The 115,343-nt window shown below is 45.4% G+C and carries 118 protein-coding genes, 9 tRNA genes, 16 pseudogenes and 1 other annotated feature (2 of these 144 cut by a window edge); of the genes and pseudogenes, 113 read left to right on the top strand and 30 right to left on the bottom strand.

The window, feature by feature from the left end; all coding sequences use genetic code 11:
* From JCM14374_RS00960 to guaA, 3 genes and pseudogenes are all read left to right on the top strand, one after another.
* A protein-coding gene (locus JCM14374_RS00960) for a hypothetical protein (RefSeq protein WP_054692205.1) crosses the window boundary here: on the top strand, positions 1–557 show its 3' portion. The gene continues 151 nt to the left of window position 1, outside the view; only the last 557 of its 708 coding nucleotides appear in the window; the start codon falls outside the window, past its left edge; the stop codon is at positions 555–557.
* Between the two features lie 167 nt (positions 558–724).
* A complete protein-coding gene (gene hpt / locus JCM14374_RS00955; protein WP_054692202.1) occupies positions 725–1,270 on the top strand; it encodes a hypoxanthine phosphoribosyltransferase in 546 nt (181 codons plus the stop codon).
* Between the two features lie 3 nt (positions 1,271–1,273).
* Positions 1,274–2,808, top strand: a pseudogene (gene guaA, locus JCM14374_RS00950) (glutamine-hydrolyzing GMP synthase).
* 36 nt (positions 2,809–2,844) lie between these two features.
* On the opposite strand, the gene JCM14374_RS00945 reads toward guaA, so the two are convergent.
* The 4 genes from JCM14374_RS00945 to JCM14374_RS00935 form a co-directional block, all read right to left on the bottom strand.
* Positions 2,845–4,176, bottom strand: a complete 1,332-nt coding sequence (locus tag JCM14374_RS00945; protein WP_278279203.1) for an HD domain-containing phosphohydrolase — start codon at positions 4,174–4,176, stop codon at positions 2,845–2,847.
* The gene (locus JCM14374_RS13915; protein WP_207641557.1) at positions 4,158–4,361 is read right to left on the bottom strand and encodes a hypothetical protein; all 204 of its coding nucleotides are present in this window, start codon (positions 4,359–4,361) and stop codon (positions 4,158–4,160) included. The genes JCM14374_RS00945 and JCM14374_RS13915 overlap by 19 nt, the downstream gene beginning before the upstream one ends.
* Positions 4,358–5,203, bottom strand: coding sequence for an MBL fold metallo-hydrolase (locus JCM14374_RS00940; RefSeq protein ID WP_054692200.1), 846 nt, complete (start codon positions 5,201–5,203; stop codon positions 4,358–4,360). Before JCM14374_RS00940 ends, JCM14374_RS13915 begins: the two co-directional genes overlap by 4 nt.
* 80 nt (positions 5,204–5,283) lie before the next feature.
* Positions 5,284–5,865, bottom strand: a complete 582-nt coding sequence (locus JCM14374_RS00935; RefSeq protein WP_054692195.1) for a GerMN domain-containing protein — start codon at positions 5,863–5,865, stop codon at positions 5,284–5,286.
* Positions 5,866–6,021: 156 nt separating this feature from the next.
* Between JCM14374_RS00935 and JCM14374_RS13260 the strand changes: the two genes are divergently transcribed.
* The 39 genes and pseudogenes from JCM14374_RS13260 to JCM14374_RS00760 all read left to right on the top strand — a co-directional run bounded on the left by JCM14374_RS13260 (position 6,022) and on the right by JCM14374_RS00760 (position 39,072).
* Entirely contained in the window at positions 6,022–6,198 is a 177-nt protein-coding gene (locus JCM14374_RS13260) for a hypothetical protein (RefSeq protein WP_157048885.1), read from the top strand.
* Positions 6,199–6,271: 73 nt separating this feature from the next.
* Complete coding sequence (locus tag JCM14374_RS00930; protein WP_054692193.1) at positions 6,272–7,471, top strand: esterase/lipase family protein; 1,200 nt, start codon at positions 6,272–6,274, stop codon at positions 7,469–7,471.
* A 350-nt stretch (positions 7,472–7,821) separates the two neighbouring features.
* Positions 7,822–8,331, top strand: a complete 510-nt coding sequence (gene purE, locus JCM14374_RS00925) for a 5-(carboxyamino)imidazole ribonucleotide mutase (RefSeq protein WP_054692190.1) — start codon at positions 7,822–7,824, stop codon at positions 8,329–8,331.
* Positions 8,332–8,389: 58 nt separating this feature from the next.
* Positions 8,390–9,684: pseudogene (gene purB, locus JCM14374_RS00920) on the top strand (adenylosuccinate lyase).
* Positions 9,685–9,753: 69 nt separating this feature from the next.
* Positions 9,754–10,467, top strand: coding sequence for a phosphoribosylaminoimidazolesuccinocarboxamide synthase (gene purC, locus JCM14374_RS00915; RefSeq protein ID WP_054692186.1), 714 nt, complete (start codon positions 9,754–9,756; stop codon positions 10,465–10,467).
* Positions 10,468–10,601: 134 nt separating this feature from the next.
* Complete coding sequence (gene purS / locus JCM14374_RS00910; RefSeq protein ID WP_242848750.1) at positions 10,602–10,850, top strand: phosphoribosylformylglycinamidine synthase subunit PurS; 249 nt, start codon at positions 10,602–10,604, stop codon at positions 10,848–10,850.
* Position 10,851: 1 nt separating this feature from the next.
* Complete coding sequence (purQ, locus tag JCM14374_RS00905; protein ID WP_054692180.1) at positions 10,852–11,553, top strand: phosphoribosylformylglycinamidine synthase subunit PurQ; 702 nt, start codon at positions 10,852–10,854, stop codon at positions 11,551–11,553.
* A complete protein-coding gene (locus JCM14374_RS15500) occupies positions 11,553–11,918 on the top strand; it encodes a phosphoribosylformylglycinamidine synthase-related protein (RefSeq protein WP_369397253.1) in 366 nt (121 codons plus the stop codon). Before purQ ends, JCM14374_RS15500 begins: the two co-directional genes overlap by 1 nt.
* The gene (locus JCM14374_RS15495) at positions 11,861–12,865 is read left to right on the top strand and encodes an AIR synthase-related protein (RefSeq protein ID WP_369397252.1); all 1,005 of its coding nucleotides are present in this window, start codon (positions 11,861–11,863) and stop codon (positions 12,863–12,865) included. The genes JCM14374_RS15500 and JCM14374_RS15495 overlap by 58 nt, the downstream gene beginning before the upstream one ends.
* Before the next feature lie 23 nt (positions 12,866–12,888).
* Positions 12,889–13,752, top strand: a complete 864-nt coding sequence (locus JCM14374_RS15490; protein ID WP_369397262.1) for an AIR synthase related protein — start codon at positions 12,889–12,891, stop codon at positions 13,750–13,752.
* Between the two features lie 41 nt (positions 13,753–13,793).
* Positions 13,794–15,136: pseudogene (gene purF / locus JCM14374_RS00895) on the top strand (amidophosphoribosyltransferase).
* A 3-nt stretch (positions 15,137–15,139) separates the two neighbouring features.
* Complete coding sequence (gene purM, locus JCM14374_RS00890) at positions 15,140–16,174, top strand: phosphoribosylformylglycinamidine cyclo-ligase (protein WP_054692178.1); 1,035 nt, start codon at positions 15,140–15,142, stop codon at positions 16,172–16,174.
* Positions 16,171–16,836, top strand: coding sequence for a phosphoribosylglycinamide formyltransferase (gene purN, locus JCM14374_RS00885; RefSeq protein ID WP_242848749.1), 666 nt, complete (start codon positions 16,171–16,173; stop codon positions 16,834–16,836). Before purM ends, purN begins: the two co-directional genes overlap by 4 nt.
* 26 nt (positions 16,837–16,862) lie before the next feature.
* Positions 16,863–18,383, top strand: a complete 1,521-nt coding sequence (gene purH / locus JCM14374_RS00880; protein ID WP_054692175.1) for a bifunctional phosphoribosylaminoimidazolecarboxamide formyltransferase/IMP cyclohydrolase — start codon at positions 16,863–16,865, stop codon at positions 18,381–18,383.
* A 211-nt stretch (positions 18,384–18,594) separates the two neighbouring features.
* Positions 18,595–19,869 carry a phosphoribosylamine--glycine ligase gene (purD, locus tag JCM14374_RS00875; protein ID WP_054692172.1) on the top strand — a complete coding sequence of 425 codons (1,275 nt, stop codon included), beginning with the start codon at positions 18,595–18,597 and terminating at the stop codon, positions 19,867–19,869.
* 120 nt (positions 19,870–19,989) lie between these two features.
* Positions 19,990–20,346 (top strand): hypothetical protein, encoded by a 357-nt coding sequence (locus JCM14374_RS00870; protein ID WP_054692169.1) that lies wholly within the window; start codon positions 19,990–19,992, stop codon positions 20,344–20,346.
* Positions 20,343–20,525: a hypothetical protein gene (locus JCM14374_RS00865; protein ID WP_054692166.1), complete on the top strand. Its 183-nt coding sequence runs from the start codon at positions 20,343–20,345 to the stop codon at positions 20,523–20,525. Before JCM14374_RS00870 ends, JCM14374_RS00865 begins: the two co-directional genes overlap by 4 nt.
* A 96-nt stretch (positions 20,526–20,621) precedes the next feature.
* On the top strand, positions 20,622–21,269 hold the full coding sequence (locus JCM14374_RS00860) for an HD domain-containing protein (RefSeq protein ID WP_172674119.1): 648 nt from the start codon (positions 20,622–20,624) through the stop codon (positions 21,267–21,269).
* Between the two features lie 21 nt (positions 21,270–21,290).
* Positions 21,291–21,602: a YerC/YecD family TrpR-related protein gene (locus JCM14374_RS00855; protein WP_054692163.1), complete on the top strand. Its 312-nt coding sequence runs from the start codon at positions 21,291–21,293 to the stop codon at positions 21,600–21,602.
* The gene (hisZ, locus tag JCM14374_RS00850) at positions 21,592–22,746 is read left to right on the top strand and encodes an ATP phosphoribosyltransferase regulatory subunit (protein ID WP_054692161.1); all 1,155 of its coding nucleotides are present in this window, start codon (positions 21,592–21,594) and stop codon (positions 22,744–22,746) included. Before JCM14374_RS00855 ends, hisZ begins: the two co-directional genes overlap by 11 nt.
* A gap of 130 nt (positions 22,747–22,876) precedes the next feature.
* Entirely contained in the window at positions 22,877–23,536 is a 660-nt protein-coding gene (gene hisG, locus JCM14374_RS00845; protein ID WP_054692157.1) for an ATP phosphoribosyltransferase, read from the top strand.
* Positions 23,526–24,818, top strand: a complete 1,293-nt coding sequence (gene hisD / locus JCM14374_RS00840; RefSeq protein WP_439646052.1) for a histidinol dehydrogenase — start codon at positions 23,526–23,528, stop codon at positions 24,816–24,818. The genes hisG and hisD overlap by 11 nt, the downstream gene beginning before the upstream one ends.
* A 5-nt stretch (positions 24,819–24,823) precedes the next feature.
* Positions 24,824–25,408, top strand: a complete 585-nt coding sequence (hisB, locus tag JCM14374_RS00835; protein WP_054692375.1) for an imidazoleglycerol-phosphate dehydratase HisB — start codon at positions 24,824–24,826, stop codon at positions 25,406–25,408.
* Positions 25,409–25,539: 131 nt separating this feature from the next.
* Complete coding sequence (gene hisH, locus JCM14374_RS00830; protein WP_054692154.1) at positions 25,540–26,151, top strand: imidazole glycerol phosphate synthase subunit HisH; 612 nt, start codon at positions 25,540–25,542, stop codon at positions 26,149–26,151.
* Positions 26,148–26,891: a 1-(5-phosphoribosyl)-5-[(5-phosphoribosylamino)methylideneamino]imidazole-4-carboxamide isomerase gene (gene hisA, locus JCM14374_RS00825; RefSeq protein ID WP_054692152.1), complete on the top strand. Its 744-nt coding sequence runs from the start codon at positions 26,148–26,150 to the stop codon at positions 26,889–26,891. The genes hisH and hisA overlap by 4 nt, the downstream gene beginning before the upstream one ends.
* Positions 26,892–27,025: 134 nt before the next feature.
* Entirely contained in the window at positions 27,026–27,790 is a 765-nt protein-coding gene (gene hisF, locus JCM14374_RS00820) for an imidazole glycerol phosphate synthase subunit HisF (RefSeq protein ID WP_083453785.1), read from the top strand.
* Positions 27,784–28,431 carry a bifunctional phosphoribosyl-AMP cyclohydrolase/phosphoribosyl-ATP diphosphatase HisIE gene (gene hisIE / locus JCM14374_RS00815; protein WP_054692147.1) on the top strand — a complete coding sequence of 216 codons (648 nt, stop codon included), beginning with the start codon at positions 27,784–27,786 and terminating at the stop codon, positions 28,429–28,431. The genes hisF and hisIE overlap by 7 nt, the downstream gene beginning before the upstream one ends.
* 283 nt (positions 28,432–28,714) lie before the next feature.
* Positions 28,715–29,212 (top strand): hypothetical protein, encoded by a 498-nt coding sequence (locus tag JCM14374_RS00810; protein WP_054692143.1) that lies wholly within the window; start codon positions 28,715–28,717, stop codon positions 29,210–29,212.
* Positions 29,213–29,362: 150 nt separating this feature from the next.
* The gene (locus JCM14374_RS00805; protein WP_054692140.1) at positions 29,363–32,107 is read left to right on the top strand and encodes a 6-pyruvoyl-tetrahydropterin synthase-related protein; all 2,745 of its coding nucleotides are present in this window, start codon (positions 29,363–29,365) and stop codon (positions 32,105–32,107) included.
* Complete coding sequence (locus JCM14374_RS16005; RefSeq protein WP_054692136.1) at positions 32,056–32,973, top strand: DUF8560 domain-containing protein; 918 nt, start codon at positions 32,056–32,058, stop codon at positions 32,971–32,973. Before JCM14374_RS00805 ends, JCM14374_RS16005 begins: the two co-directional genes overlap by 52 nt.
* A gap of 9 nt (positions 32,974–32,982) precedes the next feature.
* Positions 32,983–34,038, top strand: coding sequence for a GNAT family protein (locus JCM14374_RS00795; RefSeq protein WP_054692132.1), 1,056 nt, complete (start codon positions 32,983–32,985; stop codon positions 34,036–34,038).
* Position 34,039: 1 nt separating this feature from the next.
* A complete protein-coding gene (locus tag JCM14374_RS14215) occupies positions 34,040–34,342 on the top strand; it encodes a polysaccharide deacetylase family protein (protein WP_242848748.1) in 303 nt (100 codons plus the stop codon).
* A gap of 22 nt (positions 34,343–34,364) precedes the next feature.
* The gene (locus tag JCM14374_RS14210) at positions 34,365–34,880 is read left to right on the top strand and encodes a DUF3473 domain-containing protein (RefSeq protein WP_242848747.1); all 516 of its coding nucleotides are present in this window, start codon (positions 34,365–34,367) and stop codon (positions 34,878–34,880) included.
* Positions 34,881–34,920: 40 nt separating this feature from the next.
* On the top strand, positions 34,921–35,265 hold the full coding sequence (locus JCM14374_RS00785; protein WP_054692130.1) for an EamA family transporter: 345 nt from the start codon (positions 34,921–34,923) through the stop codon (positions 35,263–35,265).
* Positions 35,266–35,274: 9 nt separating this feature from the next.
* Positions 35,275–36,033 (top strand): glycosyltransferase family 2 protein, encoded by a 759-nt coding sequence (locus JCM14374_RS00780; protein ID WP_369397250.1) that lies wholly within the window; start codon positions 35,275–35,277, stop codon positions 36,031–36,033.
* A 22-nt stretch (positions 36,034–36,055) separates the two neighbouring features.
* Positions 36,056–36,358, top strand: coding sequence for a DUF2304 domain-containing protein (locus tag JCM14374_RS00775; RefSeq protein WP_054692125.1), 303 nt, complete (start codon positions 36,056–36,058; stop codon positions 36,356–36,358).
* A gap of 44 nt (positions 36,359–36,402) precedes the next feature.
* Positions 36,403–37,077: a hypothetical protein gene (locus tag JCM14374_RS00770; protein ID WP_054692122.1), complete on the top strand. Its 675-nt coding sequence runs from the start codon at positions 36,403–36,405 to the stop codon at positions 37,075–37,077.
* Complete coding sequence (xrtG, locus tag JCM14374_RS00765; RefSeq protein WP_054692120.1) at positions 37,074–37,664, top strand: exosortase family protein XrtG; 591 nt, start codon at positions 37,074–37,076, stop codon at positions 37,662–37,664. Before JCM14374_RS00770 ends, xrtG begins: the two co-directional genes overlap by 4 nt.
* Positions 37,657–39,072: a TIGR03111 family XrtG-associated glycosyltransferase gene (locus JCM14374_RS00760; RefSeq protein ID WP_054692117.1), complete on the top strand. Its 1,416-nt coding sequence runs from the start codon at positions 37,657–37,659 to the stop codon at positions 39,070–39,072. Before xrtG ends, JCM14374_RS00760 begins: the two co-directional genes overlap by 8 nt.
* 50 nt (positions 39,073–39,122) lie before the next feature.
* On the opposite strand, the gene JCM14374_RS15900 is transcribed toward JCM14374_RS00760, so the two are convergent.
* Complete coding sequence (locus tag JCM14374_RS15900) at positions 39,123–39,218, bottom strand: iron dependent repressor, metal binding and dimerization domain protein (RefSeq protein ID WP_242848762.1); 96 nt, start codon at positions 39,216–39,218, stop codon at positions 39,123–39,125.
* 210 nt (positions 39,219–39,428) lie between these two features.
* Between JCM14374_RS15900 and istA the strand changes: the two are divergent.
* Together istA and istB are read left to right on the top strand one after the other, a co-directional pair.
* Positions 39,429–40,978 (top strand): annotated as a pseudogene (istA, locus tag JCM14374_RS15895) (IS21 family transposase).
* A complete protein-coding gene (gene istB, locus JCM14374_RS00750; protein WP_054692115.1) occupies positions 40,971–41,714 on the top strand; it encodes an IS21-like element helper ATPase IstB in 744 nt (247 codons plus the stop codon). Before istA ends, istB begins: the two are co-directional and overlap by 8 nt.
* A 102-nt stretch (positions 41,715–41,816) precedes the next feature.
* Here istB and JCM14374_RS00745 read toward each other — a convergent pair whose 3' ends face one another.
* The 5 genes from JCM14374_RS00745 to JCM14374_RS00730 form a co-directional block, all read right to left on the bottom strand.
* Positions 41,817–42,122 (bottom strand): metal-dependent transcriptional regulator, encoded by a 306-nt coding sequence (locus JCM14374_RS00745; RefSeq protein ID WP_054692112.1) that lies wholly within the window; start codon positions 42,120–42,122, stop codon positions 41,817–41,819.
* Between the two features lie 65 nt (positions 42,123–42,187).
* Complete coding sequence (locus JCM14374_RS00740) at positions 42,188–42,517, bottom strand: TMEM165/GDT1 family protein (protein ID WP_054692109.1); 330 nt, start codon at positions 42,515–42,517, stop codon at positions 42,188–42,190.
* 23 nt (positions 42,518–42,540) lie between these two features.
* Positions 42,541–42,852: a TMEM165/GDT1 family protein gene (locus JCM14374_RS00735; RefSeq protein WP_242848745.1), complete on the bottom strand. Its 312-nt coding sequence runs from the start codon at positions 42,850–42,852 to the stop codon at positions 42,541–42,543.
* A 191-nt stretch (positions 42,853–43,043) separates the two neighbouring features.
* A complete protein-coding gene (locus tag JCM14374_RS15000; RefSeq protein ID WP_157048883.1) occupies positions 43,044–43,508 on the bottom strand; it encodes a beta-propeller domain-containing protein in 465 nt (154 codons plus the stop codon).
* The gene (locus tag JCM14374_RS00730) at positions 43,505–45,019 is read right to left on the bottom strand and encodes a beta-propeller domain-containing protein (protein ID WP_157048882.1); all 1,515 of its coding nucleotides are present in this window, start codon (positions 45,017–45,019) and stop codon (positions 43,505–43,507) included. The genes JCM14374_RS15000 and JCM14374_RS00730 overlap by 4 nt, the downstream gene beginning before the upstream one ends.
* 246 nt (positions 45,020–45,265) lie before the next feature.
* On the opposite strand from JCM14374_RS00730, the gene JCM14374_RS13910 reads away from it, so the two are divergent.
* From JCM14374_RS13910 to JCM14374_RS00695, 9 genes are all read left to right on the top strand, one after another.
* On the top strand, positions 45,266–45,514 hold the full coding sequence (locus tag JCM14374_RS13910) for a hypothetical protein (RefSeq protein ID WP_207641556.1): 249 nt from the start codon (positions 45,266–45,268) through the stop codon (positions 45,512–45,514).
* 47 nt (positions 45,515–45,561) lie between these two features.
* The gene (locus JCM14374_RS13905) at positions 45,562–46,143 is read left to right on the top strand and encodes an MBOAT family O-acyltransferase (RefSeq protein ID WP_207641555.1); all 582 of its coding nucleotides are present in this window, start codon (positions 45,562–45,564) and stop codon (positions 46,141–46,143) included.
* Positions 46,041–46,652 (top strand): MBOAT family O-acyltransferase, encoded by a 612-nt coding sequence (locus JCM14374_RS13900; RefSeq protein ID WP_207641554.1) that lies wholly within the window; start codon positions 46,041–46,043, stop codon positions 46,650–46,652. The genes JCM14374_RS13905 and JCM14374_RS13900 overlap by 103 nt, the downstream gene beginning before the upstream one ends.
* 606 nt (positions 46,653–47,258) lie before the next feature.
* Complete coding sequence (locus JCM14374_RS00720) at positions 47,259–48,347, top strand: hypothetical protein (RefSeq protein ID WP_054692106.1); 1,089 nt, start codon at positions 47,259–47,261, stop codon at positions 48,345–48,347.
* Entirely contained in the window at positions 48,344–48,577 is a 234-nt protein-coding gene (locus JCM14374_RS13250; RefSeq protein ID WP_054692103.1) for a hypothetical protein, read from the top strand. Before JCM14374_RS00720 ends, JCM14374_RS13250 begins: the two co-directional genes overlap by 4 nt.
* Before the next feature lie 39 nt (positions 48,578–48,616).
* Positions 48,617–49,105 (top strand): MBL fold metallo-hydrolase, encoded by a 489-nt coding sequence (locus JCM14374_RS13245; protein ID WP_054692100.1) that lies wholly within the window; start codon positions 48,617–48,619, stop codon positions 49,103–49,105.
* Positions 49,102–49,476: an Ada metal-binding domain-containing protein gene (locus JCM14374_RS13240; protein WP_054692097.1), complete on the top strand. Its 375-nt coding sequence runs from the start codon at positions 49,102–49,104 to the stop codon at positions 49,474–49,476. The genes JCM14374_RS13245 and JCM14374_RS13240 overlap by 4 nt, the downstream gene beginning before the upstream one ends.
* A gap of 11 nt (positions 49,477–49,487) precedes the next feature.
* On the top strand, positions 49,488–49,700 hold the full coding sequence (locus JCM14374_RS00700; RefSeq protein ID WP_054692094.1) for a DUF3006 domain-containing protein: 213 nt from the start codon (positions 49,488–49,490) through the stop codon (positions 49,698–49,700).
* Between the two features lie 136 nt (positions 49,701–49,836).
* Positions 49,837–51,264 carry an aminotransferase class V-fold PLP-dependent enzyme gene (locus JCM14374_RS00695; RefSeq protein WP_242848744.1) on the top strand — a complete coding sequence of 476 codons (1,428 nt, stop codon included), beginning with the start codon at positions 49,837–49,839 and terminating at the stop codon, positions 51,262–51,264.
* Between the two features lie 31 nt (positions 51,265–51,295).
* On the opposite strand, the gene JCM14374_RS00690 is transcribed toward JCM14374_RS00695, so the two are convergent.
* A tRNA-Leu gene (locus JCM14374_RS00690) sits at positions 51,296–51,379 on the bottom strand.
* Positions 51,380–51,500: 121 nt separating this feature from the next.
* Here JCM14374_RS00690 and JCM14374_RS00685 point away from each other — a divergent pair.
* From JCM14374_RS00685 to JCM14374_RS00645, 9 genes and pseudogenes are all read left to right on the top strand, one after another.
* The gene (locus tag JCM14374_RS00685) at positions 51,501–52,376 is read left to right on the top strand and encodes an energy-coupling factor transporter transmembrane component T (RefSeq protein WP_083453781.1); all 876 of its coding nucleotides are present in this window, start codon (positions 51,501–51,503) and stop codon (positions 52,374–52,376) included.
* A gap of 100 nt (positions 52,377–52,476) precedes the next feature.
* Positions 52,477–53,109 (top strand): annotated as a pseudogene (locus JCM14374_RS00680) (energy-coupling factor ABC transporter ATP-binding protein); the annotation flags it as partial.
* Positions 53,091–54,029 (top strand): energy-coupling factor ABC transporter ATP-binding protein, encoded by a 939-nt coding sequence (locus JCM14374_RS00675; RefSeq protein ID WP_054692083.1) that lies wholly within the window; start codon positions 53,091–53,093, stop codon positions 54,027–54,029. The pseudogene JCM14374_RS00680 and the gene JCM14374_RS00675, both read left to right, overlap by 19 nt.
* Before the next feature lies 1 nt (position 54,030).
* Positions 54,031–54,420: a hypothetical protein gene (locus JCM14374_RS00670; RefSeq protein ID WP_172674112.1), complete on the top strand. Its 390-nt coding sequence runs from the start codon at positions 54,031–54,033 to the stop codon at positions 54,418–54,420.
* On the top strand, positions 54,417–54,734 hold the full coding sequence (locus tag JCM14374_RS00665) for a hypothetical protein (RefSeq protein WP_054692077.1): 318 nt from the start codon (positions 54,417–54,419) through the stop codon (positions 54,732–54,734). The genes JCM14374_RS00670 and JCM14374_RS00665 overlap by 4 nt, the downstream gene beginning before the upstream one ends.
* A gap of 123 nt (positions 54,735–54,857) precedes the next feature.
* Entirely contained in the window at positions 54,858–55,625 is a 768-nt protein-coding gene (locus JCM14374_RS00660) for a GIY-YIG domain-containing protein (RefSeq protein ID WP_054692074.1), read from the top strand.
* A gap of 51 nt (positions 55,626–55,676) precedes the next feature.
* Entirely contained in the window at positions 55,677–56,141 is a 465-nt protein-coding gene (locus tag JCM14374_RS00655; RefSeq protein ID WP_054692071.1) for a deoxycytidylate deaminase, read from the top strand.
* Between the two features lie 31 nt (positions 56,142–56,172).
* Positions 56,173–56,712: a hypothetical protein gene (locus tag JCM14374_RS00650; RefSeq protein WP_054692068.1), complete on the top strand. Its 540-nt coding sequence runs from the start codon at positions 56,173–56,175 to the stop codon at positions 56,710–56,712.
* A gap of 370 nt (positions 56,713–57,082) precedes the next feature.
* Positions 57,083–57,688 (top strand): acetate uptake transporter family protein, encoded by a 606-nt coding sequence (locus JCM14374_RS00645; protein ID WP_054692066.1) that lies wholly within the window; start codon positions 57,083–57,085, stop codon positions 57,686–57,688.
* 172 nt (positions 57,689–57,860) lie between these two features.
* Here the strand turns inward: JCM14374_RS00645 and JCM14374_RS00640 are convergent.
* The 5 genes from JCM14374_RS00640 to JCM14374_RS00620 all read right to left on the bottom strand — a co-directional run bounded on the left by JCM14374_RS00640 (position 57,861) and on the right by JCM14374_RS00620 (position 58,365).
* Positions 57,861–57,936: transfer RNA gene (locus JCM14374_RS00640), tRNA-Lys, on the bottom strand.
* Positions 57,937–57,987: 51 nt separating this feature from the next.
* Positions 57,988–58,062, bottom strand: a tRNA-Gln gene (locus JCM14374_RS00635).
* A gap of 44 nt (positions 58,063–58,106) precedes the next feature.
* Positions 58,107–58,183: transfer RNA gene (locus tag JCM14374_RS00630), tRNA-His, on the bottom strand.
* A 17-nt stretch (positions 58,184–58,200) separates the two neighbouring features.
* Positions 58,201–58,276: transfer RNA gene (locus tag JCM14374_RS00625), tRNA-Arg, on the bottom strand.
* 15 nt (positions 58,277–58,291) lie between these two features.
* Positions 58,292–58,365, bottom strand: a tRNA-Gly gene (locus JCM14374_RS00620).
* A 245-nt stretch (positions 58,366–58,610) separates the two neighbouring features.
* On the opposite strand from JCM14374_RS00620, the gene JCM14374_RS14200 reads away from it, so the two are divergent.
* Positions 58,611–59,345 carry a hypothetical protein gene (locus JCM14374_RS14200; protein WP_242848743.1) on the top strand — a complete coding sequence of 245 codons (735 nt, stop codon included), beginning with the start codon at positions 58,611–58,613 and terminating at the stop codon, positions 59,343–59,345.
* Positions 59,324–59,905 (top strand): acetyl-CoA hydrolase/transferase family protein, encoded by a 582-nt coding sequence (locus tag JCM14374_RS14195; protein WP_242848742.1) that lies wholly within the window; start codon positions 59,324–59,326, stop codon positions 59,903–59,905. The genes JCM14374_RS14200 and JCM14374_RS14195 overlap by 22 nt, the downstream gene beginning before the upstream one ends.
* Before the next feature lie 64 nt (positions 59,906–59,969).
* On the opposite strand, the gene JCM14374_RS00610 is transcribed toward JCM14374_RS14195, so the two are convergent.
* The 4 genes from JCM14374_RS00610 to JCM14374_RS14185 all read right to left on the bottom strand — a co-directional run bounded on the left by JCM14374_RS00610 (position 59,970) and on the right by JCM14374_RS14185 (position 62,814).
* Positions 59,970–61,634 carry an FAD-dependent oxidoreductase gene (locus JCM14374_RS00610; protein ID WP_054692063.1) on the bottom strand — a complete coding sequence of 555 codons (1,665 nt, stop codon included), beginning with the start codon at positions 61,632–61,634 and terminating at the stop codon, positions 59,970–59,972.
* A 195-nt stretch (positions 61,635–61,829) separates the two neighbouring features.
* A tRNA-Pro gene (locus tag JCM14374_RS00605) sits at positions 61,830–61,906 on the bottom strand.
* A gap of 57 nt (positions 61,907–61,963) precedes the next feature.
* A complete protein-coding gene (locus JCM14374_RS14190) occupies positions 61,964–62,422 on the bottom strand; it encodes a L,D-transpeptidase family protein (protein ID WP_242848761.1) in 459 nt (152 codons plus the stop codon).
* An 11-nt stretch (positions 62,423–62,433) separates the two neighbouring features.
* Positions 62,434–62,814: a peptidoglycan-binding domain-containing protein gene (locus JCM14374_RS14185; protein ID WP_242848741.1), complete on the bottom strand. Its 381-nt coding sequence runs from the start codon at positions 62,812–62,814 to the stop codon at positions 62,434–62,436.
* Between the two features lie 167 nt (positions 62,815–62,981).
* Between JCM14374_RS14185 and JCM14374_RS00595 the strand changes: the two genes are divergently transcribed.
* The 9 genes and pseudogenes from JCM14374_RS00595 (at position 62,982) to yihA (ending at position 73,370) form a co-directional block, all read left to right on the top strand.
* On the top strand, positions 62,982–64,133 hold the full coding sequence (locus JCM14374_RS00595; RefSeq protein ID WP_172674111.1) for a tetratricopeptide repeat protein: 1,152 nt from the start codon (positions 62,982–62,984) through the stop codon (positions 64,131–64,133).
* 122 nt (positions 64,134–64,255) lie between these two features.
* A complete protein-coding gene (locus JCM14374_RS00590; protein ID WP_054692057.1) occupies positions 64,256–64,759 on the top strand; it encodes a hypothetical protein in 504 nt (167 codons plus the stop codon).
* A 68-nt stretch (positions 64,760–64,827) separates the two neighbouring features.
* Positions 64,828–64,902: transfer RNA gene (locus JCM14374_RS00585), tRNA-Gly, on the top strand.
* Positions 64,903–65,034: 132 nt separating this feature from the next.
* A pseudogene (tig, locus tag JCM14374_RS00580) lies at positions 65,035–66,374 on the top strand (trigger factor).
* Between the two features lie 68 nt (positions 66,375–66,442).
* The gene (gene clpP, locus JCM14374_RS00575) at positions 66,443–67,045 is read left to right on the top strand and encodes an ATP-dependent Clp endopeptidase proteolytic subunit ClpP (RefSeq protein ID WP_157048888.1); all 603 of its coding nucleotides are present in this window, start codon (positions 66,443–66,445) and stop codon (positions 67,043–67,045) included.
* A gap of 24 nt (positions 67,046–67,069) precedes the next feature.
* Positions 67,070–68,320, top strand: a complete 1,251-nt coding sequence (gene clpX, locus JCM14374_RS00570) for an ATP-dependent Clp protease ATP-binding subunit ClpX (RefSeq protein WP_054692054.1) — start codon at positions 67,070–67,072, stop codon at positions 68,318–68,320.
* 219 nt (positions 68,321–68,539) lie between these two features.
* A pseudogene (lonB, locus tag JCM14374_RS00565) lies at positions 68,540–70,167 on the top strand (ATP-dependent protease LonB).
* Between the two features lie 265 nt (positions 70,168–70,432).
* A pseudogene (gene lon, locus JCM14374_RS00560) lies at positions 70,433–72,756 on the top strand (endopeptidase La).
* 26 nt (positions 72,757–72,782) lie between these two features.
* Positions 72,783–73,370 carry a ribosome biogenesis GTP-binding protein YihA/YsxC gene (yihA, locus tag JCM14374_RS00555; RefSeq protein WP_054692364.1) on the top strand — a complete coding sequence of 196 codons (588 nt, stop codon included), beginning with the start codon at positions 72,783–72,785 and terminating at the stop codon, positions 73,368–73,370.
* Between the two features lie 25 nt (positions 73,371–73,395).
* Here yihA and JCM14374_RS15475 read toward each other — a convergent pair whose 3' ends face one another.
* Both JCM14374_RS15475 and JCM14374_RS13895 read right to left on the bottom strand, forming a co-directional pair.
* Positions 73,396–74,511 carry an MbcA/ParS/Xre antitoxin family protein gene (locus JCM14374_RS15475; protein ID WP_500797383.1) on the bottom strand — a complete coding sequence of 372 codons (1,116 nt, stop codon included), beginning with the start codon at positions 74,509–74,511 and terminating at the stop codon, positions 73,396–73,398.
* 57 nt (positions 74,512–74,568) lie between these two features.
* A pseudogene (locus JCM14374_RS13895) lies at positions 74,569–74,637 on the bottom strand (SEC-C metal-binding domain-containing protein); the annotation flags it as partial.
* Between the two features lie 346 nt (positions 74,638–74,983).
* On the opposite strand from JCM14374_RS13895, the pseudogene JCM14374_RS00545 reads away from it, so the two are divergent.
* The 19 genes and pseudogenes from JCM14374_RS00545 to JCM14374_RS00455 all read left to right on the top strand — a co-directional run bounded on the left by JCM14374_RS00545 (position 74,984) and on the right by JCM14374_RS00455 (position 91,326).
* Positions 74,984–77,634, top strand: a pseudogene (locus JCM14374_RS00545) (valine--tRNA ligase).
* A 44-nt stretch (positions 77,635–77,678) separates the two neighbouring features.
* On the top strand, positions 77,679–78,920 hold the full coding sequence (locus tag JCM14374_RS00540) for a bifunctional folylpolyglutamate synthase/dihydrofolate synthase (RefSeq protein WP_054692049.1): 1,242 nt from the start codon (positions 77,679–77,681) through the stop codon (positions 78,918–78,920).
* Between the two features lie 139 nt (positions 78,921–79,059).
* A complete protein-coding gene (locus JCM14374_RS00535) occupies positions 79,060–79,692 on the top strand; it encodes a DUF47 domain-containing protein (RefSeq protein ID WP_054692047.1) in 633 nt (210 codons plus the stop codon).
* Positions 79,685–80,674 carry an inorganic phosphate transporter gene (locus JCM14374_RS00530; RefSeq protein WP_054692043.1) on the top strand — a complete coding sequence of 330 codons (990 nt, stop codon included), beginning with the start codon at positions 79,685–79,687 and terminating at the stop codon, positions 80,672–80,674. Before JCM14374_RS00535 ends, JCM14374_RS00530 begins: the two co-directional genes overlap by 8 nt.
* 106 nt (positions 80,675–80,780) lie before the next feature.
* Positions 80,781–81,419: a redox-sensing transcriptional repressor Rex gene (locus tag JCM14374_RS00525; protein WP_054692041.1), complete on the top strand. Its 639-nt coding sequence runs from the start codon at positions 80,781–80,783 to the stop codon at positions 81,417–81,419.
* 131 nt (positions 81,420–81,550) lie between these two features.
* Positions 81,551–81,817, top strand: a complete 267-nt coding sequence (locus JCM14374_RS00520; RefSeq protein ID WP_054692038.1) for a DUF4321 domain-containing protein — start codon at positions 81,551–81,553, stop codon at positions 81,815–81,817.
* A gap of 21 nt (positions 81,818–81,838) precedes the next feature.
* Positions 81,839–82,416 (top strand): annotated as a pseudogene (locus JCM14374_RS00515) (Maf family protein).
* 4 nt (positions 82,417–82,420) lie between these two features.
* Complete coding sequence (locus JCM14374_RS00510; RefSeq protein WP_369397246.1) at positions 82,421–82,933, top strand: JAB domain-containing protein; 513 nt, start codon at positions 82,421–82,423, stop codon at positions 82,931–82,933.
* On the top strand, positions 82,861–83,121 hold the full coding sequence (locus tag JCM14374_RS15470; protein WP_369397245.1) for a JAB domain-containing protein: 261 nt from the start codon (positions 82,861–82,863) through the stop codon (positions 83,119–83,121). The genes JCM14374_RS00510 and JCM14374_RS15470 overlap by 73 nt, the downstream gene beginning before the upstream one ends.
* Positions 83,122–83,149: 28 nt before the next feature.
* The gene (locus tag JCM14374_RS00505; RefSeq protein WP_054692035.1) at positions 83,150–84,169 is read left to right on the top strand and encodes a rod shape-determining protein; all 1,020 of its coding nucleotides are present in this window, start codon (positions 83,150–83,152) and stop codon (positions 84,167–84,169) included.
* 131 nt (positions 84,170–84,300) lie between these two features.
* A pseudogene (gene mreC / locus JCM14374_RS15465) lies at positions 84,301–85,043 on the top strand (rod shape-determining protein MreC).
* 1 nt (position 85,044) lies between these two features.
* On the top strand, positions 85,045–85,548 hold the full coding sequence (gene mreD, locus JCM14374_RS00490) for a rod shape-determining protein MreD (protein ID WP_054692026.1): 504 nt from the start codon (positions 85,045–85,047) through the stop codon (positions 85,546–85,548).
* Positions 85,549–86,201, top strand: a pseudogene (locus JCM14374_RS14165) (penicillin-binding protein 2); the annotation flags it as partial.
* 99 nt (positions 86,202–86,300) lie between these two features.
* A complete protein-coding gene (locus tag JCM14374_RS00480; protein WP_369397260.1) occupies positions 86,301–87,608 on the top strand; it encodes a penicillin-binding transpeptidase domain-containing protein in 1,308 nt (435 codons plus the stop codon).
* A gap of 141 nt (positions 87,609–87,749) precedes the next feature.
* On the top strand, positions 87,750–88,379 hold the full coding sequence (minC, locus tag JCM14374_RS15460) for a septum site-determining protein MinC (RefSeq protein WP_369397244.1): 630 nt from the start codon (positions 87,750–87,752) through the stop codon (positions 88,377–88,379).
* A 14-nt stretch (positions 88,380–88,393) separates the two neighbouring features.
* Positions 88,394–89,198, top strand: a pseudogene (gene minD / locus JCM14374_RS00470) (septum site-determining protein MinD).
* Positions 89,199–89,212: 14 nt separating this feature from the next.
* The gene (minE, locus tag JCM14374_RS00465; RefSeq protein ID WP_054692358.1) at positions 89,213–89,479 is read left to right on the top strand and encodes a cell division topological specificity factor MinE; all 267 of its coding nucleotides are present in this window, start codon (positions 89,213–89,215) and stop codon (positions 89,477–89,479) included.
* Between the two features lie 205 nt (positions 89,480–89,684).
* On the top strand, positions 89,685–90,821 hold the full coding sequence (gene rodA / locus JCM14374_RS00460) for a rod shape-determining protein RodA (protein WP_054692017.1): 1,137 nt from the start codon (positions 89,685–89,687) through the stop codon (positions 90,819–90,821).
* A 58-nt stretch (positions 90,822–90,879) separates the two neighbouring features.
* Positions 90,880–91,326, top strand: coding sequence for a YkvA family protein (locus JCM14374_RS00455; RefSeq protein ID WP_054692014.1), 447 nt, complete (start codon positions 90,880–90,882; stop codon positions 91,324–91,326).
* Between the two features lie 119 nt (positions 91,327–91,445).
* On the opposite strand, the gene JCM14374_RS00450 is transcribed toward JCM14374_RS00455, so the two are convergent.
* A complete protein-coding gene (locus tag JCM14374_RS00450) occupies positions 91,446–92,414 on the bottom strand; it encodes an NAD(P)H-dependent flavin oxidoreductase (RefSeq protein ID WP_054692011.1) in 969 nt (322 codons plus the stop codon).
* Between the two features lie 171 nt (positions 92,415–92,585).
* Here JCM14374_RS00450 and JCM14374_RS00445 point away from each other — a divergent pair, with 171 nt between their 5' ends.
* From JCM14374_RS00445 to JCM14374_RS00375, 16 genes and pseudogenes are all read left to right on the top strand, one after another.
* Positions 92,586–92,927 (top strand): hypothetical protein, encoded by a 342-nt coding sequence (locus JCM14374_RS00445; protein ID WP_157048880.1) that lies wholly within the window; start codon positions 92,586–92,588, stop codon positions 92,925–92,927.
* Positions 92,921–93,163 carry a peptidoglycan DD-metalloendopeptidase family protein gene (locus tag JCM14374_RS00440; protein ID WP_054692007.1) on the top strand — a complete coding sequence of 81 codons (243 nt, stop codon included), beginning with the start codon at positions 92,921–92,923 and terminating at the stop codon, positions 93,161–93,163. The genes JCM14374_RS00445 and JCM14374_RS00440 overlap by 7 nt, the downstream gene beginning before the upstream one ends.
* Positions 93,163–93,801, top strand: coding sequence for a site-2 protease family protein (locus JCM14374_RS00435; protein WP_054692004.1), 639 nt, complete (start codon positions 93,163–93,165; stop codon positions 93,799–93,801). Before JCM14374_RS00440 ends, JCM14374_RS00435 begins: the two co-directional genes overlap by 1 nt.
* Positions 93,802–93,828: 27 nt before the next feature.
* Positions 93,829–94,038: a hypothetical protein gene (locus JCM14374_RS00430; protein ID WP_054692001.1), complete on the top strand. Its 210-nt coding sequence runs from the start codon at positions 93,829–93,831 to the stop codon at positions 94,036–94,038.
* Positions 94,039–94,081: 43 nt separating this feature from the next.
* Entirely contained in the window at positions 94,082–94,555 is a 474-nt protein-coding gene (locus JCM14374_RS00425) for a putative signal transducing protein (RefSeq protein ID WP_054691999.1), read from the top strand.
* Between the two features lie 41 nt (positions 94,556–94,596).
* Entirely contained in the window at positions 94,597–96,459 is a 1,863-nt protein-coding gene (locus JCM14374_RS00420; RefSeq protein ID WP_054691996.1) for a TIGR03960 family B12-binding radical SAM protein, read from the top strand.
* Positions 96,460–96,681: 222 nt separating this feature from the next.
* The gene (locus JCM14374_RS00415) at positions 96,682–97,362 is read left to right on the top strand and encodes a TIGR03936 family radical SAM-associated protein (RefSeq protein WP_054691993.1); all 681 of its coding nucleotides are present in this window, start codon (positions 96,682–96,684) and stop codon (positions 97,360–97,362) included.
* Positions 97,363–98,793, top strand: coding sequence for an Rne/Rng family ribonuclease (locus tag JCM14374_RS00410; protein ID WP_054691989.1), 1,431 nt, complete (start codon positions 97,363–97,365; stop codon positions 98,791–98,793).
* A gap of 51 nt (positions 98,794–98,844) precedes the next feature.
* Positions 98,845–98,921 (top strand) — a sequence feature (ribosomal protein L21 leader region).
* A gap of 16 nt (positions 98,922–98,937) precedes the next feature.
* Positions 98,938–99,252 (top strand): 50S ribosomal protein L21, encoded by a 315-nt coding sequence (gene rplU, locus JCM14374_RS00405; RefSeq protein WP_054691986.1) that lies wholly within the window; start codon positions 98,938–98,940, stop codon positions 99,250–99,252.
* 12 nt (positions 99,253–99,264) lie between these two features.
* Complete coding sequence (locus tag JCM14374_RS00400; protein ID WP_054691983.1) at positions 99,265–99,594, top strand: ribosomal-processing cysteine protease Prp; 330 nt, start codon at positions 99,265–99,267, stop codon at positions 99,592–99,594.
* Positions 99,595–99,598: 4 nt separating this feature from the next.
* Complete coding sequence (rpmA, locus tag JCM14374_RS00395) at positions 99,599–99,898, top strand: 50S ribosomal protein L27 (RefSeq protein ID WP_054691980.1); 300 nt, start codon at positions 99,599–99,601, stop codon at positions 99,896–99,898.
* A 102-nt stretch (positions 99,899–100,000) separates the two neighbouring features.
* Positions 100,001–100,453: a Spo0B domain-containing protein gene (locus tag JCM14374_RS00390; protein WP_054691976.1), complete on the top strand. Its 453-nt coding sequence runs from the start codon at positions 100,001–100,003 to the stop codon at positions 100,451–100,453.
* A 158-nt stretch (positions 100,454–100,611) separates the two neighbouring features.
* Positions 100,612–101,871 (top strand): annotated as a pseudogene (obgE, locus tag JCM14374_RS15455) (GTPase ObgE).
* A 56-nt stretch (positions 101,872–101,927) separates the two neighbouring features.
* The gene (proB, locus tag JCM14374_RS00380; RefSeq protein ID WP_369397242.1) at positions 101,928–102,848 is read left to right on the top strand and encodes a glutamate 5-kinase; all 921 of its coding nucleotides are present in this window, start codon (positions 101,928–101,930) and stop codon (positions 102,846–102,848) included.
* Positions 102,848–103,015 (top strand): PUA domain-containing protein, encoded by a 168-nt coding sequence (locus JCM14374_RS15450; protein WP_369397241.1) that lies wholly within the window; start codon positions 102,848–102,850, stop codon positions 103,013–103,015. Before proB ends, JCM14374_RS15450 begins: the two co-directional genes overlap by 1 nt.
* 99 nt (positions 103,016–103,114) lie before the next feature.
* Positions 103,115–104,373 (top strand): annotated as a pseudogene (locus JCM14374_RS00375) (glutamate-5-semialdehyde dehydrogenase).
* 209 nt (positions 104,374–104,582) lie between these two features.
* On the opposite strand, the gene JCM14374_RS00370 reads toward JCM14374_RS00375, so the two are convergent.
* The 3 genes from JCM14374_RS00370 to JCM14374_RS00365 all read right to left on the bottom strand — a co-directional run bounded on the left by JCM14374_RS00370 (position 104,583) and on the right by JCM14374_RS00365 (position 106,306).
* On the bottom strand, positions 104,583–105,617 hold the full coding sequence (locus tag JCM14374_RS00370) for a PLP-dependent cysteine synthase family protein (RefSeq protein ID WP_054691973.1): 1,035 nt from the start codon (positions 105,615–105,617) through the stop codon (positions 104,583–104,585).
* Positions 105,618–105,686: 69 nt separating this feature from the next.
* Positions 105,687–105,866, bottom strand: coding sequence for a hypothetical protein (locus JCM14374_RS14145; protein WP_242848737.1), 180 nt, complete (start codon positions 105,864–105,866; stop codon positions 105,687–105,689).
* A gap of 26 nt (positions 105,867–105,892) precedes the next feature.
* Positions 105,893–106,306, bottom strand: a complete 414-nt coding sequence (locus JCM14374_RS00365) for a hypothetical protein (protein ID WP_242848736.1) — start codon at positions 106,304–106,306, stop codon at positions 105,893–105,895.
* Between the two features lie 156 nt (positions 106,307–106,462).
* Between JCM14374_RS00365 and nadD the strand changes: the two genes are divergently transcribed.
* The 3 genes from nadD to rsfS all read left to right on the top strand — a co-directional run bounded on the left by nadD (position 106,463) and on the right by rsfS (position 108,068).
* A complete protein-coding gene (gene nadD / locus JCM14374_RS00360) occupies positions 106,463–107,074 on the top strand; it encodes a nicotinate-nucleotide adenylyltransferase (RefSeq protein ID WP_369397240.1) in 612 nt (203 codons plus the stop codon).
* Positions 107,071–107,643, top strand: coding sequence for a bis(5'-nucleosyl)-tetraphosphatase (symmetrical) YqeK (gene yqeK, locus JCM14374_RS00355; protein WP_054691970.1), 573 nt, complete (start codon positions 107,071–107,073; stop codon positions 107,641–107,643). Before nadD ends, yqeK begins: the two co-directional genes overlap by 4 nt.
* A gap of 68 nt (positions 107,644–107,711) precedes the next feature.
* On the top strand, positions 107,712–108,068 hold the full coding sequence (gene rsfS / locus JCM14374_RS00350) for a ribosome silencing factor (RefSeq protein WP_054691968.1): 357 nt from the start codon (positions 107,712–107,714) through the stop codon (positions 108,066–108,068).
* Here rsfS and JCM14374_RS00345 read toward each other — a convergent pair whose 3' ends face one another.
* The 4 genes from JCM14374_RS00345 to JCM14374_RS00330 all read right to left on the bottom strand — a co-directional run bounded on the left by JCM14374_RS00345 (position 108,069) and on the right by JCM14374_RS00330 (position 112,839).
* Complete coding sequence (locus JCM14374_RS00345; RefSeq protein ID WP_054691965.1) at positions 108,069–108,578, bottom strand: methylated-DNA--[protein]-cysteine S-methyltransferase; 510 nt, start codon at positions 108,576–108,578, stop codon at positions 108,069–108,071. It abuts the gene before it with no gap.
* A gap of 167 nt (positions 108,579–108,745) precedes the next feature.
* Positions 108,746–111,220 carry a leucine--tRNA ligase gene (gene leuS / locus JCM14374_RS00340; protein ID WP_054691961.1) on the bottom strand — a complete coding sequence of 825 codons (2,475 nt, stop codon included), beginning with the start codon at positions 111,218–111,220 and terminating at the stop codon, positions 108,746–108,748.
* 100 nt (positions 111,221–111,320) lie between these two features.
* Positions 111,321–111,396, bottom strand: a tRNA-Ala gene (locus JCM14374_RS00335).
* A gap of 234 nt (positions 111,397–111,630) precedes the next feature.
* Positions 111,631–112,839 (bottom strand): DUF2225 domain-containing protein, encoded by a 1,209-nt coding sequence (locus JCM14374_RS00330; RefSeq protein WP_054691958.1) that lies wholly within the window; start codon positions 112,837–112,839, stop codon positions 111,631–111,633.
* A 252-nt stretch (positions 112,840–113,091) separates the two neighbouring features.
* Between JCM14374_RS00330 and JCM14374_RS00325 the strand changes: the two genes are divergently transcribed.
* Positions 113,092–113,646: a helix-hairpin-helix domain-containing protein gene (locus JCM14374_RS00325; RefSeq protein WP_054691956.1), complete on the top strand. Its 555-nt coding sequence runs from the start codon at positions 113,092–113,094 to the stop codon at positions 113,644–113,646.
* Positions 113,647–113,716: 70 nt separating this feature from the next.
* Positions 113,717–115,343 carry the 5' portion of a DNA internalization-related competence protein ComEC/Rec2 gene (locus JCM14374_RS00320; protein WP_054691953.1) on the top strand. The gene runs 707 nt beyond the window's last position, so 1,627 of the gene's 2,334 nt are visible here — the first part of the coding sequence; it begins with the start codon at positions 113,717–113,719; its stop codon lies beyond the right edge, outside the window.

Below are 115,343 nucleotides of genomic sequence, written 5' to 3'. Positions count from 1 at the left end.
CAGCAGCTAAGAGTTATAGATACAGCTTAAGTTCAGACTTTACTGTTGAAGGCAGGAAGGAGGTGATAAGTCGGGTAGCAGGTGAAAAGGATGAAGGAAATACGCATATAAAGGGGGAGATGGTTAACACACCTGTAGATATCTATTATATCGACCGCATTATCTATAATTACGATTCTTTTTCCAAACACTGGCTGGAAATAGATAGTGGAACCGATAAAGCCGAAGAATTATTTATTTCCGAACTGAATCCCCTTTCTAATTTCAGATTTAAAGAAATTAATAATGTGGAGAAAAGCGGCTTTGAGTTCGTGGATGGTGCGGAATGTCTGGTGGTTAAGTGCAAGCCCACGGTGGAAAGCCAGTTGCTGGAGACACTGTGGAAGGATTTTGAGTATCGATTTTGGATTGATTACCGGGAAGGCTTTATAAAAAAAGCCAGTTTGAATGCTGTAAACAAAAAGATGCCCAAAACCGTTTTGCATATATCGGTGGGTTTTAAAGATCTAAATGAAAAGATTCAAATCAAAGCGCCAAATACGAGTAAAAAGAATTAGTTGGCCACGGGGGTCTTCGGACCCCCGTTTTTTAATGTATTAGGTAAAATATTTTGCATAAGGCTGTAGTACCCGCAGGGAGAATTTGTTTTGTCTGCCCATCTGAGCTACACCATAATTGCACCCGGCCTGACTTGTTGATATAATCCAATAGGGAGGGATAGACGTTGGATTTATTGCAAGTAGAAGTGTTATTTAACCGTGAACAATTACACCAAAAGGTAGTGGAAATGGGCCAAAAGATATCCGAGGATTATCGCGGCCGAGAGCTGCTGGTTGTCGGTATATTAAAAGGTGCTTTTGTGTTCATGGCTGATTTAATTCGTGAAATAGATGTACCGATGGAATTGGATTTTATGGATGTTTCCAGCTATGGTCTTTCTACTTCTTCCTCGGGTGAAGTGCGCATTGTAAAGGACCTGGAATATTCCATTAAGGACCGCGATGTGCTGATAGTGGAAGATATAATTGACACCGGCCTTACATTAAAATATATTGTTGAGAACTTAAAAACCCGCAATCCGCGCAGTGTTAAAATCGCTTGTTTGCTGGACAAACCCACCCGGCGTAAAACAGAAATCTTTCCGGATTATGTTGGTTTCTCCATCCCAGATAAATTTGTGGTGGGCTATGGCTTAGATTATGCGGAGCAGTACCGACATTACCCGGCGGTATGTATTTTGAAACCAGCCGTATATGAAAAATCGAGGTGAAAAATGGATAAAGAACTGGTAATAGTCCTGGATTTCGGCGGGCAGTACAATCAGCTCATAGCCCGGCGGGTCCGGGAACTCGCAGTTTACAGTGAAATGCATCCCTATGATATCAGTTATGAGGAATTGCTGGCTAAAAATCCCCGGGCGATAATTTTAACCGGCGGCCCGGCCAGTGTGCATGAAAAAGACGCTCCGGCCTGTGATGAGCGTTTTTTTAAAATGGGCATTCCGGTTCTGGGAATATGTTATGGCATGCATGCAATGGCGCAGATTTTGGGGGGAAGGGTTGCTGCCCATGAGGCCATGCGGGAGTATGGGCGGGCCTATTTAAACCCTGCCGGTAATGATCTGCTTTTTGACGGGCTGCCGGATGAAATGCAGGTTTGGATGAGTCATGGTGACTCGGTGCAGGAATTGCCTGCAGGATTCAGCGTTACTGCCAAAACTGCTGCATGCCCGGTGGCCGCCATGGCAAACCCTGAAAAAAAATTGTACGGCGTACAGTTTCACCCCGAAGTACGGCACAGCACCTATGGAATGGATGTCCTGCGCAACTTTCTGTTTAAGGTGGCTGGTTTAAAGGGCGACTGGGACTTAAGTGATTTTATCAGTGAAATTGTCAATGATATTAAAAGCAAAGTCGGCAATAAAAGGGTTCTGTGCGCCTTGAGCGGGGGAGTAGATTCTTCGGTAGCTGCGGCTCTGGTGCACCGGGCGGTGGGTTCGCAGCTGGTTTGTGTATATGTTGACAATGGTCTGATGCGCAAAGGCGAATCGGAACAGGTTATAAAAACCTTCCATGAAAAAATGGGCATGAACCTGGTTTTCGTTCCCGCTGCGGAGCGTTTTTTAAACCGGCTGGCAGGAGTGGCCGATCCGGAAGAAAAACGTAAAATTATTGGTGAGGAATTCATCCGGGTTTTTGAAGCGGAAAAAGCTAAACTGGGAGAAATCGATTATCTGGTTCAAGGCACCATTTACCCGGATGTAATTGAAAGCGGCACCCGCACCGCGCATACCATAAAGAGCCATCACAACGTAGGGGGCTTGCCGGAGGATATGGAATTTTCATTGCTGGAACCTTTGCGTCTCCTTTTCAAGGATGAGGTAAGAATTATAGGCGAGAAACTGGGTATGGACGCAGAGCTTATCTGGCGGCAGCCCTTTCCCGGTCCCGGTTTGGGAGTCAGAGTCCTGGAAGAGGTTACGGCTGAAAAATTGGAGATTCTCCGGGAAGCTGATGCCATAGTACGGGAAGAGATTAAAAAAGCCGGACTTGATTGCGAGATCTGGCAGGCCTTTGCCGTTTTGCCTCCGGTGCGCAGTGTAGGCGTAATGGGGGACGCGCGCACTTATGCCCATCCTATCATAATCCGGGCGGTGGTAAGCATGATGCTATGACCGCCGAGTGGGCGCGTTTGCCCTATGAACTTTTAGATATTATGGCTCGTCGCATAGTTAATGAGGTGCGGGGAGTAAACCGGGTGGTATACGATATTACCAGCAAACCGCCGGGAACGATAGAGTGGGAATAATAAAAGCCAAAGGGGTGCAGGAGCACCCCTTTGGTATCAGATCTTTTCCCACACCTGATGACGAATAAATATGTCCAGCAGGTCTCCGTCCAGCTGCTGGTCTTTGACCATGAAGCCCAGGATCTTTAAGGCCTGTTCCAGAGGCATGGCCTTTTTATAAGGCCTATCATCGGCGGTCAGGGCATCAAACACATCCACCAGGGCCAGTATACGTCCTTCTATAGGGATCTGTTCCCCGGCCAAACCGTTAGGATAACCTTTACCGTTCAAATGTTCATGATGGATAGAAGCAAAATAAGGAACATCTTTTAACTTCAAGGTAAAAGGCATCTTATCAAGCATACGGCCGGTCACTACCACGTGATCTTCCATGATCTTGCGTTCCTCATCTGTCAATGTGCCTTTAACCACACAGAGACAATGCAGTTCTTCGTCTTTAAGCCAGGGGAGCTCCCGACCGGTGGGGTCAATGTAGGTGCGAACAGCCACCTCTTTAATACGGTCCTGCAGTTCTTTATCCACGAAAGTAGCCGGGTTATCCATTTTTAATATAAGATCCCGCGCTTCTTCCAGAGCCTGGCGCTCTTGCTCCCACCATTTTTCAACATCTTCAATCTGTTCGCAGCCTGACTGCATGGCGTTAAGTTTGCGTTCCAGGTATTGATTGCGCAGCTCGGCATAGATATAGTCAAAACGCTGCATCACCAGTTCAAGCTGGCGTTCTATACGGCTGGCTTTATCCATGACTTCAAGCGGGGTGGCGATTTTGCCTATATCGTGCAGCCAGCCTGCCATAACCAACTGCGCCACCCGTTCTTCATCAAAGTATTCACTGCCCCAGCGGCCTTCGTTTTCTTTATCCACCGCCTGCGCCAGTTGCCCGGCTAAAAGCGCCACCCGCCGGGAGTGGTTGGCATTGTAGGGGGTGCGTGAGTCGATGGCGGTGGCCATTACATCCACGAAAGAATTAAACAGGTTTTCGATATCACGCAAAAGCTGGATATTGGTCAGGAATATCGCGGCCTGGGAGGCCAGAGAAGCCACCACTTTTTCATAGTGCTGGGCAAAGGGAATCAAATTACCATCTTCGTCAGTGGCGTTTATAAGCTGCAGTACGCCGATGACAGTTCCCTCATGGTTTTCCAAGGGTATGACCAGCATGGACAGGGTACGGTAACCGGTGGCTTCATCAAATTTCTTTGGTCCAGAAAAATCGAATTCTTCAGCGTGATAAACATCGGGTATGTTTACCCTCATATGGGTAAGAGCTACAAAAGCAGAAACGTTTTCCATACGCAAAGGAACAGGGGGCAGGTTTATTTCTTCACCCTGCCCCCCCCGAAAGGTGTTCATGCTTTCATTCTGCATGATTTTAAAAACCAGTTTATCACCATCGCAAAGGTATAAGGTTCCGGCATCAGCCGGGTTATTCTCCTGGCTTCACTTACTATCATTTCTAACAGACGATTCTTATCCTTTTCCGCAGAAAGCGCTATGCCGATGTTTAAAATGTCTTCCATTTGCTGGAGAATCTCCGGGGTAACCGTTTTCACAGAGCTATCACCATTCCTTCACGGGCGGCAACGCAGTCTGAATAGCGTTTGCGGGCATCTTTTTCAATTGTCTCCATATCTTTATCATTGTGAAAATTGGCATGGTGAAACAGTACCAATTTCTTAGCCTCAGCTGCTTCAATGAGTTTGATACCTTCCTGCCAGGTTGAATGACCCCAGCCTTTTTTAGTAGGGTAGCCTTCATAGCCATGATATTCATCATCAGTAAAATGAGTATCGTATATTACCAGATCGGCTTGGGAAATAAAAGATTTGATATCAGGATCTATATATTCATAGTGCTCGGTATCGGTAACATAACAAACCGAGCGTCCTTCGTGATCAACACGATAAGATATGCCTCCATTGGGATGGTTGTTATGTACGGTTCTAATGCGGACGCCGTTTCCCAGGTCCAGATCCTCCCCGCTGTCAAGCTCGCAAAAATCAATGCCTGCCCCCATTGAATCGAGACTGACAGGAAAATGTTGATAAACCATTTGACCTTTCATAAGTTCGGCAAAAGTATTATCTGTTTTGGCCGGACCATATAGAGTAAAACGGTTCCCGGGTATAAAAGCCGGGCTGAAAAAGGGAAAACCCTGGATGTGGTCCCAGTGGGTATGGGTGATAAAAATATCGCCCTTAACAGGAGCTGGATTTTTGACAAGCTGTTGGCCAAGTTTGTATATTCCGGTACCTCCGTCAAAAATAATAAGCTGCTCGCCGATTTGTACCTGTACGCAGGAAGTATTGCCGCCAAAACGAATGGTTTCTGCGCCGGGTACCGGCAGTGAACCTCTGACTCCCCAAAAGGTAACCTGAAAGCTTTCTTTGGGCATTAATCCACCTCTCTTTCCAATATTCCCTTTGCCAAATCATAGCATAATATCAATACAATGACTATATTCAGCACGGGACTTTATGGGGCAATAATATCCTCATTCCTGGCAAACGGGTCAGATGTGGAGTAATGACCCAACAGGCTTTCCTGTTTTTGATTATTAATCAATATCTGTACTTTATCTATACCTTTTAGTTCTGTCAGGCTGTTAACCAGCGAAAAAATGGTCATGGTTTCACCGGCGCTGCCCCCCCAGTGTTTGGTCACCATTTCTTCACTGAAGTTAACATAGGCGGTTGAATTCTGAATTTTTAAAGACAGCAAACGGGCTTCAGGAGGGATGGTCTTTTGCAATTTCTTATTCTGCGGGCCTTTTATCAGTTCTTTTACTATAGCTTCAGCTAAAACGGCAGTGCTGCTCGAGCGCGGTATTTCTATTATGCGTTTTTCCGCGGCAACCTTTTCGGCTTGCTCGTCGCCAAAGTATAGAACAACGCTCTTTTTAACTTTGGTTTCCGCAATGGGGTTTTCTTTCCCGGTTCCTTTATCTGCTGAATCTTTTCCTGATGAACAGCCTCCCAGCAAAACAGTCACAAATAAAAGCAGTAGAACGATGGTGAATGATTTTTTATACGCATAATTTCTGCCCTTCTTTCGCATGAGATATTGTCTTAATTATAAACCGTGGAACAAACCAGAAATCAATATATTTATGTAATTCTTGATTAATCAATAGTTGTGTGTTGATCAGCTTATAAAGGAGGCTGCTGACGGATAGAATCTTAATATGAAAAAATAAAACATCAGGGGGAAGACGTGGAGCAGTATATAAAGGAAATGGCCGCTGAACTGTTATACAGATTGGAACAATTGGAAAAGGACAGCGATTTAGACCAGCTGGTGATGCTGGAAGAAGACGGGCTGCGTTCTGAAGCTTTGTTAATCCAAAACGAGCTGAAAAAACTTAAAGAGAAATTATCGGGCCTGATGTAAATTTTACAGGCAACGCTGGGGAGACAAGCAATTATTGTAATAATAGGTTATAGTGTTCACAGGGGGGGTTAAAATGTCAGATCGTTTATCCAGCCAGCCTTTTTTGAACATGCTCGGCAATTCTGGTCAAGAACTTATACAGCATTTTTCCCGCAGCATGTTTCTGGGAGTGGGGTCGGATTACCACCACAGCCATCGCTTCTGGGAAAAGGTAGAGCGGCGGCAGGTAGACAGCCTGGAGAACAGACACGAGCCATTCTGTAATGAAAACCGTCATCATGACCTGGATATCATATCTGCCTTTGGCAGCAGTACTCCTAAGTCTAATAACTATCTCCTGCATTTCGCTCCCGGCTGGGACAGCAACCTGCATAAGACCCCGGTGCTGTTGGTTCACGGGGCCGGCCTTGATGCTACTTCATTTACTGATCTGTTCGCTATGGGTTACACCGGGCTGCAGCAGCAGCTTATCGCTATGGGTTACCGGGTTTTTGCTGTCACTTTTTCTCATCTTCATGGTGATAATTATGTACAGGCTGAACAGCTGGCTGATGCCATAGCCAGGGTGAAAGAGGCAACAGGTCAGAATAAAGTCAATCTGGTAGCTCACAGTAAAGGCGGGATGGCGGCTCGGATATACCTGTGCGGTCTGGCCCACACTCCTTATCAGGATGATGTGAACCGTTATATAATGCTGGGTACTCCTAACCTGGGAGTGGATTTCACCTTTCGCAACCCGCTGGTTAATTACTTGATTTATACTTCATCATCAAGCGGAGTAATGGCCTGGGATCGTTTGATGGTTTTTGGGGCGATGGTTGATGTAACTTCTCGGGCTATTTATAAGGATGGTTGTTTCCCTGGACAGAGCCAGATGCTGTACCGTTGGGACGGAGAGTACGGCATTGATCCCATGCAGCCAGACTGGTGGACCACATATTACGGGGGGGCCGGGTTATTCAGTCATTCACGCGGCATTAATCAAGCTATTGCTGACGGCGGCAATATGATAGAAGTTTTAAACCGCCATGGACTGCCCCCTGAGATTGAGTTTTCGGTCCTGGCTGGCAGCAAGCACTTGTTTCATGGCGTTCCCGGAGATGAAAGCGGCCCGGGCGATGGGCTGGTATTTGTGGACAGCGTTTTCTACACTGACAGTCTGGCGCGGGAAGGGGCCCGGTTAAGAGACAAGTGCGTTTTGCCTGTTAACCACATGCAGCTGCTCTATTCCGAACGGGTATGTCGCTGGGTGGATCTGCAGCTGCAAGAATAATCAGGTAAATTACCCTTTAGCAAGTTGACATGGTAAAGCTGCTTTGTTACTATCATGATGTAAGCTAATAATGCTTAGGAAACGCGAAAGTGTGTCTAGGGTTCCGCATGGCAGGCCATGGACTGGTCCGAGTGGCACAGGTGCGTGAGCACTACACCGTATAGGGATAAAAGCCCAGGCGGGGAGGTTTCGGTTGAGAGATTTCCCGCTCGGGCTTAATTATTTTTAGAGCATCAGCCCAGATGAACATTGGTTTTAATTATCTTTATTTAGTTATTCTATACAAATCTGTGTGTATCTGTAGTAAACGTCCTGATTATAGTTAAGTCTTATTAAGGGAGGATTGAAGAATGCTTCAAGTGGGGATTATTATGGGCAGTGATTCTGACCTGGCGATTATGAAAGAGGCCGGGGATATTCTGGAACAGTTTGGAGTGGATTTTGAATATACAATTTGTTCCGCCCACCGCCTTCCGGCAGAGACTGCCAATTATGCCTCGGGAGCTGCAGACCGGGGAATCAAAATCATTATTGCCGGAGCCGGAGGAGCAGCCCATCTGCCGGGTGTAATAGCTGCCTATACAGTATTGCCGGTAATTGGGGTGCCTATCAAAACCAGTACCCTGTCTGGGGTGGACTCACTCTATTCCATAGTACAGATGCCCAAGGGTATTCCTGTAGCTACCGTTGCCATCAATGGAGCAGCCAATGCTGCTCTATTAGCGGTTGAAGTATTGGCCATAAACGATGAAGGACTGCGGCAAAAGCTGATTGAGTACCGTGATAAGATGGCAGGTGAGGTCAGGGCTAAAGACCAAAGGCTTAAAGAAATCGGTCCCAGCAGTTATTTGCAAAAATGATTTTAAGCAGCTTTTAAGAAATACGTTTTACAATACCATGATTATGGGAGGATAACCGATGATACCTCGTTATACATTACCGGAAATGGGCGCTATATGGTCAGAAGAGAGCAAGCTGAATAACTGGTTGAAAATTGAGATTGCCGTCTGCGAGGCCTGGGCGAGTCTGGGGAAAATACCCGCTGCAGCAGTGCAGGAAATAAAGGCCAAAGCCAGGTTTGATGTAGAGCGAATTCAGGAAATTGAGGCCGAGGTGCATCACGATGTTATTGCTTTCCTGACTAATGTGGGTGAATACGTAGGCGAATCCTCAAAATATATTCACCTGGCATGACATCATCGGACATACTCGATACGGGTCTGGCCATGCAAATGCGGGATGCTGCCGATATTATTCTGCAGAAATTACAACGCTTGCGCCAGGTGGTGGGAGAAAAGGCCATTAAATACAAATATACCTTGAATATAGGACGTACCCACGGGGTGCATGGGGAGCCCAGCACCTTCGGGTTAAAAATGGCCCTGTGGTACAGTGAATTACAGCGCGATATTACCCGTCTTGAACAGGCCCGCGCAGTCATCGCCTGCGGAGCCATTTCCGGGGCAGTGGGCAATTTTGCTCATCTTGACCCCCGGGTTGAAGAATATGTATGTGAAAGCCTGGGTCTAACACCGTGTCCGGTATCAACCCAGATTATCCAGCGCGACCGCCATGCGCAATTCATGTCCACTCTGGCAGTTATTGCCAGTTCCCTGGAGAAAATGGCTACTGAAATCCGCAACCTGCAAAGGACAGAAATCCTCGAAGCCGAAGAACCCTTCCGCCAGGGTCAAAAAGGCTCCTCGGCCATGCCCCACAAACGTAATCCCATGATGAGTGAACGGGTAGCGGGTCTGTCCCGGGTGGTAAGAGGCAATGCCCTTGCAGCTATGGAAAATGTAGCCCTGTGGCATGAGCGCGACCTCACGCATTCATCGGTGGAGAGAGTGATAATTCCTGACAGCTGCATACTGCTTGATTATATGCTGGAGAAATTCACAGGAATCGTATCCGGATTACTCATATATGAGGATAGAATGATAGAGAATATAAATAAAACCGGAGGACTGGTATTTTCTCAGGAATTGATGCTGGTGCTGGTAGGAAAAGGCCTGCTGCGCGAAGAAGCCTACCGCCTGGTGCAGCGCAATGCCATGAAGAGCTGGGCCGAGGGCGCAAATTTCCGGCAGTTGGTGGAACAGGATCAGGAAATTATGCAGCACCTGAGTCGGGAAGACCTGGACGAGGCCTTTGATACCGGTATCTATACCGCCAATGTTGACTACATCTTCAAACGCTGCGGCTTGGAGTAGGGTAAATTCACCACAGACCAATGTATACTCTGTGTCAATCTGCGGTTAATTAAAAAAAGGAGTGAGAGTATGGAACGGGGCGAGATGTTGTATGAAGGTAAAGCCAAACAGATCTATGCCACTAAAGACCCGGGATTGGTAATCATGACCTATAAGGATGAGGCCACGGCATTTGATGGCGCCAAAAAAGGCATTATTAAAAACAAAGGCATCGTAAACAACCGTGTTTCCTGTCTTTTATTCAAATTGCTGGAGAGCAGGGGGATTGCTACTCATCTGGTAGAACAGATAGATGATCGCAATGTACTGGTCAGAAAAATGAGAATGGTGCCGGTGGAAGTTGTGGTGCGCAATGTTATGGCCGGCAGCCTGGCCAAACGCTTGGGGCGTGAAGAAGGAGAACCATTTTCATCCCCTATCGTAGAACTTTACTATAAAAATGATGATCTGCACGATCCTATGATTAATGAATATCATGCCCAGGAAATGGGCTGGGCTACCAGAGATGAGCTAGAGCAGATGATTGCCAAGGGACTGCAGGTCAACGAAGTCCTTAAGGAATTGTTCGATAGTATTGGGATAATACTGGTGGATTTTAAAATAGAATTCGGCGTGGCTGGAAATGAGGTTCTGTTAGGTGATGAGATTTCACCTGACAGCTGCCGCCTGTGGGACAAGGTCAGTATGGAAAAACTGGATAAGGACCGTTTCCGCCGCGACCTGGGCAAAGAAGAGGAAGCCTACCAGGAAGTCGTGCGCCGCATCGAAGGAGCACTGGGATAATAATTGACGCAGAATCCGCAAAAAAATATGAATTTCGCTGACTTTGATATTAGGTTTTGATTTTTAACTTTTTTAAAACGATATATCTGCGAAGGTCATAAAAATTCAGTGTCTATTTTAAGGAGGTTGGGATATTGAAGGCCATTGTTTATGTTACATTGAAGCCTGGAGTGCTTGATCCCCAGGGAGAAGCAGTGAAAAAATCCCTGCACGTGCTGGGTTATAATAATGTCGATGAAGTTCGCATGGGCAAGTTTATCGAATTAAACCTGCAGGCGGATGATATGGACAAGGCTAAACAGGAATTGGCCGAAATGAGTGATAAACTCCTGGCCAACCCTGTTATTGAGAACTTCCGGGTGGAAATTGTGGAGGGTATATAGCATGAAGTTTGGAGTAGTTGTATTTCCCGGTTCCAACTGTGATGCTGACTGCCACCACGTAATGCAGAATGTAATGGGAATTGACACTGAATATATATGGCACCGGCAGAGCAAAATCAACGGGTTTGACGCCTTGATACTGCCGGGAGGATTTTCTTATGGCGATTACCTGCGCACCGGCGCTATCGCCCGGTTTTCACCCATCATGCCTGCCGTAATTGAGTTTGCCCGTTCGGGGGGCCTGGTGATCGGAATATGCAATGGGTTTCAGATACTCTTGGAAGCAGGTTTGCTGCCCGGGGCTATGCTCAGAAACAAGAGCCTTAAATTCATTTGCAAACCGGTCCACCTTAAAGTTAGGCAGAGCGGTACCCCTTTTACCAATAAACTGCAGAAGGATCAGGTTATACAGATACCCATAGCCCATGGAGAAGGCAACTACTTTTGCGATTCCGCCACCCTGGAAGAAATGCAAAAAGAAGAACGGATTCTCTTCACTTATTGCGGTTCTCAGGGGGAAGATGGCGAAGAATACAATCCCAACGGTTCCCTGGCGGATATTGCTGGGATTATCAATAAAGAAGGCAATGTGCTGGGGATGATGCCCCATCCGGAAAGATGTTCCGAACCTTTGCTGGGCAGTGCCGATGGATATAACATATTTGCTTCCATGATTGACTGGCTTAAGGAGGCGGGAAGATAGTGAAAGAACTGACATATCGGGAAATGGGTCTGAATGACCAGGAATATGAACAGGTGCAGAAGATAATGGGGCGATTACCTAATTATCTGGAACTGGGCATGTTCTCGGTTATGTGGTCGGAACATTGCGGATACAAGAATTCCCGGCCTCTGTTAAAATATTTTCCCACTGAAGGACCGCAGGTTATACAGGGCCCGGGGGAAAATGCCGGTGTGGTAGACATCGGCGACGGCCAGGCTCTGGTATTTAAGATAGAAAGCCATAATCATCCTTCGGCGATAGAGCTTACCAGGGTGCGGCCACCGGGGTGGGAGGCATTGTACGCGATATTTTTACCATGGGCGCACGCCCTATCGCCAGCCTGAATTCGCTGCGGTTTGGCGAGCTTGATGATGAAAGGGTCCGCGAGCTTTTCGCCGGGGTAGTAGCGGGCATAGCTGGTTACGGCAACTGCCTGGGCATACCTACCGTTGGCGGCGAGGTTTATTTCCATCCCTGTTACCGGGGCAATCCCCTGGTAAACGCTATGTGTGTAGGCCTGGTAAAACAGGATGAAATTGCTCTGGCAGTAGCCAGCGATATAGACAGCCCCATTATGATCGTGGGAGCCAAAACTGGCCGGGACGGAATTCATGGGGCTACTTTCGCTTCTGAGGAATTGTCCGAGGCTTCGGCGGATAAGCGGCCTTCCGTACAGGTGGGCGACCCGTTTATGGAAAAGCTCTTGATTGAAGCCTGCCTGGAACTGATTGCCGAAGATTTAGTAGCGGGAATGCAGGACCTGGGGGCTGCGGGGCTTACCAGTTCCATGGCTGAATGTGCTGCTAAAAAAGGACGCGGGGTGGAAGTGGATGTGCTGAAGGTGCCGCGGCGCGAATTGGGCATGACTCCCTACGAAGTGATGCTATCCGAATCCCAGGAGAGGATGCTGATTGTGCCGCGTTCAGGATGCGAACGGCGCATTGAGGAGATTTTCGATAAATGGGGATTGGATGCCACAGTGATTGGCAGGGTCACCGGAGATGGCATGTTCAGGGTATATGAAGGCGAGAACCTGGTCGGTGAAGTGCCGGTAGCCGCTTTGACTGACGATTGTCCCGTGTATCGCCGCCAGGGTGAGGAACCGCCTTATTATAAAGAATTGAAATCCATGGACCTGACCAATCTGCCCCAGCTTGATCCGCTGGAAAGCTTGAAGCGTTTGTTGGGTTCACCGGTGATTGCCAGTAAGAAATGGGTTTATACCCAGTATGATCACCAGGTAATGATTAACACCGTAACCGTACCCGGCCGGGAGATGCAGCCGTTTTAAGGGTAAAGGGCACGCAAAAAGGCATTGCCCTGACCACAGACTGCAACAGCCGGTTTGTATATCTTGATCCCTATGTGGGCGGCATGCTGGCGGTATGTGAGGCCGCGCGCAACCTGGCCTGCGTGGGAGCTAAACCGCTGGCCCTGACCAATTGCTTAAATTTTGGCAATCCTGAAAAACCGCATATCTACTGGCAGATGGAAAACGCTATAAGAGGCATGGCAGAGGCTGCCAGGGTTCTGGATACCCCGGTCGTAAGCGGTAATGTAAGTCTGTATAACGAGACGGCCGCCGGGGCAATTTATCCTACCCCGGTGGTGGGAATGGCAGGATTGCTGGAGAACATTGAGCAGGGTTATGAAACAGCCTTTAAAAAAGAGGGTGATTTAGTCCTGCTGCTGGGAAAAATGAGCGATGATCTGGGGGCTTCCGAATACCTGTTTACGTGCCATGGTTTGGAGGGTGGGACGGTGCCCCTTCCAGACTTGATTGAAGAAAAAAACCTGATAGCTTTACTGCAATCTTTGCATAAAGAAAGGCTGCTTTCATCATGCCATGACATATCCGAAGGCGGGATGGCGGTTTGCCTGGCCGAATCCGCTATACAAGGCCGGATTGGTTTTGAGATAAATTTTGCCTCTGCGGCTCAGCGTTTCGAGGGACTACTATTCTCTGAGGCTCCCGGCCGTGTAGTTGTGAGCGTACGGCCGCAAAGTCTGCCTGAAGTCTGGAAGCTGGCGCAGGCTTTTAATATAGAAGTGCATGAACTGGGACAGGTTGGAGGACGCGATATGGTTATCCGCAAAGACGGGGATAAGCAGTTGCAGTTATCTGTTGAAGAGGCGGCGGCCATATGGGAGGGGACTATTGATTGTGTTATGAAATAGATGACAAATTCCATGACGAATGCGGAGTCTTCGGAATCTACATGCAACAACCTGAGAATGATACTGAGGCGGCCCGCACAGTTTTCTACGGTTTATATGCCTTGCAACATCGTGGACAGGAAAGTGCTGGAATAGCCGTATCCAATGGAGAAAAGATTCAGCTGCACAAAGGCATGGGATTGGTGACTCAGGTGGTCCGCAGTGAACATATTGACAATCTCAAAGGCAGTATAGCCATCGGTCATGTGCGCTATTCCACCACCGGAGACAGCTCCCTGGTTAATGCTCAGCCCCTGGTGTTTCATTACCTGAATGGTATGGTAGCCCTGGTTCATAACGGCGACTTGATGAACGCCGCTCGGCTGCGCAAACGTCTGGCCACCTATGGATCGGTTTTTCAAACCACTACTGATACCGAGGTTATAGCCAACCTCCTGGCCAGGTATTCCCAGGACAGCATGGAAGATGCCCTGGCCAAATGCATGATAGATATCAAAGGCGCCTATGCTTTACTGATTATGAACGAAGACTGCCTGGTGGGAGTACGCGATCCCCTGGGAATGAGGCCTTTGTGCCTGGGAAGTTTGAACGGCAGCTACGTTCTGGCTTCCGAGTCTTCAGCCCTGGATACGGTAGGAGCAAGGTTCATACGAGATATAGAACCAGGCGAAATTATAGTAATCGATAAAAACGGCCTGCGTTCCCTGCAAGTTAAAAAAACTACCCGAACAGCGCACTGCATTTTTGAATATATTTATTTTGCCCGTCCCGACAGTACCATTGACGGCATAAACGTTTACCAGGCTCGCCGGGAGATGGGACGCCAACTAGCTCGGGAGTCCCATATTGATGCGGATATGGTAATAGCCATACCTGATTCGGGAACTGTGCCGCCCTGGGATACGCGGAGGAATCGGGCCTGCCCTTTGAGGAAGGCTTGATGAAAAACCGTTACGTGGGGCGTACTTTTATTCAACCCACCCAGCAGATGCGGGAACTTGGGGTGCGCCTAAAATTAAATCCCATTGAACGGGTGGTGCGGGACAAACGCATCATTATGGTTGACGATTCGATTGTCAGAGGAACTACCAGTAAACAGATTGTAGAAATGATGCGTGCGGCCGGAGCCAAAGAAGTACATTTGGTAGTAGCTTCACCCCCGACTGCACATTCATGTTATTACGGTATAGACACATCGCGGCGGGAAGAATTGATCGCCAGCACCAAGAGCATCGAGGATATTCGGAGTTTTATCGGAGCGGACAGCCTGCATTATCTCAGTATGGAAGGCATGATTAAGGCCATGAAGGATGACACTGCCTTTTTCTGTTCCGCATGTTTTTGCGGCGAATACCCGATAGGTTTGGAAGCTCGGGAGGAGTAGAGGATGGAACAGTCGATAAGCTACAAAGATACCGGGGTTAATATTGATAAAGCCAATAAATCGGTGGATATGATTAAAAAATGGGTACAAAGAACCCACCGGCCTGAAGTCCTGGCGGGAATAGGTTCTTTCGGCGGGTTTTTTGCCCTGGATACCAGCAAATACACGCAGCCTGTTCTGATATCCGGCACCGATGGAGTAGGCACGAAACTTAAAATCGCACAGATGATGGGTGTTCATGACACGGTGGGGATAGACTTGGTCGCCATGTGTGTGAACGATATTCTGGTCCATGGGGCTGAACCGCTGTTTTTTCTGGATTATATTGCTTTAGGAAAACTGGAACCAGAGATGGTGGAAGCTCTGGTAAAAGGGGTAAGCATTGGATGTGAACAAGCGGGCTGCAGCTTAATCGGTGGCGAAACCGCTGAAATGCCTGGTTTTTATGCAGAAGATGAGTATGACCTGGCCGGATTTGCGGTGGGGGCTGTGGAACGTGACAAATTGTTAGACGGGCAGGCGGTAAAAGAAGGCGATCTTATTATAGGGCTGCCTTCTTCAGGTATACATTCTAACGGCTACTCCCTGGTCAGAAAAGTCCTGCTTGACAAAGCCGGTTTGAAGATGGAGCAAAACATTGGTGAACTTGGCAAGAGCTTAGGTGAAGAACTGCTGACCCCGACCAGGATTTATGTTAAAACTATTTTATCTTTGCTGCCCGAGGTAGAAATCCGGGCTATGGCTCATATTACCGGCGGAGGACTGCCGGAAAATCTTCCCCGGGTCTTGCCGGCCGGATTGGGGGCGCAGATTGATTCCGGAAGCTGGGAAGCACCTCCGGTTTTTCAACTGATTCAGCGTTTAGGACATATTGCAAAGGATGAAATGTATCGTACCTTCAATATGGGAATTGGGTATGCCATCATTACTTCACCAAGTCAAAGCGATGACGTATTAAAATGCTTGCATGATAAAGGAGAAAAGCCTATTATTATAGGCAAGGTCCGGTCAGGGATTAAAGGAGCAGTCATATCATGATCAGAATTATGGAACCCGGGCCGCTGCAGCTGGGAGTTCTGGCATCAGGGCGCGGCAGCAATTTTGATGCCATTTGCGATGCCATAGATAAAGGCCAGCTGCAGGCAGAAATTAAAATATTGATAAGCGATAAAAATGGTGCTCCTGTTTTGCAGAAGGCCGCCAACCGCGGTATTAAAACTCTATTTGTCAATCCTCAGGATTTTACGGGACGAGAAGATTATGAAAGACTTCTGGTGGAAAAACTGCATGAAGCCAGGGTAAATATCATAGCCCTGGCCGGATATATGCGCCTGGTAGGACCGATATTTTTACAGGCCTATGCCAACCGAATACTTAATATTCACCCGGCTTTACTGCCTTCTTTCACCGGCCTGCATGCCCAGCGTCAGGCTGTGGAATATGGAGTAAAATTCAGCGGCTGCACAGTACACATAGTTGACCAGGGGATGGACAGCGGACCGATTGTTATGCAGGCGGTGGTGCCGGTTTATGATGACGATGACGAAGAAAGCCTGAGCGAGAGAATATTGGAACAGGAACATAATATCTACTGGCGGGCCTTGCAGCTATTTGCCCAGGGTCGTGTCTATCTTAGTCAACGGCGGGTAATTATTAAGCAAATCGCCACAGAGACAATTACAAAATCATCTGTGGTTTAATATTAATCTCTTGAGGAGGTTGGGTCGTGAAGAGAGCGCTTATAAGTGTTTCCAATAAGGATGGTTTGCTGGATTTCGCGCGTGGTTTGGAAAGATTGGGTTATGAGATTATTTCCACGGGCGGGACCTATAAGACCTTGACTGAAGCAGGCATAAAGGTGATGAAAGTTGCGGATATCACAGGCTTTCCTGAAATCCTGGACGGGCGGGTGAAGACCCTGCATCCGGGAATTCACGGCGGAATTCTGGCCCGGCGAATACCGGAACACCTGGCCCAACTGCGCTATCACGATATAAACCCGATAGACATTGTAGCCGTAAATCTGTATCCTTTTCGGGAAACCATCAGCAAACCAGGGGTCAGCTTGGAAGAAGCCATTGAAAATATTGATATCGGCGGACCATCCATGGTCAGATCAGCGGCTAAGAATTTCCGTGATGTGATTGTGGTGGTTAAGCCTGATTTTTATGGGGAAGTTTTAGAATCGTTGGAAAAGGGTGAAGTCAGCCAGGAGATGCGTTTTAAACTGGCTGTTGAGGCCTTTACTCATACCGCTGCCTATGATGCCATGATCAGCACCTATCTAGCCGGTCTTACCGAAAGCCAGTTTAATGATAATTACATTCTAGCCGGGGAAAAGGTTTATGAATTGCGTTATGGTGAAAACCCGCACCAGGCAGCCTGCTTCTACAGAAACCTAACGGGTATGCGCGGACTGGCTGATGCCCGGCTGCTAAACGGTAAAGAACTCTCTTACAACAATATTATTGATACGGAAGCCGCCTGGGAGTTGGTACAGGAATTCTCCCGTCCCGCCTGCGTAATTATAAAACATACCAATCCCTGCGGGGCAGCCGTAGATGATAAGCTGGAAGAAGCATTCAGCAAAGCTTTTGCGGCCGATTCATTATCAGCCTATGGAGGGATCATAGCCTTTAACCGCACAGTCGATCTGGCCACTGCTCAAAAAGCTGCCGAGCCTTTTATGGAAGTAATTATAGCTCCAGCTTATGAACCCAGGGCCCTGGAGTGTTTTACCGCTAAGAAAAACCTGCGGGTTTTACAAATGGACCCAAAATCATCAGGCGGGAAAATACAGCTGCGTACTGTCAGCGGCGGATTCGTGGTACAGGAAAAAGACTACAGTCAGGTCGACTTTAAAAAGCTTGAGGTAGTAACCGCAACCGGTTTGGATAAAAACCTTCTGCCAGATCTTGAATTTGCCTGGAAAATTGTCAAGCATGTCAAATCCAATGCTATTGTGGTAGCTCGTGATGGGGTTACCCTGGGGGTAGGCGCCGGACAGATGAACCGGGTGGGATCTGCCCGCATCGCTTTGGAGCAAGGCGGCGAGAAATGCCAGGGTGCAGTCTTGGCGTCAGATGCTTTCTTCCCCTTTGGTGACACCGTAGACCTGGCGGCATCATTTGGCATAAAAGCCATTATTCAGCCAGGAGGATCAATACGAGACGAACAGAGCATTGAAGCCTGCAACAGACACGGCATCGCTATGGTATTCACCGGCGAACGCCATTTCAAACATTGATCAGGGGAACGATTGAACACAGATTTATTCTGATTTTATGTTATATCTTGATACCACTATTTTAGTTTATGATTGCGGTCAACGATTACAAATAGTAAATGAATATAGAGTATTTTTTTCTGTTTGTCACATATGCGATTCGATACATGGCTTAAATAATCTGTGGTAAGCTGTGTTCATCTGTGGCTATTAAAACAACATGGAGGTTGTTATGGGAAAGAAGCTGCTGGTAATTGGTCAGGGGGGCAGGGAGCATGCCCTGGTATGGAAGCTGGCCCAGAGCCCTGAAGTGGAGAAAATTTATGCCGCACCAGGAAATCCGGGCATAGCCCAACTGGCTGAATGCGTTAATATAGAAGTGCATGAATTGGATAAACTGCGGAAATTCGCTGCGGATCAGGCTATCGATCTGACTGTGGTCGGACCAGAGGCGCCCTTAATGGATGGCATTGTAGACCGTTTTAAAAAAGCCGGTCTGAAAATATTCGGCCCCTGTGCCGCTGCTGCCCAGTTGGAAGGCAGCAAGGTCTTTGCCAAACAATTATTAGCCAAGTATAAAATCCCTACCGCTGCTTTTGAGGTATGTGAGGATATCGAAAAGGCTTATAAAGCGGCCCGAACATATACTGATCAGGGTCTGCCGGTAGTAGTGAAAGCTGATGGTCTGGCAGCGGGTAAAGGAGTTGTAGTAGCTTCCGGTTGGGAAGAAGCCCGGCAGGCCATTGATGACATGATGAGGGACAGAACTTTCGGAGAAGCCGGAGCCAGGATTGTTGTTGAGGAATGTTTGCAGGGTGAGGAACTCAGCGTATTTGCCCTTTGCGATGGAAAGCACTATATAATCCTCATGTCGGCTCAAGATCACAAACGGGTATTTGATAATGACGAAGGACCCAATACCGGCGGTATGGGCGCCTATGTCAACCCGCCCTTATTTACTCCAGAATTGCGTACTAGAATTGAAACTGAAATTATCCGTCCGATAGTAGATGCTATGGCAGCGGAAGGAAATCCCTATCAGGGGGTTCTTTATGCCGGACTTATGATAACCACAGAGGGGCCCAAGGTGCTCGAATTCAATGCCCGCTTCGGCGATCCTGAAACCCAGGTGCTGATGCCCATGATCGGAGGCGACCTCCTGCCCATACTTGAGTGTGCTGCCGAGGGATGTTTACAGGATTCAAAACTGGAAATATTAGATGGCGGATGTGTCGGTGTGGTCCTGGCTTCCGGCGGTTATCCGGGCTCATATGCTAAAGGCAAAGTTATTACAGGTCTGGATAAGGTTGATAAAGGCACAGTAATATTCCACGCCGGGACATCATTAAAGCAGGGAGAGCTTCTTACTAATGGAGGGCGCGTACTGGCTGTGGTATGCCGGGGAGCTGACACCAGAGAAGCCGTTGAAAATGTTTATCATCAAGTGGCGAAGATTAATTTTGAAGGGATGCACTACCGCCGCGACATAGGCCGCCGGGCCCTGTAGCAAATTAACCACAGACTAACACTGATTTACACAGATTTTATCTACATATAATTTCTGGCTGCCATGTAAAATCTGAGTTCATAATAAATCAGCGCTATCAGCGTCTGACGGGAGGTTTTGATGAATATATTACGGTCTGGGCTAATCAGAGTCTTGCTATTGGCAGTATGCATCGGTATGCTGGCCTGGATGCCTACCCGGGAGTTTTTGAAAATAACCTTTATGATAGGAATTCCTTTTGTTTTCGCACTTGGCTTTATGGTACGCCGCAAACCCTATTCTCTGGCATGGATAGTATCTCTATTTGTGATGCTGGCGGCAGCTGGCCTTTACGTTTACCTCTTGACTGATTTGCCGGAAAGGATAGAGACCCGCAGGATTATAACCCAGGGCGGTACACTGGTGCCGAAGGCAAATATGACCAGGCTATTAATGAATACAAGAAACTTGCGCCATTGGGACGCACCGCCAAAATGAATGAGAAAATTGCTGTGGCTGAGAAGGAAAAGAAGGCGGATCAGCAGCTTAAAGAGGCTAAAGCCTTGCTGCGGCAGGGAAAACAAAACCAGGCTATGGACGTGCTAAAGAAGATAGACCGCAGCACCCGCGCCGGCATAGAAGCAGGCAAATTGCAGGAGAAAATTGATAAATCTTAACGCTGGTTAAGCAGTTATTATTGAGATTCATTATTCTGGGTCAATCATGATAAGTCCGTATTAGTGGGGGAGGAATGCATTCTGGTAAACCTGGAGATGGTAAAGGCCAACCTGATCGTGCAAGAGTATATGTCAATAGGCAATGACTATATAGGCAATATCGGAGCCATAGAGCATAATATTCACCATGCTGAACTGGTTTCCAGCCTTTGTTACGATATCTTAAAAACCCTGGGTTACCCGGAAAGAGAGGCTGAATTAGGGGCTATTGCCGGTTACCTGCATGATGTGGGCAACCTCATAAATCGATATGGACACGGAATGTCAGGGGCTATGATTGCCTTCAATCTTTTGTTGGATATGGGTATGGCTCCTGAAGAAATTGCCATAATTATGGGAGCCATAGGCAATCATGAGGAACAGGCCCAGGGTCACAGTGTCAATAATGTGGCTGCTGCACTTATCCTGGCTGATAAATCAGACGTACACCGTTCCCGGGTTAGGAAAAGAGAGATTTCCTCATTTACGCAGCGTGACCGGGTGAATTATGCGGTCACCGAATCAAACCTGGCGGTTGATGTAGAACATAAAACCATCAGCCTTGAAATGACCATCGATACTACGGTATGTTCGGTGATGGAGTATTTTGAAATATTCCTGACCAAGATGCTTATGTGCCGCAGAGCGGCAGAATATCTGGGATGCCAGTTTGAATTGGTTATAAACGATAACAAGCTTTTATAGATGAACGGCAGGTGAAGCTTTGTGACCTACAACCCCAATTGGCGCGATGAACATAGCAATCTTTTGGTAAAGGCTTTGTTGAGCCTGGAAAACGAGGATGACGCTTACCGCTTGCTGGATGATTTGTGTACGGTAGCAGAAATACAGGCTATGGCGCAGCGATTGGAAGTAGCCAACCTCCTGACGCAAAATATTACGTACAACGCTATTGCCGGTCAGACTGGGGCCAGTACCGCCACCATAAGCCGGGTTAAACGTTGTGTAAATTATGGAGCTGACGGATATAAGCGGGTTTTAAGCAGAATAAGCGGGGAGTGCAAAAATGAGAAATAGAGAAGTGCCCAAGGGCACACGAGATCTTCTGCCTGATGAGGTTAAAATAAAGCGGCTGATTGAGAAAAAGGCGGAGAGGCTTTTTACTTCTTGCGGTTATAGCGAGGTAACTACACCTTCCTTTGAATTCCTGGAGGTAGTGGAAACAGGCACCGGAAGAAATATGCGCGAAGAACTGTTTTTATTCATGGACCGCGAGGGCGGAATATTATCACTGCGCCCGGAAATGACATTGTCGATTGCGCGCCTGGCGGCTACTCACCTGCGGGAAGCCGCGTTTCCGCAGAGGCTCTTTTATATGGCCAATGTTTTCAGGCATGTTCAGCCGCACCTGGCCCAATACCGTGAATTCTGGCAGTTGGGCATCGAACTGCTGGGGGCGCCGGGGCAAAAAGCCGATGCGGAAGTCATAAGCATTGCGGTTAAGACCCTGCGCGAGATCGGCCTTCGTGATTTTAAAGTCAGTTTAAATCATATAGGGATATTTAACAGCCTTTTAAACTGCAGCAGCCTGCAGCCGGAAGAGAAGAGCCTTACGCGCTCGCTGATTGAAGGCAAAGATCTGGTGGCATTATCAGCTTTTTTAGAAAACGCACCAATGGAGGACATCCTCAAAGAAACCCTGGCGTCCTTGCCGGTTCTGCATGGAGGTATTGAAGTATTACAGAAGCTTCCCTACCTGGAGCAAAACCGGGAAGCCAATAAATCAGTGCAGGAACTTCTGGAGGTTTATGAATTGCTCAAGGTCTGCGGCGTAATTGACAATATTGTAATCGATATGGGAGTATTGAGGGGATTAGACTACTATACGGGCATGGTATTCGAAGGGTATTCGCCCGATTTGGGCTATGGACTGCTGGGAGGAGGCCGTTACGACAACCTCATGGGACAATTCGGATTTCCTCTGCCCGCAACCGGTTTTGCTCTGGGGTTAGACAGGCTGGCCCTGGTGCTCAAACAACGCGAAGAGGAAACACAGCGATTTTTAGTCGGCGGGACGGACTTTTCCGCAGTTTTAACCCGAGCGGAAGAACTCCGGGCCGCAGGTTATATAGCCGAACTGGATGTAGAAGGATTATCGCGTGAAGAACTTGAAGCCAAAGGCACCTCCCGCCCCAATTGCAGGGCGATTTACGTGGAGTAAACAGATATGAAAATAGCCACAGATTAACACAGATTATCACAGATTATTTTTTGTTATTGCTGATTCGCATAACGCTGATTTTTTATTTTGTGCCGGGCCGTTAGTCTTATTTAGTCTTATGGAGGGAGTTATGCAGGAGTATTTGACTATAGCACTGTCAAAGGGTACTTTACTCAAGCCCACGGTTAAGCTTTTGCAAGCGGCAAATTTGCCCACCGCGGGTCTGGACCCGGAAAGCCGCAATATGGTTTTTATCTATGAAGATGAAGCCATTAAATATATAATGTGCCGCCCCACCGATGTCCCTATCTACGTTGAACAGGGTGCGGCTGATCTTGGCATAGTGGGCAAAGATGTCATAATGGAACAGGGCAAAGACATATTTGAGATGGTGGATCTGCGGTATGGGTACTGCCGTTTCGTAGTGGCCGGTCCATCGGTTATGCAAGGAACGGGGCTTAAAGATATGAATTATAGAAGGGTAGCCACAAAATTTCCGGTCATAGCCGAGCGGTTTTTCCGCAGCCAGGGCCTGCAGGTGGAAATTATCAAGCTGCATGGCAATGTAGAACTGGCGCCCTTGACGGGAATCGCCGATATGATAGTTGATCTGGTTTCCACCGGGCAGACCCTCCGGGAAAACAAGCTGGTAGAACTGGTTAAAATAATGGATTCAACCAGCCGTCTGATCTGCAACCGGGTCAGTTACCGCACCAAGTATGAGAAGCTGCAACCGCTGATTGAAAACATACAGATGATTGTGAAAGGTGGAGCTGCGGGTGAACATTAAGAAACTAAAGGCTTTTGAACGAGGGTTCAATGAGTTCATGGCCAGCACCTATGCTGATATCAAAGAATATGAACAAAGGGTTCAAGATATAGCCGAAGAGGTTAAGAAAAACGGTGATCAGGCGGTCTTTGCCTTCACCCGCCGTTTTGACGGAGCCGAGATAACACCTGATAATTTCAGGGTTAGTGACGCTGAGATTGAAGCTGCTTATGAATCTGTGGATGATGATTATATTTTTGCCATACAGGCGGCCATAGACAATATAGCCTCATTTCATGCCAAGCAATTGCGTAATTCATGGATGGAGCCAGATGACCGAGGCAATATCCTGGGCCAGATATTTCGCCCTTTGGAACGGGTGGGCATTTATGTACCCGGAGGAACAGCTGCTTACCCCTCCTCGGTATTAATGAACGCCATACCGGCACAGGTAGCGGGAGTAGCAGAGATTGCTATGGTGACTCCCCCCGATAAGGATGGAAAACTTAATCCTTATACCCTGGTCGCGGCGGCTGAACTGGGCCTGGAGGAAATTTATAAAATGGGCGGAGCTCAAGCTGTTTTTGCCCTGGCCTGGGGAACCGAAAGTGTTAAAAAGGTAGATCTAATAAGTGGTCCCGGAAATATATATGTGACCCTGGCCAAAAAGAAAGTATACGGCGATGTTAATATTGATATGCTGGCCGGACCCAGTGAGATCCTCATTATTGCCGACAGCCAGGCTGACCCGGCTTACCTGGCCGCTGATATGATGTCCCAGGCCGAGCATGATGTCTTAGCCCGCAGTATTCTGGTATGTGAAAGCCTGGAATTAATAAACCGGGTAGAAGAAGAATTAGAAAAACAGGTCCAGGAAATGTCACGGCGGGATATCATTATTAAATCCCTTGAGGATCATGGGGCATTGATACTGGTCGATGATTTGCGCGAAGCTTGTCAGGTAGCTAATCTGGTAGCACCGGAACATTTGGAGCTAATGGTGGAAAACCCGTTTCAATGGCTGCACCGGATTAAAAACGCCGGGGCGATTTTTATGGGCAAATATACCCCCGAACCAGTAGGGGACTATTACGCAGGACCCAATCACATTTTGCCCACCGGCGGCACGGCGCGTTTTTACTCGCCGGTGACGGTTGATACCTTTATAAAGGCCACCAGCCTGCTTTTTTATTCACCGCAAGGGCTTTACGATGATGGCGATGATATTATTAAACTGGCTATGGTGGAGGGGCTTACTGCTCACGCCAACTCGGTCAGGGTGCGAAAGGGGAAGGACAGATGAAAGATATGCGCATGGGAGAAGTTCTAAGAAAAACCGGTGAAACTGAAATCCTGCTGCAAATTGAACTGGATGGCACCGGCGCCAACCAGATAGATACTGAAATACCATTTTTGAATCATATGTTAACCCTATTGGCGGTACACAGTCTGTGCAACCTCAAAGTCGCCGCGCGTGGGGATCTGGATGTGGACGATCATCATAGTGTGGAGGATATAGGAATTTGCCTGGGTGAAGCCTTGAAGACCGCTGTTGGCGATAAACGCGGTATCAATCGCTATGGGGAAGCCACCGTACCGATGGATGAAGCCCTGGCCCGGGTGGTTTTGGATTTTTCAGGCCGGGCCTGTCTGGTATACAATGCCCAGATAGCCAGGGAAAAGATCGGGCGGATGTCTACGGAAAACGTAAAGGAGTTCTTCCAGGCGGTAGCCAACCATGCTGGTATAAATGTTCATATCGATCTTATACGGGGGGACAACACTCACCATTGCGTAGAAGCCGTTTTTAAAGCTTTCGCCAGGGCTCTCAAAATGGCGGTGGAGCTGGAACCTCGCATTGAAGGCATTTGGTCATCCAAAGGCAATTTATGATTAATGTAATAGCCGCAGATTAACTCTGATTGTCACAGACTTTTATTTGTTTTCATATAGAGTGGTGGCTTACGGCTATGTTCAGTTCATGGAACATTACATTCATCTTTTCCAAGTATGGGGGCTTTAAATTGATAGCAGTAATTGATTATGGTATGGGTAATCTGGCCAGTGTGCAAAACGCCCTGCTCAAACTGGGATATGAAGTATTTATAAGCAATGATAAGGAGCTTATTATTAATGCTGACCGGGTTATCTTACCCGGAGTGGGCGCTTTCGAAGACGCCATTAAATGCCTGTGCGACCTGGGCCTGGATCAGACTATAAAGCAGGTGTTGCGTTACGGCAAGCCTGTCCTGGGCATATGTCTAGGTATGCAGCTAATATTCAGCCAGAGTGAAGAAAACGGTCTGCATACCGGACTTGACCTGCTTCCCGGCCGGGTGGTGAGGTTTCAGCTTCCCCCCAGCTATAAAGTTCCCCACATGGGCTGGAACAGCATTAAACCCGCGCAGGAAAGCCGTCTTTTTCAAGGGATTGACACGGGCAGTTATTTTTATTTTGTACATTCGTATTACCCGGTTCCAGAGGATAGCAAAGTGATAGCCGCCCAGAGTGAATATGGCGTAAACTTCACCTGCGCTATCGAACAGGATAATCTTTTTGCCACTCAGTTTCATCCCGAAAAATCAGGCAATATAGGGTTGAAAGTCCTGAAGAATTTTGGAGAGATGCAGTTATGATTATATTTCCGGCTATTGATCTTAAAGATGGGCAATGTGTGCGTTTGGTGCAAGGAAGAGCCGAAGACAAAACCGTTTATTCAAAGCATCCTCCGGAAATGGCCCGTTCTTTTCAAACCCAGGGGGCGGGGTGGCTGCATATAGTCGATCTGGACGGGGCCTTTACCGGCCGACCTGGTAATACGGCGGTAATAAAAGCCATTGCGTCCGAAATCGATATTCCCTTTCAGGTTGGCGGAGGGCTGCGCAGAAGAGAGGACGTCTTGGAAATACTAAATGCCGGAGCCAGGAGGGTTATAATCGGCACCCGGGCGGTAAGCAGTCCGGAATTCATGCAGGGACTTATTGAAGAATTCGGAGCTGAACGGGTTATACTGGGTTTGGATGCCAGGGACGGAATGGTGGCTGTCGAAGGATGGGTGGAAAAATCGAACCTGACAGCCCTGGAGTTTGCTAGGCAAATGCGGGATCTAGGTGTTAAAACAGCAGTGTATACCGATATTTCCCGCGATGGCGTCCTGCAGGGTCCTAATATTGAAGCTATTGAACATATGGCCCGGGAGAGCGGGCTAAATATCATCGCTTCCGGAGGTGTCTCCAGCCCGGATAATATCAGGGATTTGAAGTCCTTAGAGCGTCAGGGTGTGGTAGGAGCCATAATCGGCAAAGCATTGTACGAAGGCAAAATAACCCTGAGCGAAGCCCTGTCCGCGGCGGGAGAACGATTCAAACCAGCTTAACACACATTTACACAGATTTTAACACTGATAGAATTCAATTAAGAAGTCTCTAACTTGGACTAATTCTTGTTACCCTGCAGTTATTTCATCTGTGCAAATCTGGGTTAATCTGTGGCCAATTTTATTAGGGGGTCATTATGTTAGCGAAAAGGATTATACCCTGTCTGGATGTGCATGGGGGCAGGGTGGTTAAGGGTATAAATTTTGTTAATCTGCGGGATGCGGGAGACCCGGTGGAACTGGCGGCTTTCTATGACCAGGAGGGAGCAGATGAACTGGTTTTTCTGGATATAAGCGCATCCTATGAAGAACGCCGTACCATGGTAGAAGTAGTGAGGCAAACGGCTCGCGAGGTTTTCATTCCCTTTGCGGTGGGCGGAGGCATACGCACTATCGATGATATTCGTGAGATCCTTAAGGCTGGTGCAGACAAGGTTTCTATAAATTCGGCCGCAATACGCCAGCCCGCGATTATTACCGAAGGTGCATTAAAATTTGGCAGCCAGTGTATTGTGGTGGCTATAGATGCCCGCCGCAGCGAAATCGGCGGATGGGAAGTCTTTATTGACGGGGGCCGGGTGCCTACCGGTATTGATGCCCTGGAGTGGGCAGCCCGGGTGGAGAAACTGGGTGCAGGCGAGATACTGCTCACCAGCATGGATAAGGATGGCACTAAAGACGGTTATGATATCCCGCTTACAGCCGCTATCAGCGCACAGGCTGGAATACCGGTTATTGCTTCGGGCGGTGCGGGTAATCTGGAACACTTGCGCGAAGCGGTTACAGAAGGCAAGGCCGATGCGGTCCTCTGCGCTTCCATATTTCATTATCGTGAGTACAGTGTAAAACAGGCCAAGGAATATTTGGCTGACAGAGGGGTGGCAATACGTTTATGTTAGAACAGTTAAAGTTTGATGAAAAAGGTCTCATCCCGGCCATAATTCAGGATGCTGCCAGCGGACAGGTTTTGATGATGGCCTATATGAATGAAGAATCTTTGCGCCGAACTATGGAAACCGGGCAGACCTGGTTTTATTCGCGCAGCCGCCAGGAACTATGGAAGAAAGGCGAAAGTTCCGGCCATATTCAAAAAGTCAAAGAAATTAGATATGACTGTGATCAGGATTGTTTATTATTTCAGGTGGAACAAACCGGCGCGGCTTGCCATACCGGTCATTATTCCTGCTTCTATCGCAATGAAACGGGTGAGGAAGTACTGTCTCCGGCTTATACTCTGGATGATGTTTATAATTCCCAAACCGGACCGGCCATTCTTTATGAATTGTACTCGGTAATTATGCAGCGCCAGGAACAAAGACCGGAAGGATCATATACCAGTTACCTGTTTAACAAGGGCCTGGATAAGATTTTGAAAAAAGTCGGTGAAGAATCTGCGGAAGTCATTATCGCCGCCAAAAATCGTGAGAAATCTGAGGTTATTTATGAGAGTGCCGACCTGATATATCATCTCCTGGTATTACTGGTGGAACAGGGAGTGCAACTGTCTGAAATTTTTACCGAACTTGAATCCAGAAGATAAAATATTAACGTGGCCCATCAAATGCCTCCTATAAGCAAATAATTTTACACCTGTCCTTATTATTAATAATTTTCCAAGTTAACTGCTACAATAAGCCTGCTTCCAAGCATAGTCCCAATAAATATTGGGACTATGGCCTGATATGCATAGCCATATATGACTAATTTATTAAGAAATTATTATTGTAAGAAATGACTAGTTGCTCTAAGATAAATTAGAGGTATTGTCAGTATAATATTTGCTTTCAGCCAATATAATATCTTTTTGAAAGAAGGCACATAAAATGAAAAAGGATTTGAGAAGATCCCTGTTTGGATATAAACCAGCCGATGTTAGAAACGAATTAACCAAAGCGGCGGAAGAAGAACAGAGAAAGATCGAACTGCTGCAGACGGATTTGGAAAAAGCCCGTGCTCAATTGCAGGAGGCCGAGAATTTAAAGCTGCAGCTGGAAAAAAGATTGGCTGAATATGCCGAGCGAGAAAGACTGCTGGCTGATGTCCTGGTTACAGCGCATATAAATGCCCAAAAAATAGAAGAACAGGCCCGTGAACATGCCCGGATTATGCTGGAAAAATCCGAAGAAGAACTTAGAAATAAACAGTTGGAAATCGAAGCGCTTAGAAGCAAAGTGGTTCGATTTAAAGAAGAGTTTCGTCACACCCTTGAGAAATACCGAATTTCCCTTGAAAATGTAAATGAAGTTCCAGAAGAAGCATCATTCAAGCCGGTCCTTTTAAATACTGAAAAGCTCATGGAATCCAACCGCAAACTCCAGTAAATCTTCCCTGAGGGGTCGATATTTATAAATAATAATGGTCAAAGCCAGGTATGTGACAATAATAACAATCCCGTTCTACTAAAGCAGCTGCAAGAAGACCTGACAGAAACTTTACAGAGCCTGGAGGAAACCAGGCAGGCTATCGAAAGCATGCAAAAAGAACTCGTCAGTGTAGAATCCCGTAATCAAACCCTGGCAAGTTCAATAGACGAAAGTAAAAGCATTGCTGAAGAGGTAGAAAACGCTGCGCGTCAATATGCTGCCGGGATAATGGAACAGACCCTGGTTATTGTGGATACCAGGGCCCGTCAGATTGCGGCTTTGGACCGGGAAAAAGCAGTCTTGGAAAATGAGCTTGAGCAATGCCTGCTGGTACATTCTGGAGCGTCAGATAGTCCTGATGCTGTTGACAGTAACGTAAATTTAAACTTACATACTAACAATCCAGCTATCCTCCCATCATTAATGAATCAGTGTATACTTGACTCAATATCAGAACAACCGGCTGCAGCCATTTTGGCTCCCCCTATTAATACCCTTCACACAATTTCCGGCTTTAAAAATCTGGGGCGTGGACACAAACAGGAAAATGACAGCCTGATATCAAAAAATGAACTTGCTTTTCCCGTATCTATGAAGGTGGTAGCCTTTTTAAATGCTAAGCATTACATGGTCTTTGCCAACAAACAGGGAAAGGTGCACGGACACTCATGGCAGTTTCAAGCCGAGGCTGAAGTGCCGGTTCATGACGAATCATTCGTTAAATTCGAAGACCTGGATAAAACACTTAATCGCTTATTGGCTCCCTATCAAAAGATGGTGCTGAATGAAATCCCGCCCTTCGATATCATCGAACCCCTAACCGAAAACATTGCCGCTTACATATTCAATCGCCTCTTTGAAGAACTCAGCAGTCTGGGTGTGCATCTCGTAAGGCTGACCGTTTGGGAAAACCCCACCAAGGGAATTGAGATTACCCAGGTAATGGAACAGTTTTTTACCACCCTGGAAGCTGCGCCGATACCGGCGGCGGCGGTGAGGGAGAGTATACGAGAATTTAATAGTAGAGACAAACATGAAAATCAGATAAAAACCGTTAATCCTGACAATAAAGTATTAACTCAGGATAATAGTTTTTTTGAGCAACGACAAGAAAAGATTCGTTATGAACAAAAAGAAAATACAATAAAAGTATTAGAACCAGAATCAACGCAACCATTGAATTTAGAAACTATAAATGAAAATAAGATTCAGCATACTTTTGTTTGTTGGCAGATAATTTTGGCAATTATTATTATTTTGGGGGTCGGGATTTGGGCTTACTGGCCAATACTATCGGCTCCACTCGATAGTATATATCCTTGGGGATCAGATTCATGGGCGCATGCTTTAAAAGCAGAATTTTATTATAAACAGTTGTTAAATGGCAACTATTACCCTCAATTTATGCCATTTTGGCAAAATGGTGTTCAACCTTATCGATATTGGGCACCTTTGCCGTGGGCTCTGATGGCACTAATGAATATATTTATTAATAATATCTTTGTAACAATCAATTTGTTCATTTTAATTTGTGCTGTGTTAGGTGGAATATCATGGTTAATCTTCATAAGAAAGATTGGTTTTTGGCCCTCTGTAATGTCGGGTATAATATGGGTTTTTTGGTTAGATAACCTTCGAATAAGTTTTTCTGACAGCAATTATACTCGAATGCTCACTATAGCATTGCTTCCATTATTAATGGGGATTTTTTTCCAAACTATAGAAAAAGAAAAATACATAAAACCTTTATTTGGTACCATATTATTGATCATTGTCATGGTTCACTGCCATGCTATGATGGCAGCAATATATTGTGTTTCCCTTATGATGATCGCAATAATATGGTGGATGGTAGGAGGTATTTCATTTAAAGGGATTATTAGAGGGGGAACCGCATTGGTTGCTGGTATTCTCGCTTCTTCCTGGTGGTTGCTACCATCTCTAAAGGGAGGACTCATAGGAATGGGTGGAGAAGCAAATGCAGCAAACATTGAATATTTATCACCGTTAAAAGTATTTAATCCGTTGAACGTTAGAAGTGAATATTTGGGGCTTAGTTTAATTATCGCTGTTATTTTCTTTATTCTTACCTGGAAACATCGACCTTCTTGGGCTAAATGTCTGGTTATTTTTGGTGTATTTGTTTTAATGTTAAATTTTCCTTGGTTTAAAACCATTCAAGAATTGATGCCTCTGGGTAATATACTTTGGCCTATAAGGTTTTCAACCATATGGTCGCTAGCCATAATCATTTCTATATTTGCTTATAAAAAAGGAGTTAATTATATAAATTTCTATAAGTTTAGGATTTCCATAAGTATATTAGGAGCAATTTTTTTCATTATATTTATTTCTGATAGTTTTTTTTCTTTAAAAGACTTAGCAATTACTACAAAAGAACCATTTTATATTCTGCAAACAGTAGAAAGTTTGAATCAGCATCCTGGATGGAGGGTTGCAACTTTAGATTTATGTGGTTTGGGATCGGCTCCTTCATATTACTTGTCGATTAAGGCCAACCGTGAACAAGTTTACGGTTGGGGTTGGCAAGGAGCTCAAACGGCTCAAAATATTATGTTAATCAATATGGCTCAAGAGTTTAACTGGTATGATTATATTTTTGATCGTTTAATTTACCTTGGTACTAGTGATATTTTAGTAAAAAATGAGACTGTTAAAAATATTAAAGTATTTAATAAGTTAGCGCTTGATTCAGGATATCAAAAAATAAATGATTTTGGACCTGTTAGTCATTGGCATAAAGAAATCAAACCTTACCTGGTACAAAAAAATATGAATGTTTGGCGATTGGAAAACATGCCAGCATATATGCTATTCAATTTCCTGAAATAGAAATAAGCCAGACTACTAAAATTGATGATTATAGTCTGGAACAACTTTCAAAATATAAGATGCTTATTTTAGCAGGTTCTTCGTGGAATGCACAAGCACAAGCGGAAAAACTCATAGTACAATATGCTCAATCCGGAGGAAAAGTATTAGTCGATTTAACTGGTTTTGAACCTGATGTATTAGCAAGACAACCTAAGTTTTTGGGGATATATGGCGAACCAATATCTGCAAAAGATAATTTGGAAATATACTCAGAAAATGAAAAAATAATTCTTGAACCTTTTGATGGCAATGATTGGAGATGTATTGCGCCACAGGGACTTGATGGTTCCATATATCAATTCTCACATTATGGGAACGAAGCGGTTCTTTTAGGATATAAAAAGATTAATTCTTCTCAACGAATTTATTTTCTTGGCGCAAATTTGGCTTATCATTCATTTATTACTCATGATCCTAATGCAATGAAAATATTAAATAGAGTTTTACATCCACAAATATATTATAAAAAACCTCAGGTATATTTATTAAAAAATTACTCGTATAATTCAAATGGCTATAATATGAGTTACTATACCAATGAAACAACCCCCGTTATTGTTCCTATTGCAGCATTAGAAGGAATGAAAGTTAAACTAGATGATAAACCAAAATCTATGAGCATTACTGAGAATTTACCTACAATAGTAATACCTTCAGGAACCCATAAAATAGAATTTTATTTGGAAAAAGCGCCTGTTTTTATTGCCGGACGCTGGATAACAGTGATTTGTATTCTTATAATTATTGGAGGACTAATTTTAACTTTTTATAGAAGAATTAAAGCTGATAGGAATGAAATGCAAATAAGTACTACAAATATCTAGGGGACTAAAATGTGGAAAAGCAAAAAATATAGTTCAGAATTTATTTATAAATTACTGATGTTAATTAGAAGTAATTATGGAGATATAGAAATATCAAATGAGAGATATATTAAATGGCAATATGAATATAATCCCATCGGGCAAGCTTTGGTTAGAATTGCTGAAGATAGCAATAATGATTTTGTAGGACAATATGCGGTAATACCAATAAGACTAAAGATTGGGAAAAACCATATTACTGGTTCGTTATCAATTAATACAATTACTCATACCAATTATCGAAATATGGGAATATTTGTTAGTTTAGCTAACGATGTTTTTCTAGATTGTGAAGGATTAGGAATAGATTTTACCATAGGTTTTCCAAACCAAAATTCTTATTGGGGATTTGTTAATAGGTTGAATTTTAAAGATTTGGGATGCATACCCTTACTTATTAAACCAATAAATATTCGTACATTAATCAAAAAGGCGACAGGTTTTCCCCTTGATTTTCTTTTAAAACCTTTTGATTATTTTAATAAAACGAAAATATTTACATCACAAAAATACGCAATTATTGAATTGGATGAAACTAATATAGACGCAATAAATGAATTTTGGGATAAAATTTGCATGAAATATGAAATAATGCAAGTGCGAAATGCAGTTTATATGAAATGGAGATACCTTGATATTCCATTACGTGAATATAAAATATTTGGAATATCGGATTGCAATGGATTGTGTAGTGTGTTAGTTGCAAGATGTGTTGAAATTAATCAATATAAATGTGGCATGATAGTAGATTTTATTTGCGATTCAGATAAAAAAGCTGCTGGTTACTTAATTAGACATACCCTGAAATATTTCCATGAAAGCAAAATGGATTTATGCGGAGCTTTGATGTTAGAACATACTGAGGAATATGAATTGCTAAAACATAACGGTTTTATTACATGTCCTAAGTTTTTAGAACCTCAACCATTTGTAGTAATATACCGTTCACATAAAGATAATGCTGAATCTAAATTGTCTGAACTTAGCAATTGGTTTTTAACCATGGGAGACTACGATGTTATTTAGCATGAGAAAGGAAAAAATGATTAATATTTTTACAGTAGATTTAGAAGAATGGTTTCATGCTAATTATAAAAGTCTGATAATTGATGAAAATAGTACATGTTCGAATAGAGTAGTTGAAAATACAATGGTTTTATTGGAATTATTGGATAGCTATCGAGCCCAGGCTACTTTTTTTGTTCTTGGTTATGTTGCTCAAAGATTTCCCAAATTAATTAAGACAATATCTGATATGGGACATGAAATTGCATCTCATGGTTATAGTCATGAACTGATCTATAAACAAAATAGAAAAAAAGTTTTTTGATGATGTTGTATTGTCTATTAAATTGTTGGAAGACATAATTGGGAAACAGGTTAAGGGGTATCGCGGACCTTCCTGGTCCATTACAAATGAATCAAAATGGGCCTGGTATGTATTAGCAGAAATAGGTTTGTTATATGATTCCAGTATATTCCCAGTCAAAAACTATCTGTATGGAATGCCTGATTCTCCGAGATTTATATATAAACCTATTTATGGAACGGAATTTTATGAAGTTCCAGCATCTACACTAAAAATTTTACATAGAAATATTGGTTTTTCCGGAGGATTCTTTTTAAGAATATTGCCGTATGAGTTAATTAAACTGGGAATCATGCGGTTAAATAATATTGGCCAACCCGCAATAATTTATATACATCCAAGGGAAATAGATGTACATCAACCACGTTTAAAATTAAATATACGAGATAGTTTTGTACACTATTACGGGATAAATAGTAGTAAAGAAAAACTTGAGAACTTACTGAATGAATTCACTTTTTTATCGATTGAAAGTTATTATTTTGCTCATTTAACATGATATATAATCTAGCTAATATTTTAAGGATAAGGTTTTAAATATGAATGTTTTTTGGTTAACTTTTCTTAATACCATCATGATGGCTACTGGACAAATTTTATGGAAAATGGGGATGAACGAAAGAGAAATTAATAATTTGTTCCAACTGATTCAAGCATTTTTTTCACCATTGGTTTTGGCTGGACTAGTTGTGTATGTATTGACGACTTTCTTATGGCTTTACATTTTAAGCAGAGCACAACTAAGTTATGTGTACCCAATACAAAGCCTGGTTTTCGTATTTGTCTTACTTGCTACCATGGTTTTAGGAGAAAGAATACCAATAAATAGATGGTTAGGTGTAGTTGTAATCTGCATGGGGGTTTATCTGGTAAGTTATCGTTGAGTAAATGAGGTGATTTACATAGATATTCTTGTAATAATTCCTGCCTTCAACGAAGAACAAAATATAATTGGGTTGCTTGACAATATCCGGAAGGATATATCCCAGTTTGATGTGTTGGTTATTAATGATGCATCTCAGGATAATACTTCTTTTCTCGCTAAAAATATGGGGTTTAATGTAATTGACCTGCCAATTAATTTAGGAATAGGTGGGGCTATGCAAACGGGTTATTTATTTGCGTATTACCATCATTATGATATAGCTGTTCAATTAGATGGCGATGGACAACATGATCCTCAATACATAGATAATTTAATTAAACCTTTAATCTCAAAAGATGCTGATATGGTTATTGGATCAAGATTTATCGTAGGAGAGGGCTTTCAATCAACTATTTTTAGAAGGTTTGGCATAAGATTTTTTGAAAAACTCATTTCTTTCCTTACGGGTCAACGTTTTAGTGATCCTACCTCAGGGTTCCGAGCATGTAATAAAGCTGTAATTGCATATTTTGCACATCATTATCCTTTCGATTATCCAGAACCAGAATCCCTTGTATCTATATATAGAAAAGGTTTTAAAATAGTTGAAATTCCGGTTGTTATGCACGAAAGAAAAGCTGGCCGATCATCAATTCACTCATTTAAGATTATATATTATATGATTAAGGTCCCTCTGGCTATTTTAATTGAAATGCTCAAGAAAAATGGAAAAGAAAGGTACATGTACGATGGAACCAAGGCTACAGGTATTTCTAATAATTCTTAGTCTTTCATTTGCTGTATATATAATGGCTCTCGTAAGAAGAGAAGCGCTCGAATTAAAGTATACTTTAGCTTGGTGTTTAATGAGCTTAATCCTCGTCATTATAGCTCTTAAGCCAATAGTAGTCATAGTAATTGCTAATGCTTTAGGAGTTGGTTTGCCGGTAAATGCCGTATTTCTTTTGGGGATATTCTGTATCCTTATTATTAATTTAACTCTAACAGTAGCTGTTTCGAGAGCTTCTGTCAGAACCAAAAGATTAGCCCAGGAAATCGCGATTATAAAATTAGAATTAGATCAGGTTAAAAGTTCTAAACTTATGGATTAAATATTTATGACAAATCTTTTGTGATATTGAGGGGAGGCGTTTTTTTGCGTTGGAGATGCAAAGTTTTATTAATAGGTGTCTTGTTTTGCTTGCTGTTGTTGCCTCAGGCTGTAATGGCTGCTGATTCCATTACCCTTGATGGTAAATTCAGCGATTGGGAGGGGCAGGCGTATGTGAATGACCCCGCCTATGATTCTTTTCCCAGTGGGGATATTACGAAATTTGCTTGGGCTACCAACGATGGCGAGAATAACCTCTATTTTATGATTGAACGCCGCGGTTGGGGAGAATTATCCGACCCGCTCATGAGCATTTATCGTGTCAACCTTGATTTGAGCGATAACGGGAATTATCACAACGGGAATGACCGCTATTTGGATATAGTCTACAATCCGCTGATTAACGGCCTGGTGAAGGTTTACTTGTATAAAGGCAACGGGAATCTGCTCAAGGTTTATTCGGGATATTGGGGTGAGGTAACACCACTGGGCGGTCGCAAATGCGAATTCTATGTAAGTATGGATGACCTTCATATGTTTCCTGCCCAATCTTTAAGAATGTATGTTAACAGTTTTCATTTGATCAATGACCGTTGTCCGGATTACGGTGATATACAGTGGTCACCCATTCCAATTATGCCCTGGTGGGGCTTGGCCGTTATTTTTGCTGGCGGACTGGCTTTTGGGATATATAAATTAAGGAAAAGAAAAACGGCATGATAATCTGGCTGCTGTCGATAACTGCATGGGCACTTATTGGATATTACTTGTATAGCCACCGCATATGGATTTTGTATTACATATGGACAGCAGTGGGTTTGACTATACTGGCGATTTTGCTGTTAAGAAGTTCTGTTGTAGAGTACGCTGTGGAACAATGGACCGGTGTAATACTACATTATGTTTTAGGTTGGATAAACATTCAGACTTATGTATTTGATAAAGCGCCCGGGACTGTCCTGGTTTTGCTGGCCCTTGAGAACAGCTGGACCTGTATCGATATTGATATAGAATGTTCAGGTCTTTTGGAATCTTGTGTTCTGTTGGGCTTATTGTGGTTTTTCCCGGCTATGAACTGGCCGAGAAAGTTGTTTTATACGGGGTCGGGCTTGCTGGCTTTATTTGTTATTAACCTCATCCGACTACTAACAATAGTAATAATAATAAATACCGGGGGCAGGGATGCCATGTACGTAGCACATACTCTAATCGGACGGTTAGTTTTCTTTTTCTTGGTTATAATCGTTTACTGGTATATCTTTACTCGTCCGTCTCTCGAAAAAGTAAGGAGGACGGCGGATGCTTGATGTTTTCTGGGAAAGAAGCCTGGCCTTTTTACTTTTCTGGGGTATCTGGATGCTGGCGCCACTTGCTATTGATGTGACCATAGCTATTGCATACCTAATAATGGTTATGGTCTTTCCTGAAAAAAAAGAGAGGGAGAATATACCTGATCTTGCTTATCTTCCTTATGTATCTGTGGTAATACCGGTACATAATTCTGCTGAAACGCTTTTTCAATGCCTGCTGTCGGTAATCAATCAAAAATACCCGCTTGATAAGATTCAGATTATTTGTGTGAACAACGGCAGTTCTGACAATAGTTTCGAAATATACAGCCGGTTTCAGGATGAGTACCCGCTGGTTAGCTCCAGCTGGATTAATATGGATAGATCGGGAAAGTCAATTGCATTAAATGCAGGTATTTACGCTATCAAAGGAGATTACGTCATTAATGTGGATTCGGATGCCTGGCTGGATGAACTTGCCATTCTTCGCATGGCTGAGGCTTTTGAACATGATCCCAGTTTGGCAGCGGCTACGGGGGCAATACATATTGATAAAGAATTAGGAGATAAGACTTCATTTATTGATGTAGTTCATTATTGTGAGGAAATTGAATACCTGGTGGCATTCAATGTTGGCCGCAGATATCAGAGCCTGACGAATAATCTTTTTACACTGGCCGGTGCGTTTTCTGCTTTCAGACGTGATGTTATTCTTAATTCTTTTATGTATTCCGAACGAACCGTATCAGAAGATACGGATTTGACCTTTCATATTCGGAATAGAACCAAAATTAACAAGTCACGCATGGCCTGCATATCTTCTTCTATTGCCTATGTTGAACCCATTACATCCATGAGCAAGCTTTATTCACAGCGAGTACGCTGGCAGAGAGGGCAAATTGAGGTTACATCGCTGTATTCAGATGTCTCGGGTAGATTTTACAAAGGACTCCAAAGCTACGCCGGGCGCATACTGGTGGCAGATCATACGTTGGCGTTTTCTCGCCTAACCTGGACTTTTCTGGTACCGTTTCTTTATTTTCTGGGGTATCCTCTCAAACTAGTTTTTGCAGCCTTTGTCGGCCTTTATGTTTGTTATCTATTTTTGGATTTTTTGTATTTCCTTGTGGCAGTTCGTGAGTCAATTGGAGACTATAAAAACCGGATCAAAAAAATCTGGTGGGTGATATTCTTCCTGCCCATATTCAGATTTTTCACCTACTGGTTCCGGGTATCAGGAATAATACTGTCATTGACTGAAGAGGCGAGCTGGAAAACTGAGGATCCGGTTACACAGTTAAAATCATCATTACGGCAAACACGTAGAGTCCTGGTTAAACGGATTCGATGCTGGCGTGGGGCAGATAATGAACCTGATAAGGATGTTTTAGAGCAACAGGAAGAGTCGTATCCTTATATCTCTTAAGGAATGGAATGTTCTTGTCAGGTTTACCAATGTGCAACTGCTGGACATCGCTAAATTTGCTTTTTAAGCCGGTTTACCAGAGCCATGATTCGTTCCACGGTTTCCCTGCTGAGGTAATGTTCGATTTTTTCGGTTTCTTCCAAAATGCTTTCTGTGACTCCTATGATTTTCAGAAAATCTTCAATAGTTTCATGCCGGCGCAGGAGTGCAAATTAGCTTTTTATAGACCCATTGGTGTACTGAATCAGAACCACTGTGGTCTTCAAATAGAACCATCATGTCATAGCAAAAACCACCTCTGTATAGTAAAGGTATGCACTGTTTATCAGTGTAAATCTATACAGGAGGTCGATATTATGACCAATTATCGTGATATCCTTAGGCTCAGCAGCCAGGGTGTCAGCAAAAGAGGAATCGCATCCAGTTGTCATTGTTCGCGAAATACCATCACTGCCGTCCTTGATAGGGCACAACAATGCGGTATTTCCTGGCCGTTACCTGCAGACTGGACCGATGCTCAGTTACAGCAAGTTCTGTTTCCTGAAAAGTGTGTATCGTCCAAACGGAAGATGCCGGATTGTGAGCGCATACATAGGGAAATAGCGAAGAGTGGGGTTACGCTTAGTCTGCTGTGGAACGAATATTGTGAGGAGTGCCGGTTAAACGGGGAGATTCCCTTTATGTACAGTCAGTTCTGCAGGTACTATCGCCGTTACGCCAGCACAACCAAAGCAACCATGCGCATAAAGCGCAAACCTGGTGAGATTATGGAAGTGGACTGGGCCGGAAAGACGGCATCCATCATTGATAACATTACAGGGGAGAGCATACCTGCTTATATATTTGTTGCAACACTTCCCTGCAGCCAATATACCTATGTAGAAGCGTTTTTGTCTATGAATATGGAGAGCTGGATCACAGCCCATATCCATGCGTATCAGTATTTTGGCGGGGTTACCCGAATCCTGGTCCCGGATAATTTAAAAACAGGGGTTGATCATGTTTCCTGGAATACCCCTACAATCAATCGAACCTACAATGAGATGGCAGAACACTATGGTACGGCTGTTATCCCAGCAGGGTAAAACATCCTAAAGACAAGAGTTCTGTTGAAGGAACCGTGGGTATCATCACTACCTGGATCATTGCTTCCCTGCGAAACCAGCAGTTTTTCTCACTAAGAGAATTGAATAACGCCATCTACATGAAGTTGGACGAGTTTAATCAAAAACCCTTTCAAAAGAAACCTGGAAGCAGGCAAAGTGCGTTTCTTGAAGAAGAGAAAGCGTTGCTATTACCTTTACCCGCTTCCCCGTACGAGTTAGCTATCTGGCGGAAAGCTACGGTACAGTATGATTATGTCATACATGTAGACAGAAACCAATATTCCGTTCCCTATGAGTATATCAAACACGAGGTGGATATCCGTGTAACCAGTAAAATCATTGAGGTTTTTTATCAAGGTCACCGTATCGCATCTCATGTGCGTATTTATGGAGAAGGAAATGCTCCCGTAATCCTGCCAGAACATATGCCGGACAACCATAAAGAGTATCTTATGTGGAACGGCGAGCGTTTTATAGATTGGGCCAGAACGGTTGGTCCGAACACAGCAGCAGCTATGCAGGCAATCTTATCTTCACATAAAGTAGAACAGCAAGGATATCGTTCCTGTATGTCATTGATGAAACTAGCGGATAAATACTCTGTAAATAGAGTGGAATCTGCCTGTGGGAAAGCATTATCCTACACACCTTGTCCAAACCTGAAGAGTATTCAGACGATCTTAAAGACGGGACAAGACAAACTGACAGAAGGAACAAACCGGACGACTACTTTAAAGAAAGCAGAGAACTTCGGTTTTACCCGGGGTGCTGACTATTTTGGAGGTAAGAAACATGATTGATCAAAGCACAATAACAAAACTCAATGAAATGCGTCTGACCGCGATGGCGGATTCATATAGAGACCAAATATCGGATGCCAAATACAATGAATTATCCTTCGAAGAACGATTGGGACTGATGGTAGACATTGAATGGTCAAGACGGAAATCAAACAAGCTGGCCCGTTTAATTAAGCGAGCGGAATTCCGGTTTCCACAGGCATGCATGGAAAACATCGAATACCACCCGGACAGAAAACTGGATAAAGCTCAGCTCTTACGACTTGCCACCTGTAACTATATACAGGAAAAGCATAACATCATCATTATGGGAGCAGCCGGAAATGGTAAGAGTTATATGGGGTGTGCTTTCGGCGTAGCAGCGTGTAGAAACTACTATACCGTCAAATATGTGCGGCTGCCGGATCTGCTCAATGAATTAGCAGTTGCACGAGGTGAAGGAATCTATCAAAAGGTCATGAAGCAGTACAAAAAAGTAAGCCTTCTGATTCTCGATGAATGGCTGTTAAGACCGCTGCAAGGTCCACAGGCTATGGATGTCCTGGAAATCGTAGAAGCCAGACACCAAACAGGATCGACGATCTTTTGCTCACAGTTTGACCCCAGAGGATGGCATGAACAAATCGGTGAAGACACGCTGGCAGATGCCATATTAGACCGTATCGTTCATGATTCGTATACCATATTTATTGATGGTGAAATCTCAATGCGGGAACGCCACGGTCTTAAAGAGTAAAAACAACATTAGGAGCTGCCGCCTTAAGGCGGTGGCTCTCATGAAGAACATAGTGGATTCATTGGATGAACGAGATGGTTCTAACTTTGTACACCACTGGGTCTATCCGAAAATATTATTCAGGAGATATTCACCTAATTCCTGTCCGCGAGCGGTTAGTTCAATTACTTCGTATTTCTTATAGTTCAGGTAGCCTGATTCTGCCAGTTTCTGTACCATTTTGGTCGCGGAAGGCTGGCGGACATTTAAGGCCTCGGATAAATCACTTATGCGGGTGTAGGGTTTATCTTTGGCCAGGCGGCAGACCATCTCCAGGTAGTCTTCCATACTGGGTGTCATGAGGCTCTCATCCTGGTGAAGTAATTGGTAGCCCCGGACAGTGTAAAATCCATCTTTTTCAGCGGCCACTTTCCTACCCCCCAAACATATTCTATTACTATATATATGCTGACAACGGAGGAGAAAAGCAGTTATTATAGCGATGATTGCTTACTGCAAGGCACACGGGGATTGCTAGGTTTTTGGATTATTGAGAATAATCCGATAATGCCGATGGCCAAAAATACCGCCCCGGATATGCGGTTTATCATGTTGATACCGATAACACGGGCCAATGCGGTACCGATCGTAACTTCGACAAGCACACAGGCAGTAAGCGCCAGAGCGCTGGCCCCGAAGATGGTCCAGCGTTTCCTGGGGTTGTTGCTGGTAACCAGGAGTATGGCCAACTGGGTTTTGTCGCCCAGTTCCGCCAGAATAATCAGCAAATAGGTGGTTAGGCAGGTTATTAATTCAATGCTCACTAAATTCACTCCTATATTAAGGCTTAATGTTTACCGATGATTCCTAATACAAGCAAAATGCCCAATAAAATAAAAGCCAGGGCGGATATTATTTTAATTATGCCTGGCTTGAGATATCTGGCCACGAGATTTGAACCTATGATTATTTCAATAAATGAGGTGCAGATTAAAGCAGCCGCTGATCCCAGGGCTACCCACAGGACATACAAGGGTTTTTGGCCGGCCAGCAGCATCGTAGTTACCTGGGTTTTGTCACCCATTTCAGACAGAAATACGATCCCAAAGGACGTGAAAAAAAGACGGTAATTTATTCTATTCAATACCCGGCTTAACAAGTAATGACCTCCTCCCTTATTATTTAGGCAAGGCTATGCTTTATAGCCATGATTAACATTGTTAGTCCTGACCATATATTATGCCGGGCTGAAAACCGGGGTTACATTACATGCGAATAGGACAAAAAGAAAGGGCTGCAGAACATTTTGCAAATGCAGCCCTTTTGCTTTGATGTTTTTAGAGGAATGGATTAGGGCTTTAAAGATAGGCTGCCCAGCTTTTTCAGGTCTTTTAATGCGTGGACCTGAATTTGACTCTGAGAAAGGGTGAAAAGATCATCGTTTATATACAACAGGCGCTCAATGTTTTTCTCTGAATCATACCAGCTGTCACCGGCCATCTTATAGTCCTCGCTGGCAAGATGACTAATACGGCCCCGGTATTTGAAACCGTCTTTTAAATCAATGTTATAGATGTAGGCGCCCTGGAAAGCAAAGGAGCCATAAGCGGGTATCCCGTCGGGTAATTTTTGTTTGTCATCAGCGCGGATTTCCATGACCGTAACCGGGAAGGCCAGCAGGTTCTTTTCGCGCGAGAAGAGCAGGGCCTTATGATTGTGCAGCAGTTCCGAATCCGTACCCCGGTCGCCAATCACCTGCTTTGACATTTCTTTTGGGTTATTGACATCACTGACATCAAATAGGGCAATTTTCATGCCTGATAGTAGGCCCAGGAATCCTGGCCAGTGCCTTTGGTTTCAATGGTATCTTTACCGAAACCTATAATGTGGTTTTCATCATAGGGGTGCAGATAATCACTATAGCCGGGTATTTTGAGCTTACCCAGGACTGATGGCTTGGCCGGGTCTTTCATGTCGATCACAAAGAAGGGGTCGACCTTTTTAAAGGTAACCATATAGGCCCGCTTGCCCATGAAACGGGTAGAATAAATCTGTTCGCCCGGGGCTATGCCTTCCAGTTTCCCGATGAGCTTCATATCCTTATCCAATACGTAAATATTGTTTTTAGAAGTGTACTGGTCATTGCGCCACATATTGCCGCTGGTGGTGGCGATGCGGAAACAGCCATTATATTCGTCCATGGAGAACTGGTTGATTATAGTGCCGTTTACTTCCCCTTTACCGCTGTAAATGGTTTTACCCCCATTTAACAGGAATTTAAAGACTGTAGTGCCGGGGCTTGAGGGGACGATTTCCTGACCAATGACAGAGCGGGGTTGGTTATAATCAGTAACGGCCAGATAGAGGCTGCTTGCAGAAGCGTAGAGGTTGTCGCTTTGACCCAGGCAGGTCTGGATGTCTGCTTTTACAGAAGGCTGATCTATTTTCAAACCGGCCAGGGTGATATAGGCTGGATAAATGTGATCCGGAAAATACTTTATGTCGTTATAACCTGGACTGGTAGTCAAATTGCCCAGGGCCGAATCTTTGTAAGTAGGTAAAAACACCTCATCTTCATTATAAAAATAAAACGGCTGGTTAGAGGCCAGGTAGAGATCGCTGCCGATTTTACGCGATGACAGGTAGCGGCCTTCCAGTTCCAATTCCCGTATTTTTTTAGGGCTGTTTTTATCACTGATATTATAAATGTAAACCTGGGTGCTGTGCCGGTAGCGCCAATTCGGCGGACAGAATACTTTAGCATCGCTTTGACCAGTTTTACAGGGAACTGCTATTTCCTGCCCGGAAGAACCGATTACCGTCAGGTAATTGCTGTCAACGTAGAATTCCTCAAGGTTAAAATTCTTATCAGAAAAGGTTAGGCGTGAGATTACCTGCAGGGATGAAGAAGGTTGGGCTTTTATTATTAAGACCCGGTTATTGTTAATCTGGTAGATATATTTACCATCGGTTTTAACTATATCCGCTTCATCTACTCCTTCGACCTGGACATTGGTTTGGGAGTAACCGGCAGCCGTATTTGAGGCAGAAGATGTTGCCTGATCTTGAGTTCTGCCTGCTGAACCTTCTGCGGGCACCGCCGTTGATTTCTCCAAATAAAGCCGGGGCTGGCTGCCCGAGGCATTTTTCAGCAGCTCCAATAGTTTGGCCTTGCTGCCCACAGTGGGTAATGCTGGCGTACTCTTTTGCTCAGCCGGTTTGGTCTCAGCCAAAGAACTGCCTGAATAGGCCGCTGCTATGCTCATAAAAAGAAGCAGAAGCAGGAAAAAGACCCCCAGCCACGGTTTCATTGATTCTGAACGCACCTGAACGCCCTCCTTAGTAATTTTCTTATGGTGTATACGAACGTGGGTTATTTTTCCTTGCACTCTGATTTATAGAAAGTGAGGGGGGACTGCCCGGCACAAACAACCATAGTTTCCACCAGCGAAATAAAAAAGGTTATAATGTACTGGAAATTATAATCATTAAGGGGTCAAGAAACATTGCTGTTTAACTCCTATGAATTTATCTTTCTCTTTTTGCCGACAGTATTTTTTATTTATTTCATATTGAACCGTCTGCCATCGAACCGGGCGGCCCTGGCCTGGCTGGTCCTGGCTTCGCTGTTTTTCTACAGCTGGTTCAATCCCATTTATTTGCCCCTGATTCTGTTTTCCATTACCGTCAATTATTTGGTGGGTTCAAGCCTGGCAGGTGACAGGCGGATTCGAGTGCTTAATCGCCGCTGGCTGCTCATACTCGGTGTTTTTTTCAATCTGGCTTTGCTGGGATACTATAAATACGCGGATTTTTTATAAGTAATATTAATGTTATTACTTCAGGGCACATAGCACTCTTCAAACCGGTGCTGCCCCTGGGCATCAGCTTTTTTACCTTTACCCAGATTGCCTACCTGGTTGATGCCTGCCGCGGTGAAGCGCGGGAATACCGTTTTGTGAACTACGCGCTGTTTGTGACCTTCTTTCCGCACCTCCTGGCCGGACCCATCCTGCATCATGGTGATATGATGCCCCAGTTTGAAGATGAATCTAATCGCGGTTTGAATTATGAAAACCTGGCTCGCGGGCTGTTCCTGTTTTCGCTGGGGCTGTTTAAAAAGGTGGTAATTGCGGATGCGTTTGCGGTGTGGGCCAATACAGGTTTTGACCAGATGACCAGTCTGAGCCTGGTGGAAGGTTGGATAACTTCACTCTCCTATACCTTCCAGTTATACTTCGATTTCAGTGCCTACACCGATATGGCCATAGCTTCGGCTTTGCTTTTTAATATTGTTTTGCCTATAAATTTCAACTCGCCCTATAAATCTCTAAGTATTCAGGAGTTTTGGCGCCGCTGGCACATGACCCTGGGACGCTTTTTCCGCGATTACATCTATATACCTGGGCGGCAGCGCCGGGAGAATATCGTACCTATGGCAATCTCCTGATTACTTTTGGACTGGTGGGCTTGTGGCATGGAGCGGGGTGGACCTTTGTGTTTTGGGGCTTTCTGCATGGGGTGGCTCTGGTCATTAACCGCTGGTGGCGCAGGTTTAATATAAAATTGCCTAAATTTATAGCCTGGTTCATCACCTTTAATTTTGTTAATCTGGCCTGGGTTTTTTTCCGGGCCAAAAGCTTTTCCGATGCCCTGAAGGTTATTCGCGGGATGCTGGGAATGGACGGGGTGGTCCTGCCCGCAAGATGTCAGCCCTGGCTGCAGGCCTGGCATATCCAGGGGCTAAAATTCGGACAGGCGGCCATGGGGTTTGATATAAAAACCATTGGGGTATCTCTTGTTGGCGCTTTTATATTGTGCCTGCTGTTTAGGAATTCCATAGAGATGAAGAACGCTTTAAAGCCTGCCTGGTACACGACTTTGCTGGCAGCGGTTCTGGCCGTCAGCGGAATCCTGAGCCTGACTCGGGTGAGCGAATTTATTTATTTTAATTTTTAAAGCATAAAATAGTCACAGATGAACACAGATTTATCAAGCAGCTTAACTTTCATAGTTGACTAATTAGGTACAGTAAAAGCAGCTTGAGTTAAGGCAATCATAACGCTTTATCCCGCTAAAGGAACAGACTGTATTATAACCGAATTACTGCTTTCAGTTTTATTGCGGGTTGAGCCCGACTTACCTTCCTGGCTTGGACAAAGCGTTTAAGTCAAGAGTTAATTTATCTGTGTACATCAGTGTTTGAGCTGTGTTTATCAGTGGTTAAACACTTTCTGGTGTCTTATCCCGCAGTTAGCGCAGGGGCGATTCGCGAATCGCTCTGTCGTTGCGAGCGCAGCGAAGCAATCTATAATATTATGGTAAGGGACGGATTGCTTTGCCGCACTCGCAATCTTCACAGGAATATAACCCGTGCCACGATAAAAGAAAAGTTTTAGGCTGGGAAAGATTGCCGCGTCGCTGCGCTCCTGGCAACGACAAATACATAGTTTGCATAACAATGACAATACCGGAAAGTTTGCGTTCTTGGCTGCACATCACAGCAATGATTAAGAAATGAACGCTCACCATGACAAGCAATTGAATGTTTAGGTGATGTAATTAATGGGTTTGTTTAGGAAATGGTTTATTATAACGTTAATAACAATTCTGCTGCTTCTAACCGTAGCCGCAGGGTTCAATTATTATATTGATCCTTTATGGAATTTTGCCCATGCCAACCGTTACAACAGAATTCAGATGGGCTTTGACGAAAGACAGCAGAAAACTAACCGCGTAGGGCGGGGGAACTTCAACTATAACACTATAATATTAGGCAGCAGCCGCACCACATATATCAACCAGTACGATTTTGCCGGTTATCGGGCTTATAATTACGCGGTCAGCAATATGCTTTTAGATGAGTACTACGAATATATCGAATATGCCAAGGCTAAAAACGGACGGGAATTTGACTGTATTGTTCTGGGGCTTGATTTCTACGCCACCAACCGCAGCCTTAAATTCAAGGAGTTCCAGAGACCTGCTTTTTATATAAATAAAAACCGGGAGTTTGCCTATCGTTATAAAACTCTGCTTTCCTGGGATACCCTGCAGCGTTCCTGGCGGAACTACGAGGCTTCGCGCCGTGGAGTCCCGGTTAATTTTGCCTATGATCGAAATAATGTTAAAACCCTGCTGACGGTCAGCGACCCGCAGGAAAAGCAGCGCAAAGTACAGGCCACGGTTGACAAATACCACCGCGATATTTATGCCAACTACCAGTATGCAGATGTAAAAACCAGTTTGGAAAAAATAAAAAAGGCCAACCCGCACAGCCGGTTTATAGTGTTTACCACTCCCGTTTCCCGTCCCTTGTTTAATCTCATGATTTCCGAAGGGTTGTTTCCCTACTATGAACAATGGCTGCGGGATGCGGTCGCAGTCTTTGGTGAAGTGCATCATTTTATGTACCCCAATTCTGTAACTGAGAACCTGGATAATTTCTATGACGCCAGCCATATCTATCCTCACGTGGGCACTTTGGTGGTGCGGCGGATAACCGGTGCGGCTGGTAGCTATATCCCTCCTGACTTTGGCATTAAGTTGACCGCGGGCAATATCGATTCCTGTTTGCGCTCCATAGAAAGGCAATGCGGTCCTGGCTTATGTAACGGCAAGCAAATCAAAGATAAAGCGGAGGCGGGATTATGAAGCAAAGGACCAAAACACTCTTCGTTTTAATTGGGTTGCTTTTCTGCCTGGTTATGGCCGGTTGCCAGGCCTCCCCAGGCGGAAACAAAGAAATGGGCGAGCGGCAGTCGCTCCAACAGACACTGCCGGTCCTGGAACAGCAAAACCGGACCGCCACATCCGGCCTGGTTGTACATTTTATCGATGTAGGACAGGGAGACTCTATTCTCGTACAGACCCCCGCAGGATAATATGCTGGTTGACGGCGGAAACCTGATGAAGCAGAAAAAGTGGTAAATTACCTGAAATCACAGGGGGTTAAAAGCCTGCAAGTGCTGGTGGCTACTCATCCCCATGCGGATCATATCGGGGGTCTGCCCGAAGTAATCAGATCATTTCCGATTGAAAAAATATATATGCCGAAAGTAGTTCACAACAGTGAGCAGTTTGCTAATCTGCTCCAGATTATTAAAGAGCAGGGATTAAGGGTAAAGACTGCCCGAGCGGGCGTTGCTCTGCCGCTGACTGATATGAAAGCTGTATTTATAGCTCCGGTAAATGAGGGTTATGAGGATTTAAACAACTACAGTGCCGTAATCAAAATGGAATACGGAAAAAATGCTTTTATTCTGGCCGGGGATGCGGAAAGCCTCAGCGAAGCTGAAATGATAAACTCCAAAATACCTTTGAAAGCTCAGGTGCTGAAAGTGGGGCATCATGCAGTTCAGGCAGCAGCAGTCAGCCTTTTCTGCAGGCTGTTGCTCCCCAATATGCCGTGATTTTGTGCGGAGCGGGCAATGATTACGGACACCCTCATAATGAAACCATTGAAAGGCTGCAAGGGGCGGGAGCTAAAATATACCGAACAGACCTCAATGGCAGTATTCGTATTTATGCTGACGGGGAAAGAATTCGTGTCGCGTGTGATAAAGACGGACCGCCTGTCGTTGCCCCAATTCCGGCGGCTCCGCTAATTGACAGAACCCAGACCGACAAAGGACAGACGGCATATATTGGCAATAAAAGGAGCAAAATTTTTCATAGGCCTGATTGCCATAGTCTGCCTGCTGAATATAACCGTATCTATTTTAACTGCCGCGATGATGCTGTGGACCGGGGCTTTAGACCCTGCGGCAGTTGCCGGCCCTGAGGAGGATGAAGATGCAAGCGGTTATTGATCGATTTGAAGGCGACCTGGCGGTATTAGAGATAGATGGCAGCATTAAGCATGTCCCGCGTTATGAGATTCCTGAAGCTGCAAGGGAAGGAGACATCTTAATTTTATGGCGTGGGGTCTGGACTATTGATAAAGGATCAACCCGCAATAGAAAAAAAGAAATTACAGCCCTGGGAGAAGAACTTTGGGAAGATTAAAAATCAACCGCATAATGTAGTGGTAACAAAAAGCGCTTTTTCATAGTCTATTTTAGTAACTCAACTTTCGCATTCGACTGGACACAAATTCACGAACTTGCGAGTAAGCCGTGAATTCATGTCAATTGCGAAACTTGTGTCAGTAAGAAAAAGCGCGGGTGAGTTTGTGCGGGAGAAAAATAATTTTGATGCAGGCGCCTTTAGAAAAGAAATAGTTGGAGCCAAAACCAGGGTACAAACCCTTAAAGGACGCAAGTTAAACTATATCAATCTGGATAATGCTGCCAGCACTCCGGCGCTGAGAACTGCGGTTGAAGAAATTAAAAAATATCTGCCCTGGTATTCCGGGGTTCACCGGGGCACAGGCTTTAAATCTCTTATCTCCACTCACGCCTATGAAAAAGCACGTCAGGAAATAGGTGCTTTTGTGGGAGCAGACCCGGATTTGGACACGGTGATTCTGCTTAAAAATACCACCGAAGCCATTAATAAACTGTCTTATCGCTTCGATTTCAAGCCCGGTGATCGTGTTCTTACTACGGCTATGGAGCACCATTCCAATGACTTGCCCTGGCGTCAGCATACCCGGGTGCATTATGTGCAGGTGGATGGTAAGGGCAGGCTGGATATAAACGATTTGGAGAAGAAATTAAAGATTAATTATCCGAAGGTTAAGTTATTGGCAGTATGCGGAGCCTCAAATGTAACCGGGCATATTAATGACGTTCACTATATTGCCCAAATGGCTCACGAGTATAAAGCCAGGATTCTGGTTGACGGGGCGCAGTTGGTTCCTCACCGGGTGGTTAATATGAGAGACCATAAGGATCAGGCCCACCTTGATTTTATGGTTTTTTCCGGGCATAAGATTTACGCGCCGTTCGGTACCGGGGTATTAATTGGCCCCTACGACTTCTTTGCTCAGGGGGATCCTGAATACAGCGGCGGGGGAACTGTGGATATGGTTTTTCACGAAGGGGTTTACTGGAGCGCGCCTCCGGAAAAAGATGAAGCCGGTTCTCCCAATGTTCTGGGGGCAATTGGCCTGGCGGCCAGTTTGCGTTATCTTCAGAAAATCGGGATGCATAAACTGGCAGCTTATGAAGATGAACTTACCTGTTACGCTTTAAATCGTTTGCAAAAAATCAGAGGCTTAAAAATATATGGAGCCGAATCCAGAGTGGGAGTTATCAGCTTTAATATTAAAGGAGTAGAACACGGGCTGGTTGGGGCGGAACTATGTTATGGCGCCGGGATTGGGGTCAGAAACGGCTGTTTTTGCGCGCAGCCTTATGTGCGCCACCTTTTAGAGCTTAATAGTGGTTATTTACCGGAATATGAGGAACAGGGACTTCCCGGCATGGTAAGAATCAGCCTGGCTGCGTACAACACCAGGCAGGAGATTGATTATTTGGCTGATTGCCTGGATGGAATCATTAACAGACGGTATGAACTGAAAAAACAATATGTCTTTTCACCTCAGGATAACACGTTTTATCCCCGCCAATGGGATGCGAAAAAGCTGTTACAAGTATCAAGGGTGTCAAGAGAACCGTCCCCTTGACACCCCCCTTGACACCCTTTTGTATCTATTATGGTGCGGGCGAGAGGACTCGAACCTCCACGCCTTGCGGCACTAGATCCTAAGTCTAACGCGTCTGCCATTCCGCCACGCCCGCATTAAAACACTCATCATTATAACCTGGACCATAGATTGATTTCAAGCTGAGAAGATTGAAAAATGGCCCATAATTTGCTTTATAATCAGCTTATCTATATATTAATGGATAGAATAACGGGATGAGGACTTTAATGAAAGAATACTTCCACCCGCGGACTGTTTTTATATATCTGGGGGCCTGCTTCTTAATGGCCTTAATATATCAGGAGATTATGGCTTTGGCGGCATTGTTTATAATCATGCTGGTCTTGAACTGCGCCCTGGATCGCTGCCGCTCCCTGGTTAAAATACTGTCTATTTGCCTGCCCTTGCTGTTATTGATTGCGGCGGTAAATATTTATTGCAATACTGAGGGACAAATTATTTGGGCGGTTAATGTTATGGGTTTTAAGCTCGCGGTTCACCAAGGGGCAGTTTATTACAGCCTTAGTATGGGTTTAAGATTGATCGTGGTTTTCAGTATTTTTACCAGTTTTAATCTTATCCTGGCGGCTGAGGACTTATTAGAAGTTTTTCCCGGCCGTCCGGGGAACGGGGTACTGCTCCTCGCTATTACCGCTCGTCTCATACCAGAGATGGCGCAGCGTTCACGCAGCATAATGGAGATGCAGGAAATGCGGGGCAAATCATTAATAACGGGTAATGTCTGGCAGCGAACTGCCAACCTCGGACTTTTCCTGATCAACCTGCTTCGGGCCGCCCTGGGGGGGGCATGGCACAGTGCGGAGGCTATGCATGCCCGGGCTTTTGGTTTTGGGCCGCGCAGCACTTATAAACAAGTGAGTTTCAGATTAATTGATAAATGGGTAATAGCCACTACTGCTGCAGCGCTTGTACTGGCTTTGGCTGTTCAGCTGTGGCTTGGTACATTATCTGCTGCAGATGGTAAAATTCCCTTGATGTTGTGGGGAGAATTAATACCCCTTGGCTTCTTGACTTATCCGGTCTTATTGATTTGCCAAGGTTTATGGAGGAGAGCGTTTATTGGAGACTGATGTCATTAATAAGAAAATATTTAGGGTTGAAAATCTAAATTATTACTACCCCAATGATCAAATCGCAGCTTTGCGGGAACTTAATTTTGAAGTAGACCAGGGTGAATTCATCCTGGTGATCGGACGCTCCGGCAGCGGCAAATCCACCCTGGCCCGGGTGCTGAGCCGTTTAGCGCCGGATTTTCATGGCGGAACCATAACCGGAAATATTACTTTTAAAGGGGAGCCTTTATGGCAATGGAACAACCGCCAGCTGCCTGCTCATATAGGCATAGTATTTCAGGAAGCTGAACAGCAGCTCTTAATGAGCAATGTTGAGAGGGAGATCGCTTTCGGCCTGGAGAACCTGGGCGTGGCTGAACCGCAGATGAGACGAAGGGTAGCGGAAATCATGGATTTCCTGAATCTAAACCACCTGCGAAAAAAACCGCTGGCAGAGCTTTCCGGGGGCGAGAAACAGAAGGTTGCTCTGGGGGGGGTACTGGTTATGCAGCCCGAGGTTTTAATCCTGGATGAACCTACTTCCCAATTAGATCCGACTGCCGCGGAGGATTTTATAAACTGGATAAAAAAGATCAATCAGGAACTGGGCCTTACCGTAATCATGTTTGAACAGAGGATGGACATGCTCTTCCCTATGGTTGACCGGGTTATGGTTTTAGATGGCGGCAAAATCATTTTTGACGGTTTACCTGCCAGCAGCCAGCCTGGGCTGTGCAAAACGGCTATGTGATATTACCGACCCTGGCATCTTTATTCGCAAATGATAAAACCACATTCCCGCTAACGGTTAAAGAAGCCAGGAAGCGTCTGGAAGAGAACATTACAATCCCGGTGGTTAAAAAGGCTCCCGGCGAAAAAAAGCAGGCGAAAGAACTGCTTTTAAACATCAAGAACCTGACATTTAACTACCCCCAGGGCAAAGAAGTGATCCGCAGTTTAAACCTGCAGATTTACCGCGGGGAAGTCACAGCTCTGCTGGGTGCCAACGGGGCGGGAAAGACTACTTTACTAAGAATTATAGCGGGGATCTTAAAAAACCGCCGCGGCAGTATTGATATTAATATGGTAAATTCAAAAGATAAAAAGGCTATGCCTATTGCCTTCCTGCCCCAGCAAACAGAAGATTTTTTCCTGGCTGACACGCTTGAAGAGGACATTTTAATAAATCTTCCCCGGGAAAAAGATAAAAACGAAATAACTAAATGGTTGGAACTGTTAGGACTTGATTCATTTCGAACGCACGATCCCCGTAAACTGAGCACTGGACAAAAAAAACGCGCTGCCCTGGCTTGTTTACTGGCCAGTGAACCGCAGCTGCTTCTGCTGGATGAACCTGGCACCGGTATGGATCAGGAATCCAAGCGCAGAATAATACCCGAACTGCGCGGCTGGTGTCAAAACAGGCAAAACAGCCTGGTGGTAGTTACTCATGATATGGATTTTGCCGGTGAATTAGCTGACCGGGTCTTGTTTATGCATAATGGGACCATTTTGGCTGATGAACCGGTCACATCAGCATTTAAAGAAGGATTTTTCTATTCCACCCAGGTGGCACGGTTGTTCAGGGGTTTTAACGAGAATATATACACCGTATCTCAGGCCATAGATTACTTGCGGACATTATCGGCAGATGGAAATGGAGAAATATAAAGTGCAAACCAGAAAGACAGTAGCTGCCATATTAATGGTTACGCTCTTGATTACAGGCTTTGTATATCTTGGCTTCACCGGAACGCTGGATATGCACAATTGGGCCTTATATTCCGCCATCGTTTTAATACTGGCTTTATGGGCTCTATTTCAATGGTCACAGCAGGCTGCCATCACCGCCAAAGAAATAGCCTTGATATCCGCTCTTACAGGTGTGGCGGCCCTGGGGCGTGTGCCTTTTGCCGCTCTTCCCAGCGTACAACCTACCACTTTCCTGGTCATAGCTTCCGGCTTTGTTTTCGGACCCCAGGTAGGGTTTCTGGTGGGCGCCGGTGCGGCTCTGATTTCTAACTTTTTTTTAGGTCAGGGACCCTGGACGCGTGGCAGATGATCGGGTGGGGATTAATCGGAATCTCAGCCGCCTGGCTGGGACGGTGGCGGCGGGATATATCCCGTTTAGGAATCGGTGTCTTCGGATTTGTATGGGGCTTTGTTTTTGGATGGATGCAGAATGCTGGCTTCTGGCTTTTGTTTGTATATCCTTTAAACCTGCAATCATATTTAGCCACATACGTTAGCAGCTTTTTCTTCGATACTGCTCACGCGTTGACTAATCTGCTGCTCTGTTTCCTGCTATTTAAACCGGTTGTGCAGGTGTTGCGGGAATACAAGGACAGGATGCACTGCGCCTATAAGGATGCATAACAATATGGGCCGCAATGGAATAAATAACATAAAATGTTCATATTGCATGGCAGGACATATACAGGATATTATCGAAACATATTGTATACACAGAGATAATTCTAAAAGGTTGGGCAGATGCTTATGAAAAGGTTTAATGATTTGCAGCTTTTTTATGAACTGCTGCAGCAGCTGGAGGAAAAAATAGGCAGACATTACCTGGCTGAATGCAGCAACCGTATGGAATGGCCATACCAGGGGGTATATTTCTTTTTTGAACCTGGCGAATATCGCGATAACGGTACTGAATTGCGTGTGGTTAGAATAGGCGTGTCCAATCCCCCGCGCGACAAACAAAGCGGGCTTTGGGATCGCCTGCGTCAGAATAGGGGAACGGTAGCAGGAAAATTATCCGGCGGCGGCGATCACCGCATATCAGATTTTCGCACATATGTGGGCAGCGCCCTGGCGCGCCGGGATAATATTATATGCCCTACCTGGGAAGAAGCACCGCGCAGTAACGCTTCTATCCGAGAAGCCGAACACCACCTGGAAGCCAGGGTAACCGAAGTTATCTGCGGCATGCCGTTTCTTTGGATATCTACTGATAGCAGCAAAAATCCCTCCATGGCCCGGCAGGTTATTAAAAATAATGCCATCGCCCTGCTCAGCAATTATCAAAAGCCGGCCCGGGATAAAGCTTCCGAAGGATGGTTGGGCAGTTATTGCCAAAACCGACTGGTGCGTCTATCCGGTTTATGGCATTCAGATCATGTTGGCGACAATTATGATCCGATATTTATAAACCTTATGAAAAAATTGATCAAGGCCACTTGCGCAGGTATTGGGTCAATACTGGCGCTGGAGGGGTGGGGGCAATTATTTTTAACCCTCATAACAGGTGTTGGTTAAAAATAAATAAAACTGATACAATTAGGGCAGCAAACAGGGGGAGTGGTTATCTTGCGGAATCGGCCCAGTAAAATTGATTACTACCTGAATATTGCCCTGGATGTTGCCTCGCGAGGAACCTGCTTGCGAAGAAATTATGGCGCCGTGATCGTAAAAGACGATACCATTGTAGCTACGGGCTATTCCGGCGCCCCCAGAGGACTGCCTAATTGCTGTGATTTAGAAACCTGCGAAAGGGAGAAAGCCGGAGTTCCCCGAGGGGAAAGATACGAGTTATGCAGAAGCGTACATGCGGAAATGAATGCTATTATAAATGCCGGCCGGGAAAAAACCCTGGGAGCTACTTTATATCTGGCGTGCTATGAAGTGAAAACCGGTGCTGTAATTGACGCCGAACCCTGTTTTTTATGTAAACGCATTATTATTAATGCCGGTATTTATAAAGTGGTGTGCCGCAACGCTGACGGGGGTTCACATGCTATAATTCCCGAGGGTCATCCCGAGTACCAAACATAAAAAACAAAATAACAAGGAGCATATTTGTAAAATGATTTATAAGCTTACTTTATTGAAGGAATTACCTGAATCCCCCGCTGGTTTCAGTTTTCTGCTGCGGGGCGGGTTGGCTTCGCATGACGGTGAAGAATGGTTTTCTTGGATAGGCCGGGAAGGTATTTATGGCAGGATGTACCAGCTTTTTGTTGATAAACGTACTGACTGGATCAAAATCGAAGAAAGTGGAATTTCGGATAACAGCTATGATCTGCAGGATAGTTTTCCCAATAATTTATTGCTTTCTTTCAAAGAGGCTCTGGACCAACAATCATTTCTTTATGATGAAAACTTTAATGGTATAAATAATATTCGCTGCTGCAACGAACAAGTAAAAATGCTCGGAGCCAGCAAAGCAGATTGTATCTATTGCTGCACCTGCGGGAAGGCGGTTCAAGACGCAGTCAATTTTCTGGTTTGGGGATTGGAAGATATACCCGCGCCACGCCGGGCATATTTTATGGAGTTCCGTTATGACCCATATAAAAAATATTTAGCCGGACAGGTTAAAAGTGAACACCTGATAAAACGATAAATCTTTCCAAAGCCATTCGAGTTTCCCTTTCAAGTTAATGCCTATCGTACCTGGGTACATAGGTTTTCTTGTTTTTCTGAACCATGATATCTATTTAATTGACTACCTTATATTTCATAAATACCTTTCGATTCATATCGATTTCTATTGACATAAATTTTCGCAAAATATAAAATCATGACAAAGGACTGAAAATTCAGAACATTACCATATTAATTTATCCTACCAGAACAGTTCCCTTAATCTTACCTGATGACCTTCAGGCTACGAGGGCCAGTAAGGCCTTTTAGCAAATACACTGGCGGGGGTGGTTACAAGCCAATTTAATGCGAAAGGCCAGATTAAAGAAAAGTGATGGGAGGAGTTTTTAATGTCAAATAATCATGGTAGTGGTTGGGCGAATCCAGGCCCCGCAGGCTTAGTAGCTTTGGCTATTGCTTGTTTCACCTTCTATGCGGTTCTTAGCGGAAAAATTACTGGAGAAGGGTCTCCTCTTCTCTTTTTGGGCTGCTGGTTGATAGGCGGGTTTGTTGTACAATTATGTGTTGGTTTGATTGAGTTAAGAGAAGGCGCTGTGCTAGGCGGCAACGTATTCCTGTTCTTCTCGGCTTTCTTTATGTTGGTAGGCGGATTAGAATTTATTTTCGAATTTTTTGCTGGTGTACACGGATGGACCATTAATACAGGTGTTGACGGATGGGCCTGGCTGGTTCTGTTCTCTATCCTTGTATTCTACACTGTTGCTTACCTGAAAGAAGCGCCGGCTATCTTGGGTCTGGCTGTTCTTATTCTGACTGTAGGCGTTTTCTTTGTAACCTTCAGCAAACTCGGTATGCTTGGCCCCAGTTCTCATGCCTATGCTGCTTACTGCCTGCTGATAACCGGTATTATGGCTATATATTTAAGTTCGGCAATCGTCCTTAATAATGCATTTGGCAAGGTGGTTCTTCCTGTAGGTTCACCTATAATTAAATAGGTAATATTGCCGAATATAAAAATAATTCAGGCCGTCTTCAATTCAGAAGGCGGCCTAAATTTATGGAGTAAACCAACGATACACAGGGATTCTTATTTTACCGTTCCTGGCCTCGCAAAAAAAATAATAATAGAAAAAAGCCCGTTTTTTTCGGGCTTCCTTAATGTTTAAATGGTGGGCCATGAAGGACTCGAACCTTCGACACCCTGATTAAAAGTCAGGTGCTCTACCACCTGAGCTAATGGCCCATATTAAACTTATTATATATCCTGATAAAAATCAGCGCTCCAGCGATTAAATGGCTGGGGTGGCTGGATTCGAACCAACGAATGACGGAGTCAAAGTCCGTTGCCTTACCGCTTGGCTACACCCCAACGTTTAAGAGTATATATTTACTCTGGCCGGGATGTCAAGTATATGGGGTGGGTGATGGGACTCGAACCCACGACCCTCAGAGCCACAATCTGATACTCTAACCAACTGAGCTACACCCACCACGCGAGAGTAAAAGCTGGCGTCCCCGGAGGATTCGAACCCCCGACCCACGGCTTAGAAGGCCGTTGCTCTGTCCTGCTGAGCTACAGGGACCAATAATAAAATAAATGGAGCGGGTGAAGGGGATCGAACCCTCGCAACCAGCTTGGAAGGCTGGGGCTCTACCATTGAGCTACACCCGCCAGCAAAAAACATTATACATCTTTATTATGGCCATTTCAAGAACCAATTATAAAAGGTTGAAAGCACGCAAGGCAATTACAAGCAATCATTCCTTAAATAAACAATTGAATTATTTTAAGCACCTCATTCAAGAACTAAAATATATATTTGACCATACAGGATAAACAAGCTGATGATTATTGTCAAAATACTCGTTTCTATGACATAATGTTTGCATATTGCTTATATCAACGAGGTGTTTTTAATGAAATATCAGGATTTGTATCAGCGCAAGCTGGTTAGTGTAGAAGAAGCTTTAGAGAACATTAAAAGCAATGATGAAGTGGTTACGGCACTGGCAATGTGCGAACCGGCCACCCTTTTAAGCAGTCTGCATACTATAAAGGACCGGGTGGAAAATGTCTCCATCGTTAATGCAATGATGCAATATAAATATGATTTTTACATGAAACCTGAGATGAAGGGACATTTTATACTTAATAGCTGGTTTTACACCGAAGGCCCCCGGGCTGCGCACGAATTGGGAACAGTTTCTTATGTTCCCATGCAGCTGCATCAATTCAGTAAAAAACGTATGGCTTTTCGTACTCCCCGAATTTTTATGGGCTGCGTATCCCCTATGGATAAACATGGCTATTTTTCTCTTTCACTTAGTACCGTAATCGAAAAGGATTTTATTGAAAATGCTGATGTTGTTATCATGGAAGTTAATCCTCGTTTGCCAAGAACCTGCGGCGATACCAATGTGCATATAACAGATATAGATTATTTGGTCGAAAGCGAGAGGGAACTGCCTGAATATCCTTCCGCAATTCTTACCGAAAAGGATCACATAATAGGTGAGTACGCTGCTGAACTTATTGAAGATGGTTCTACCATTCAGATTGGGTTCGGCAGTATACCAGGCGCTATAGCCACAGCCTGCGCCACAAGAAAGATCTGGGTGTGCATTCAGAGATGTTTACCGATTCTATACTGAATCTTTGGGATGCGGGAGCTGTTACCAATCGCAAAAAAACCCTCTGGAAGGATAAATTTATCGCTGATGTGGCTATGGGTACCAGAAGGTTATATGATTTTCTCGATCAAAATATTGCCGTAGAGTTTCATCGAGGCACCGTAGTAAACGACCCGGCAGTGATTGCCCGTAATAATAAAATGGTGTCCATAAATTCAGCTCTGCAATTTGATTTAACCGGACAATGCTGCGCAGAATCTATTGGTTCCCGGCTTTTCAGCGGTACCGGAGGCCATAAGGAATTTATTCATGGAGCATTAAATTCTCCTGGAGGCAAATCTATACTTGCATGTTATTCTACAACTGCCAAAGACACTGTTTCGCGAATAGTGCCCCGGTTTGATCCTGGAACCGTGGTTACTACCTCACGGGTAGATGTGGATTATGTTATAACGGAATATGGAGTAGCCTGCCTGCGCGGGCGTTCTATTAGGGAAAGGGTGCAGGAAATGATAAATATATCCCATCCCAATTTCAGGGATTACCTGCGCAGCGAGGCTGACCGGCTGCAGATGTGGTAACAATGGACATAATAATTTAATTTTAATCTGTGTAAATCTGTGATAAATAGGCCTTCTTTATCTGCTAGTTAGATTTTTTCTCACTGCTCCAGGCCTCGTAGAGCAGATACCCGCCGCTGATGTTTCTGACGTCATAACCGTTTTCACGAAGAATACGGCTGGCAATATAGCTTCTCTGGCCCACCCGGCAGTAAACCATTAATTCTTTGCCGCGAGGAATTTCGTCCAATCGTTGGCGCAGTTCATCGACCGGAATATTAATGGCTCCGGGTACCATCCCGGAAGAAGTTTCCGCAGGGGTGCGCACATCAATCAGCATAGCCCCTGATTTTAATTTCTCTTCTACATCAGGCCAATATATAATACTTACTTTGCCATCCAATATGTTGCCCGCTACATATGCGGCCATGTTTACCGGATCCTTGGCGGAAGAAAAAGGTGGGGCATAAGCCAGTTCCAGTTCTTGCAGCTGGTGTACATTCAAACCCGCGTATATGGCTGTGGCTATAACATCAATGCGTTTATCCACACCTTCGGAACCTACGATCTGCGCACCGAGAATCCTGCCGTCTTCAGGAGCGAAAATTAATTTCATATGCAGCAGATTAGCGCCGGGGTAGTAGCTGGCATGGGAAGCCGGATGCAGATGACAGCAGAGGTATGATTGAACGTTAGCCTTGAGCTGTTTTTCATTAATGCCGGTTGCAGCCGCATTCAAATCCATTACTTTTATAATTGAAGTTCCCTGAATGCCGCGGTAAGGCCGTGGTTCACCGGCAATGCTGCTGGCTGCCAGCCATCCCTGACGATTTGCCGGACCAGCCATAGGAAAATGCCGGTTTTGCGAAGTGTTTACATCGCGCACTTCGATAGCATCTCCGGCCGCAAATATATAGGGATCAGAAGTACGCAGGTACTCATCTACAAGTATCCCGCCCCTATCGCCTATTTTCAGCCCGCATTTGTCAGCCAGCCAGGTTTCAGGTTTTACCCCCAGACCTATGACCACTAATTCAGTCGGTAATTCTTGCCCATCATCCAGCTTAATGTTTTTTATAAAAGGTTCCCCTTCCAGTTCCAGGACTTTGCGTCCCAGCTTCAGGTCGACACCCAGTTGGCGCAGGTACTTTTGCACAAAAGCGGCCATTTCAGGGTCCAGCATATTTAAAATCTGATTAGACGCCTCCACCAAAGTAACTTTTAGACCGGCAGTATAGAGCATTTCCGCCATTTCAATACCGATGAACCCGCCGCCGATGACCACGGATTTTTGCGGTTGGTGTTCCAAGATATAGCTTCGAATCTGATCAGTATCGGGAATGTTGCGTAATCTGAAAACATTATCCCGGCCCGAACCGGCCATGTTAAAGTCCACCGGGGCGGCCCCGGGAGAAAGCAAGAGGTAATCGTAGTCTTCACGATAGATTCTGCCGCTGGTTAAGTCGCGAATTTCTATTTCTTTAAGTGAGGGGAATATTTCGACTGCTTCACTCAAGGTTCTGACTTCGATATTAAAACGGGCCTTCATGGCTTGCGGAGACTGCAAAAGCAGGCTGCCGCGGTTTTTAATTACCCCGCCTACGTAATAGGGCAGTCCGCAGTTGGCAAACGAAATATATTCACCTCGTTCAATAACTATTATCTCCGCTTTTTCATCCAGCCTGCGCAAACGGGCTGCGCAGCTCATACCCGCTGCCACTCCTCCGACTATTAAAACTTTATTGCTCATCTTATTGCCTGGCGCTAAAACAAATGATATTTCTCGTTTAACCGCCCAGGCTTCACCCCTCTTTCCTGTTTGTTATTTTGGCTTTGAAGTGAAAGATTAATGAAGACTCTGGATTAAAAGTATGTGAAATAAGACAAGAGGTCAAGCGGGTTTCATCAATAAAAAACGCCGCGAATGGGCGGGATAAATTCTTACTGGTCGGGGCGACAGGATTTGAACCTGCGGCCTTCTGATCCCAAATCAGACGCGCTACCAAGCTGCGCCACGCCCCGAGCTTTTTTATGATAACACCCGGTCTGAAAGAATGTCAATTTCCTGTGTACTATAAATTATGGTTCTTCAATTCCCATTTTTATCTCCAGGGCCTTTTGCAGGGCCTGCATGGTTTGCGGTCCGGCGGTTCCGTCAGGCACGAGGCCTGCTGAACGCTGGAAATCAATCAGGGCATGTTTGGTAAGCCGGCCGAAATAACCGTCAATCTTTCCGTGCAGATAGCCCGATGCTTTTAACTGCCATTGCAGGCTTTCCACATCTTCGCCGCGCATTCCGCTGCTCAGCAATCTTTGACCGGGATTCTTGCCGATAGTATGGACAGGGGTGCCGATAGGGGTCAGGTCGTATATTTCTATTACATCCTTATTATACATACGAATACATCCATGGCTTACAGCTTTACCGATTGATTTCGGGTTATTGGTGCCGTGGATGCCGTACCCGCCCCAGGGGACCGACAGCCTCATCCAGCGGGCGCCGAAAGGTCCACCGGGATTCATGGTTTTCTGTACAATAGTCCAGTTGCCTATGGGAGTCGGGGTAGAAGGTTTCCCAACGCTACCGGGTAGGTTTTGTTTAATGTAGGTGAAGAAAAATACAGTTTTCTCTTATCAACATTTACAGTTATACTGGTGGTTTCCGCTGATTTGTTAATTTCCACATCAGTATCCCCGAATCCTGTTACGAGACTAAGGCGGTTCCAAGTTTCCGGGCCCACTACTCCATCTGCTTTAATTGACTGTGATGATTGAAAATCCTTTACCGCTGCTTCACTGGTCTTGCCAAATATACCATCAAGCGGACCTTTATAGTATCCCGAATTTTTTAAAGCGGTTTGTAAATTCAAAACGTCAGGACCCTGCAGATTAGGGCTGACTCGATACAAATACCGGCTGCTATACACCATTTTTATTACATCCTCCACATATAATTTTCATGGCTCTATTTCATATTTATGAGATTGGTGTTTGTTTTGTCTCCATTCTGGACTGTCAAAATAAAATTTTACTCCCAGGAGGAATTAGCATACTTATGTGGAAATATATGGTTATATATGTGCGGGGTGGGATGAAGATGACGGTTGATGATAGTATGGAAAAATTACTGACGCCCATTAAAGAAAAGATTTTACGTAATGATATCAGTTCTGCTCTGGAGACATTGCTTCTGACTGCAGAACATATAACTGAAAACCAGTATATAACCAATCTGCTGGGACGTTGTTATTACATACTGGGTGAATTCGAACGTGCGCGGGCTTGTTGGAACAAGAGCCTGGCTATCGATCCTGAGAATCATGAAGCGCTTGAGAATTTGGAAAGGATAAATCAACCCGCTTTTAACTTCTGGTTGAAAAGATACCAGGAAGCGGCTGCAGAAGTGGAAAGCCGTAATTATAACCGCGGCCTGGAATTATTGCAGGATCTGATAAGGGAAAATGATGGTATTGTTTCTGTATATCAGCTCCTGGGTTTTTGCCATCTGGCCGGGGCGGATCTGGATGCGGCCTGCAGGACCTGGCAGCATGGCTTGAAATTGGATCGCAGCAATCCATTACTAATTAGATACCTGGAGCTTTATCAGATTGATGAAATCCCCGATTCACCTGTTAACACGAAAAATGAAAAAAACGGAGGACTTCGGTGGGTATGGGGACTTACGGCAGCTATAGGAATGGCCGTATTAATTTGGTTGGGCAGTAATGCACACATGTCTCTACTGCCGGATAGAAATTTGGCGGGAACGACAGGAATAAAAATAGCGCGGGAAAATAGGCACAATGTCAGCCTGGTACCGGCGCTGAAAATCCAGACTCCGACAACGCCGGATAAAACCCATGCGCTGGCGGAACCGGCAAAGACAACATCACTTGAGCAATTCAACCAAACATTGCTGAATGAAAAAGAAGAACTATTATATTACAGCGGTTATAAAGCTTATGATGAACATGATTGGGAACAGGCTGTAGATAAGCTGGGAATCGTAGTTAAAATGCAGACGGGAAGTTATCTTAACCGGGAGGCTTTATATTTTTTAGCTCGAACCTATTTCCTGCAGGAGAACTATGCTAAAGCCCGGGAGTATTTTACAAGATATTTAGCGGAGTTCCCTTCCAGCAACTATTATGACGACAGTCTCTTTTATTTGGGATGCAGCGCCTATAAAGACGGAGACGTAAAGACATCGGCAGCGGCCTTCGAGGCATTAGCCAAGCTGATCCGCTGAGCGGCTATCTCACTACACCTGCCTATTATGCGGTCATGCTTAAAAAATAACGTACGGCCTGGGTGAAACTCGATATTTTTGCTATTATATAATTAGAGTTTCATAGCAGGGGGAAATGGAAAATGCGGAATAAACCGCGGGCCTGTTTTGTCATGGTTTTGATATTCCTAACCGTATGTACGGGCAGTTCTGCTGCTAAAACTATTAAAGAAATACCTACCGATACCCAGGTTATTCAAGAAATGACCAAAGGTAAAATAAAATCCACTGTTACTCAAGAAGACGAGAGACTGACGGAATTAAAACATTGGAAATACGGCCAAAAGAGCATAACTAAAACGTCAAACAGAACGGCCATAAAACCGACGGCTGTGAACTCGCCCGGTATTGTTAGTTCTAGTTCCTCGGGAACGGGCTGCCAGCCGCTGACGATTTACTTTCCCAGTGAAACAGAAATACGTATTCTGACCGAGGGGTTAATAAAACTCGGGTACCTGAAAAAAGCCACTTCTAATCAGCAAGAATTTATAAACGCTCTCAACACATTCCGCCACGACTATAAAATAAAATATAATAGTGACATTAATTTAGAAACCTTTAAAAAACTGCAGTCCCAGAAAAAATAGCCTTAAAACCGTTTGAGGCTTGACTTATAGGTTTGTAACCCTTATTCTTTTAGGTATGAAAAACATGTGCGGAAGTGGCTCAGTGGTAGAGCATCGCCTTGCCAAGGCGAGGGTCGCGAGTTCGAATCTCGTCTTCCGCTCCAAATGAATTCATACCCTGGCATATGCCGGGGTGTTGTATTTATTGCTGTTTTAGGGTAAATTCTTTAGAGGATGCCTTACCCGGGCAGCCCATTATGCGGTAATAATAGTAATAATAGTTAGGAGGCACATAAGTGGAGGCTAGGTTAGAAAAAATAGAGAACAGCGAGGCCTACATAGAGATTACCGTAGACGCCGAGCATTTTGAAGAAGGTCTGGAAAAAGCTTACCGTAAGGTGGTAAAGCAGGTAACCATACCTGGTTTTCGCAAGGGCAGAGTACCCCGGGAACTGCTGGAAGCCCATTATGGTAAAGAGATTTTGTATCAGGATGCTTTGGAATTCATTATTCCTGATGCTTATGCTTATGCTATTGAGGAGTTAGATATTGAGCCCATTGCCCAGCCGGATTTTGACTTCAGCGAACTCGAAGACATAGAAGCCGGAAAAGAATTTAAATTTAATGCCCGGGTTGCGGTCAAGCCAGAATTTGAACTTCCTGATCTCACCGGCCTGGAGATAACAGCCCCTAACTTCAGTATCACAGATCAAGATGTTGAAAAGCGTTTGCAGGATATGCAGAATCGTTATGCCGAATTAGTGGAGAAAACTGAAGAACCCGCCGTAAACGGTGATGTTGTGGAAATTGATTTTGAAGGTTTTGTGGATGATACAGCATTTCCAGGCGGCAAAGGTCACAATTATGAGCTGGAATTGGGTTCGGGGACCTTTATTCCCGGTTTTGAAGAGCAGCTTTTAGGCATGAAAGTCGGTGAAAGCAGAGATATAAACGTGACCTTCCCAGAAGGCTATCATGCTGAGGACCTGGCTGGCAAGGATGCGGTTTTTAAAGTTGATTTAAACAAGATTACCTCCCGCAAACTCAGGCCTTTAGATGATGAATTCGCCCAGGAAGTAAGTTCCTTTGATACTATCGAGGAATTGCGTCAGGATATTAGAAGCGGCCTGGAGAAGATGAGTGAGGCCCGAAGAAAGGAAATGCTCAAACAGGAAGCAGTGAGCAGGGCATTGGAGCGTTGTGACATAAGTGTTCCTGATAGTGTGGTGCGTGCCCAGCTGGAACGCATGTTGGAACAGATGGGGCAGAGACTTTCAGCCAGGGGCTTAGTCTTGAACAGTATTTTCAGTACACTCAGAGTACGGTTGAGGATTTTAACCAGGAAATGTGGCCTGAAGCCTTACGCATGGCCAAAACCAATTTCTTGTTAGAAAAACTTATTGAAGAAAAAGGTTTTACTGTCAGTGATGAAGAAATAGATAACAGGATAGCTGAAGCCGCAGCAGATATGGGCCTGGAATTAGAGCAGGTAAGAAACAGCTTGATGCAAATGAAAGAAGGCATTGAAATCACTATTAAAACTGATAAAGCTGTAGACTATCTTATTGAAAACGCGGTTATTAAGGAACAAGAATCTAATTTAGGCGGTCTGTCTTCTGAAAACCAAGCATTATAGTGGAGAGTCTAAAATAATTAGAATAGTATAAAGCTATAAACAAATAATTTAGGAAGAAGGTGATCATTATATCTTATTTGGTACCAATGGTGGTTGAACAGACTAACCGGGGTGAGAGATCCTATGACATCTATTCCCGCTTATTGAAAGACAGGATTGTCTTTCTGGGCAGTGCCATTGATGATAATGTAGCTAATCTTATTATCGCGCAATTGCTTTTCCTGGAAGCTGAAGATCCGGATAAGGATATTTCGCTGTACATTAACAGCCCGGGAGGCTCAATCAGTGCCGGGATGGCGATTTACGACACTATGCAGTATATCAAGCCTGATGTTTCAACCATTTGCGTCGGCCTGGCAGCCAGTATGGGAGCATTTCTCCTTGCTGCTGGTCAAAAAGGCAAGAGATTCGCATTACCTAACGCTGAAATAATGATTCACCAACCTATGGGGGGGACTCAGGGCCAGGCAACCGATATTGAAATCCACGCCAGGCGCATAGTGGCCATGAAAGACAGTCTGAACCGCATTCTGGCTGAAAGAACCGGTCAGAAACTGGATAAAATTAAAGCCGATACTGAAAGAGATTATTTTATGTCAGCCACAGAAGCCAAGGAATATGGGATTATCGATGAAGTGATCACCCAGACCAAAAAGGCCGCTAAGAAATAAGGTTTCTTAGAAAGAGGTGACGATATGCACAGATATGGAGATGAAAAAGGACAATTGAAGTGTTCATTCTGCGGTAAGACCCAGGAACAGGTTAAGAAACTGGTGGCTGGACCCGGTGTTTACATCTGTGACGAATGTATCGAACTCTGTAACGAAATCATTGAGGAAGAACTGGCAGATGATCTCGGTTTTGAAATGGGCGATATTCCAAAGCCTATAGAAATCAGAGAAATTCTTGATGACTATGTCATCGGCCAGGATAAAGCTAAAAAAGCATTGGCCGTAGCTGTATATAACCATTATAAACGCATTAACCTGGGCATGAAACTTGATGATGTCGAACTGCAAAAGAGCAATATTATTATGCTTGGTCCTACCGGCAGCGGTAAAACCCTGCTGGCCCAGACCCTGGCGCGTATACTCAATGTACCTTTTGCCATCGCCGATGCCACCTCTCTTACTGAGGCCGGTTATGTCGGTGAGGATGTAGAGAACATTCTGCTCAAACTGATTCAAGCTGCGGACTATGACATCGAAAAAGCGGAAAAAGGCATTGTCTATATTGATGAGGTTGACAAGATAGCCCGCAAAACAGACAATCCCAGTATAACCCGTGATGTTTCAGGCGAAGGTGTCCAGCAAGCGTTGCTGAAGATACTGGAAGGCACCGTAGCCAGTGTTCCTCCCCAGGGGGGAAGAAAACACCCGCATCAGGAATTTATACAGATAGACACTACCAATATTCTGTTTATCTGCGGTGGAGCCTTTGAGGGTATTGATAAGATTATTCAAAATCGGGTGGGCCAGAAGGTAATGGGTTTTGGCGCCGATATTCAAAGCAAAAAGGAGAAACCCATCGGCGAAATCTTAAATATGATATTGCCGCAGGATCTCTTGCGGTATGGCTTGATTCCTGAATTTGTCGGCCGGGTACCCTTAATTGTAACCCTGGAAGCCTTGGACAATACCGCTCTGGTGCAAATACTTACGGAACCTAAGAACGCCCTGGTGAAACAGTATAAAAAACTGTTTGAACTGGATGGGGTTGATCTGGAGTTCAAAGACGACGCTCTGCATGCCATTGCCGAGGAGGCTCTGCGCCGCAGCACCGGCGCACGGGGTTTGCGGGCCATTATCGAGGATATTATGCTGGAAGTAATGTATGATGTTCCTTCCCGTTATGATGTAACCAAGGTAGTCATCACCAGAGACGTAATTGAGAAAAAGGAAAAACCTTTGCTGGTGACTGTGGATGCGCGGCGCAAAGTCAATTAGCTTTTGTTAGCGTAATCAAATATGGCCGCAGGTAACAACCGTAAGCAAAAAAGCCATACAAGGGATTAATCTGTGTTAATCTGTGGCTATTTTCTTACTAAAATTGTATTACAGGAAAAAGGCAGCATAAGCTGCCTTTTTTTACTGCTTGATTTTATAATCCAAACTGTTGCTGCGGGAATAATAAGAAAAAAGTTCTTAGGAAGGGTAATAAATATTATGAACGAGTTTTTTATTAAATACGGCAGCATATTATATCTTGTTCAGTTTTTCTTTGCGGTAGTTATCGGAGTATACTTTTGGAGTTTGCTGAAGAACCAGCAAAGCCGTAAAACGGTAGTATTAAGAGAATCACAAAAAGAAACGGTAAAATTAAAGGAAATGCGTAATGTTCGTTTGACTGAACCACTATCAAGCCTCACTCGTCCTTCCAGTTTAAATGATGTAATCGGGCAGTCGGAAGGAATTGAAATACTGCGTTCAGCTCTATGTGGTTCAAATCCCCAGCATGTAATAATTTATGGACCGCCTGGAGTAGGCAAAACCGCCGCGGCCAGGCTGGTATTGGAGGAGGCCAAGACATCACCCCTTTCACCTTTTGGCAAAAATGCCTCTTTTGTAGAAATCGATGCCACCATCAGCCGTTTTGATGAACGTAATATAGCCGATCCTCTTATCGGTTCCGTGCATGATCCTATTTATCAGGGCGCTGGCGCCATGGGGGTGGCGGGTATTCCACAGCCCAAACCCGGTGCCTGTACCAAAGCTCATGGGGGTATGCTTTTTGTCGATGAGATTGGTGAGCTTCATCCCTTACAGATGAATAAGCTCTTAAAGGTATTGGAAGACCGCAAAGTGATGCTGGAAAGCGCCTATTATAATCCTAATGACAGCAACATACCAGAGCATATTCACGACATTTTCCGCAATGGCCTGCCGGCTGATTTCAGGCTGGTGGGAGCAACTACCAGGATGCCGCAGGAACTTCCGCCTGCTCTACGGTCCAGGTGTCTGGAAGTGTTCTTTTTACCCTTGGAAAAAGATGAACTGCATCAAATAACAGTTAACGCGGTTAAGAAGTCGGGTTTGCGATTGAAAATGAAGCCCTGGAAGAAATAACTCGTTATGCCAGCAACGGCCGGGAAGCGGTCAATATAGTCCAGCTGGCCGCAGGTATCGCTCAGGTTGAAAAGTCAAATGTTATTAGTCTCAAAATTGTAGAAAAAGTGTTAAACAACGGGCGTTTTTCACCGCGTCCGGATATCAGGCCTTCTGGTGAACCTGCGGTCGGCATAGTGAACGGCCTGGCGGTTCATGGCGCCAATGTCGGTACCTTGATCGAAGTTGAGGCTAATTCGGTCTGGGCTGATGAGGGAAAGGGACAGTGGACTGTTACCGGAGTGGTTGAAGAGGAACAGATGGGCGGCACTGAACACCGCATTACCCGTAAGAGCATGGCTAAAGGAGCAGTGGAAAATGTACTTACGGTCTTAAAATCACATTGCGGGTTAAATATAAACCAGTATGATATTCATTTGAATTTTCCCGGAGGAACTCCTATCGACGGGCCTTCAGCCGGCATAAGCATGGCTACCGCCATTTATTCTTCAATAAATGGCCGCAAAGTTGACAACTTCTTGGCAATGACCGGCGAGTTATCGGTTCACGGTCTGGTTAAACCGGTGGGCGGGGTTATGAGCAAGGTTGAAGCAGCCAGGCGGGTCGGTATCAAGCGGGTTTTGATTCCCAGTGACAACTGGTTGAAGATATTTGACACCTTTGCAGGCATGCAAATAATACCCGTTAAAAATATAATGGAAGTACTGGAGCAATCCTTTGTGGATTGATTTAAAACAGCCGCAGATTAACCTTGTCAAGATTTATCGACTGTAGGGTAAGACAACGTTATAACCGGATTCCACGTATCTATAGAAAGCCCTTATTTTTCTTGAATTCAATGTGGTTTACAGCCATTTTTGATAAAAATATTTTTAAAATAAATCAGCGAATTCGAAATTCCTGATTCCCAATCTTTAATTATTCTTGCTTTGTTGCGTGGTGCAGGGACATATAGTAGAATAAATTTGCCTGGGAGGTGTTGGTTTGACAGAAATGAATAATTTACGAGAAATACCGATGTTACCCCTCCGCGGGGTTTTGGTTTTTCCTTATACTGTCATTCATCTGGATGTGGGACGGAAAAAGTCTATAAATGCTATTGAAGAAGCTATGCTTGAGGATAAGGAGATCTTTCTGGCTACACAAAAAGAGGCCCAAACTGATGAACCAGATGAGGGTGATATATTCGATGTAGGAACGGTAGCAGAAGTTCGACAGATTTTAAAAATGCCCGGCGGCACTATGCGGGTTTTGGTTGAAGGTCTCTATCGTGCCGAGATTAAGGGTTATATCAGCCACGATCCTTATATAAAAGTAGCTGTACAGGAATACCGGGAAGATGAAAACCAAAAGGGTTCCGAACAGGAAGCCTTGATGCGTACCCTGGTTTCACAGTTTGAACAATACGTTAGAATAAGCAAGAAAATACCTCCGGAAACTGTGGTTTCCGTAGTGTCCATAGAAGAAGCCGGGCGTCTGGCGGACGTAATCGCTTCTCATCTTACTCTGAAAATCAATGAAAAGCAAAAAATCCTGGAAGCCCGTGATGTGGCGGAAAGGCTTAATTACTTATGTGAACTTTTGGCTAAAGAAATGGAAGTACTCGAACTGGAGCGCAAGATCAATATTCGCGTACGCAAACAGATGGAGAAAACCCAAAAAGAATATTACCTGCGCGAACAAATGAAAGCTATTCAAAAGGAACTGGGTGACAAAGATGAACGCGCCGCCGAAGTGGAAGAATTAAAGCGCAGTATTGATAAAGCCAACCTGCCAAAAGACGCCCGGGAAAAAGCGTTCAAAGAACTGGAACGCCTGGAAAAGATGCCTCCTATGGTGGCAGAAGCGGTAGTGGTCAGAAACTATCTGGACTGGATGCTGTCATTGCCATGGTCGGTTGAAACCAGGGACCGCTTGGATTTAAAAGTTGCGGAAACAATACTGAATGAAGATCATTATGGATTGGAAAAACCGAAAGAACGCATTCTGGAATATTTGGCTATTCGTAAACTGGCCAAAAAAATGAAAGGCCCCATCCTTTGCCTGGTGGGTCCCCCGGGGTAGGCAAAACATCCCTGGGAAAATCCGTAGCCCGTTCATTAGGACGCAAGTTTGTGCGTATGTCCCTAGGCGGAATCAGGGATGAAGCTGAGATAAGAGGCCATCGCCGTACCTATGTGGGATCAATGCCGGGGCGTATTTTACAGGGTATGAAAACGGCCGGTTCACATAACCCGGTTTTCCTGCTGGACGAAATCGATAAGATGACCATGGACTTCAGAGGCGATCCCGCCTCGGCCCTTCTGGAGGTATTGGACCCCGAACAGAATTTTACTTTCAGTGATCATTATCTGGAAATACCTTTTGATTTATCCAAGGTTATGTTTATTACTACCGCCAATTCGGTTTATAACATACCCCGTCCTTTGCTGGACCGTATGGAAGTAATTGATATAGGGGGATATACGGAAGAGGATAAAGTTCATATTGCGATCGATTATCTGATCCCCAAACAGGTTAAGGAACACGGGCTTAAAAATAATAATATAAGTTTCTCTGAAGGGGCCATTCGCAAAATTATCCGTGAATATACGCGTGAAGCGGGAGTGCGCAGCCTGGAGAGGCAGATAGCTTCTATCTGCCGTAAAGTAGCCCGTGAAGTGGTAGAAGATAAAGATTTTCATGCAAATGTTACGGTAAACTCAATAACCAAATATTTGGGAGTGGCCAAATACCGTTTCGGGGCCGCGGAAAAAGAAGAACAGGTAGGGGTGGCTACCGGTTTGGCCTGGACCGACAGCGGCGGAGATATTCTATCCATTGAAGTAGCTTTGCTGAAAGGGAAAGGCAATTTGACCCTAACCGGCAAATTGGGGGATGTTATGAAGGAATCCGCCCAGGCCGCTTTAACCTATGTGCGTTCACGTGCTGATTCTTTAAGTATCAGCGATGAAATCCAGGAAAAATACGATGTTCATTTACATGTTCCTGAGGGCGCTATCCCTAAAGATGGACCTTCAGCAGGGATTACTATTGCAACCGCCCTGGCTTCGGCCATGTCCGGGCGGGCAGTCCGTAATGACGTGGCTATGACCGGCGAGATCACTCTTAGAGGCCGGGTTCTTCCCATAGGCGGCTTGAAAGAAAAGGTCCTGGCTGCCCATCGTGCAGGGATTAACACCATTATTTTACCCAGTGATAATAAAAAGGATCTTACCGAGATACCTGAAAACGTTAAAAAGAAAATGAATTTTATCATGGTTGATCACATGGATGAAGTCCTAGCCGAAACCCTGGTGTATGACAATATGCACTGAGGCGCCGGGGGGAGGGTATTGTGCCCATAATAATTAAATCTGCTGAATTCAAAGGCTGTTATGCGGATTTCAAACAGCTTCCGAATGAGAACTTGCCGGAAATCGCGCTGGTAGGGCGATCCAATGTGGGCAAGTCTTCTTTGATTAATAAAGTGGTTAATCGTAAAAATTTGGCTAAATCAAGCTCAACTCCGGGTAAGACCCGAACGATTAATTATTATCTTCTTAATCAAGCCTGGAATATGGTGGATTTACCTGGTTACGGCTATGCCAAGGTTTCTAAAAGTGAGCAGCAAAAATGGGGGCGTTTTATCGAGAAATACCTAGCAGAACGGACCCAGCTCAAAGGTGTTATCCAGCTTTTGGATATACGTCATGAACCAACTGATAATGACCGGCTTATGCAGGAATGGCTCCTGCATAACGAAATTCCTATTTTAATTGTCGCAACCAAGGCGGATAAAATATCCCGCGGAGCCAGAAGCAAACACCTGGCGGCTATCAGACGGGTTTTACAGCTTCCTGCCGATCAAAGTCTTATCTGCTTTTCAGCCGAAAACGGCGAAGGGGTGGAAGAGGTCCTAAACGCCATCGAAGAGCTGTTGAAAGATTAACGGGGACAAAAACCGCGCAAACCGGCTAGGCAATTCTTAATCTCATATATTCCACAAGCTCACGCGCTTCTTCATTTTGAATTTTACTCTCCATCTGCGCCAGCATTCTTTCCAAGCGTTCTTTCCCGTCAGATTCTTTTAATATCTCCGCAGGGGTTTTCCCCTCCAGTTCGGGATGACTGGCAGCCAGCCATTTTTCGGTTTCCCGGTCTTTTATCACTGTAAACCACAGCCCCATCATATTCACAGGCGGGGCCTGGTTCATAAAAGTGTCACTGAGGACGGTGAATTCCAAGTCAGGTAACGATGAATGTATCAAGTTCCGCAACGCTTCTATATCCTCCAGAACCTCGGCACTGATAATAAGGTTTTCGCCTGCCAGCACGATGCGGATATAGCCGCGATCATTGTCCCGGGGCTTGAACCATTTCAGTCCTGCGGTTTCGTGCCAGAGAATATAGTCATTGGAACTATTTAAATTCTGGGCTAAGGCTTCAGCTTCATCGGGATTGATATGGGCAGCGGCAATATGGTTCAGATTAATAAAATTTTTCTTAAAAGCATGGTTAAACAGGCCAAAGGATAGTTCGCCATTGAACTTTAACAGACTGATAGCTTTAGTATTCTGTACCTTGGCGGCATGATTAATATGCTCTGTCAGGAAATCCTTTTGACCCGCGTCATTTTCCAGCATTAATACCATGCCTGAAAAAAGATTGGCATCGGCCATTTGCACTACCCGGCCCAGAATAAGCGCTTCCGGTTTATCGTCAGATTCTTCCCAGGGTTCCTTCAGCAGGACTTCACATTTTTTATCTAAAAAAATATCTCTTAATTCAAGATAAAAATCTTTTGCGGCCACCACTTCATATACAGATAAATATGAAAGGTTCATGGCCGCCAGACAATCTTTCAGAGGGCCTTCCATATATTCCCCATTATTTTTTAGATACTGGTACCCCAGGGTATCTGCTTCATCATCCATCTGGTCAAACCATAACCAGTCAGAGAATAAAGTCTCATGTTCAGTGGGGAGTCTTTTTTCTACTGTGAAGCGCAGAAAATGCTGCAGGAGTTCACGCCGCACGCGCTTGATTTCATTGCCGTAAAATTGGTCAAGTTTTATTTTAACTGCGGTCATAAGATTGCTGTACTTGGTAAATAAATCAGCTGATGGCTCAGTGTATTCAGCTACAATTCCGCAGCATTTCTTATACTTTTTGCCGCTGCCGCAGGGGCAGGGATCATTGCGACCGATTTTTAATGATTGCATTTATAATTCCTCCATTTAATAAGAAAATAACCACAGATTAACATTGATTTTGTTTTGAGGTTTTGGCTGCGGTAAGAACTTGATACCCATATTTTAGTTTGGACTGTGGACATAATTATAATGACTTTAATGAATATTATTTAGCTTAGCATAGCCTTTGCCTGTGAACAAGGCTGGCTGTTTAAGCAAATTTTGAACAATATCAATTGATGAACTATAATACATAATAATTATGAATTATTACAAGAGTAAAAAGAAATAGATAATCAACCATAGATCAGAATCACGACCTTATCCAAACCGGTCTTAATAACAGCAATATATTTTGAGGAGGTTATTTATGTCTGACGAAAACAAACTGGCCAGTGTTTATAATCCTGAGAATGTCGAACGAAAATGGTATGAATATTGGAGAAGTCAGAACTGCTTCGCGCCCAGCGATGATCATACCAAGAAATCGTTTTCTATAGTAATGCCGCCCCCTAATGTAACAGGATCACTGCACCTGGGACATGCTCTGGATAACACCCTGCAGGATATACTTACCCGCTGGAGGCGCATGCAGGGTTATAATACCCTGTGGCTGCCCGGTACCGACCATGCCGGAATCGCCACCCAGGCTCGTGTAGAAGAATCCCTGAACAAAGAGGGCTTGAGCAAGTATGACCTGGGGAGAGAGAAGTTCTTAGAACGGGTGTGGGAGTGGAAGCGTCTTTACGGGCAGCGCATTACCGACCAGCTGACCCTTATGGGTTCATCCTGCGACTGGAACCGGGAAAGGTTTACTATGGATGAAGGATGCTCCAAAGCGGTGCGCGAGGTTTTTGTCAACCTGTATAATAAGGGCTTGATATATCAGGGCGACTACATAATCAATTGGTGCCCGCGCTGCCACACAGCTATTTCCGATATTGAAGTAGAACATGAGGAAAGCGACGGCCATCTCTGGCATATTAAATACCCGGTGGAAAACAGCGAAGAATACCTGGTAGTGGCTACTACCGCCCGGAAACCATGCTCGGGGATACGGGAGTCGCGGTTCATCCTGAAGATGAAAGATACCGCCATCTAATTGGCAAAAACGTGGTTTTGCCTTTGATGAACCGGGTTATTCCTATATTTGCTGACAGTTATGTAGATAAGGAATTCGGTACCGGTGCGGTCAAGGTAACCCCGGCCCATGATCCCAATGACTTTGAAATGGGTCTGCGGCATGGATTGGCACAGATTGTGGTTATGGACAACTACGGAAATATGAATGAGAATGCCGGTGCCTACCAGGGCCTGGAGCGTTATGAATGCCGTAAACAGGTGGTGGCGGATCTTACGGCCCAGGGGTTATTGTTAAAGGTTGAAGACCATCGTCATGCGGTGGGGCACTGCCAGCGCTGTGACACGGTTATTGAACCGCTCGTTTCCCGGCAGTGGTTTGTGAAAATGAAACCTTTGGCTGAACCGGCTATTCAGAAAGTACTGGACGGAGAAATCCGTTTTATACCCGAACGCTTCACAAAAATTTATATAAATTGGATGGAGAACATCCGCGACTGGTGCATTTCACGCCAGTTATGGTGGGGACATCGTATTCCGGTTTGGTATTGTCAGGATTGCGGAGAAGTGATATGCAGCAAAGAGGACCCTGAACGCTGCACTAAATGTGAATCCGCACAGCTCAGGCAGGATGAGGATGTGCTGGACACCTGGTTCTCCAGCGCCCTCTGGCCGTTTTCCACCATGGGCTGGCCGGATGACAGTGCGGATATGCGCCATTTTTATCCGACCAGTGTTCTGGTAACCGGTCGGGATATTATCTTCTTCTGGGTGGCGCGCATGATTTTTTCAGGTATTGAGCACACCGGAAAAGTGCCTTTTTATGAAGTCAATATACATGGCTTGATTTTAGACGCTCTGGGGCGTAAGATGAGCAAATCCCTGGACAACGGCATTGACCCCATTGAGGTTATAGAAAAATATGGGGCTGACACCCTGAGATTCTCCCTTATAACCGGCGTAACCCCCGGCAATGATGTGCGTTTTCACTGGGATAAGGTTGAAAATACCCGCAACTTTGCCAATAAAATTTGGAATGCTTCCCGGTTTGTGCTCATGAATCTTTATGATTATGAAGCAACTGTAATTAGAGATGATGAACTGCTTCTGGTAGACCGCTGGATGCTGTCGCGGCTTAATCAGACCGCCGAAGAAGTAACCCGTTTAATGGAAAAATATGATCTGGGCGAAGCGGCCAAGACCCTGTATGAATTTATATGGGATGAATTCTGCGACTGGTATATTGAATTGGCCAAACCCCGGCTTAATTCAGGCAGCCCCCGGCAGAGACTGGTTGTGCAAAACCTGCTGAATGAGGTTTTAACTACTGCCTTGCGTTTGCTGCATCCCTTTATGCCCTTTATTACTGAGGAAATTTATCAATTCCTGCCCGGTCACAGCAAAACTATTATGCTGGATGATTGGCCGCAAAAGGATGATAGACAGATTGATTTAACCGCGGTTGAATCCATGCGCAAAATTATGCAGGCTATCCGCAGCCTGCGCAACATTCGCGCCGAATTTAACATTCCTCCGGGAACATCTTTAAATGTGATTGCTCTGGCAGGTGAACCCGGCCATCGCCAGCTGCTCTCCGAAAACCAGTCGTATCTGATGCAGATGGCTAATATTAGAGAGATTGAGATAGTAGAGAACCTGACGGTTAAACCCCAAAAGGCTTTAAGCGCGCTTACTGTCATAGCGGAAATATATGTGCCTCTGGAGGGCGTAATAGACCTGGAAAAAGAAATGGCTCGTTTGCACAAAGAACTGAAAGGCGCGCAGGGGGAACTGGAAAAAGCCGAGGCCAAATTAAAGAATGAAACCTTCCTGGCGCGTGCTCCTCAAGAAGTAATAGAAAAAGAGAAGGCCAAAGCTGAAGAAGCCCGCATTAAAAAGGAGGGCATAATACAACGTCTGCAGATCTTGAAAGAAAAATAGGCGCTATCCTGCAAGAAATCAGCGCTCCCGGAGTCATTCCCGGCTTGGATAGGATTTATCATCTACTGGACTTAATGGGAAATCCGCAAAAGGCGGTTCCCTGTATTCATGTGGCGGGTACAAACGGGAAGGGTTCAACTTCATTAATAATTGCCTCTATCTTGCAGCAGGCCGGTTACCGGACAGGTGTTTACAGTTCTCCCCATATTCATTCCTACCGTGAGAGATTTAGAATTAATGGGCAGGAGATCTCATATGATGATCTCCTGCATGATCTGGCAGAAGTAAAACGCAGCGTGGATTCTTTGCACAGGCAAAACGGCCCTATCCCCACTGAATTTGAAATCCTTACCGCTCTGGGATTCAAATATTTTAAAAACCAGCAGGTTGATGTGCTGCTCCTGGAAGCGGGGTTAGGGGGCATCTATGATGCCACTAATGTGGTGGATCCACTGGTTGCGGTAATTACAGGCATAGATTATGACCACTGCGATTACCTGGGGGAGAGCCTGCAGGAAATCGCCTGTAACAAGGCCGGAATAATTAAGGCTTACCGGCCGGTAGTTGCCGGCCTAATGCCTAATGAAGCCTTTAAGGTTATTAATGATACCGCCCGCCCCCAAAACGCTCCTTTGTACAAGTCTGACATAGTACAGATAAAACGCCGGGGTTCAGCTGGTCTTGATGGTCAATGGCTGGATATAAACTATGGGCAAGAAAGATTTGCTGATATATTCTTTGCCCTGCTGGGAGACTACCAGCTTGAAAACCTGGCCACAGCTTTAACGACTGTAATGATTTTGCAGGACCAGGGCTTTAATATCCCTGCCGCAGCCGTAAAAAACGCTCTGGCCGGGTTAAAACACGCCGGACGCATGGAGATAATATCTACACAGCCCCTGGTAATATTGGATGCCGCACATAATCCCCAGGGAGCCCGCGCCCTGTCACAATCCCTGGAGCAGCTTCTTCCCGGAAAAACAAAGATATTGGTTTGCGGATTGCTGGATGATAAAGACCTGGAAAATACCCTGGCGCCCTTAATGCCTTGCACCAGACTGTGCGTTGTTACCCGTCCGGCCAGCCCGCGCGGCAGAGGGTGGCAGAGGATTGAGGGTTTTATAAACAAACATTATCCGGGTATGGAACATATGCTCATTGAAGACAATAGTAAAGCGGTGGAAAAGGCACTTGGTTTAAGGAAGGAAAATGAATACCTTCTGGTAGCGGGGTCTTTTTATATACTTGACCAATGCAGAAGGTATTTATTGACTCAACCTTCGTAATGATAGAATTGCAAAGCCGGTGCAAAAATTGAGTTAAGTATTTATTAACGAATTTATAACATATTCTTAACAATGACTTGGAACCCTATATTTTATAATGTATACAAGAATAATGCGGATTTATTGAGGAGGTACAGGAGTGGTTTTTAGATTAAAGCCACGTGATGAACGCTTTTTTGTGTATTTTGAACAGCTTGCGGAAGCTATCTATGAAGCCAGTATGATCCTGAAAGGATTTCTGGAAAACCAGAGTGATGCCGCTTCCAACCTGGAAAAGATTAACAAAGTCGAAGACCGGGGCGATGAAGTTGTGGCTCATGTCATGGAGCGTATCAATGCTTCACTGATAACTCCCTTTGATCGTGAGGATATTTTGCTGCTTTCCCGTGAACTTAACAATGTAGTTGATCATATTCAAGGCACCATGGAAAAGATCGTGATCTTTAAAGTGGGACAGCCCAAGGATATGTACGTACTGAAATTGGTAAATGTGCTGGAGAAAGCAGCCCTTGAAATCAAGTCCGCCGTTAAAAGCCTTCCTCATGTTAGGGTTAAGAGTTCAGAAATTATTGAATCATGTGAAAAAATTCGTTCGTATGAACAAGAAGGGGACTATCTCTACCGTGCAGGGATAGCCCTTCTTTTTGAGAAAACGGAAAATGTAATTGATATCATCAAATGGAAGGAAATTTATGAACACCTGGAGACTACCCTGGATTACTGTGAAAATGTGAGCAATATACTTAAGGGAGTAGCAGTAAAATATGTTTAGTTTAGCCCTGGTAATCATTGTAGTATTGCTTGCTCTTTGTTTTGATTATGTAAATGGTTTTCACGATACCGCCAACGCGATCGCCACCTCGGTATCTACAAAAGCGTTGTCACCGCGGGCAGCTATTATTGTGGCTGCCAGTCTTAATTTTGGGGGGGCTTTGAGCGGAACCGCGGTAGCCGCAACAATAGGTAAGAGCATTGTTGCCCCTCAACAGGTAACGGCGGAGGTGTTGATAGCTGCGCTTATAGGCGCTATCTTTTGGAATGTGTTTACATGGTATTTCGGTATTCCCAGCAGTTCATCCCACGCCCTCATAGGAGGGTTGACCGGAGCGGTTATCGCCGGGTTTGGCTTTTCCGCCGTGCAGTGGCATGGTTTCTTAAAGATATTTACCGGGTTGGTGACATCTCCTGTAGTGGGACTGGTTGCGGGCAGTCTGGTTATGACCTTGTTATTCTGGTTATTTCGCGGATTATCTCCCGCCAAAACCAACAACAGATTCCGTAAATTGCAGATTCTATCGGCCTGTATGGCAGCATTCGCTCATGGTTCCAATGACGCGCAGAAATCTATGGGAATAGTAACCATGGCTTTAGTCAGCGGCGGTATAATAGGGAGTTTCAGTGTTCCCCTCTGGGTTAAAATCGCATGTGCTTTAGCCATGGCAGCGGGTACGGCAGCCGGAGGATGGAAAATAATTAAGACCATGGGAGGCAAGATTTTTCGTATCGAGCCCATTAATGGATTTGCGGCTGATTTCACCTCTTCGCTGGTTATTTATATGGCCAGTCATATAGGTGTTCCGGTAAGTACCACGCATGTAGTTTCTTCATCGATAATGGGAGTAGGCGCAGCCAAACGTCTGAAGGGCGTGCGCTGGAATATTGCCCGCCAAATTGTAATGGCATGGTTTATTACCATACCATCATCAGCTCTTGTATCTATTCTTGTTTACAAGCTCGTGACAATGTTAGTATAATAAGGAATGTCCTTTCAGTTTGAAAGGAATTTTTTAATTTGGGCTGTATTTTTCTGTTCGATTGTACGAATTAACTTATATATACTCCCTGTAAGGAAGTGAAGAATTGAAGGCATATAAAATTCCTGAGGCTACGGTAATGCGTTTATCGATTTATTCGCGTTATCTTCATCAGCTGCTGGAAGAAGACATAGAAACCATATCATCAGGAGAAATAGCCGAGGGGGTAGGTGTAAGTTCGGCTCAGGTGAGGAAAGACCTGGCTTATTTTGGCGAATTCGGAACCCGCGGAGTGGGTTACAGAGTTGATGAATTGTATGGACACCTCATGAAAATACTGGGATTGGATCGCAGCTGGAATGCGATCATTATAGGAGCAGGAAAACTCGGTTCTGCTCTGGCTCTGTACCAGGGATTTGCTGAACGTGGTTTTAATATAAAGGCCATTATTGATGTTGATCCTAACAAAATCGGCGTCAGGCTGAATGACATGGAAGTCGAATCTATAGAATTCCTGGAGCGCCGCGTAAAAGAAGAACGAATAAGCGTAGGTCTGATTACCGTACCGGCAGCAGTCGCCCAGGAAGTTACCGATCTGCTGATCGAAGCGGGAGTAAAAGCCATTTTGAACTTTTCGCCTCGGGTACTTAAGGTCCCCAGCGATATAATTTTACGAAATGTTGATTTATCGGTAAACCTGGAAGTCTTGAGTTTTAATCTGGCTTATTATAAAAGCACAATATAGTTTTTTATTCAGTTATGTGATATGCAACCAGGGAGAAGGCCAGAAATACAGGCGTTCTCCTTCTTCATTTCGCTTGTTTTTGTCTGAAGCTAATGCTACACTTTTAGAATAAAAAACCGGAGGTAAATTCTGTGGCAAATGGAACCCGTTCCTATCCAGGATGGCAGGTTTTGCTGCTGCTTATTATTCTGGGCGGAATTATAGGCGGCTGGATTGGAGACGCTATAATAAAAGTGTGGCCTAACCTCGCTATGATGGGCAAGGTACAGAGCATAGGCGTACCAAATTTTAGCGTTAATCTCAAGGTGTGTACTTTCAGTTTTGGTTTTATGATGCACCTGAATTTATTTGCCATAATAGGTTTTGTGTTGTCTTACCTGGTCTATAAGCGCCTCTAGCCAGGATGAAAGGTATACTATATGAATGATATTATACTCGCTTCCGCATCACCCAGACGTGCCCTGCTGCTTCAAAATCTGGGCTTAAGATTTATTACCCGGGCGTCTGATATCATTGAGGAACATATACCCGGGGAAACACCTGCTGACATGGTTAAAAGGATTGCCCGGCAGAAGGCTTTGGAAGCAGCTTCTTTTTTTGATAGTGGTGTAATAATTGGCGCAGACACGATTGTTGTCCAGAATGACAAGATTATGGGCAAACCAACCAACGAAGCTGAAGCGTTTGCTATGCTAAGTTCTCTCAGCGGCCGGACACATCAGGTGCTTACCGGTATTTGTATTAATAACTTGAACAATGGCAATTGTGAAAGCGAGGTTGAGGAAACCAGGTTTATTTTCGTTCCCTGGACCCTGATGAAATAATTTCCTACATTCAAACCGGGGAAGCGATGGATAAAGCGGGTGCCTACGGAATTCAGGGAAAAGCTGCACTCTTTGTAAGCAGAATTGAAGGCTGTTATTTTAACGTGGTGGGGCTGCCTTTGAGTCGCCTGGGCTTGATGTTAAAAAGACAGGGAATCCATTTACTGGGGTGAGCATATGTATCCGGATAAAATGAGCATTAAGGAATTGCCGGAAACCATGCGCCCGCGGGAGAAACTTATAAACCGCGGCGAATCCAGCTTGGATGATTATGAGCTTTTAGCCATCGTACTGGGCAGCGGCAGCCGCTATGAAAACGCAGTAGATTTAGCCAGGAGGTTATTGAGCCAGCATGATAATAAGCTGCGTTTTCTCATGGAAGCCAGACTGGAAGAATTAATGCAGACCAATGGCATAGGACCCGCTAAAGCGGTTTCCATAAAAGCGGCTATAGAGCTGGGACGGCGTATTATAGGTTCGGTGGAAACTAAGCGGACGATTAAATCTCCGGAAGATGTGGAGGAAGTTGTTAGGGAAATAGCCGCACAGGAAATGCGTTTCTTTGACCGGGAGCATTTCCGGGTTATGTACCTCGATCGCAAGGGAGGGCTGTTAGCTTGGAGGAAATTTCCGTCGGCGGGCTTAGCAGTTCCAGCGCCCACCCGCGCGAGGTATTTAAAAGCGCGGTGAGACGCAGTGCCGCCTCAATTGTTTTAATACATAATCATCCCAGTGGTGATGAACGCCCCAGCCCCGAAGACATAGAATTAACCCGCCGTATGATTGAAGCTGGTCGTATAATAGGCATTGAAGTTCTGGATCATGTCATCATCGGCGAAAAAAATCAGTGCAGCCTGAAAGCTAGAGGACTAATATAAGTATATAAAGTAGAAGGAGGCAGCAACATTGTTTGGAAAAGATTTAGGTATAGATCTGGGTACTGCCAACACCCTGGTTCATGTTAAGGGTAAAGGCGTAGTATTGACGGAACCATCTGTGGTGGCTATACAAAACGATACCGGCCGGGTTTTAGCGGTAGGGGATGAAGCCAAGCAGATGATTGGCCGGACCCCCGGCAATATAGTAGCTATTCGCCCTATGAAAGACGGAGTCATCGCTGATTTTGACGTTACTCAGGCTATGATCAGATATTTTATAAATAAAGTGTTAGGGTCCAGAAATCCGCTGGCTAAGCCGCGGGTCATCATCAGTATACCCACAGGCTGTACTACGGTAGAAGAAAGAGCGGTGCGCGAAGCGGCTTTACAAGGGGGAGCCAGGGAGGCGTACCTGATTGAAGAACCGATGGCCGCTGCTATAGGCGCCGGTTTGCCGGTTCATGAACCTACCGGCAACTTAATCGTAGATATTGGGGGAGGCACCACAGAAGTGGCTGTAATATCCCTGGGAGGTATTGTAACCGCCAAATCGGTAAGGGTAGCCGGAGACAATATGGATGAAGCAATTTTGCAGCATCTTAAGAAGAACTATAACCTGCTTATCGGTGAACGTACGGCTGAGGATATTAAGATTTCCATAGGATCAGCCCTCTGGGATGGGCCAGAGGAATACTATGAGGTCAAAGGCCGGGACCTGGTTTCGGGTTTGCCTAAGACGATTCGTATTTCTTCATTGGAGGTTCAACAAGCATTAAAGGAAACTGTCGAACAAATTATCGAAGGCATAAAAGTATGTTTGGAAAAAACTCCTCCCGAATTGGCTTCAGATATTATTGACCGAGGAATTGTCATGGCTGGAGGCGGCGCTCTGTTGCGGGGCCTGGATAAACTGGTGAGTCAGGAGACCAATATCCCCGTATATGCTTGTGATGATCCTTTGCTGGCGGTGGCCAGAGGGACAGGCAAGGTTCTGGAAAATATTGAGGTATTAAAGAAGGTTCTGGTTCCGGCCAAGAAAAATGTCTAACCAGGGTGAGAATTTTGTTAAAGCTGCTTAAGAACAAGTACTTCTGGCTTGTACTGGCAATCACTGTCACTACATTTTTTCTTATAAATCTTACGGCTGCACGCCGGGATAATATAAGCTTTCCGGAAAAAATGCTTAGAGACACCTACACCCCTTTACAAAGCGGGCTTAGCAGTCTCAGGTTCAATTGGGCCGGGCTAACCGCGGCCTTTAACGATAGGCAAACCCAAAACCGCAGGTTAGAAAGATTGCGTGAGGAAAACCAGCGACTGCAGATAGAAAATCAGATGCTGAAAGAATATAAGGCTGAAGCTCAGCGCCTTGAAAAGATTTTACAGTTTAAGACCGCTCAAAATGATAAATTTCAGCTGATGTCCGCGCGGGTTATAGCCCGAAGCCCCAATAACTGGTACAATTATATAATTATTGACTGCGGTTTGGAGGATGGCCTTAAAAAAGATATGCCTGTAATCAGTCCTCAGGGCCTGGTAGGAAGGGTAGCTACAGTCAGTCAGAACTCAGCCAGGTATCATTAATTACTGACCGGGAGATGGCGGTGGGCGCTATACTGCAGAAAAGCCGCGAGGCTAGAGGCATTGTTGAGGGATTGGGTAAGAGTACATTTTTAAGCATGGCCAACATACCATATTATTCATCAATAAAAAAAGGCGACCAGGTTATATGTTCAGGTTTATCTTCACAATATCCCAAAGGGATTAGAATCGGAAAAGTAATCAGTGTATCAAGGGAACCCAGCGGCCTTTTGTTATCAGCCCGTGTAAAACCCGCGGTTGATTTTGATAAACTGGAAGAAGTACTGGTCATAATCAACTACAAAAATGTTGTAGAGAATGTGGAGGCTGAAGAGGACTAATATGCGCTATGTTGTCCTGGCTTTATTGCCGTGGTTGGCCATATTTTTACAGTCGACAGTCTTTAGCATATATAGTATAAATGGAACCGTACCTGATCTGGTTTTAATTTTTGTAAGTTTTTTTGCTTTGATAAATGGGGCCATAAGAGGAACGGTTTACGGTTTCCTATGCGGTATGTTGGAAGACCTTTTTACCGGGAGATTTATCGGAGTTAATGCTTTGTCCAAGGCATTGACGGCTTATATTCTAGGTAGAATACAGACGGTTGTTTTCAAAGACAATCTGCTGGTGGGAATCTTGACGGTATTAATTGCCACTGTCATCAATACCTTTTTCCTATTGTTACTGAGTTTAATGGTTTTTGATGTCTTCCATTTGGATGCCGGTTTAATAACTTCGTTATTATACCAATCTGCATATAACATGCTGCTGACCGTACCCCTTTATATCTGGTACTATGGTTCTTCACAACATGGCCTTTTAAGATTCAACCGGGAGAATTAAATGAAAAGGTCAAATCTGAAAACCCGCTTAAAAGTATATTCCTACTGTGTGATTGCATTGCTGGCCTTGTTGTGTGTGCGCCTTGCCTTTGTACAAATTTTCCTTAATCAGCAATTTCAAACTCAAGCCAAAGACAACCGTGTGCGATTGGTACCCGTCAAAGCCCCTCGAGGGGAAATATATGCCGCCGACGGGGAGGTTTTGGCCGCCAACGAGTTGGTGTATACCTTGAATCTTAGCTATCTGGGAGTAAGCGGACAGGATTCCGCTATCAACCGCCTGGAAAAACTACTGCAGCCCTACTATCCCGAAATAAATGAAAAATTCATCAAGGAAAAAATCGAACTGCAGCAGTACCGCCTTTTTGAACCGGTAGTGCTTATGCGGGATATACCCTGGGAGCTGGTAGTGAAACTGGAGGAAAATCGTCAGGAGCTGCCGGGGGTAACTGTAAACGTCGAACCGCTGCGTTCTTATCCCCAGGGTCGATGGCCGGTCATGTTCTAGGTTTTATTCATTCTATTGACCCTAAAGAATTGGAGGGCTCTGACTATAGTATTAACAGTCTAATCGGCAAATCCGGCCTGGAAAAACAGTATGAAAAAGAACTCAGGGGTCAGGATGGGGCGCGGCAGGTGGAAGTAAATGTCGGCGGGAGGCCGGTACGGGAATTAGTGACCCTGGAACCACATCCGGGCAATAACCTGTATTTGACTATAGACTCCAAATTGCAAAAGGCCTTGGAACTAAGCATGGAACAAAACCTGCAGCGTTTGCAGCAACAGAACCCCAAAGCCAAAGTGGCCTCGGCGGTAGTTCTGAATGTTAAAACCGGTGAGGTTCTGGCTATGGCCAGCAGCCCGGCATTAAATCCTGATGACTGGAAGGGTAATTTCAAACCAGAACTGACCGATTATTATATACCGCAGGGGTCTTATGATCCTATGAAACCGGGGGCTCTGAGCAACCGCGCCATCCAGTCTACTTATCCTCCCGGATCGACCTTCAAACCGATAACCGGTATGGCAGCACTGGAAATGGGGGTTATGGACCCGCTTCATGATTTGGTAAACTGTTCGGGCTCTTACTGGGTGGCGCCTTTTATTAAATGCACCGGAGTACACGGTAATGTCAGCTACTATAATGCCCTGGCGGTATCGTGCAACACATATTTTCAGGAAATGGGACGCCGCGCGGGTAAGGATGAGATTATCCATGTAGCTTCCGAATTTGGACTGGGCAGCCGCACCGGCATAGACCTCCCTTATGAAGAAAAGGGATTACTGCCCACTGCGGCCTGGAAAAAGGAAATTGGTACCGCACTGCTAAAAAGAAAATATGAGCGTCTGTTCAAGGAGTTGGACCGCAAATATGCTAATCTGATGCTTGATGCGGCTGATGCTGAGGAAAGGCAAAAACTAGAACGCAAGAAAGATGCCGAAAAAGCCCAACTGGAGGCTGAACGCAAGATCGACTATAATTTTAATACCAATTGGCAGCCATATAACACCTTTAATATGTCGATAGGACAGGGTGATAACGATTACACCGTAATCCAATTAGCGAATTACGCGGCAACGATTGCCAATGGCGGTTTTCTGATGAAACCCCATGTAGTAAAGAAAATAGTCAGTCATGAAGGTAAGGTTCTAAAAATTATCAAACCTGAGGTTGTTCATGAGGTGGATATTTCACCGCTTAGTATCGCTGAAACTAAACGAGCCATGCTGGCGGTAACCCAGCCCGGAGGCACTGCTTATTCTCTTTTCAGCCATTTTCCTGCTGATATTCAAGTGGGAGCCAAAACCGGTACTGCTGAGACAGGACGCAGCGGTGACAACCCGCGTAAAGAATACCATGGAGTATTTATAGCATTTGCTCCTGTTGACAACCCCCAGATAGCGATGGCGGCTGTGGTAGAATACGGAAACGCCGGATACGCATCAGCCGGTTATCTCGTCCGCGATGTGTTTGAGCAGTATTTCGGGGTTAAAGATCACCTGACGTCTCCGGAGGCCGAAAAAAACTGCCTCAATGAAGTTGCACGAATATTGACGTAATTTTCCCAGACGAAAACGACTCTAAAAGAGGGAATTAGATAATAGTTCCCTCTTTTTTATTTTTTTTTACGAAGGAAAAATATGTTATCAATAGAAACAAATACTATATAGAATTGGAGAAAAATAGAGGAGGTTTGCGGTGTGTCACCGGCGACCATGGTAAATGGAGATCTCTCCATTGATCTTAGTCAGTTCCAGCGCTTTCCCGATATTTTACAAGGGCTGATAGAAAGGCTGGATATAGAAGGCAATTATCAACTGGGCAGCAGGGTCAGCATAAAGCTTGGTGACCGGCATCTAAGCAGTAAACAGGTTAGAGAGATCGAGGACGTTCTGTTGGATCACGGTTTGTATCTAAAAGAATTAATGTCCAACGGGCCTCCGTTTAGAGCCCCGGATGATCCGGGGGAGGAAAGCCCATTTGATGAAATGCCTTACTACAATGATACCGCTTTAGTGTGCCGACACCTGCGGTCAGGTCAAAAGATTTTTACGGAGGGAAACCTGGTTATCCTGGGAGATGTCAACCCCGGAGCTGAAGTGGTAGCCGGAGGAAATATTCTGGTTATGGGCTCATTACGGGGTATGGTTCATGCGGGTGCTTTCGGGGATGAAAAGGCGTTAATCAGCGCTTACCGTTTTAATCCCACGCAGGTGCGCATTGCCAACCATATTACGCGCCCCCCGGACGGAATGTTCGTTGAGGTGGACTGCCCTGAACTGGCCAGAATCAGGGCCGGAAAAGTGGTAATAGAGAAGTTAAAATTATGATTGGAGGCTGAATAATGAAAGGCAAGGTTATTGTGGTTACCTCTGGCAAGGGAGGAGTTGGCAAGACAACTACCACTGCCAACCTGGGAACGGCCCTGGCTATGATGAACAAAAGGGTGGTCATGATAGACACCGATATTGGTTTGCGTAATCTCGACGTGGTAATGGGCCTGGAGAATCGTATCGTATTCGATATTGTTGATGTTGTAAATGCGAATTGCAAACTGAATCAGGCCTTAATCAGGGACAAGCGTTTTGACGGTCTAAGTCTGCTGCCTGCGGCTCAGACCAAGGACAAAACGTCCGTAACACCGCACCAAATGAAGAACCTCACTAACGAGCTGCGCAAAGATTATGATTTCATTCTGGTAGATTGCCCTGCCGGTATAGAACAGGGTTTTCGCAATGCAGTAGCGGGAGCGGACGATGCCATCGTGGTGGCAACGCCAGAAGTATCTTCGGTCAGAGACGCAGACCGCATCATTGGTCTTTTGGAGGCCAGCGGACTTAAAGGCAGCCGTTTAATTATCAATCGCCTGCGCAGCAAAATGGTCAAACGCGGCGATATGATGGATATTGATGACATCCTGGACATTTTGTCCATCGATTTATTAGGGGTTGTTCCGGAGGATGAATCAATTGTTGTTTCTACCAACCGCGGAGAACCGGCGGTTCTCGAATCGGCTTCCCGCGCCGGGGGGGGCTTACCGGCGCATAGCTCGTCGTCTTTGCGGAGAAGAAGTACCTATACTGTCAAATGAAGACGAGCCTGCCGGTATCATGGACAGATTCAAGAAAATGCTGAAACTGGCCAGGTAAGGAGGGTGTGAATGGTGTTAGATATTCTCACCAAAATATTTAACCGTGAAAATATAAACAGCAAGGATATAGCCCGTGAAAGACTGCGCCTGGTCTTGGTGCATGACAGGAGTTCAGTATCTCCGGAATTATTGAATGCTTTAAAAGAAGACCTCATTAAGGTGATCCGCGAATACCTGGATATTGATGATGAAGAACTGGTGGTTAACCTGGAAAACTCGGAGGATTCTGTGGCATTGGTGGCCAGTATACCCGTAAAAGGCTTTCGCCGTGCGGGATAATGCATTGCAGATAAACACAGATTATTTTAATGCAGGTCACGCAGACTGATTAATATTAACACAGGTTAATGCAACCTGTATGCGAATTTTGATTGATTCTAAGGCTGGTACTTGATAAAGTACTGGCTTTTATTTTTCTTTGGCCATTATTTGCTGGCTGGACAGGTTATAGGCGCTGAAATATAATGAGCAGGGGGTGAGGGTTTTGGAGTTAAAGCGTCTTAAGTTCATCGACAAGTCGTTTGTATTTGTTCTTTTGCTGTTAATCGTTTTCGGCTTATTAATATTAAGCAGTGCCAGCTACAGCATCTCCAGCGATCATTTCTATTATGTAAAAAAACAGGTTTTATCTATAACGCTGGGACTTATTGCGCTTTTCTTCGTGATGCGTTATGACTATGCCAGCCTGCGCCAGTACAACTGGTTTTTATATGGATTTTCGATTTTTCTGCTTATTTTAGTGCGGCTCATCGGTGAGGAAATCCGCGGAACCACAGGCTGGATAAGTCTGGGTCCCCTGCCCGCTGTTCAGCCGGCCGAATTTACTAAAATACTCCTGATAGTCTCTTTTGCGAGTTTCCTCAATGATCGTAAAGGTGAACTGGATACTTTAAAGCAGATGCTGCCCTGCTTCCTCTATATGGGGGTTCCTTTTATACTGATAATGCTGCAGCCTGATTTGGGTACGGCTCTGGTTTATATTGCCATTACTGTGGTGATGATGCTTTCGGCAGGCGCCAATCCTAAAATATTAGGCGGGTTGATCGGCGGAGCATTGTTAATAGCAGCTGCTTTACTCTTCCTTCATTTCAGATTTGAATTGCCTTTGCCTATGAAAGACTACCAGCTGAAACGCCTGTTGGTTTTTCTCAATCCTTATAATGACGGACAAGGTGGCCGGGGAGCCGGCTGGAATACAATACAGTCGTTAATAGCTATTGGTTCCGGGGGGATCTTGGGTAAAGGATTGTTTCAGGGTACCCAGGTGCAATTGAATTTTTTACCCGAACACCACACGGATTTTATCTATGCGGTTATAGGCGAGGAACTTGGCTTTGTAGGCGGGACCATGGTTATTATATTATTCGGCATATTAATACTGCGCGCGGTTAAAATCGCTTACCACTGTAAAGAATTTTATGGTACCCTCATAGTGCTGGGAATAACCGCCATGTGGCTCTTTCACGTTTTTGAAAGCATAGGCATGTCAATCGGTATTATGCCTATTACCGGTATTCCATTGCCTTATCTAAGCTATGGCGGGAGTTCGATGCTGGCTAATCTGGTAGCCGCCGGGCTGGTTTTAAGTGTTAATATTAGAGGAAAGCAAATAGTCTTTTGATTTTGGGGCTATACTATAATTAAATCAGGTTTATTTAGTTATCGAGGAGGTAAATAATTTGAGTGACGGCGAAAAAAAACTGGCCACCCAAACTCTAAAGCAGGTTTTGCTTTTTATACCTAACCTGGTCAAGCTTATGTATCGCCTGGTTCAAGATGAGAATGTAACCACAACCGATAAGGCTTTGTTACTGGGTACAATAGCTTATGTTGTTTCCCCCCTCGATTTTTTACCGGATATTATACCCTTTTTAGGCAAGGTCGATGATATTCTTCTGGTTTCACTGGTTTTGAAAAGACTGATGGATAGTGTAGATCGTGAAGTTTTGGTATCATATTGGGACGGCGATGAGGACCTGCTGAATCTGATAGATAAAACCTTAAAATATGCAGTCCTGCTGGTACCCAAAGGAATATACGAAAAACTGGTGAAAAAATCACAAACTGAAAACTATACCGATGTTCAGTTTAAAGTAAAAGAAGACGAAGCGGAAAACACTGTTTAAACCGCTTATACCAGGTTTCACCTTTTATCTCCTATATTAAAATTTACGCAAAAACAACCACTGCAACGACTTAAGGCAGTGGTTATTTTATATGAATACCCCTTCCCCAAATAAAGAAATTATATCCGCGCCAGGTTTTTCTCCATAATGATTCGGGCGTCCCTTACCATGGATTCTATCAGTTCCTGGCAGGTGGTAACCTCTTTAACCAGACCGATGGATTGGCCGACCATAAAAGCGGCATCATCGCATTCCCCGGTTTTCCAGGCTTGCTGTACCCGCGCCCCTGACAGCAAGGGTATCAGTTCTCCGATAGTCGCCCCCTGGCTTTCCAATTTCAGGATTTTCTCAACCAGTTTGTTTTTAAGCGCCCTGCCTTGCAGCCCTACGCTTTTGCAAATTAAAGCAGTCTCATTTTCCTGCCTATTAATCAGTTCATCCCAGATCCGGGGATGAACCTGACATTCCCTGGTGGCGATAAAACGGGTGGCCATTAAGACTCCCTCAGCGCCCAGGCATAGGGCAGCGGCCAATCCGCGCCCGTCGGCTATGCCTCCTGTGGATATAACCGGAATCTTTACGCTTTCTACAATACGCGGCAGTAAAACCATCGTGCTGACATCATCGTTTAAGGGGTGGCCGCCTTCCTCTATGCCGGCGGCAATGACCGCATCGTAACCGTAGCGTTCAATATTCAGAGCATGCCGCACCGCTCCTACCTTGTGCATTACCTTTACGCCAGCCTTATGCAGCATGTCAAGGTATTTAACCGCTGGTTTGCCGGAGACCTCAATTGCGGTCACTTTTTCCTCCGCGCATACCCGGAAGAAATCATCATATATGGCTTCGGTAAACCGCATCGAAGGCAAGAGGGTTATATTAATTCCAATAGGTTTGCTGGTGAGTGAACGCGCCTTATGAATTGCAGCCCTGAAATCTTCTCCGGTATCGTAATTACAGGCCGTGATATTGCCCAGGCCTCCTGCGTTAGAGATAGCGGCACACAGTTCAGGTGTGGCCAGCCACAGCATTCCCCCGCAGACTATAGGATATTCTATACCAAAAAGTTCGGTTATCCTGGTTTTCATATTCCTGCCTCCCCGTAAAAGTTTCTAATATTAATATTACAACAATAGATAATCAAATACAAAAACTTATTGCGGATATTAGATATTGTATAAGGAATATATTTTATATGGGATTTATATATTTTACCAGTTAGGGATGTCCATTATTGAAAGAGAGTTGAGGTGATAAATATGCTGGGCAGTTTCAAGATCCGCCTGCTGCTGGTTATTGTAATTGTAACCCTGGCAGGACTAAGTGTGCAGGCTAACAACGAAAGCCAGCAAGTGGTTAAACCTGTTCTGCAGTATATATTAAAGGACTATGGCTTTGAAGATAAAATGACTGCCTATATTGATAACCTTTGGGATAATGGGAAAGGACAGGGTGTACCCACATCGGGAACCGCAGTTTTACAGGTTCCATGCAAGTATATTAAAATTGAACGTTATTATGGTTGGTATTGGAACCGGGAGGATAAAAAACAGGAGTTTTCTCCGGGCGTGACTGCAGGGTGCGGGAAAACACTTTGGTAAAACCTGTAATGGGCGGAAAAATACTCGATATAACGGATGATGCTGAAGGCCGCAGGGTAAAGGTCTTGCACCAGGATGGGGTGATTTCTTCTTATGGAGGGCTGAAAGAAGTGCTGGTTAAAAAAAATGAGGTGCTTGACCGCCAAAAAGTATTGGGTAAAAGCAGTCAAAAACTCTATCTGGAAATGGAAAATCAACAAGGACCGTTGAATCCTAACAGCCTTTTTCAGGACTAATGAAACTGGGAAAAGTCGCGGGAATAGTAATTAAGATAAACCTCCTTTTTCTGCTCTTAGCAGGCATCTATGTCTACCTGGGAATGGGATGGGAGGTTTTAAGCATTACGGTTTCCTTGATGATGCATGAAATGGCACATACCCTGGTGGCTGTTTTTTCCCGTATCCGTATAACAGAAATAGAACTGCTGCCTTTTGGCGGCCAGGCGCGTATCGAAGATTTTACCGGCCTGGAACCGGAAAATGAAATATATATAGCCCTGGCGGGGCCGCTGGTCAGTCTTAGCCTGGCAGGGCTTTTTTATTTTCTGCCCGTATTATATTTTGCTCCCTATGGGAGACTCTTGTTTAATATAAATCTGTTATTGGGATTGTTTAATCTCCTGCCTGCCTTACCCTTGGACGGAGGGCGGATTTTGCGGGCTGTCTTGTCAGTTAGGCAGGGTTACAAAAAAGCCACGCAGACCTCGGCTCGTCTGGGACTACTGACGGCAGCAGCTTTGACTGTCTATGGCATATATCTGTCGGTTGGGGATTTAATCGGGGCTAACTATATAGTTATAGGGGTTTTTTATTCTGGGCTGCCCGCCGGGAACAAAATTTTTAGTTTACTTTTTCATGCGTTACCTGGTACATAAAAAGGCGGAGCTTGCCATAAGGGCTTTTTGCCCGCCAGGCATCTGGCCAGCTACCCAGAAACTCCGGTAAAAAAAATTTTGGCCCAGAGCCAGGCTTCTTACTATCTGATGGTTGTGCTTTTGGATCGTGATGACCGGGTTATTGATATGCTGGGTGAGGCACGGCTGATTGAGACTTTGTTAAGTAAAGGTCCGCAGGCTAATTTGGCTGACTGTTGCCAGGATAATAAGCCATAATTTGCATGATCATAAATGGTTATGCGATAATTGCGGAAGAATTATGGCTAGGGATATTATGAAACGTTTTGGGGGTAAAATGCCTAAAAATAATAGTAACGGGTGGTCTTTCCTGCTCAATATATACACTGCTCCAGAGGCTGGAATGATAGAATCCAGGTTGAAATCTGAGGGTATTCCGGTTTTGAAAAAGAGCAAAGGCAGCGGGGCGGTCATGGATATATATACAGGCCAGCCTTTGTACGGCTGGGATTTGTATGTACCGGCAGAAGCCCAGGAAAAGGCTCGGAGTTTGTTGTTTGATAACATCCCGGATAGTTCGGAGAGCTTTGCCTATAAAGAATATTTGCCGGGAGAGGACGACTCCGGTCCCGGTTTATTAAGTTCCCTGCGTCCGATGGGCCGGTGGTTGGTAATACTGGCATTTGCTCTGCCATCTCTCGCTGCCCTGGCATACTATCTTCTAGCTGATTTTATTAAGAAAGCGATATTTTACTTAAACTATTTAAAGTTTTAATGGTATGACGTATGTAATTTAGCGTCTATTGGGAGGATTTTATGCAGGAACGCTTGTTTAACGATATACTGCCTCGGGTTTCCAAACCGGCCCGTTATACGGGCGGGGAAGTGAACATGATTAAGAAGGACTGGCAGGAAGCCCGGGTTAAAATGGTCTTTGCCTTTCCCGATGTTTACGAAGTGGGGATGTCCCATATCGGAGGACGGATTCTTTATGGACTGGTAAATGAGAAAAGCGCGCATCTTATGGAAAGATCCTTTGCGCCCTGGCCGGATATGGAGGCTGTAATGCGGGAGGAAGGCATACCACTGTTTTCTCTGGAATCCTTTCGACCTTTAAATGATTTTGATGTAATCGGTTTTTCTCTGCAATATGAACTGTCCGCCACCAATATTTTAAATATGTTGGACCTGGCCGGAATACCTTTGTGGGCTTGCGAACGGAATGATGGTCATCCCCTGGTGATGGGCGGAGGTCCGGTGGTTTTTAATCCTGAACCCTACGCGGATTTTTTTGACTTCTTCCTTATCGGAGACGGGGAAGAAGTCTTGTTGGAAGTATTGGATTGTCTGCATGAAAACCGAGAGCTTCAAAAAACAGAAACCCTCCTGAAGCTGGCGGCTATCCCCGGAATCTATGTGCCGTCACTCTATGTGGTGGAATATAACCCGGATTATACCATAAAATCAATGCGTCCTGTCGGCAAAGGTGTTCCGGAAAGGGTTCGCAAACGGGTGGTTGCCAACCTTGATACGGCTTATTTTCCGGACAAGCCTATCGTACCTTATATGAACATTGTTCATGACCGCGCTGTGCTTGAAGTTATGCGGGGATGCCAGAGAGGCTGCCGCTTCTGCCATGCCGGGATGGTCTATCGTCCGCTGCGGGAAAGAAGCAGGGAAACCCTGCTCAGGCAGGCTGCCGGGCAGCTTAAGAATACAGGTTATGAGGAAATATCCCTGGCGTCTCTAAGTACCCTGGATTATTCGGGTGTGAATTGCCTGGTGCGGGATTTGGTTTCCGCATATGGGGATAAAGGGATTGGGGTTTCACTGCCTTCCTTAAGGGTGGATGCTTTTTCTATAGAATTGGCCAATGAAGTGCAGAAGGTACGCAAAACCACGCTCACCCTGGCGCCCGAGGCAGGCAGTCAGCGTATGCGTGATATTATCAATAAAAACGTCAGTGAAGAACAAATGCTGCAGGCTGCCCAGGCTGCCTTTAAATCAGGCTGGCTTGCGCTTAAACTCTATTTTATGTTCGGATTGCCCTTTGAGACTGAAGAAGACCTGGATGGCATCCTGGCCTTGCTGCAGCAGGTCAAAAGTGTTGGTGACCGCAGCTCTCGCCGTCCCGTTGAGATCAGGGCCAGCCTGGCCTGTTTTGTGCCTAAAGCCCATACCGCTTTTCAATGGCAGGCCATGAACAGCCTGGAGGAGCTTGAGAATAAGCGGCGATATATTAACCGGGTGAGAAGAAAAAATATAAAATTGAGTTTTCATGACAGCCAGACCAGTTACCTGGAGGGGGTTTTCGCGCGCGGCGACCGCCGCCTGGGGTCAGTTATCCATCGCGCCTGGCGACAGGGCTGCAAGTTTGATGGCTGGAGCGATTTCTTTCATTATGAAACCTGGCGGGAAGCTTTCCAAGACTGTGGCATTGATCCCGGTTTTTATACCACTCGGCCCAGAATGCGGGAAGAAATCTTTCCCTGGGACTTTATTGACACCGGTATCAGCAGAGCCTTCTTATGGCGGGAAGCCGAGAAGGCCCGTGAAGCAGCCCTGACAGCGGACTGCCGCCAGGAAGGGTGTACCGGCTGCGGGGTCTGCCCGCATTTAGAAGTTGATTTGGATATTAAAGAAGGAAGGAACGAATCGACGCGGACATACGCGGAATAAGAACCGCTTAGCCACAGATGAATACGGATTTTCACAGATTATTACTGTTATAATTACGACAAAATTAAATGATATACCCTGGAGTATTAATAAAGTTATTCAACGTTCACACTTGACTTAAGCTAACATAACGCTTTGTCCAAGTCAGGAAGGCAAGGCGGGCAGGTCAGTGTTAATCTGTGTAAATCAGTGGCTGTATAAAAATTTTTTAGGGTGTTGCTAATGATTTTGCGAGTTGAATATTATGTAGGACCTGAGCTGAAATTCCTCTCCAATTTGGATATGATGCGCCTGATGGAACGGGCTTTGCGAAGGGCACAGATACCATATGCCTTGAGCGAAGGGTTTAACCCGCATTTGCTTTTATCCATGGGTACCGTGTTGCCGGTAGGCCTCTGGGGCCAGAGGGAATATTTTGACCTCAAGTTAAAAGAGGACATGGACAGCCGGGATTTTATAACAAGCGTCAACAGAGTTCTGCCATCGGCTATGGCGGTAAATGATGCCCGGCCGATTGATTTAAATACTCCGGCTTTAATGAAAACCATAAACTGCGCCTCATACGTTTATCATATAAAGCATTCAGCTGCCGGACTGGACAAGCTTTCCGAACATTTAATGAATCAAACGAGTCTGATGGCGGCCAGCCGGGGCAAAAAAAAAGATACGATTAAGGACTTAAGACCAGGAATTTATAAAATATTCGTGAAGCCAGCGCGGGATTTTGCTATTATGGAAATATGGGCTGCAGCCGGAGATCCTGTTAATATCCGTTACGATGAATTAGCTGAAATGCTTGCGCAAAACGGAATTGAGAAACGGGATATAATAGACATGTACCGGAGCGGCAGCTATATACGGCAGGACGAATTATTTTATTCTCCCCTCGATAAGGTGAGATAAGTGGAAAGAGAAATTATTGCAGAAATATATCCCTGGGAGTATCGGGTGGCTATTGTGGAAGATGGCCGCCTGGTTGAGGTTTTCTGGGCTGACCAGGATGAAAGTGTAGGCAACATCTACAAAGCCAAGGTTAAGGACATATTGCCCGGGTTATCCTGTGCTTTTGTTGATATTGGGCTTAGCAAGAACGCCTTCCTTTATGCCGGTGATGTGGTCTTACCCGGCACAAAGAAGGGTGTGCAGGTCTTTGATTCTCTGAAGCGGGGTCAAGACCTCATGGTACAGGTAAAAAAAGAAGCCTTTTCAGAAAAGGGTGCACGGGTTACCGGGCATTTGACCATACCAGGACATTTTCTGGTTCTTCTTCCTCACCAACGCGAAATATCGATATCCCGCCGCTTAACCTGCAATGAACGTCGGGATTACCTGAAAAAAATGCTGGAAGCTAAAAAGACCCAGGATATCGGCATGATATTACGCACCGCCTGCGGGGAGGCTGATGACAACGATATCCTGGCTGAACTGGATGAATTGCTGAAGGTCTGGGAGGAAATCAAGACCGATTATGACAAGGCGCGGGCGCCCAGTTTGATCTATGAGGACATTGATGTCCTGGAACGCACTCTGCGTGACTATTTGGACCCGGAAACCAGGCGGGTAATCATTAATAACCATCGCTTAAAAGATAAGATAAGTAACTACATGGAGAAGAAGAAAGTACCGTTGAATTTCACGGTGCAGTTCGAAGAGGGAGATCTGTTTGAAAAGTATGGTCTGGAAAAGGACATTCGCCGTACCCTGAAACGCAAGGTGTGGCTGAAAAACGGCGGCTATCTCATTATAGATGAAACCGAAGCCATGACGGTTATCGATGTTAACAGCGGCAAATATACGGGAAAGGACAATTTTGAAGAAACTATATTCAGCATAAATGTTGAAGCAGCAGTTGAAATCCCTCGGCAGTTACGTTTGCGCAGTTTGGGGGGGATTATCCTTATAGATTTTATAGATATGAAAGACAAGCATAATGAGGAAACGGTCTTGAATATCTTTAAACGCGAAGTGGCGCGGGATAAGGCCCATACCCGCATTATAGGCATGACTGGTTTGGGATTCTTGGAAATGACCCGTAAAAAATCCCGCTACGGGGTTTCAGAGTTTTTTACTGATGATTGCAGCTATTGCAACGGGCGCGGGCGCACCATTAACATGTTTGCCCTGGCCTGCGAATTGAAACGCAAGCTGGCCAATATGGGCTATTTAGAAAATCCGGCGGTGGTTTGCGAAGCCCATCCCCAGCTTCTGCAATATGTCAGCAATGATGAAAAGAATTTAGAGTATATAACCAGGCGGATAAATAAGAAAGTTAAGTTGACGCCCAATCCCGACATGAGTTTAACTGAGTACAACATTTATGGTGAGGGCGAATAACCGTCTAACTTGACTTGAAAACTATTTTATGTTAAGGTCTAATTTGGTTGCATGTTTTTGCAACCGCTCAGTTCGGGCTCCTAAATGGCTAAAAGCCTGCCTTGCAACTGGCGAGTCTAAAAAACGTGGAGGTGTTTCTAACTCGTGTATGCTGTAATTGAAACAGGTGGCAAACAGTACAAGGTTTATGAAGGTATGATTCTGCAGGTGGAAAAGCTTGCGCTGGAACCCGGAGACAAGCTGATACTGGACAAAGTACTCATGATTAACGATGAAAACGGCGGCGTAAAAGTAGGAACTCCCCTCTTGAGCGGGGTTCAGGTAGAAGCTGAAGTTCTGGCCCAGGGGCGGGCCAAAAAGATTATCGTCTACAAATATAAGAGACGTAAGAATTACCGCCGCAAACAGGGTCACCGCCAACCATTTACCCGAATCAAGATAGTTAAGATCGGGGCATAAGACAATAAAAACATGATTAAGATAACCTTGGATTACCGGGATGATGTAATTGAGTCCTTTAACGTGGAAGGTCATGCCGGCAGCGGCCCTTACGGGCAGGATATATATTGTGCAGGTGTTTCAGCTATAACCCAAACCGCTTTGCTGGGTTTAGCAAAACACATCTCTCTGCAGATGGATTATGTAATTCGCGAAGGTTATATAAGCTGCAAGCTTCCCGCGGCTTTGAGTGATGCGGAGAGGGAAAAAGCACAGGTGATATTGTCGACTATGGAAGCTGGCTTACTGGCTATGCAGGAAGCATATAGTGATTATTTGCGAGTTGTGATAAGGAGGCCTTGATAATATGTTCAGATTTGATTTACAGCTTTTTGCCCATAAGAAAGGTGTTGGCAGTTCCAAGAACGGGCGTGAAAGTGAATCCAAGCGCCTGGGCGTAAAAAGATACGATGGTCAGATAGTGAGAGCGGGCAACATCCTGGTCAGACAGCGGGGGACCAAGATTCACCCGGGTAACAACGTTATGATCGGCGGCGATGACACTTTGTTTGCGGTAGTCGATGGCCGGGTTAAATTCGAAAGAAAAGGCAAAGATAAAAAGCAGGTCAGCGTTTACCCCATGGATGAAAATACGGCGACCATGTAAGGCGCCCCAGTAAACATTAAAACAGTATTGTAAGTAGGGAGAGTGACCGCTTTCCCTACTTATTTTTATTGGACCCCATGATTGTCATAAGGAGGACTTCGCGTGGATAACGAGAAAGTGGTGCAGTTAGTACGCCGCTTAAGACACGATTTCGGCAATCACCTGCAGGTTATTATGAGCTACAATGATTTAAACCGTCCTCAGGCGATTAAGGACTATATATTCACGGTAGTTGAAGAAATGGCTGCTGAGCGGCGGTTATTTGAGACCTTAAGCCCCGACCCGGCTTTATACCTTTTGGAACAGATTTATCTGGCTCATGATTTGGGAATAATACTAAGGTATCAGGAACTTAATATTAATTCAGCTGATATTTTGCGTAATCATCAGGAACCCTTTAAGAGCTTGGAATCTTTAAGCAAAAAGGCCATACCTTCCCGTGATGATGACCGGATTTATTATCTGTCACTATTAGAGAATGAGGGGCAGGTAAAAATGGTTTTCACATCACGAGAACTTGAAACCGATATAGAAGTGGTAATAGACGCTGATTAACGCGGACTAATTATAACCTGCGCTGAATTAACAGAAGTCTCGTAAAGCTAAGTATTATGGTTGTGATACTTATAGACTGCAACAAAAACATTAAATTAAGCAATAATCTGTGGCTATATTTTTAAGTCGTTAGTAATAGTAATTCGGGGAGTGAGTCCATGTTTGTAGACGAGGCCAGAATATATATTAAAGGCGGCGATGGCGGCAATGGCATGATTGCTTTTCGCCGTGAAAAGTATGTGCCTATGGGCGGACCTGCCGGCGGTGACGGGGGGCGCGGCGGCCATGTTATTTTTACAGCCGATGAGAACATGGGAACCTTAATGGATTTTAAATATAAAAGGCATTTCAAAGCGGAGCGCGGTACGCATGGTCAGAGTAAAAATATGCACGGCGCAGGCGGCGAAGACCTGATAGTACGCGTGCCGGTTGGAACCATCATCAAAGACGATGAAAGCGGCGAGATTATCGCCGATCTGGCTGTCCCCGGGCAGCAGGTGGTTGCTGCTCGGGGAGGACGCGGCGGCAGAGGCAACACCCGTTTTGCTAATGCCACTAATCGCGCCCCTTCTTTGTCCGAGAATGGAGAACCCGGTGAAGAAAAATGGATACGTTTAGAATTAAAATTGTTGGCTGATGTAGCTGGTGGGTTTCCCCAATGCGGGCAAATCAACCTTAATATCCAGAATTTCCTCAGCCCGTCCTAAAATAGCTGATTACCCCTTTACGACCCTGGTGCCCAATCTTGGGTGGTACAAACCCGCAGCCACGATTCGTTTGTGGTTGCTGATATCCCTGGACTGATTGCGGGCGCTCATACCGGGTCGGGCCTGGGACATGAATTCTTACGTCATATTGAGAGGACCCGGGTTTTAATATTCGTTTTAGATACGGCCCAAACTGAAGGACGTGATGTTCTGGAAGACTACCATACCTTGCGGCGGGAACTGGAGCATTACCGGCCCCAGCTGCTTGCCAGACCATATTTGGTAGCGGCCAACAAAACCGATTTGCCTGAAGCGGCTGAAAATTTGAAACGCCTTGAACAGGAGTTCGGCGAGCTTTTATTTCCGGTATCAGCGGTTACAGGGCAGGGAACCGCTGAGTTGGTGGAGAAAAGCTGGGAGCTTCTGCAGCAGGTGCCGGCGGCCCAGGTGCAGAATATTGATGAACCGGTGATTAGACGCTTTGAGGAAGAAGAACCTTTTACTATAGATAATGTTAATGGAGTATATGAGGTGTCAGGCAAACGCATCGAAAAGCTGATGGCTATGACCAACTTTGGCAGTGATGAGGGATTGCAGCGTTTCCAGCGTACCATTGAACATATGGGTTTGGAAGAAGCCTTGCGCAAAAAGGGAATAAAAGCTGGTGATACAGTGCGTATCAAGGATATAGAATTCGAGTACAGTGAGTAAACAATAATTGCAAATGCAAACAGTTTTCCGCCGATTAATAACGGGGAGGGGTTGAAGTGTCCTGGCGGGAGGAATTGAAAAACAGTAAACGTATAGTAATCAAGGTGGGAACCAGCACCCTGACCTATACAAACGGACAGGTAAACCTGCAGCGGGTAGAACGGCTGGTAAGAGAGATGGCTGATTTACATAACCGGGGTCTGGAGGTTCTGCTGGTCAGTTCCGGCGCCATCGGGGTAGGAGCCAACCGCATGGGATTTAAGAAGATACCTCGCACTATGCCGGAAAAGCAGGCTCTGGCCGCCATAGGCCAGGGGGCGTTAATGCACCTTTACGAGAAGCTTTTTGCTGAATATGGCAAAACTGTCGCCCAGGTGCTTTTGACCAGGGGAGATCTGGATGAGCGCCTGCGGTATTTGAATGCCACCAATGCGCTTTTGGCCATATTGGGTATGGATGTCATACCGGTCATAAATGAAAACGACACCGTGGTGGTAGAGGAAATAAAATTTGGTGACAATGATACCCTGTCGGCAATGGTTGCGAGTCTGGCAGATGCAGATCTGCTTATAATCTTATCGGATGTTGATGGATTCTATGACAGCGACCCGCGCAGCAATCCTGAAGCCTGTCTATTACATGAAATTTATGAAGTTACGGATGTTATGGAGGACAATTCGCGCAGCCGGGGCAGTTCATTTGCCAGCGGAGGCATGTATACCAAATTGAAAGCGGCTAAAATATCTATGGCCAGCGGGGTGCCAATGGTTATAGCTAACAGCGATACTCCCGATGTGATTCGCAAAATAGTGGGCGGGGAAGAAATTGGTACCCTTTTTATCCCCCGGGAAGAAAAAATGCACGCTCGCAAAAAATGGATAGCCTTCGGCACTGTTACTCAGGGGGAAATATTTGTTGATGCCGGAGCGGAGCAGGCCTTGCTAAAAAGAGGCAAAAGCTCCTGCCTTCGGGTATAGTGGCGGTGGAAGGCGATTTTGAACGAGGAACGGTAGTAACGGTTAAATCCGTTCAAGGCCGGGAAATAGCCCGGGGCATGGTTAATTACAGTTCGGAAGAGACCCGCCAGATAGCAGGTAAAAAAAAGTTCACAGATAGAAGAGATATTGCAGGGCAAAGACTATGACGAAGTTATTCACCGCAATAATTTATGGGTGAATGGGTGAATAACCCCAGATGAACACAGATTAATTTTGGCTGATTAATACCGTTGGGAGGATGGGTTATGGATAGTAATTTAAAGGCTATGTTATTGGAACAGGGAAAGAGAGCCAAAGCTGCGGCTAGAATCCTGGCTACAGCATCGTCTAACTTGAAAAATGAAGCCTTGATGGCTATGGCCGAAGCCCTGGTGGATAATACCGCCCCAATCCTGGAGGCCAATGCCATTGATCTGGACAATGGCCGTAAACAAGGATTAACGGCGGCTTTGCTGGAACGATTGACCTTAAATGAAGCCAGGGTCAAGGATATGGCTCAGGGGCTACGGGAAATAGCAGCCCTGCCCGATCCGGTGGGAGAAGTCCTGGGAATGTGGAAACGTCCCAACGGCCTGGATATTGGCCGCATCCGCACCCCAATTGGCGTAGTAGGAATTATTTATGAATCGCGTCCCAATGTGACTGCTGATGCCGCCGGACTTTGCCTCAAAGCCGGCAATGCCATACTCCTGCGGGGAGGCGAAGAAGCCTGAATTCAAACCGGGTCATAGCCCGCACCATCGCCGCTGCCGCCTCACAGAACGGGGTTCCCGGCGGGGCTATTCAGCTGGTGGACAGCGAGGACCGTGAAGCGGTTATATTCATGCTCAAAATGAATGATTACCTGGATGTCGCTATACCCCGGGGCGGCAAAGGCTTGAAACAGGTGGTGGCTGAGAACGCTACTGTTCCATATATTATGACCGGCATGGGCAACTGCCATGTGTATGTGGACGAATTTGCCGACCTGGCCAAAGCCCAGCGCATAGTTTTCAACGCCAAAGTACAGCGTCCCTCTGTCTGCAATGCTGCTGAGACTTTGCTGGTGCATAAAGCAGTCGCGGCAGAATTTATTCCTTTGATGCTGGGAGAATTAAAGAAAGCTGGTGTAGGGCTTCGCGCCTGCGAACAGAGCCGCGCCCTGTTCCCCGAAGCCCAGGCCGCGACAGAAGAAGACTGGGAGACCGAATATCTGGATCTCATAATGGCGGTTAAAGTTGTGGACAGCGTAGAAGAAGCTATTGAACATATAAACCGTTACGGAACCGGACATAGTGAAGCTATCGTTAGTGAAAATTACAGCCATGTGCGGCGTTTTATGGCCGCAGTGGATGCGGCGGCCGTATATGCAAATGCCTCCACCCGCTTTACAGATGGAGGCGTATTCGGTTTCGGAGCCGAGATGGGCATCAGCACGCAGAAACTGCATGCCCGCGGTCCCATGGGTCTGACTGAACTAACTACCACCAAGTATATCATCTATGGCGATGGGCAGATAAGGTAGAGGAACGATTCACACTAATTTTTTAATGGTAAGGCAAGACAAATGATTGCACGATTTAAATCAAGTTTCAAATATCCCAACAATGCTTAGTCAACTTAGCTATTTTCATCCGTGGTTTGTGTTTTACACGAGCAAGTTAGGTTAAATGAGTCTTAATTTTATTAAAAAGTTGTGTGAATCATATAAGTCTATGAAGTCTGTGTCTATTCCTACTCAATAATCTCAAATTTATAACGCGCCAGGGTTTCCAGATTCTCCGGGCTGAGCGCGTATTCGCGCTGCAGGAGTTCGCGCTGGCACTCGGTGCCGCAGAGCTCGGTGGAGAGGTAACGCAGTCCGTTGTCGTTTATCATGGTAACAATACATTTCAAATCCGGGTATTTCAGAGCCAGTTTGCGGGCTGCGGCCACATTGCAGCCTGACGAAGTGCCGCAGAAAATTCCCTCCTGGCGGGCGATTTCCCGGGCGGTTTCCATACATTCATCTGATGGGACCAGGATAATGCCATCCACATACTGCAGGTCCAATACTTCCGGAATCAAGCCGTCAGCTATTCCCTGTACTTTATGATGGCCGATACGACCGTAGGCCAGTATAGGAGACTCGGCAGGTTCTGATATATAAACCTTGATGTCAGGGTTTTTCTCTTTCAATAATTTAGCGGTGCCGGTAACCGTTCCGCCGGTTCCCTGACACATGACGAAGGCATCCACCTGGCCGCCGGTCTGTTCCCATATTTCCGGAGCGGTATTATCAATATGGGCTTTGAGGTTGTCTTCACGGTAAAACTGACCGATTTCAAATACCTGCTCCCCATACTGTGACTTGATCTTTTCCACTTCTTCCAGGACCAAATCGACATCGGTTTCAGCCCCCGGGGTTAATACCAATTCTGCGCCATAGGAACGAATGGTTTTTTTGCGTTCATCACTCATTCCCTGCGGCATGACGATAATTACGCGGTATCCTTTAGCAGCGCCCACCATGGCTGTAGCAATACCGGTATTGCCAGTTGTTCCTTCCAGCAAAATCATACCCGGTTTTAAGTCACCCCGTTCTTCGGCCTTCTGAACTATCTTATGGACTACCCGGTCTTTGAGACTTCCGCTCGGGTTGGCGTATTCCAGCTTTACACAGATATCGGGTTTTAATTCCGCCGCTATCTTACTCAGGCGAATCAACGGAGTAAGTCCGATCGCATCCAGAACATTGTCCAGGATGCCCTTATTTCTCTCCCAGTCCATTTTAAAACCTCCCGATTTATGTTTATTCTATCGTGGTCTGTTCCCCTTGTTTATCCAATACGAGGTTGTCTATAACCGCCAGTCCTGACCGAAATTTATCTCCCTTATTAGTACAGCTTCCTCTTCCTGCGGGCATTCACCGAAGAATTCCGGCAGTTCACGAGTCTTGTCTTTAAATATGGAGAGAAGCTTTACAAAAAATTCTGCCCGGTCTTTTTCCTGCCGGAGACTTAACCCCAGTTCGCTCAAAGCCGTGGATATCTGGTTATTTAATTCTATTTCATAATCAAAAAGCAGGGTAAAAAATTTTTCCAGCGGGCTAAACGGGGATCGCTTTCCCAGTCTATCCCTGGGCAGACAAAATGACGGCAAATAGATTCACGTTCTTCCTGTGATAAATAGCAGCCGCCTTCCTGACGGTGAAAATGACAACGATAGCTGTCGCCATCAATGCTTTTATTAAGGGTCACGGAGGTGTCCAGAACCGTAATCTTATCTGCTTGCAGAATATGCTCAATAAGATCAGGTTTGTTTTCGAGCAAATAAGCGAAGTCGCTGGCGTAAAAAACCGGTGAATAGTAACCGCAGCAGCCTTTGGCATCCTGGCGCGGACATTCGGCGCACAGGTCAACCTCGATATAGCTGCGTAAACCCCGGTTATGAAATTTCAGCCTGATTTCTTTCTCCATGATTCGCTCCTGCATTTTCAATATGTCTATTATAGATGTTTTCAGAGCTTGAGAAAAGACGCCTGTTTGCATTTAACTGTTTTGCGGGTTATCATAACCATAGTATTTACCAGGTTGGTAAACATAACCTTTCTGTTAGGAGAAAGGGGTATCAAATTGCAGAACATTAAATCACTGGGTATTTTTGGCGGGACATTCGACCCCATTCATTATGGCCATCTTATTGCGGCTGAATGTGCCCGGCAGGAGTTTGGCCTGGAACGGGTTATTTTTCTCCCTGCGGCCAGACCGCCTCATAAAAATGAAAACAATATATTAGACGCAGGGCATCGTCTGCATATGGTGCATCTGGCTATTGTGGGCAATCCTGCCTTTAATTTGTCCACCCTGGAAATAGAAAGACAGGGGCCTTCATATACCATAGACAGCATCGAATATTTTCGCAGCCGTTTCCCGAGAACAGAAATCTACTTTATTATGGGAATGGATTCCCTGCTGATTTTTGGCTCCTGGAAGGAATATCAACGCTTGGCGGGTCTGTGCAGGTTTATTGTCTGCACCCGTCCCGGTTATGTAATGGATAAAAATAATCCTAGTCTGGCTGATTTACCGGATGTCCTGTGGGATAACCTCAGGGCTTTGCAGATACCTGGTTTGGATATATCTTCAAGTGATATTCGCCAGCGGGTAAGACATGGAGCTGCCATTAAATATCTGCTGCCGTCGGCGGTAGAGGAATATATACACCGTGAGGGTTTGTACCGATGAAGGATTATGGAGAATATATCGATATTATTCAGAAACGCTTATCGCCAAGGCGTTTTCAACATTGTCTGCAGGCGGCGCAGGTTGCGGCGGAAATGGCAGGGATATTCGGGGCAGATCCGGATAAGGCTTATCTGACCGGTCTTTTGCATGATTATGCCAAGGGTATATCTGGCGGGGAACTGCTGAGACTGGCTGATGAACATAGTCTTATCCAGGATGAGGTTGACCGCTGGGTTCCAGATTTACTCCATGCCCCGGTGGGAGCTTATTTATTGCGGCATGAACTGGGCATCACAGACGCGGAGATATTAAAAGCGGTCACCTGCCACACCATGGGCGCATTGGATATGAATGCTCTGGATAAGATTATTTTCCTGGCGGATATGGTTGAACCGGGCCGCGATTATCCCGGGCAGGAAAGGTTAAAATGTCTGGCCTTTAGAGATCTGGACAAGGCCATGCTTTTTGGCCTGGAGTCCACTATCAGGTATTGCCTGGACCAGGGGCGTATACTGCATCCGCAGACCATAGCAGTGAGAAACCATTTCTTAAAAAGGGTATCAGACTGAATCCAGGGGTTAAAATTACTATATACAATTTGTATTTTGTATAACCATATGTTTAGGAGGGTTATTATTTGCAGCAAGAAGAACAACTGGCTCGTATAATTGCCGAGGTGTGCGAAGGGGAGAAAGCCAGGGAGGTCCTGGTGCTGGATGTAAGTGAAATAACTATTATCGCCGATTATTTTGTTATCGCCAGCGGGCGAAATGTTATCCAGGTCAGAAGTTTGGCCGAAGAAATTGAGAAGAAAACCAAAGCGGCGGGATTTATGCCGCTGCGCCGCGAAGGCATGCAGCAGGGAGTATGGATCATACTCGATTATGGCGCAGTCCTTGTCCACCTGTTCCGCCAGGAGGAGAGGGAATACTACGCGTTAGAGACTCTGTGGGGAGATGCCCGGGAAGTGGAATTCCAACCGCAGGGCCTTTAATTACTCAAGCCTTTCTCTTTCCCAGGCCAGCATTTTCCGTTTGGTGTTTATTCCTCCCGTAGCGCTGAAGCCGCCAGGACTGTTTACAGCCAGAACTCGGTGGCAGGGTATTATAAGAGGAAGGGGATTACGCTTTAGAGCCTGGCCTACCGCACGGCAGGCGCGGGGGTTACCCAGGGCCATAGCTGCTTCTGAGTAGGTGCGGGTTTCCCCATAGGGAATGGTATAAACATATTGTAAAACCCTTTGAGTGAACAAGGGCAGATTTGTAAGTTTTATTTCCACATTCCAATCAGAGATTACTTGTCCTTGATAATAGGCCCTATAATTGTTAACAACCGGCTGGGAAATATCATTATCAGCAATAAACCGGGCATTGAGCCCGGTTTTGGCTATATGTTCCAATATTTCTTCAAGAGTCGGGAAGGGCAGAAAAGAGGATTGTACATTTTTGCCTTCTCCATAAATGGCCGCCCATCCCCAGGCTGTGTTAAATACATACCAAACCATTGTTCCCTCAGTTTACTTAATAGTTCAGTTGATTCAAGAGTAAAAAAATTATCTGTAAACAAATAATTCGCTTAACCGGAAAAATACGATTTACGCATTTACATTAAAACATTCTTGTTAATCCATTCTAAATCTGTGTACATTCGTGTTGAATCATTCTCCGCCGTCTATTTGCACACGATATTCACCAGTTTACCAGGAACCACGATTACTTTTACTATATTTTTCCCCTCAATAAGCTGTTTGATCTTATTACTGCCCATAGCAATCTTTTTCAGGTCCTCTTCGGAAGCATCAGCCGGCACTTTCAGGCGTTCTCTGACTTTGCCGCTGATCTGCACAGCTATTTCCACTTCATCCTGTTTCAAAGCCTCTGCATCATAAGCGGGCCATTTCTGCAGGTAAATACTCTGGGTGTGGCCGCAGGCCTGCCATAATTCCTCGCAGATATGAGGAGAAAAGGGGCTTAAGAGCAGCAGCATGCTTTCCACAGTTTCCTTCATTACTGCCAAATCAGGCGAAGCCTGATCCTTATAGGAATTCAGAGCATTCGACAGTTCCATAATGGCGCTGATGGCGGTGTTGAAGTTAAATCGCTCTTCAATATCCTCGCTGACCTTTTTAATGGCATAATGAGTTCGGTAGCGCAGCTGGCGTTCGTTTTCGCCCAGTTCAGAGAAATCTGGTGCCAAATCAACCTTTTTAATCTGATCTGCACATTCCATGACCTGACGCCATACCCGGTTAAGAAAACGATAAGCCCCTTCCACGCCCTGGTCGCTCCATTCCAAATCTCGTTCGGGAGGGGAGGCAAAGAGTATAAATAAACGGGCGGTATCAGCGCCGTAAGTATTAATAATATCCTCAGGGCTGACTACATTGCCTTTGGATTTGGACATCTTCGAACCATCTTTTAAAACCATGCCCTGGGTGAGAAGCCTGGTAAAGGGTTCTTCACAGCTCAGCATGTTTATGTCATAAAGGAACTTGGTGAAGAAACGCGCATACATAAGATGCAGGATGGCATGCTCCACCCCGCCGATGTACTGGTCTACAGGCATCCAATAATCCACTGCTTCCTTGCTGAAAGGCACATCATCGGGATGCGGGCTGCAGAAACGGTCAAAGTACCAGGAAGAACACACGAAGGTATCCATGGTATCCGTTTCCCGCCGGGCCTCAGTGCCGCAATGCGGGCAGGTGGTTTTATAAAACGTCTCAACGTAGTTTAAAGGCGACTCGCCCGAGGGTTTGAATTCTACGTCTTCCGGCAGCAAAACCGGCAGATCCTTTTCCGGAACGGTTACAGGCCCGCATTCGGGGCAGTAGACTATGGGTATAGGCGCGCCCCAGTAGCGCTGCCTGGAGATCAGCCAGTCACGCAGGCGAAAATTCACAGCTGCTTGGCCGATGTTTCTTTCCTTCATCCAGGCGGTAACCTGTTTCTTGCCGTCAGCGACACTCAATCCGTTAAAATCACCTGAATTAACCATGAAACCGTCTTCTTCATAAGCTTCGGTCATTTGGGAACCATCAGCCGGAGAATTATCATTTTTAATTACTACCCGGATAGGTATATCATACTTGCGGGCGAATTCAAAGTCGCGCTGGTCATGGGCCGGTACCGCCATGATGGCTCCGGTGCCGTAATCCATGAGCACGTAATTGGCGATCCACACCGGAACCCGCTCGTTATTAACCGGGTTGATAGCATAAGCTCCGGTAAAGACCCCTTCCTTTTCGACATCGGCCGCAGTTCTGGCCATATCGCTGGTGCTCTTCATTTTCTGGATAAAGGCCTTGACAGCGGCTTCTTCGGGTTTGCCTTCACTGAGCTTTTCTACCAGAGGATGTTCAGGCGCCAAAACCATATAGGTGACTCCGAAAACGGTATCAGGTCTGGTCGTAAAAACGGTCAGTTTTTCATCAATTCCTTCAAGCTGCAGTGAGAACTGGCAGCCTTCACTGCGCCCGATCCAATTTTTCTGCATGGTCTTAACCTTTTCAGGCCAGCCCGGCAGTTTGACTAAATCATCCAGAAGCCGCTGGGCATAATCGGTAATCTTAAAGAACCATTGCTCCAGCTGCTTCTTTTCAACTTCAGTTTCACAGCGTTCGCAGGCGCCTTCCACTACCTGTTCATTGGCCAGAACGGTCTGGCAGGAGGGACACCAGTTCACTGCGGCTTTTTTCTTATAGGCCAGGTTGTTTTCATACAGTTTTAAAAACATCCACTGCGTAAATTTATAGTAATCAGGTTTACAGGTGGCTACTTCACGTCCCCAGTCATAGGTTATACCCATGCTTTTAAGCTGGCGTTTCATGTTCTCAATGTTGGAATAGGTCCAGATAGCGGGATGAACGCCGTTATGGATGGCGGCATTTTCCGCTGGCAGTCCAAATGCGTCCCACCCCATAGGGTGCAGGACATTATAGCCGTTCATGGTTTTGAACCTGGCTATGACATCCCCGATGGAGTAATTGCGCACATGGCCCATGTGCAGGTTCCCCGATGGGTAGGGGAACATCTCCAGGTTATAATATTTAGGCTTGGTGAGATCTTCAACAACGGAAAACATCTGGTTTTCCGCCCAGTATGTCTGCCATTTGGCTTCGATGCTTTTAAAATCATAACGTTCCATAGATATCCTCCTAACAGTAAGTTCAGAAAAATAAAAACCCCCGTCCGGCTAAGGGACGAGGGTTATAACTCGCGGTACCACCCTAATTGACATACAAAAATGGTGGAGCTAGTGGGATTCGAACCCACGACCTCTTGAATGCCATTCAAGCGCGCTCCCAACTGCGCCATAGCCCCACATGCTGTCCACTCAATATTATAACGGGATTTCCCGGCTCAGGCTACTTGGTTTCACCTGAACAGCTCCCCGGCGAGTTCGACTGGCTGTGCCGCCTTGCACCTACCGGCGGCTCTCTGCCTTTGCCTGTCTACTACTCCGGTTCTCAGCCTGTTTCTATAGAGTTGAACCAATAGCAATTATATGATATGCCGGTTTTAAAGTCAAGCCACTATAATAAGAGGTGCTATCAATTATACCCCGCTTTCATTTTCCGTTACAGCTTTGCGCAGTTCTGACAGCCTGTCTTCGGCCTGTTTGTTGAGTACATTGTTGCCGCCGCCTTTGCGGACAATAGCATCACGGAAGAACTTCATGGCCTCTTCCTTTTCACCCAACCTCAAGCTCAGTTCACCTAATACCAGGTTAAGGCGCTGGTCTTGCTCAACAGAAGTATCACGGCGGCCGTTAAAGAAGGAGTCCTTAAAATTCGCCAGCGCTTCACGGCTGGTATATTCATACATCTCTTCATCGCCAACATCGCTGTACAACCAGGATAAACGTATCCACAGCTTGGCCAGTTTGCCGGAGTCAGGCTTGGCCGCTTGCTGTGCGGTCTGTAAAGCCAAATAGTATGACAGGAAGACCTCATCGATCTTACGAGGTTTGCTGTCGGTTAGATTTATTTTGCTTTTAAGGGTCTTGCCATGTTCGATGATTTTGGGTTTAAGGGCATCGCTAATCTGTTTAAATTCAAAGTTGAAATTGGCGTATAAACAATGCGGGCAAACCCAGATATTGTACCAGACCGGTTCAAATTCCTCAAACCTCTGGCGCATGTCAGGGTCGACTCTTTCCAGCCGCATCTTGGACGAACGCATCATACGCACCGGGAATTTCTTTTCGCAGACCGGGCAATCGGTATCACGGTCAAATAGATAGGGTTCATGCGTTTGAGGAGCCATAACCGGATAGCTTTTATGTCCCGGCGGGAAGATAGCGCCGCTCAGAGCCACTGGGGCAGCAGGAGCAGCTGTCACCTCTCCCTCTAGTGCTTCTTCATCATGCTGCTTGGAACCACGTTTTAAAAAGCTGAGTTCTTCGTTCTGCTGGCGGACGCGATTGCTCATTCCTTTCATGATGCGCAAGGCCAGGCTGGGCTGCTGGGCTATAACCTGTTCAAAATTGGCGTCATTGATAATGAGAACTACGGTTTCTTCCAACGAACTGATTGTAGCGCTGCGGGGCAACCCTTCCAATAAGGACATCTCCCCGAAAAAATCACCAGCTTTTAGTTCTGCTACTTTAGTTTGAAAACCGTCAAAGCTGTTTATATAAACCCCTACGCGTCCTTTGAGAATTATAAACATTTCCTTGCCGCGATCACCAAAATTGAAAAACACCTCGTCAGCAGCGTACTTTTTAACTCCGCCCAATCTAGCCAGGGCAGCAATGTCTACCACGAGAGACCCTCCTTATCATTTGTTCCGGATTCCTATTTATGATGTTTCTCCAGCAATCCGTTTTGTCCTGCCTTTAAACAAAAGAAAAATAGTACATAAGGATTATTTTCTATAGGATATGCATCCAGCACCAGAAAAAAGGACAAATGGATTTAATGGAGAATAATGCCATATGGAGGCGATTATCTTGCATATAGATCGAAGAATTGTGGCGGGTTTGGTTGTATTTATACTGCTGGCCTTTGCGGGGGGATGAAATATGAGTCTATTCATGCCCAGCGTGAGATGGAGGCTAAGCAAACCCTGATTCAGGATAGTAATATAAATGATCTGGAACGGTTTGAAAAAAAGAAACTCAACATTATACAGGTTTATGTTAGCGGTGAGGTTAAAAAGCCCGGGGTTTACAGCTTGCGGGAGGGTGACCGCTTGTACCAGGCGGTTGAGATGGCAGGGGGCACAACCGCCCAGGCTGATGTTAAACATCTGGAATTAGCTCGCCCATTGGCAGATGGAGAAACTATTTATATCCCCACTCCGGGCGAGGTTGCCAGCCAAAGCACATCATTGCCGGCTGTGGCCGGAGGTGCTGGGCAGGCCAGGCCGGGAGGAATGATTAACATTAATTCCGCCACAGTTGAGGAACTGGATCAAGGTCTGGATGGCATAGGCCCCGCACTGGCGCAGCGTATCGTAGATTACCGCAATACCAATGGCCCTTTTGCAAACATTGAAGATATAAAAAATGTCAGCGGGATAGGCGACAAAAAGTTTGCGGCTATAAAAGATAAGATTTGTACCCGCTGAATAAATCCGGTTCGGATACGCATGAATAATGTCATTAGCGGTTGAGACCTTGGCTGGGGGAGGTCTTAGGGTGTTCTGGTTTGAAGTTTTTTCAGTCCTGGCGCTGTCAATTGTCCTGGCCTATTATGAATTCTGGTTTCTGTTTTTGCTTATTTCAGCTGCACTGCTCACTGTTTTCACATTTATCCCCAGGCATTCGCAACGGGCTCTGCGAATGCTTCTGGTTATGTTTTTTAGCCTGGCATATTTTCAGTTATTTGCTCCTTTGCCCGTTCCTGAATTGCCTGAAAGTAATGGTTACATGGTTGAAGGCGTGGTTAGTTCCTTCTCTGTGTTTGATGGACAGAAAGCAGGCTTTGTAATTAAAACGGGTCAGGGGCAGTATTACAAGAAATATATCCAGGTTTTCTGCTATTTTAATCCGGGTTTTAATAAAGGGGATCGGGTTCGGCTGCGCGGCAAGCTGAAAGTTCCGGACAAGCCGGGTAATCCTGGTGAATTCGATTACCCCTCATATCTTAGAAGCAACCGTATTTATTATGTTTTATCGGTTAAAGATAAAAACGAAGCAGAATTGCTGCGAGCTTCTTCTGGTATAAACAATTGGATAACAACTTATCGAGAGCATTGCGAGACCCTGTTCAAAGAAGTGCTGCCGGAAAAGGAAGCCGGGGTCCTGCTGGGAATGCTCCTGGGCAGCCTGGAAGGAATAGAAACGGATGAGTACAGCGAATATCAGAAAACCGGCATAGTACATATATTTTCTGTTTCTGGTCTGCATGTGGGGTTTTTGCTGCTGCTGACAGCCGGGCTGACATCCTGGCTCGGTTTGAGTAAAAGGACCCGCCTGATAGTAGGCATAAGCCTGCTGCTGATATACTGCACCCTGGTAGGATGGCCGATTCCCGTGCAGCGCTCAGCAGTAATGGGAGCTCTGGGGTTAATAGCTTATTACAGCGGCCGCGAAAATGCGCTTCTTAACAGCCTGGGTCTGGCGGGAATTGTGGTCTTGCTTATCAACCCCTGTGCCTTGATGCAAATTTCATTTCAATTATCTTTTCTGGCTTCCTGGGGACTGGTTTACCTTTTTCCCTTATTGAAGAAAACGCTGAACTGCAGGCACCCTGCCTGGGACCTGGTCCTGGTGCCGTTCTGTGCCCAGATAGCCATTATACCGCTCATAGCTTACCGGTTTAATATTTTTAACCCGGTTTCTATTCTCAGCAATATTCTTTTGTCGTATCTGTCAGGATTGGCGGTAATAATGGGGTTCCTGGCCCTGATGTCGGCAGCTCTGCTGCCGGGGCTGGCTGCCCTAATTTTGTACCCTGCGGGACTGATGGCAGAAATCATCCGCTGCACTAACCACCTTCTGGTACAGATGCCGGGGGCTTACTTCTGGGCAGCCAGCCCGGGTTTATGGATTATTGCCTGTTACTACATCGGTCTGGGCATGATGCTGTACGGGCTGAATAACGAAAGGGGCAAACGGCTTAGTGCGGGTGGCGCTGCATTAATGTTTCTTTTCATTTTGGTTCTCTTTATTCCTCCCAGCTTATTTAACCGGGGAACCTTGGAAATGGTCTTTATCGATGTGGGGCAGGGAGATAGTATTTTGCTGAAAAGCCCCCAGGGCAAGTTTATATTAATAGATGGCGGAGGCAGTGAATTCAGTGATGTGGTACACAAAAAACTTA

The organism is Syntrophomonas palmitatica JCM 14374 (assembly GCF_001311885.1).
Taxonomy (GTDB): Bacteria; Bacillota; Syntrophomonadia; order Syntrophomonadales; family Syntrophomonadaceae; genus Syntrophomonas_A; species Syntrophomonas_A palmitatica.
Note: the sequence above shows the minus strand (reverse complement) of the source record. Positions and strands in the feature narration are given on the sequence as shown.

Coding starts and splice junctions, on each gene's coding strand:
- JCM14374_RS00860 (WP_172674119.1), top strand. CDS start 20,622: ATGGTAAAGGCCAACCTGATCGTGCAAGAGTATATGTCAATAGGCAAT.
- purQ (WP_054692180.1), top strand. CDS start 10,852: ATGAAGTTTGGAGTAGTTGTATTTCCCGGTTCCAACTGTGATGCTGAC.
- clpX (WP_054692054.1), top strand. CDS start 67,070: ATGCACAGATATGGAGATGAAAAAGGACAATTGAAGTGTTCATTCTGC.
- yqeK (WP_054691970.1), top strand. CDS start 107,071: ATGAAGGATTATGGAGAATATATCGATATTATTCAGAAACGCTTATCG.
- purD (WP_054692172.1), top strand. CDS start 18,595: ATGGGAAAGAAGCTGCTGGTAATTGGTCAGGGGGGCAGGGAGCATGCC.
- JCM14374_RS00480 (WP_369397260.1), top strand. CDS start 86,301: ATGGAACAAAACCTGCAGCGTTTGCAGCAACAGAACCCCAAAGCCAAA.
- purN (WP_242848749.1), top strand. CDS start 16,171: ATGATCAGAATTATGGAACCCGGGCCGCTGCAGCTGGGAGTTCTGGCA.
- JCM14374_RS00345 (WP_054691965.1), bottom strand. CDS start 108,578: ATGGTTTGGTATGTATTTAACACAGCCTGGGGATGGGCGGCCATTTAT.
- JCM14374_RS00665 (WP_054692077.1), top strand. CDS start 54,417: ATGATCGGGTGGGGATTAATCGGAATCTCAGCCGCCTGGCTGGGACGG.
- JCM14374_RS00935 (WP_054692195.1), bottom strand. CDS start 5,865: ATGCGAAAGAAGGGCAGAAATTATGCGTATAAAAAATCATTCACCATC.
- hisZ (WP_054692161.1), top strand. CDS start 21,592: ATGAGAAATAGAGAAGTGCCCAAGGGCACACGAGATCTTCTGCCTGAT.
- JCM14374_RS00510 (WP_369397246.1), top strand. CDS start 82,421: ATGTATCCGGATAAAATGAGCATTAAGGAATTGCCGGAAACCATGCGC.
- JCM14374_RS00435 (WP_054692004.1), top strand. CDS start 93,163: ATGAAACTGGGAAAAGTCGCGGGAATAGTAATTAAGATAAACCTCCTT.
- JCM14374_RS00720 (WP_054692106.1), top strand. CDS start 47,259: ATGGGTTTGTTTAGGAAATGGTTTATTATAACGTTAATAACAATTCTG.
- purM (WP_054692178.1), top strand. CDS start 15,140: ATGGAACAGTCGATAAGCTACAAAGATACCGGGGTTAATATTGATAAA.
- JCM14374_RS00530 (WP_054692043.1), top strand. CDS start 79,685: ATGTTTAGTTTAGCCCTGGTAATCATTGTAGTATTGCTTGCTCTTTGT.
- JCM14374_RS00415 (WP_054691993.1), top strand. CDS start 96,682: ATGATTTTGCGAGTTGAATATTATGTAGGACCTGAGCTGAAATTCCTC.
- rpmA (WP_054691980.1), top strand. CDS start 99,599: ATGTTCAGATTTGATTTACAGCTTTTTGCCCATAAGAAAGGTGTTGGC.
- JCM14374_RS00785 (WP_054692130.1), top strand. CDS start 34,921: ATGAATGTTTTTTGGTTAACTTTTCTTAATACCATCATGATGGCTACT.
- purC (WP_054692186.1), top strand. CDS start 9,754: ATGGAACGGGGCGAGATGTTGTATGAAGGTAAAGCCAAACAGATCTAT.
- JCM14374_RS00940 (WP_054692200.1), bottom strand. CDS start 5,203: ATGCCCAAAGAAAGCTTTCAGGTTACCTTTTGGGGAGTCAGAGGTTCA.
- JCM14374_RS00445 (WP_157048880.1), top strand. CDS start 92,586: ATGCTGGGCAGTTTCAAGATCCGCCTGCTGCTGGTTATTGTAATTGTA.
- JCM14374_RS00420 (WP_054691996.1), top strand. CDS start 94,597: ATGCAGGAACGCTTGTTTAACGATATACTGCCTCGGGTTTCCAAACCG.
- JCM14374_RS00660 (WP_054692074.1), top strand. CDS start 54,858: ATGAAAAGGTTTAATGATTTGCAGCTTTTTTATGAACTGCTGCAGCAG.
- JCM14374_RS00810 (WP_054692143.1), top strand. CDS start 28,715: ATGAAAAAGGATTTGAGAAGATCCCTGTTTGGATATAAACCAGCCGAT.
- JCM14374_RS15475 (WP_500797383.1), bottom strand. CDS start 74,511: ATGACCGCAGTTAAAATAAAACTTGACCAATTTTACGGCAATGAAATC.
- hisG (WP_054692157.1), top strand. CDS start 22,877: ATGCAGGAGTATTTGACTATAGCACTGTCAAAGGGTACTTTACTCAAG.
- JCM14374_RS00450 (WP_054692011.1), bottom strand. CDS start 92,414: ATGAAAACCAGGATAACCGAACTTTTTGGTATAGAATATCCTATAGTC.
- JCM14374_RS00865 (WP_054692166.1), top strand. CDS start 20,343: ATGAATGAGAAAATTGCTGTGGCTGAGAAGGAAAAGAAGGCGGATCAG.
- JCM14374_RS15000 (WP_157048883.1), bottom strand. CDS start 43,508: ATGAAAATTGCCCTATTTGATGTCAGTGATGTCAATAACCCAAAAGAA.
- JCM14374_RS00650 (WP_054692068.1), top strand. CDS start 56,173: ATGATTTATAAGCTTACTTTATTGAAGGAATTACCTGAATCCCCCGCT.
- JCM14374_RS00930 (WP_054692193.1), top strand. CDS start 6,272: ATGTCAGATCGTTTATCCAGCCAGCCTTTTTTGAACATGCTCGGCAAT.
- JCM14374_RS00945 (WP_278279203.1), bottom strand. CDS start 4,176: ATGCAGAATGAAAGCATGAACACCTTTCGGGGGGGGCAGGGTGAAGAA.
- hisA (WP_054692152.1), top strand. CDS start 26,148: ATGATTATATTTCCGGCTATTGATCTTAAAGATGGGCAATGTGTGCGT.
- leuS (WP_054691961.1), bottom strand. CDS start 111,220: ATGGAACGTTATGATTTTAAAAGCATCGAAGCCAAATGGCAGACATAC.
- JCM14374_RS00795 (WP_054692132.1), top strand. CDS start 32,983: ATGTGGAAAAGCAAAAAATATAGTTCAGAATTTATTTATAAATTACTG.
- JCM14374_RS13250 (WP_054692103.1), top strand. CDS start 48,344: ATGAAGCAAAGGACCAAAACACTCTTCGTTTTAATTGGGTTGCTTTTC.
- JCM14374_RS00400 (WP_054691983.1), top strand. CDS start 99,265: ATGATTAAGATAACCTTGGATTACCGGGATGATGTAATTGAGTCCTTT.
- JCM14374_RS00700 (WP_054692094.1), top strand. CDS start 49,488: ATGCAAGCGGTTATTGATCGATTTGAAGGCGACCTGGCGGTATTAGAG.
- JCM14374_RS00425 (WP_054691999.1), top strand. CDS start 94,082: ATGGCTAGGGATATTATGAAACGTTTTGGGGGTAAAATGCCTAAAAAT.
- JCM14374_RS00645 (WP_054692066.1), top strand. CDS start 57,083: ATGTCAAATAATCATGGTAGTGGTTGGGCGAATCCAGGCCCCGCAGGC.
- JCM14374_RS00610 (WP_054692063.1), bottom strand. CDS start 61,634: ATGAGCAATAAAGTTTTAATAGTCGGAGGAGTGGCAGCGGGTATGAGC.
- JCM14374_RS14215 (WP_242848748.1), top strand. CDS start 34,040: ATGAGAAAGGAAAAAATGATTAATATTTTTACAGTAGATTTAGAAGAA.
- JCM14374_RS00760 (WP_054692117.1), top strand. CDS start 37,657: ATGCTTGATGTTTTCTGGGAAAGAAGCCTGGCCTTTTTACTTTTCTGG.
- JCM14374_RS00590 (WP_054692057.1), top strand. CDS start 64,256: ATGCGGAATAAACCGCGGGCCTGTTTTGTCATGGTTTTGATATTCCTA.
- JCM14374_RS14195 (WP_242848742.1), top strand. CDS start 59,324: ATGTTTACCGATTCTATACTGAATCTTTGGGATGCGGGAGCTGTTACC.
- JCM14374_RS00775 (WP_054692125.1), top strand. CDS start 36,056: ATGGCTCTCGTAAGAAGAGAAGCGCTCGAATTAAAGTATACTTTAGCT.
- JCM14374_RS14185 (WP_242848741.1), bottom strand. CDS start 62,814: ATGGTGTATAGCAGCCGGTATTTGTATCGAGTCAGCCCTAATCTGCAG.
- hisIE (WP_054692147.1), top strand. CDS start 27,784: ATGTTAGAACAGTTAAAGTTTGATGAAAAAGGTCTCATCCCGGCCATA.
- JCM14374_RS00685 (WP_083453781.1), top strand. CDS start 51,501: ATGAGGACTTTAATGAAAGAATACTTCCACCCGCGGACTGTTTTTATA.
- JCM14374_RS00365 (WP_242848736.1), bottom strand. CDS start 106,306: ATGGAGAAAGAAATCAGGCTGAAATTTCATAACCGGGGTTTACGCAGC.
- xrtG (WP_054692120.1), top strand. CDS start 37,074: ATGATAATCTGGCTGCTGTCGATAACTGCATGGGCACTTATTGGATAT.
- mreD (WP_054692026.1), top strand. CDS start 85,045: ATGCGCTATGTTGTCCTGGCTTTATTGCCGTGGTTGGCCATATTTTTA.
- purE (WP_054692190.1), top strand. CDS start 7,822: ATGCTTCAAGTGGGGATTATTATGGGCAGTGATTCTGACCTGGCGATT.
- JCM14374_RS00805 (WP_054692140.1), top strand. CDS start 29,363: ATGCAAAAAGAACTCGTCAGTGTAGAATCCCGTAATCAAACCCTGGCA.
- JCM14374_RS00870 (WP_054692169.1), top strand. CDS start 19,990: ATGAATATATTACGGTCTGGGCTAATCAGAGTCTTGCTATTGGCAGTA.
- JCM14374_RS00325 (WP_054691956.1), top strand. CDS start 113,092: ATGAAATATGAGTCTATTCATGCCCAGCGTGAGATGGAGGCTAAGCAA.
- JCM14374_RS14200 (WP_242848743.1), top strand. CDS start 58,611: ATGAAATATCAGGATTTGTATCAGCGCAAGCTGGTTAGTGTAGAAGAA.
- istB (WP_054692115.1), top strand. CDS start 40,971: ATGATTGATCAAAGCACAATAACAAAACTCAATGAAATGCGTCTGACC.
- JCM14374_RS00370 (WP_054691973.1), bottom strand. CDS start 105,617: ATGGACTGGGAGAGAAATAAGGGCATCCTGGACAATGTTCTGGATGCG.
- hisB (WP_054692375.1), top strand. CDS start 24,824: ATGCGCATGGGAGAAGTTCTAAGAAAAACCGGTGAAACTGAAATCCTG.
- JCM14374_RS00595 (WP_172674111.1), top strand. CDS start 62,982: ATGACGGTTGATGATAGTATGGAAAAATTACTGACGCCCATTAAAGAA.